We start from the raw sequence: 115,343 nt of genomic DNA, 5'->3' as shown, positions 1-115,343 counted from the left end.
CAAATACTTCTTCTCACGTTCAGGATTTTTGGCAACTTCATCGGCGATCATCTGAACTTTATTTGAATCTAGTGCAAGGAATATCGCATCCCAGCCCGAAGGTACAAATTCAATCCTATAGCCGTCCAGCTTCTTGTCGATCTCCTTGACTACTTCCACATCGTATCCAGTCAGCTCGTTTTTATCATTCGTAAAAGCAAACGGTGGGTAGTCATTTTGTGTGCCGACATAGATTACCTTATCCCCCGATGCCGCATCCTTCGAGGAACATCCACTCAAGGCACCCGTTAATAACACAAGAGATAGGCCAATCGCTGCTACCAAAGCAGATTTCTTCATATTATGACATCCCCTTTTTAATATCCAAGTAATTTACTATGATTTTATATTATAACGGGTTATTCAAATAATACAACAAGTAAATTTCATATTGATTATTTAGCTATATGTTGCACAAAAAAAGGACCCTTGCGGGTCCAATGTCATCCATGAAGCGGAAAACGCTCTGCTGGATGTTCCGGCAAAATGGACGAGATCAACCGTCGTACAGCCGGATGAGCAGATTCAAAAATCTGATCCTTCTCATCACAGCGCTCGATCAGTCTCCCCTGCTCCATCACAGCAATGCCATCGCAGACAGCATAAGCTGCCCGAATATCATGCGTGATGAACAGATATGACAATCCAAACGAAGATTTCAGTTCTCCCAGCAGGGATAAAATATGCATCTGGTGAACCATATCGAGGCTGCTGACGGACTCATCCAGCACGATCAGCTTTGGTTTGAGCGCAATCGCCCGTGCAATATTGATCCGCTGCAATTGTCCGCCACTGAACTGATGCGGATATTTAATCCGATCCTCTGGCTTGAGGCCGACCCGTTCCAGTAGGCTTTCGACCGTTCTTTTTTGTTCCTGCACCGATAACCGTTCGTAATTGTCCAATGGCTCCCCAATAATCTGCCCGGCGGTCATTCGGGGGTTTACAGCAGAGTAGCAGTCCTGAAATACGACCTGCATATCCCGTCGCATTCCCCTGCGGACTTGAGGGCTCGCATTATAAATGTCCTGTCCCTGGAACAGCACCTGACCCTCCTGCGGCTTCTCCAGCCCCAGAATAACCTTGCCCAGCGTGCTTTTACCGGCTCCACTGGTTCCAAGTAAGCCTAGGCAAAACCCACTCTCTATAGTAAGTGAAACGTTAGCCAACACAGGGGGGCGTGGTTCAGAACGGCCCAGCCATTTGCGCCTTCCATAGCTATGAGTTACTTTCTTCACTTGTAGCATACGCATTCGCTCCCCTTTTGAAAGTGTAACTGTCGAACAGGCGACTAACCACCTACCTGATTCATGCCCCGAATGGACAACTTGGGTCTGACTTGTAGCAGCATTTTGGTATATTCATCCTGCGGGTGATCGAACAACTGATGGACCTCAGCCTGCTCAACAATACGACCCTGCTGCATGACAGCCACTTCATCCGCCAATTGGGAAATGACGCCCAGATCATGCGAGATCAGCAAAATGGACGTATTGTATTCCGTACGCAAGCGATCCAGCTCTCGTAGCACCTGTAGCTGATTGACCACATCAAGCGCCGTCGTTGGTTCATCCGCAATAACCACTGCTGGCCGCAGGCACATGGAAATGGCAATCATGACCCGTTGCAGCATCCCGCCGCTCAACTGAAACGAATAACGCTTCATCAGCTTGGCTGGATCGGGCAAATTCATATTTTCCAGAGCCGTTATGGCAAGATCACGGGCCTGTCGTTTGGTTAATCCAGTGTGCGTGCGGACCGTTTCCATAAACTGAGCTCCGATCGTATACACTGGCGTAAAGGCGCTCATCGGATTTTGCATAATAAACGCGATTTCCTTGCCCCGAATACGCCGCATTTCCTCGGCCGCCATTCCGTTCAGTTCACGCCCGTTCAGACGGACACTACCTTCCACGTCCATCGTCTGGCGATCCAGCAGTTGGAGCAATGCTTTACAAGTCACCGTTTTGCCGCTTCCACTCTCACCGACAAGACCCAGAACTTGTCCCCTTTTCAGCTCAAAATGAGTTGGCTCCAGCAGAGATACCGCCCCGGCATCGGTTTTGAGCTTCACCTGTAAGCCGCTGACCTCCAGCACCTTCGCCCTGTCGTCCATCGTTGTAACTCACTCCTGTTTTACTGACGTTTGGCAATTCCGTATCGGTCGGACAGCGCCTCCCCCAATATATTGAAGGCCATCACCACCACCAGAATCATAACTCCCGGATAGATCATTAATTCCGGATGACTGCGAATGTATCCCGTTCCCTCATGAATCATGGCTCCCCATTCAGGGGTCGGCGGCTGAATGCCTAGACCAAGGAACGACAACGCGGAAATATCCATGATCGCCCAGCCCATTTCCAGCGTACCAATGACCACAATCGGCCGTAGCACATTCGGAATAATATGCCGCCGGATAATGGCCCCTGAGGAGGACCCACTAATCCTTGCAGCAGCTATAAAATTCCGTTCTTTCAGACTGACGACCATATTGCGGCACATTCTGGCATAATACACCCACTGCACCATCATTAAAGCAAGCAGCACCTGCATGAGGCCCGGCCCAAAAATACCGACAATGCCCAGCACAAGCACCAAATTCGGAAACGCCATAATACCTTCGCAAAACCGCATCAACACACTATCGACCCAGCCACCCACATAACCTGCAAGCGACCCGATCACAACGCCGATACTAAGCGAGGACAGGAAAATTAATGTCGCAAAGCCGAGGGAAATCCGCGCTCCATACAGCAACCGGGATAAATTGCATCGACCCAAATGATCGGTCCCCAGCCAGTATTCTTTCGAAGGTCCCTCCAGCTTGTGCAGTAAATTGACTTTAACCGGATCATGGGGAGCCAGCCAAGGAGCTAGCGCCATAATGATAAAAAGAGCAACCAGTACGACAGAGCAGACCACGATTACCTTTTGACTTTTGAACATTGTACGCAACCTTATCATCACTGCTCTGCTCGTCCCTTCGATGAAATTCGGGGGTCCATATACAAATGCACCAGATCAACGAGCAAATTGCATACGATGAACAGGCATGCCGCCAAAAATACATAGCATTGTATGACGGGAATATCCCGGTTAAAAATCGCTTCCACAAAATAACGGCCAAACCCGGGCCATGAAAACACCTGCTCCACAATAATTGTTCCGGTCAGAAGCTTGCCCAGATTCATACCCATACTTGTAATCAGTGGAGCAATGGCAATTTTCAGTACATGCTTGAGCATGATCACCCGCTCACGGATTCCTCGAGTTCTGGCATACTGCACATACGTTTCCTGAAGCTGCTCCAACACACTGGAACGCAGCAGGCGCGTATATAAAGCAATCAGAACCAGCGACAGGGTTAACGTGGGCAACACCAGATGCTGCCACGTTCCTCGCCCCTCTACAGGGAGCCAATCCAATCGGACAGAGAAAAAGAAGATTAACAAATATCCCAGCCAGAACTGGGGTATAGACGCGCCAAAATATGAAATTCCTCGACTAAGCATGTCGATCCAGCCATTTTTACGCATCGCCGCCAGCACGCCCAGCGGAATACTTACCACAATAGATAGCAACATACTGCTCACAGCCAATTCAAAAGTGGCGGGCAGCCGAACCTTGACCTCATCCCACACCGGCTTGTTGGTTAGATACGAAGTACCAAAGTCCAATTGACTGATTCTTTGAAGTGTATGCATATACTGCGTCAGCAAAGGCTGATCCAGCCCGAACTCATGTCTTTTCTGCTCCAGAATCTCTGGAGTAGGGTAAATATGAGCAGCCGTCAAATAGGCCTCGGCCGGATCAACTGGTGAAATATGAATGAGTGCAAAGGTAACGAGGGTGGCAAAGAGAACAATAGGAATGACCGCTACCATTCGCTTCCCGATATAGCTGATCATGAGTTGTCCTCCTATCCTGTAAACTACCGTTACCCATCGGCTTCAGCTACTTTCCGATTTCAATTCCCTCAAACGGATTTTCATCCCGATTAGCCGGGAATACAAAGTTTGTAATCTTTTTCTGGTACACTGCCGTTTTCTTAATATACGAAATAGGTACAATGGCAGATTGCTCCTGGAGCGTCTTCAGAATCGAAGCATACAGCTCTTGGCGCTTGATTTCATCTGTCGATGAGAGCGCTTCGTGTACTTGCTGATCCAGGTCTTTCTTCATCGGAAGGGCGCTCAGCACCTCGGAAATTCCGAAGCTCTTCTTAGCAATAACATTAATAAAGGAATGCGGATCATAAGGCGCACCATAGTTATACCAGAAGTACAGATCAAACTGGTTGGATCTAAGGCGCTTAATTTGAACCGTCAGCTCCAGTCCGGTCAGGTTCACTTTGACACCCAGTTCTCCCCATTCAGCCTGAATGGTTTCAGCCATCGCCTTTTGGATCGGATCAGTCTTATCAAAAATCAGCTCAAAATCCAGCTGTTGTCCGTCTTTTTCCCGTACTGTACCGCCTGCGGGCAGCTTCCAGCCAGCCTCATCCAGCAACGATTTGGATTTTTCCACATCATAGCCAACAGGCTGTAAGTTTACATTCGTATACGGATAGTTTTTGGATAAAACCGTATCGGCTGTTTCCTCCAGCCCCGAGGTTACACCTTCCACCATTGCCTGCTTGTTAAAGCCATGCTGGAGTGCCAGACGTACCCGAAGGTCTGCCAGCTTGGGATTGGATGAGTTGAGTAACAGGCTTCTTGTACCGACAGGCTCGGACAGCGTGGTAACATACTGATTCGTGTCGCGAAGCTGTTTGAAAGCATCCAGACTAATGACACCCTCTCCATAAATCAGATCCAGATCGCCTTTTTCAAAGGCCATTACACGGGTTTCGCCATCGGGAATGATTTTTACCGTGATTTTATCCACCTTTGGTGCAGTGCCCCAATAATTTGGATTACGCTTAAAGGTTGCATATTCATCTTGCTTGTATTCATCCAGCATCCAAGGTCCTGTACCTACAGGTTTCTTGATTCCTTTGGACGTATCTCCATCATCCGGGAACCCCGCTTCACCCAGAAAACGGAACGGGCGAACGACAGACAAATCCTGAAGCACTGGGTAGTATGGTTCTTTGAGTGTCATTCGGAAGGTGCTGTCATCTACAGCTTCAGTTTTGTCGAGAACGCCTACTATACCAAGCCAGCTGTGCGTCTTCTCATTTTTCATAATAGCGTCAAAGTTCTTTTTGACAATGGCTGCATTAAATAGCGTTCCATCCGAAAATTTCACACCTTTGCGCAGCTTAAATGTATATATTTTGCCGTCCTTGGAAATGGTCCAGGATTCAGCCAAAGCAGGCTCCAGCTTGCCTCCTTGCTTGTAGCTGACTAACGGCTCATAAACCATAGATTGTGCAAAAAGTTGGGAAGGATTATATACGTGAGGATTCATCGTACCAATGTCACGCGGCCACGATAGCGTGATCGACTTTTCATTGGCAGCTCCGTCAGTAGAGGTGGATGCAGGTGTGTTCTCCTGCTTCGCGCAGCCCAAAACAACGGATAATAAGAGGAGCGCCACCAACATAAGGGTGGCAGTCTTGCGGTGTCGAACGGACATCAATGTATTTCCCCTTTTCTATATATGTGATAATGATTATCATAATCATATTTAGAATAGGTACCACGTTCTATTTTGTCAACAACATTCGACAAGCCATCCTCTTATTTATTTTAAATTTGTAGAATATTAAATTTATGGCTTAATTCGCCAACGTTTGAAACAGAGTACGTGTGTACTCATGCTGTAACAAGTCTTTATCCCATTCCTTAAATATTTCCACGATCTCCCCCTGAACCATGACGGCAACGCGGTCACAAAAATGACGAGTAGATTGGAGATCGTGAGTGATGAATAGGTAGGACAACTCACGTTCCTGCTGCATTCTCTTAAGCATGCCCAGTACGGAAAACTGCGTTGTCGTATCCAGATTGGCGATCGATTCATCGAACAAGATAATATCCGGCTCCACCGCCAACGCTCGGGCAATACATACCCGCTGTTTTTGCCCGCCACTTAGTTGTGTTGGGTATTTTTCCAGACATTCCGTGTCCAGCCCCACAGATTCCAGTAAAGACTGGCAAATATCCAGTGCTTGCGCTTTTCGTCCAGGAAAATAATTGTGGATTGGCTCCTCCAAAATATCTCGTATGGTCATGCGAGGATGGAGCGAGGAAGACGAATCCTGTGCGACCAGTTGGATTCGTTTGTACAGATGGATATCCTTCATCCTTCCGGTGTGAATGGGCTGGTCATCCAGCCAAATCTCTCCTGAAGTCAACGACTCCAGCCCTAGAATACATTGTGCCAGCGTGCTTTTGCCACTTCCACTTTCTCCAACCAGTCCGAGACATTCCCCCTGTCGTAGCTCCAGACTCACCTTCTTCACGGCCTGCTCGCTATCTTGCGTGCTGAACCAGCCTTTTCTCCGTTTGCGGACAGGGTATGCTTTGGTCACATTCTTCAATTCCAGCATCACTGGTGCATCCTTCCTTCCGGGCTCATCTCCAACACTCGATCTGCTATGCGGCTCATACCCTGGCGATCATGTGAAATCAACAATATGGTGAGATCAAAGTCTTCTCTCAATTGTTGCAGCAATGCCAAGACCTTGTCGCGGTTGATAACATCCAACGCCGTAGTAGGCTCATCGGCAATAAAGAGGCTCGGACCGGAGCTTAACATTGCAGCCAGCAGCACCCTTTGACACATGCCTCCGCTTAGTTCAAAAGGATATGACGACAAAATATGCTCAGGATTTGCAAATCCAACCTTGCGGAGCAGAGAGCGCAAATAGGCCTCCCGTACTGGAGTAGCGCCTCCTCTGGCTATCTCCGAGGCACGGCTCAGCATCTGCCGTATCCGTGGCAGCACGCCCAGTGGGTGGACTTGCTGCGGTGCATTGTGGGATGGGGCAGCACCAGCGTGCCCCGGCTTCATCTGGTCGTGCGGCATCCAATGCCGCCCGTGCAGTCTAAGCGTGTCCATCAGCTGGGCGCGGACAGTCCGGATCGGGTTCAACCCGCTCAGCGACTGTTGAATGAGCAGGGCAATATCCTCTCGGCGCAGCCTTTGCCAGCGCCGTTCCTGGAGCGGGAGAATGTCTTCCCCGTTATAGTAGATACGCCCTTGCGTAACATTAATACCTGGCTCCAGCATGCCTGCGATTGCGTGTGCGGTCAGGCTCTTGCCGCATCCACTCGGTCCGGTCAGGGCCACAATCTCCCCTGAATATATGGAAAAGCTCACATCACGCAGCAGTAGTTTGCTCCCGCTTCCGCTTGCTCCTACGCCTGTGCGGCAGATTTCCAAATGTTCCACGTGTAACAACGGTTTTCGCTCTGCCACTTGCTCTACCGTATCCTTGCACCCAAGGGCTGTTTGATCCTCCACTATTTGGCCGCCCCCTTTTCCGAAAAGCGGTCGCCCAAAAGCTGGCAGGCAAGTACGAACAGCATAATCGCCAAGCCCGGGAAAATCATGACATGCGGAGCCACCTGAAAATACGAGGTTGCATCATGCAGCATCACGCCCCACTCTGGCTTGGGCGGCTGTACACCCAGTCCAAGAAAGGACAGCCCAGCGATCATCAGCACCACGCGTCCGATATCCCATACTGCATAAACCAACAACTGTGGCAACGCTTGTGGCAATACATAACGGCTCAGTATACGTACGTGTGAATTGCCGGATAAACGGGCATATCGAACGTAGTCCTCCTGACAGGCTTTTTGAACCAGACTACGGATATACCGGACATAGCCCGCCCACCGTACCGCAATAATCGCAAGGGTCATGTTAACAAAACCTGGACCCAAAATGCCCACAATTGCCACCGTTAAAATAATATCAGGAAAAGCCAGTACGCCGTCGATTCCACGCATAACCAGCTGATCCACGCGTCCGCGCACATAACCAATGAGTAACCCTATAGGCAGACTGAAACACAGCGTAGCTACAGTAATTGCACATGCGATTAGCACGCTCATCCGAATCCCGTAAATTAGCCTTGACAGCACATCCCGACCCAGATGATCCGTACCGAAAGGATATTTCCGACTGGGTGGTGCCAGACGGTTCAAAAGATCCACTTGAAGCGGATCATGAGGAGCGACCCATGGAGCTAATAACCCAAGCAGCACGATCAGACCAAACAGTACGCCTCCTGCCAGCAAGCTCCCTTGAAAGGAAAGCCGTATCTTTTTCATTTTCAGCTTCCCCCTTAACGCAAACGCAGCCTCGGATCTATCGCCGTCTGGACCACATCCACCAAACACTGAACTCCTACAATTAAAAATACGGCGAAAATAACATACCCCTGAATCACCGGATAATCTCGCTGTGTAATTGCATCTATAAAATACTTGCCCAACCCCGGCCATGAAAAAATGGTCTCTACGATGACATTACCTGCCAGCATAAATGATAGATTGGTACCTAGCAGTGTAATTATAGGCAGAACCGCATGCTTAAATATCTCAAAAAAGAGGATATGCATACGGGAAAAGCCTCGAGCCTTCGCTGCTTTCACAAAATTCCGGTCACCCAGCTCCAGCATTTGAGCGCGCAGTACACGTGCTTGCACAGCTCCCAAACCTGCGCCAAGAGTCAGCGCTGGGAGCACTAAATGTGTCCAATCCTCCCTTCCCATGGATGGGAGCCAGCCCAAGCGAACGGAGAATAGATAGATCAACAGAAACCCAAGCCAAAAAGAGGGGATCGACGATCCCAGCAGGGCGAACAGCCTGCCCAGACGATCCAATGGGCCGCTAATTTTTAGCGAGGCAGCCAGCCCCAACCCCAGCGTAAGCACCGTCATGACGGCAAAGCCCGCAGCAGCTAGCTCCACAGTAGCAGGCAGTCTGTTCCACAGTTCGGCTAGCACGGATTCCTTGGATACATACGAGGTGCCCCAATGCCCTGTGAACACATCCCGCAGCCAGTTCACATATTGAATATGAAACGGTTCGTTTAAGCCTAGTTCCTGCCGTAGCGTCGTCAACGCCTCCTCAGAGGCAGGGACATTATGCGCGGTGAGCAAAATGGTAGCAGGGTCTCCAGGAGCCAGCCGCATCAGTACAAAAGTCAGCGTGGATACAACGAATACAATGATGAGCAGCTGCGCCACACGTTCCAGTATAAAACGAATCATAGGATACGCCGCTCGTTATTCCGCAATATCGGATTGCGCTGTAATGTAGTAATACTCGATCGGATGGGGTGTAAAACCCTCCACCCCTTTTTTCACACCAAACACATTGTCAGGATGCACAATGAACGACTGTGGCAAATCCGTATTGATGATATCCAGCGCTTGTAGTGTCACAGCATTACGCTGCGCTGTATCCTTCGCCAGCTTCAAGCTGTTAAGAATACTCTGCAGCGGTTTGGAACTATAACGGCTTACATTGGCTTCGCTTTTCGAAGAATAAAACATATCCATAAAATATTGTGGCTCTCCTGTATGAGCAGTAAGCATACTGTACATAGCAAAATCCCAATCGTTTTTGGTCAACGCCTCGTCGATATTTTCCACCTTGTGAATCTTGACCTGGATTCCCTCTTTCAGCAATTGGCTTTGGATGACCTCAGCCATAACAGAGAGCTCCGGACGCTGAGGAAAAGTCAGCAGCGTAACCTCGAACGGCTTGCCTTGCTTAGTCCATGTCCCTTGGGCGTCCTTCTGCCAGCCATCCTTCGTTAACAGCTGATCCGCCGTTCCGTCCAGCGCTTTACGCTCAACTTTACCGAAGGGAAGAATGCTCGGGAACGGACTGCTTGCTTCCGTACCGAAGCCCCTCATGACGGCGCTCACAATCGATGTGCGTGGAATCAGGCTGTCCACCACCTTACGGTTCGCCGCATCCTTGAATACTGGGGATTCCATATTATACACGAGCATATGGGTGCGCAAGGAGGGAGCCGACAGCACCTGTAGCTTGTCGTTCTTTTTCAGTACCTCTGCGTTATCAACCGGAATATCCGTCGCTACATCCACCTCGCCGGATTGCAGCGCCATCAGGCGCGAATTCCCGTCCGTAATGAACTTCATCGTCGCTTCAGCCAATCGTGCCTTCTCGCCCCAATATCCGTCATAACGCTCTACGATCAAGGATTGGTCCTTGTTGAACGCTTTGATTTTAAAGGCGCCTGTCATCGCTGGGTAACTCTGCTCATCTTTCATCGATGCCACATCCAGTACAATCGTCGATGGATCAGCTAGATTGGACACCAACGCCGCATTCGGCTGGTTTGTCGTGATCTTTAAGGCCAGCGGGCCGCTTACATCAATGGACTTCACATTCAGTAAATCCTTCGCCAGATGGCTTTTCTCGATAGAGCGTAGCAAAGATGCTTTTACACTTGCTGCATCCATACTCTTTCCATTATGAAAAGTGACTTTATCCTGCAAGCTGAACGTCCAAACTGTAGGACTATCCTGCTTCCACTCCTTTGCCAGCCAAGCCACAGGCTCCAGCTTTTCATTCAAACGTACCAGTGTCTCACCTGCACCGGATCGCATCACATCCCAGCTATTATCTCCGTGCGGGTCAACACCTGACGGTTTCCATGTATACGCCATTACCAGCTTTTTACCTGTCGCTGTTTGTTGTGCTGACGCGTTCTCATCTTTGCCGGAGCTATTCGACGTCTTATTGCTAGTACATCCCGAAAGAGCCATAACTGCCAGTAACAGCATCACCCCTGTACATATCAACCATGAGCGCCTGCTACGATTGCTAATCATTCGATGAATCCCCCTCTATCTTGTAAAATCATATAAACCTAACGCAAAACGCGAAAAAAGCATTCCGGACCACTTGATCAGCAGTCAGAAATGCTTTCATTATAAAATGTCAAAACACACCTCGAAGCCAACTCCAAAAACATAGAAGGGATCAGATCGGTTTCAGACATTCCGTATGCAGCACGCCTAACCACCTCCCCAGCATCCCGTGGGTCTGACAGTGATGTCAAAACAGGCAGGTCTCCTGACTCCAAGCGTATCTTTCAGGCCTTCCCGGTTCTTCACAGTTCCAGTGGCTGTTCTGAAAGCTCCAGCAGTATCCTGCTGATGCCTGTATACAGTGGCGGGCCCGTGTCGGAATCAACCGAACTTCCCTTTTAAGTGAACACGCTCAACAACTATCCACATGGTCTCAACAAAACCCCGTACATAGAGTCGTCCGGCTCACACCTGTTTTCTTCCTTTATTTCTTTCCATTACGATCTTATTTTGTTGTCACAGGCTTGTCAATAAATGCTGTATAATAATTCAAATTTGAATGATATGGCGAGAATGAAGGTAATGGCTATTCATTGCGTGCACGAAATGACGGGCATTCCGTCTCCCTCATGATGTCCCGAAAACTGTACCAGACTACTTAATGAATCTAAAAGAGAAGCATAAACGAAAATTTAGCAGCGAGATTGCATCAATTTGTACAAGCTATTAAAAAAGATACATTATATCAAATGCCTGAAAAAGCAGTTGGTTATTCCTTCTCCAAAAAATTGAGGAAGAAAAAAATTTGAAAAGCGACAAAACCAAAGAGTTGATCGGAAATTTAGTGAGCAAACCTTGTGGAATTTCTATTATAAGGATAACAGCATTGGGGGCAGCTACCAAACAAAAGAACTATATTGTTGATTCTTCTCAGACAGCCTTTGAGACAAATTTAACTATTAGAGAATTTACCCGTAAAACATTCCTTAGTGATTTAGAGAATGAGTTTGAAAAGCCTCCGGTGATTAGCCGGGGGCCTAATTTGTTAACTGACCATTTCCTGACAAGCCATGTCAGCGTGCCGTTTAGGTGCCTAGCAGTCAAGTTATTTTTTAGCTAGTAAGTGAGCTAAGCGAGGGATCTTGCAGGTCGTTCACAGCGTCGTACTGTAAACCAGGACGAAGCGACGGCTTGCTTTTACGCTCGAAAAGTTGTGGAGCTAAAGAGTTTTGTACGAACAACCAAACGGGGAGGCACTTGCTATTAAACCGTCAGTTAATAAAAGGACCGTTGCGATCAATACGGCTCTCTTCTATCTTATTTTAAATTTTATCCATTAAATAAAATTATTTACAAACATAAAATTTACAGGTAATATTTACTTATTCCTTCTTATGGATAAAAAAACAATTGTATACACGACTCCAGAGAGGAGACTTAGTAGAAATGAGGTTGATAATGTTCTGAAAATAAAAGTAGATGCGGACACTGTGTAAAGTTGCAATGAGCCGTTAAGCGAAGAAGTTGTCGTCGTTGGTCCTTGAATAAAGGAATAATATATTCCTACCAAAAAACCGTAAGACAAATACTTAAACAGATTTTTTTCAAATTTACTCATTTCTTAGCCCCCAATAATATTTTTCGAAGAGGAGAATTTTAATACTATGAAACCATTCAAAGTCATGACTAAAACAGCAATAATTGCAGCATTGACAGCAATATTATTACCATATGGAGCCATTGCTTCTGCAAATGATGCGCCGAATCCATTGTCATCGACAATACAATCAGAAGCCGGAAAATGGGAACCGACAGATGAAATAAAGGCCAAGGAAGGACAAGTCTACAAATATATCGATCCTAGTAGTGTTAACGATGATGTTTATTACTATTATGTCAATTACGACAATTTAAATCAAGAAAAAGGTAATAATGATAGAATTAGTACCCAATCCATTGGGGTGACTCCTATTGTTAAAACCCATGAAAATCTAGGTTATTGGGTTGATACAAACAATGCAATTCGTGTAAGTACATATACTGGGCCTGCTGCTGCAAAAATTACAGTGAAAACTAATATTAAAGTGAAAGCGGAAGGAGCAATAACAGGTGGTGTTAAAGCTATAGAAGGCACATTGGGTTTTGGTATAGAAGCTGATATTGGCCTAGATGATGAATATTCAATCAATGTTCCTAAAGGAGAAAGATGGGTCATTAGTGCTTTTCCACGATATGAAAAACATAGATTAGGAATGTATTGGCCAGCTCCATTCATAGGTGATCCTTTCATAGGTTATGTGAGAGTAGACAAGCCTGTGGGAATTGCTTTCAGAGTAGAAAAGCACTAATCATATCAAATAAATTGAAATAAAAAGAGAGGCCGTTGCAACCAACACGGCTTCTTTTTTATAGCGGAAAGTAGCGGGACTCTCGCGAGTCTACTCAGTTACTTTGGACTGGATCTGTGGCGTCCGAATGATCTATTGCGTTCAAAGGACTTTATATCATACCTAGACAGGGTTACACGAAAGAATGTCGAATAGAGCGGGTAAGTAAAAGAATGATGAAACAGGATTGTAATTCGTCGTGACGGACAATTAAATACTTGGTACTACGGGTTTTTTATTGACAAGCACGGAGGGTGATGAAATTAACAAGACAGCGAAATTTGAGGATTGGAAGACCGGACATATGCACTCACAAAACTCTGGGTTTTGGAATTTAATTTCGTATGGAATCTTACTGTATCAGCATAGGGAGGCATTCACTTTATCTATCTGCTAACGCATACGGTTCGAATAATCTTCCGTGATTTTTGCTAGGATAAAAAAACAACACGTTCCCAAAGAATATTTTCTATCGTCCACGACTTTCACGTCCAATAGTCATAATTCTGGCCCCCTGCTTTAGCTTGCCCAAATCCAGGAAATAAAGCAGTCCCCTTGTTGACGATCCGCGACTGTTGCGCATCTGCTTACGCTGGCTGCGAACCAATGTAAGCAGCTTCGTTAGGTTATAGCTGTCCAACTCCAAACTCAATCAATTTGGGTGTGCTGCGTCTGGCTCCGGCCAGCCTGACGCCTGCCGTAATAGATACCAGTTTGCACAGCCTATCTTCTCTGCTCATCTTCCCCGGATAACTCCATGCCAAAAAGCCGGAAAAGAGGCATACGTCCTCTCTCCGGCTATCTTTATTTATTCCTAATCATCAAACCTTCTGTGGAACCTCCGAAACCGTCACGCTTTTGACCGATTCCCCTTGTTTTCTCGTCAAAACAATGTTCAAGACAATCGCAGTAATCGAACCCGAAACGATACCATTTTGCAACAGCATTTTGGCAAAGCTCGGCAGCTGGTCGAACATTTGTGGCAGAACGGCAGAGCCTAGGCCCACGGCAATACTGCATGCTGCGATCAGCAGATTGCTTTCCTTCCGCAGATCCACTTCTGACAAAATAGACATGCCTGATGCAGCAACCGAGCCGAACATGACGATCATCGCCCCGCCTAGCACAGCGTTAGGAATCACTGTCGTTAAGGCAGCCAGCTTAGGCAGCAAACCGAGAACAACCATGATCCCGCCCGCAGCAAAAATAACGTTCCGCGATTTGACGCGTGTGAGTGAGATCAGGCCAACATTTTGCGAGAAAGCTGTATAAGGAAACGCGTTAAAAATACCCCCAAGCATAATCGCGAGTCCTTCGGAACGCAGACCATTGACGATCTGCTTCTGTTCCACCTTCTGATCAATCGCTTTGCCTACTGCTAGATAAACGCCTGTAGACTCAACCATACTGACAATATTGACGATAATCATCGTACATACTGCCATCATGCTAAACTCTGGCTTACCAAAATAAAACGGCTGCGCGACACTCACCCATGAGGCTTCCGCCACGGGAGCAAAATGCACCATTCCCATTCCATAAGCAACCACCGTACCCGCGAACAGACCAATAAGCACGGAAATCGAGCGCAAAAAGCCTTTTGCCAACCGATTCACAAGCAGGATAACCAGTAGTGTAACTAACGCCAACAGCAAATTACGTGGCTGTCCAAAATCCGCGCTGCCCTGGCCCCCTGCTACATTGTTCATCGCCACCGGAATAAGAGATAGACCGATAATCGTAACGACCGAACCCGTAACGACCGTCGGGAAAAAGCGTAGCAGCTTGCCATACAAAGGTGCTGCTAACACCACGAATATACCGGACAAAATAATAGCACCGTACGCTGTCGCTAAATTTGAGGTCGAAGCAATCGCGATAATGGGCCCTACTGCCGTAAATGTACAGCCTAAAATGACAGGCAGTCTACTACCGAAAAAGCGTGTCCCCATAATCTGTAATAACGTAGCAATCCCGCAAGTGAACAGATCGGCAGCCACCAAATAAGCCATCTGGGCTGGTGTCAGGTGCAATGCTCCTCCTACAATTAGAGGTACAGCAATTGCTCCAGCGTACATCGCCATGACATGCTGGAAGCCCAGCGCGAATAACTTTTGTTTACTTAGCATCCCACATTCTCCTTAACGGGAGGAATCACCGCTCCAGCTTCCTCTATAAAATGAACCTCGCCTGGTGCCATGGAAGCGATACGCGCAAGAGAGCGCACAGCAATGCCTCTTTGCTCCAACAGTCCACGGCCTTCCTGGAAGCTCTTCTCAATTACACAGCCAACCCCGGCCAGCTCCGCTCCTGCTTCCTTCACAATATCCGTAAGTCCAACCAAGGCTGCGCCAGTAGCCAGAAAATCATCCACGATCAGCACATGGTCGCTAGCATCGAGATATTTTTGGGAAATGCTCACCTGATAGGTTTCCTGCCGAGTGAACGAATGAACCTCTGCGAAGTATACCTGCTCATTTAGCGTGATTGCCTTCTTTTTCTTCGCATAAATGAACGGGACCCCCAAGGCAATAGCAGTAGCCATAGCAAATTGAATACCACTAGCTTCAATGGTAAGCACCTTGGTGATCGGAGCACTGCCGAAAAGGCGTGCAAACTCCTTACCAATCTCCAATGCTAATGCTGTATCTACCTGATGATTCAAAAATGAATCTACCTTTAATACGGTGTCAGATAAAATTTGTCCTTCTTGACGAATACGTTCCTCCAAAGCTTTCATTATGCGAGTATCGCTCCTTCTGTACTTTAAAATAGTATAAAACCTGCCAAAACCAAAAAAGGACAGGCTCCCTTGAGTTGTTTCTCAAGTGAAGCCTGTCCTTGGGGTTGTCATCCCTGACGGATTGGCGCACAAATAAATGCCCGCATTCATCCAAAGCCGATGCGCTATCACTCATAGTCGGACGATTACAGTGGTCATCCGGTAGAAACTTTTGGGCCATATCCCCAATATTATACGAGTCATATGAAATTGATATCTTGTATACTACACCCTCTGGCGGGCGGTTTCAAGACTATTTTTCATACAGACAGCGGCATTTGGAGAACCTTCCACAATTGGAATATCGTAAAATCAAATCGACCTTTGTTCAAGGTATATATATTGTGAGGACTTTGCATTATCCTGATTGTAGAAAACAGATAAAAAAACAAAAATGCATACAAAACAACACTTGATTTTAATTATAATTTTAAAAAACAAAAATAAAACCACAAATCCCACTTCCGTTTCTGTTGACTACAAAGAAAAACGGAAGTAGTATGGAGTTAGTTAAGAAAACAAAAGGCAGACTTTCAGGCTGCCCGTATTTTATCCATGCAAGGAGATTGGATATGAATAATTATCTTGCTGTTGATATTGGAGCTTCAAGCGGAAGGCTCGTAAGTGCAACTCTGCAAGGTGACCAGCTACACTTGCAAGAGCTTCACCGTTTCAACAACTCCTTTACCGAAAAGGACGGACACGATTACTGGAATATCGACGAACTATTAAATGAGATTATTCAGGGCTTGCAAAAAGCTAAACAAAAAGGGATTCATTCCTGTACGCTCGGCATTGATACATGGGCTGTAGATTACGTGCTGCTTGATCAGAAAGGTAACCGCATTCATGAGGTACACGCTTACCGGGATGCACGTACCCTCCATGCACCCGACAGGCTGCACCAGCTCATCAGTCGAGAGGCTGTGTATGAGAAAACAGGCATTCAGGAATTAAACTTTAATACCCTTTATCAACTGTTCGTCCATGATCGGGAACAGCTTGCCCAGGCGAATAAAATATTGATGGTCCCCGATTATCTGTACTATCGCCTGACAGGCATCATGATCAATGAAATGACGAATGCGTCCACGATGCAGCTTCTCAACGTGAACTCCCGAGAGTTTGATGAAGACCTTCTCTCCCTGCTCCAACTGCGACGCAATCAGTTTTCAGAGCTTGCCGAGCCTGGACGGGTTCTGGGTTCTCTTTTGCCAGAGCTTGTTCAAAAATACGATCTTCCAGACTGTCAGATCATTCTTGCGCCGACTCATGATACTGCATCGGCTGTTGCAGGTGTTCCGTCACAGCGGGAAGAACCTTGGGCTTATATTAGCAGCGGAACGTGGTCACTACTGGGAATGGAACGATCCGAAGCCTTGAATACCAAGGCAGCCATGCAGGCGAACTACACGAATGAGTGGGGCGCTTACGGTACGTACCGTTTTCTGAAAAATATTATGGGATTATGGATGATTCAAGAGGTTAGGAGAGAGGGCGGTTCCGCACATAGCTTTGCCGAATTGGCCGAACTGGCTTCAGCAGAGGCACCGTTTGTCAGTCTCGTCCTCTGTAACCAGTCATCCTTTTTAAACCCGGATAGTATGACCGTTGAAATCCAGCGATTCTGTGAAGAAACAGGCCAGCCCATCCCCAGGACGCCGGGTTCACTCGCCCGCTGTATTTTTGACAGTCTGGCCTTAAGCTACCGCGATGCCTTACACGAACTGCAATGTTTAACAGACGAAACGATTACCAGATTGCACATTGTCGGCGGAGGCGCTAACAACGAATTACTATGTCAGCTAACCGCCGATCTCTTGGGAATTGAGGTTCAGGCAGGTCCTTCCGAATCTACGGCCATAGGCAATATTGTCGTGCAATTAATTAGCTCTGGTGTTCTTGAGGATCTCAAAGCTGCTGGCCGAACCATCGCCCGCTCCTTTCCGACTCGGCTATATGAGCCACAATCGGTGGAAGGCATGCAAGAACTTTTGGATCGCTGGGAGCACCTTAAGATACAAGCAACATCCTCTATTCACATATCTCAATAAAGGAGTAAAGCCATGAACGAAGCTAATGAAGCCAGTTATAACGAAGCGAAAAAGCTGTATGCCCGCCACGGTATTCAAGTTGACGACATTTTACGGAAGCTTTCACAAATCAAAATATCACTGCACTGCTGGCAGGGAGATGATGTTCAGGGATTCCTGTTCAAAGATAAACAGCTTAGCGGGGGGATTGCCGTAACGGGTAGCTACCCGGGCAGAGCAGGCACGCCGCATGAGTTACGTCAGGATTTAGAAAAAGCTCTATCACTCATTCCGGGTAAACACAAGGTCAATTTGCACGCAATCTATGCGGACACCACAGAACAAGTGGATCTGGATCAACTGGAGCCACGCCATTTTCAGAACTGGGTAGACTGGGCTAAGCAGCAAGGGCTTGGGCTTGATTTTAATCCAACTTTGTTCTCCCATCCCAAAGCGGAAGACGGCCTCACACTGAGCCATAAGGATTCGAAAATTCGTGATTTCTGGATCACACACTGCAAAAAATCACGCAGGATTGCAGAGCATTTTGGCAAAGAACTCGGTCAGCCCTGTGTCACAAACCACTGGATGCCGGATGGCTATAAAGATACTCCGGTTGATCGGTTGGCTCCAAGAGAACGTCTGCGTGATGCTTTGGACGAAATTTTCAGCGAGAAAATCAGTGAAGAATACAACATCGATGCGGTTGAAAGCAAGCTGTTTGGCATTGGCTCGGAAAGCTATGTCGTGGGCTCCCATGAATTTTATATGGGTTACGCCCTGACACGCGGTAAATCTATCTGTCTCGACACTGGTCACTTCCATCCAACCGAAGTCATTTCGAACAAACTGTCCTCTGTGCTGATGTTCACCGATCAATTATTGCTCCATGTCAGCAGACCGGTTCGCTGGGACAGTGATCATGTCGTGACAATGGACGACGAATTGCAGGACATTGCCCGTGAGCTGGTTCGCGGTGAATTGCTTTCCCGAACCCATATCGGTCTTGATTTCTTTGATGGAAGTATCAATCATGTAGCAGCATGGGTCATCGGAACACGCAACACGATCAAAGCGCTGCTTCGCGCTATGCTCGAACCGATTGAAGCATTAAAGCAGGCGGAAGAGGAACGGGACTTTACCACTCGTCTTGCTCTGGTCGAAGAGTTTAAATCGTATCCGTTTGGTGCCATATGGGATTACTATTGCGCTCAAAACGGCGTTCCTGTTCGTGAGGAATGGCTGGCCGAAGTTAAAAATTATGAACAACAGGTACTGCTGAAACGTTAACTACTGTACTGATAATGCTTATATTCATATCATCCAAAAGGGAGAGATTATCCATGACTACTGTACTGGAGAATCAAAAAGAACGAAAATCGGGACTAGATATCCCATTTGTTCGCGAGATGGCGGAAATTACACAAAACATGTGGAAATTCGGCTGGGATGAACGTAATGGAGGTAATGTAAGCTATATTCTGGATGAAGCTGAGGTTGCAAAATATATAGATATTCATCAGGTCATTCGGACGATTAAACCTGCTTTCCCGGTGAATGAACTGGCTGGTAAATATTTTATCGTCACCGGATCAGGGAAATATTTCAAAAACGTAATTGCAGATCCAGAAGCTAACTTAGGAGTCCTTCGTGTCTCCCAGGATGGCGAGCAATTGGAAGTCTTGTGGGGCCTCAAACATGGCGCAGTGCCTACCAGTGAGTTGCCTTCCCATTTTATGAGCCACATTGAGCGCTTGAAGGTCGATCCTAGCCATCGTGTTGTGATTCATAATCATGCCACCCATGTTATTGCCATGACCTTCATTCATAGTCTGGACGAAAACCAATTCACCAAAACGCTGTGGGAAATGTGTACTGAATGTATTGTCGTCTTCCCAGACGGTATCGGTGTAATCCCTTGGATGGTACCGGGTTCCAGCGAAATCGGCCGCGAAACGGCTAAAAAAATGAAGGATCATCACGCTGTATTATGGCCTCATCATGGCATTTTCGGAACGGGCAGCTCCATTGATGAAGCATTTGGCCTGATTGAAACGATTGAAAAAGCAGCGCAAATTTATATGCTCATTGCTCACCATGATATTCAGCAACGGATTACAGATCAGGAATTGGCCGATCTGGCCAAAGCCTTCAACGTTACTCCAAAAGAAGGAATCCTGAACGTATAAATATAGACTAATCTCCATCTCATAATATAGAACTTAAAAGGCTCCAAGGCTCGTCTCAACCGGCCATGGAGCCCTTGGCATACCTAGTTTTAATTATATAACCCTCAATTCCAATGAATTAACTTGTAATTATGCTTTCCTTTATATACAATAAAATCAAAATTCCCTTATCTCCACCAAAGGAGAGGTGACAAGTTATGAAAAGAGCGAAAAATGAAGATCACTTCGACATCGTGGAAGACCATTATTTTACAGCCACCGAATTGGAAAAATCCAGCGCCGTTTGGCCTGTCAGACTAGGTATGGATATTTCGAAAACAAGCTGCCATGTCGGTCCCAAGGCTGTTCCTTATTTTTATTTGATATTTGTACTTGAAAGTCAGGCTGAGTTTATTTATAAGCAACAAAAGTACCGCGTCCAAAAGTCTGATTTATTCTGTTTTTTTCCGCATCTTGCCCATGAATATTACACCGATCAGGAGCATCCGTTGCAAAAGGTATGGATTGCCTTTGAGGGACCCAAGTCCCTCGCATTGCTGGAGCGGATCGGAATTAATCCCTCTACGCCATTTATGGCTAACGCAGTGAGCGAGGAAATCCTCAGACTTATCTCCAACCTGTTTTCCATCGTACACGACAACAGCAGACAGGGCAGCGATCTGGCCCGCTTGATTACACTGCACCAGATCTTCGAGGAGTTATCCCGCAACACATCTGACGTGCTGCGCAACTTTGTATGCTCTGATTATTGGCTCCAGCAGGGGAAAGATTACATTGAAATGCATTATTGTGACCGTGTTACGATTGAACAAATTGCCGAGCATGTAGGTGTGGATCGTGCGCATTTTTCACGTAAATTCCATTCCACCTACCTCATCTCTCCCGCCAAGTATTTGCAAAACCTCAAGATTAACGAAGCCAAAAGATTACTGGAGCAGACGACTTACAATTTGTCGATCATAGCCCAGTCCATCGGCTATACCGATATGTCCACCTTTTCCAAGGCATTTAAGAAAACAGCAGGGATTCCACCGCGTGAGTATCGCTTCCGACATCAGTCCCGGCAAGAGATTCGTACCGTCAACGCTTAGTCGGAATCCAGTAACGTTAAAGAGAGCCACTGTATACGGTGTCTCTCTTTTTATGACCTGATCCTAATTCCCACTTGGTTCTGAGCCCTTTCAACGCTATAATAGGCATCAAACCAACAGGAAAGGTACGTGAAATCCATGCTGCGATTCAATGCGATACGTACGGGCTATCTGCTGGGCATCTCACTGATACTGGCCGCAATTATTTATTTTTTCGCCTCCAATTGGGGTGGACTGGATCGGACATTCAAGATTGTACTTGCTGCTGCACTTATTGTTCTGTTCTACGGCTTGTCTTTTGTATTTGCACGGATACGTGCTGTTCCCGGTCAACAAGCTTTTCTGTCTAATATGTTTTTGGTGGCTGGCTGTATAGCCTTTGGCGTTTCCGTGGCATTGCTCGGTCAAATTTACAATTCCCATGCCGACAGCTACGGATTGTTTTTCATTTGGTCGGTGCCGGCTCTACTGCTTAGCTGGATTACTCGCTACAATCCTTTTTATATGCTGTCTTATGTACTAATTCATCTTGGTTTGTGGCTTTATTTTTACCCTACGATGGAAAGTGTGCCTTATAGCGAGCTGGAATCGTTGTCCATTGCCGGAATGTTCGCAATAGTCAATCTGCTGCTATGTTTATTGGCGTTTCTCCATCGTATACATTCTGCTCCACTACAATATATGAGCTTTACGGTTTTCCATATAGCTATGTTAGCGATGACCAATTCCTTTGCATTTGATGAGTATGGCATGGTCATGAATGTACCGCATATTGCTGCGATTGCTTTAGGATTTTATATATTTATCAAGGTGCGGCTGAATAAAACGCTACTGACCTTGAATGCATTGGCACTTTCGGCGTTTGCTGTTTTTAAATTTATAGAGCTGGCTGAGGCGTACTCCTCATCTCTGTTTTTTGTTTTTGGTTTGATTTTTGTGGCGTTGCTGCTGACGGGTAACGTGTGGTTTTTCCGCTATTTGAATCGTTTGGGGAAAACACTGCCGGAAGCAGGGACAACGGACATCAGTACATCAAAGAATGAGACGACCGTCCAAGAGGAACATGGCAGTGAATGGATTAGCAAAACCGTATCCCGTGTGATCAAAGTGGTTGGAGTGCTGATCGGCAGTATATCTCTCATCGGATTGATTATGATTAGCACGAATGTAAACCACACCGAATATGTACTGTTGGTTGTGTCGTTGCTGCTTATGATTTTGATGATTGTCATACCGGAATCCAAGCTGGATTCGGTAATACGTTATACACTGCTGACCATCAGCTATATTACAGGCTTGGCGGCCATTCTATGGTCAGATCAGTCGCTGCTTTCGGTATTATTTCTGATCGTTTCCATCGCTGGATGGTTTCGCTCCAAGGGGAAAAGGCAGTTGTTTTTTGCCTACACCTTTGTAAACCTGAATCTGGCGACCATTTTATTTCAGCAGTATCAGGAGTGGGATGGTTGGAACTGGACCTATAAGTTCATCATCTTCTCTCTTTTCATCGTCAATGCCGTGTTATATGGGGTAAGTTACTTTATATCCAAGACGGAGTTAAAAGAACATCTGCGGAATAGCTCATTATTTTTCAGCTTGCTGTTCCTGTTTTGGGCGACGTTTTTCGAGGATGCCGTTCCACACTCTTATATGTTCATTAACATTTTTTATTTTGTTATCGTTACCGGGATGATCTTTGCCTTTGCCCGTCTGAAACAAAAATCGGAGGCTATCACGAGCGTTGTCTTCTGGTTTATTTTTATCGGCTTCAAATATTATGATTTATTGTGGACGCTACTGTATAAATCTTTTACGCTGGCGCTACTGGGGATCATTGCGCTCGGAATTACCTGGTGGGCGGATCGGCGAATGGCCCATAGCGGCAAAGCAGCATTCGATGCTGACCACCGCAGCTTTAGCTTCATGCGCTTAAGCCCGTTACTCATCGCTATTGTCATCGTGCTACAGCTGGGGATCGTCGGCTATCAGACGGCGAGAAGTGAAACCCTGCTCGCCACAGGGGCTTCCATTAAGCTCAAACTGGCTCCTATAGACCCGCGCTCCCTGCTGCAAGGCGATTATGTGGCACTGAATTACGACATATCTACCCCGCCTTCCAAGACCCCTCTTCAGGAGGAGGAATGGAGCCGAGGCAAGGTCAAAGTCGTTCTCACACCAGATAGCCAAGGAGTATACGTCGCAGATCGCCTATATCAAGATGGTGAAAAACTTGCCAGTCATGAGGTCATTCTAAATGGACAATGGTATGGTTCTCGTATTCTGTACGGTATTGAGAATTATTTCATCCCTGAGGGAACCGGACGTACTGTAGAACAGAACGCACATTTTGCCCATATCCGGGTGAGCCGTAATGGAGACGCACTACTGGAACGTTTAGCGGAAAGCTGACCAGATCGGCGCAGGCAGTAAACAAAGCAGGCTGAACCAAGCCCCTCCATTACTGGAGCACAACTTGGTTCAGCCTGCTTGTTCTTTTTCGGACCATCGTTTATCTTCGTTTATTCATCTCTCGACCATGATGCTATTTCCTCAATATCCTGCGGCTGAGTCCGGCAACAACCGCCAATCAGACGAGCTCCCGCTTCATACCATTGGCGGGCACTTTGTCCGAATGTCTCTGTACAAGTGCTGCCGTGCCATGTCTTGGTGACCGGGTCATATTCCTCCCCCAGATTGGGATATACCACCACAGGCTTATCCGTGTGGCTGCGTATTTCGTGAATAAGCGATGGAACGAATTTCGGCAAAGTGCAATTGATTCCTACAGCAGCCACTTGCTCATGCCCATTCAGCCACTCAGCACATGCAGCGGCAGACTCACCATTGCTGATATGCTGCCCATCCTTTGCGCTAAAGCTGATCCAGGCATACGTGCCAGGGAATTCCTTCAGCAATCGGGCGATGGCCTTGGCTTCAACCAGACAGGGTATCGTTTCACAAGCTAAAATATCTGCACCCGCCTCAATCAGAGCTTTCATACGCGGCCTGTGGAACTCCACTAGCTGTTCCTCGCTCAGTTTGTAATCGCCGCGATACTCTGATCCATCTGCCAAAAACGCCCCGTAAGGGCCTACAGAGGCCGCGACTAGCGGCTTGGGACGATGCCGCTGACTTGCAGTAGCCGTCACGTCAGCCCAAAACTCATCGCGTGCCTGCACAGCAATCCGCACCGATGATTGAATCAGCTCCAGCGCCTCATTTTCGCTTAGGCCTCGTTTAACATAGCCTTCAACGGTAGCCTGATAGCTCGCAGTAATCGCACAGTCTGCCCCAGCCTCAAAATAATCTCTATGCACACGCTTGATCGACTCCGGATGCTCATGGAGGATTTTAGCTGACCATAAGCTATCGTTCAGATCATGTCCATGACGCTCCAGTTCGGTCGCCATCGCGCCGTCCAGCACGATCAGCTGAAATTCGTCCAGTATATGTTGTATCGGATTCATGAGGCCCCTCCTGCTCGTCTTTTCTATTTAACCCACTAATCAAGTAGGGTTTAATGATTTACATTATAGCACGGATGTTGATGGGCACTCACAAAGCCAAGAAATAATCATTCCGTGAAGACGTCCCCTCTCGTTTCATTTGCCTTCTGATGTAACGTATAAATTTTTTAAATTAGTTTCATAAGTTAAATTAATTAGATATTGTTCTTTTTTTCACAAAGTCATTTTACTATAAAAGTGCAAACCAACACTTTGGCCAAAAGATCAGGGAATTGCATCGTCACATTCTGCATCGTCATTTATGTGAAAAAAGGTACAAGAGAGGGTTTTATCTATGTCTTTACTAGAAATGATTACAGCGACCTTAACAGATAACAAAATTGTCAGTTCTATCGCTTCCACCGTTTTTATTATCCTTCTTGGTTTCTTTTGCCGTAAGAAGGGGATTTTTAACGCAGCAGTAGGAAAGTTGTTATCCAAGGTTGTTCTAACCGTGGCTCTACCAGCACTAGCCTTTAATTCTTTCATGCAGGACATTAATCCTACAATGTTAAAACAAGGAATGAATGTTTTAATATGGGGAGTTCTAATTTATATTATTCTCATCTTTATTTCTAAACCGTTCTTTCTGAGCTACAACAAGGATAAACAGGATGTTTTGCGGGTGTTAACCATTTTCGGTTCTACGACTTTCTTCGGAATTCCAATTGTCGGAGCCATTTACGGTCCTACCGGAGTGATGTACAGTTCCATTTTTAACATAGGGTACCGCATTTTCTTATACTCCTATGGCTATATCAAAATGAGCGGCTTGAAAATGGAGCTTAAAAATCTCAAAACCATGTTTTTGAATCCAATCGTTATCGCCACGTTTCTAGGCTTGTTTGTTTGGTTGTTTCAAGGTTATTTGCCACAGATGAGTGTAGCTACAGAGGATGGGGCCATTCAGCAGTTCGCCTTTCTAAGAATTGATCAAACCGCTGTCTGGCTGTTCAAGCCCATGACCTACCTTGCTGGACTAGCTTCTCCGTTAGCCTGGTTATCGATTGGCTCGACATTAGGGGAGATCAGCTTCAAGTCGGCAGCTACTGATAAGACCTCTTGGTATTACAGCATAGTTAAGGTTTGGCTTGTACCTATTGTTAACATCGTCTTGCTGGCTTTGTTGACTGTATCTCATATTCTGTCAGTCGATTCAGTCGCTTTAGCTACTATTGTCATCATGATGGCTACTCCAACAGCTACCGTAGCCGCAGCCTATGCGATCAGTTTTGATAAGGAAGCCATATTGACCTCCAATGCATCGCTTCTCTCAACTATTACTTCTGTCGTCATGATTCCAGTGTGGATCGTTACGCTCAATGTCATTGATAAAATTGGAATTTTCTAAATCAGGGGGAAAACAACATGTTAAAAATCATTTGCTATGGTGTCCGTTCTTATGAGAAACCCTATTTCCAGGATCTCAATAAATATAACTTTCAACTAACGCTGGTAGAAGAGTTGTTAACCACTAGCAATGCAGAATTGGCACAGCATCACGATGCCGTTTTGCTAAGAGGAAACTGTGCTGCCAATCGGGAAAATATCACAAAATTCAATGAATACGGCATTCGATATGTTTTTACCAGAACAGTCGGAATCAACCACATTGATTTGGATGCCTGCAGCGAATTCGGAATGAAGGTGGCACGCGTGCCATCCTACTCTCCGAATGCCATCGCCGAGCTCTCCTTAACCTTAGCAATGATGCTGTTCCGACACACCGCTTATATGACTACCAAAAGCTCGTTCAAAAATTTCATTGTGGACGAGCATACATTCAGCAAAGAGATTCACAATTGTAAAGTTGGGATTATTGGGGTCGGCCGCATCGGTCTGACGGAAGCCAAATTATTTAAAGGATTAGGTTCTTCTGTTATCGGCTATGATGTGTACCAATCGGACGCGGCCAAGGAAGTCATTCCATTCACGACCTTGGATGAATTACTAGCAGAGTGTGATGTCGTTAGTGTGCATGTTCCTTATCTGCCGGGACAGAACGACAAAATGATTAACGCCAGCTTTTTAGCAAAAATGAAAAAGGGATCTATTCTCATCAATACATCACGTGGAGAATTACAAGATAACCAAGCTATTTTGGACGCTTTGCTCAGTAACCATCTGGAAGGCTTCGCTACGGATGTCTTCCCTAAAGAAGATGAATTATTCTTTAAAGCATTTGAACCATGGCAAATGCTCCCGGACCCAACGATCCAGAAGCTTGTGGAGCTGTATCCAAGAGTTTTGGTAACGCCTCATGCTGGCTCGAATACCGTTACGGCGTTATCCAACATGATTGAAACTAGCTATGACAACTTCCATGATATCGTTACAACTCATTCTTCAGATAACCTAGTCCCACTTCCTGTTCTCTCTATGAAATAATTAGGAAGCTCGGTACTCTTGTGAACAAAAAAAGAACCGCTATTTCCAGATTACAATGGAAATAGCGGTTCTTTTACATCAGGATTTAACTGATAGAGCATTAGCGGCCTGCCAACCTTGTGATATTCTATCGATTCAACCAGGAAGCCATCGTCCACCAGGAACTGAATATATTTTTTTACCGTGATACGGGACAAGTCCACTTCTCTGGCTAACGTTTCAACCGAGAATGGTCCGTCCAGCTCTTGAATACTCTTCAGTATCGTGGTCATGGTCAGTTTGGACAAATTTTTAGACAGGTTTTTCGGTAGATTATGCGATGGATGTTCAACAGGTTTTTTCTTCTCCACACCCGTATACTCTTCTTTATTAAAATAATGGTCAATGACAGCTTGATTAATTCCGTTCCCTTCCTCCATCACCGTGGCTAGGCGCTGGATTTTCTCAACAGCCAGTCTAAAGCGTTCGAATGTAAAGGGTTTAATTAAATAGTCTGCAACACCATAAAAAACAGCTTCCTTCACCGTCTGAATATCTTTTGCAGCCGTAATTAAAATAACCGAAGCATGATATTGATGCTCCTGCATATGTGATAATAAAGTTAATCCGCTTTTTCCAGGTAAATAAACGTCCAGTAATACCAGATCCGGTTTCCATTTTTGAAGACAGTCCTGTGCTTTCTTGACGGTATCTGCCTTACATACAACGTCCAAATTGTCCATGCGCTCGATAAACTGTTGATTGAGCTCAGCAACCATCGGATCATCCTCAACAATTAGAACTTTCATTCATTTGTCACCTCCAATGTACAGGGTAACTCTACATAAATACTTGTTCCCAGACCCGGTTGGCTATCAAGCTCAATGATTCCTTGATGATTTTCCACCATGGTTTTAACCAGATTCAAGCCGTAGCCTCTGTCTTCTCCTTTGGTTGAAAAGCCATGCTCGAATATTCTTTTTTGCATCTCAAAATCAATCCCCAACCCATTATCTTTCACTTTCAAAATAAATACATTTCCCTCACACTCATAGTTCAATTTCAGCTCAATTTTGCCGGGTTCTTTTTTTTGTAAGATAGAATCTATGGCGTTGTCAAAAAAATTACCCAGGATGTGTATGACATCATGAACGATATCCTGCATCTCCACATTAGAGACATTCGAGCTTTCTGCAAGAAGAACCGAAATATTCTGTTCGCGTGCTTCGTTGATTTTACCCATAATAAAACCTGCTAATGCCGGAACTTTAATTCTCTCAGTCAGAAAGCCTACCTCATCTTGATACCGGTGATTTAGCTGCTGAATATATTGACTGACCTCCGCATATTTCCTCATTTCAATCAGCCCGGATATTACGTGCATTTTGTTCATAAATTCATGGGTCTGTCCGCGAAGGGAGTTAATATAATATTTTGTACCACTTAACTGGTTGCTAAGATGGATCATCTCGGATTGGTCGCGTAACGTTGCAACCGCCCCAAAAAACTCATTTTCAATATATATAGGGGTTACTGTCGCAATGACTTCTATACCATTCACATAAAATGAGCGATCCTTGATCTTCTTCTTATCATCAAACACTCTCTTGAAGAGCACGTTATAAAAGTTGGTATCTAGCTGCTCGCCAATCGGGGCTTTTATCTCTTGGTTCGCCAGTTGGTACTTGGCCTGAGCTTCTTTGTTCATGAGCATAATTTTCTTGTCCGCCGAAATGGCTATAATTCCTTCAGCGACCTCATTTTCAATAATTTCTTTTTCGCGCAATCGTGTTGCTATCTCTTGCGGCTCAAGCCCAAATAAAATCGTTTTGATTTTCTGAGCCAGAATGATCGCGCCCAAAACTCCACTAAAGAGTCCCAGCATCAGCCCCCCAAAAATGGTATACTGCGCCTGCATCAAATCATGATTTAGGGTTCTCATGGTCAGCCCTACACATACAATGCCAATGACCTCATGCTGTTGATTAAATATCGGCGTAAAATATCGGTAACCTTTGCCCAAAATACCTATATTCTCAGAAAAATGTCCCTGACCGGATAGCGCCCTTTTGGCATCATTCAAATCAGAGAACGGCTTGCCAATCATGGTTTCATTCGGATGGGATAGCCGAATTAAATCGTGGTTCAAAATGACAACGAAATCCACATTAACGTTGTGCATGACTCCAAGCGAGTAGTCTTGGATCTGCTTCACAGGAACTCCCTGCTCAACATTACGAATAACATCGTTGTCACTAGCGACCACCTTGGCAATACCCGAAAGTTTTTCCTTCGTATTATCAAAATGTCGGTTAATTACGAAATTACGAATGAGAAGCAAGGATATAATTAAGGAAATAATAATAGCTAAAACAACCAAAATAATAATCATGAATTGTAGCGAAACCTTGAATTGTCGTCTCGGCTTCGACTTACCTATTAACCGCAATCCCATCACCCAGCTTCTTTGTCAAGCTCTCCATTAGGAAAAAGAGCCTATCTCTTCCCCTATAATCCCTTGTTATTCGACACCGTTTGACAATTCCCTTCTTATTTCGCAAGCTCTATGCATTCCAGCGACAACAACGTAAACTTTATCTGAATTAAGACAATATGCTGAATAAGGAAGTATCAACTCTCCATAATAAGGACGTATACCTAACGAAATGGAGGATATAGGATGATCGAAAATCTCGAAAGTAACTACAACTGCGCCAATGCAGGGCAGGATCTTCATCAACTCAAACAGGAACTCGCCGCGCTTCAGGAACAAGGTGCGAACGACCAGGCATCCGAGGATGCCATCCATCGGCTGGAAAATCAAATTTCGTTCATCTTGAACAAGTGCGATATTAACCACTAGTTGAAGCTTGGCTATTTCAGTAAAATAAATAAAACCGACTTGTCTTTAAAAGACAAGCCGGTTTTACATGAATTAGTGTATGCAAAAAGGGTCTATATTCACAAAATTCCCCGTATCTCATCCAATGACTGCACCTTTTCCCGCTGCATCCATTGTTCAAGTCCATGTACCAGTTCAGCCCCTGCATGTAAATGGACAAAGTTGTACGTTCCCACCTGAATGGCAGCGGCCCCTGCCATGGTGAATTCAATAATATCCTCTACCGAGCTAATCCCACCCATCCCGATCACCGGAATCGACACCGCCTGCGCCACCTGGTGAACCATGCGCAAGGCAATTGGCTTAATTGCCGGGCCGGAAAGACCAGCATACGTGTTGGCGAAGACACTGCGACGCCGGCGTATATCTATTTTCATCGCAGAAAATGTATTGATCAGCGAAACTCCGTCTGCGCCTTCTTCCTCGCACATAACCGCCATCTGCGTGATGTTCTCTGCGTTTGGAGACAGCTTGACGACCAACGGAAGCGCCGTCACATTGCGCACCTGACGCACAACCTCCCGCGCTACCTCCGTCTGGATACCAAATTGCATTCCACCCTGCTTCACATTGGGACATGAAATGTTCAATTCCAGCATATCGACGCCTCTGCGGTTCATCGTGCGTCGTTTTTGTGCGTTTTCCGTAATCATCGCTACGGCCTGAACATATTCCTCCAGATTGGAACCACCCACGTTGGCAATAACAGCCGTGTTCCAGTGAGTCATGTCATCCAGTTCATCCTTCAAAAAGGCGGCAACCCCCGGATTCTCCAGCCCTACACTATTGAGCATGCCGGATGCTGTCTCATGTATTCGTGATCCCGTATTACCAGCCTTCGGATGCAGGGTTAGTCCCTTGCCGACGATACCGCCCAATAATTCAGGAGAATAAAATTCCGCATACTCACGTCCGAATCCAAACGTACCGGAAGCCATGATGATTGGGTTCTTGAACGGTACACCCGCAATATTACACGCCATGGAGATCATCGAACTCCACCTCCTCCACCGGGAATACAGGCCCTTCTTTACATACCCTCCGATTGCCTCCACGGGTACGCATCGTACAGCCCAAACATGCGCCAATACCACAGGCCATGTGTCTTTCAGTTGAAATATATAAACGGGACGACGTATCCACCGTTTTCATGGCGAGTGCTTGCAACATCGGAGTTGGCCCGCAGGAGAACATATTTGCATAAAGCGTCGGATCGACCTGTTCGACGATGCTTCCCCCTACCTTGACCTGTACAGATGCCGCCACAGCTTCGAACGCTTCAACCCCGAAGGCTTGCTGTGCAAACCCCAGGTAAACATGCGCATGCGGGTAGTACTTTGCAGCCAACAGCAACGGAGCTGTACCCATGCCACCGCCGATTAAAGCCAAACTACCCTCTACCTGCGGAAAACCGTTTCCGAAAGGTCCTTCTAACTGAATCTCCTGACCAGGCTGTAATTGGGAAAACAAATTTGTCCCCTCTCCAACAACCCGGTACAAAAAGGAAATACTCTCTTCCCCGATATCATAAATGCTGATGGGTCTGGGCAGCAGTGGATAACCTGTCCCGCTGCGCAGCATGTAAAACTGCCCCATGTTCCCTTTAAACTTTCCCTCTATTTTCATCACATAGATGCCCGGAACGAGCGCCACATTCGAAATTACGTTAGCCATATAACCCCTCCACTAACCACTCACTATAACGTAAAAGCAGCAACTATTACGTGACTATTTTCACATTTTAGGGCAACGTTTCGCCCTACGACTCGTGATATAAAAAAGCGTACTCCTGTTAGAGAGTACGCTTGTGTATTTAACTAATGGCTTCGCGCTCCGCATTGCGGCTACCCTTGGCATCCTTGCGAATTTGCTTGCTACGTAGCTGTCCGCAGGCTGCGTCAATATCGACTCCATGCTCCAGCCGAACACTACAGCTAATGCCTTGTTTTTTCAGCACATCATAGAAGCCCGTAATCGACTCCGACTCACTCCGCTGGTATTGGCTATGCTCATCCACCGGATTGTACGGAATCAGGTTTACATTGGCCAGATTACGACGATGGCCCACCAGCTCAGCCAGTTCGAGCGCATGCTCCTTACCGTCATTAACATCCTTCAGCAGGATGTACTCCAGCGTAATCCGACGATTGGTTTTGTCCAAATAATAATCAATCGCCTGCATGAGTTTCTCAATCGGAATCGCACGGTTGATCTTCATAATGCGAGTACGAATCTCATTATTCGGAGCGTGGAGGGAGATCGCCAGATTGACATGCAGGTCGGAATCTGCAAATTCAATGATTTTATCGGCAAGTCCACTTGTGGAAACGGTAATATGCCGCGGCCCAATCGCCAGCCCTTTGTGATCCTTAATGACCCGAATGAAATCGGACAAGTTTACGAAGTTATCAAACGGTTCGCCAATTCCCATCACCACGACATGACTGACTTGGTCGCCCGGACGTTCCTGATCCAGATACAGCTGGACCTTCATAATTTGCTCTACAATTTCACCGCTGGACAGGTCACGGCTCTTCTTCAACAATCCGCTCGCACAGAAGCTGCACCCAATGTTACATCCTACCTGCGTAGTCACACATACGGATAAGCCAAACTTATGCCGCATCAATACCGTCTCAATCAAATTACCATCCTGAAGCCGGAACAAGAACTTGACCGTCCCGTCTGCTGACTGTTGCTTCACGTGTTCTTCAAGTGTTTCAATGGAAAAGTGCTCTGCCAACAGGCGAGTACAATCCTCATGAACCTCTGCCATCGCTGCAAAATCAGTAACCCGCTTCCGATACAATGCGTCCCATACCTGCAATGCCCGGGATTTCTTATGTCCATGCTCGATGAGCCATGCTGTCAATTGATCTAGCGTTAATCCATAAATGGATTCTTTTTTCATGTTCGATCCTCTTTTCAAAACATTCAAATTCGTCTTCCTCTATATAAAACTAAGCACGCACCATTCGTCTCAACCATCATTGCATCATAGCATGTTTAAGCTATCTGCGCTATTTAAGCGCCTCTTTCATTGTCCCAAATTTTAATTATGAACACAAGGGGGCAGGCACATTGTTTCTCCAAAATTTTAGCGTAAAATTATGTCTTGAAACCAAGTACAAGCCACATTAAACTAGGCGACAGAACCTGTTCAACAAGAGCACGCAAAGACAGGATTACAGATACTCCTAATGATATGATTACAACTAAGGAAGGTGATACGGTTGGAATGGTTGCTTCGGATCAAGAACGCACTCGATCTGATGGAAGAGAGAATGCAGCAGCCACTCGATATCGATGAAATTGCAAGGGCAGCCTATTCGTCTCCTTTCCATTTTCAGCGTATGTTTCATATGCTAACCGGCGTCACGGTAGCAGAATATGTACGCAAACGTCGATTGACCTTGGCTGCTCAGGAATTGAGTCTTTCTTCCGCCAAGGTGCTGGATGTAGCGTTCAAATACGGATATGATTCCCCCGAATCTTTTTCTAAAGCGTTCCGGAAGGTACACGGTATTTCTCCCACTGAGGCCAGAAGCCCTGGGGTAAACCTGAAAGCCTTTCCACGCATCACCTTCCATCTATCGTTGAAGGGAGATCAGGAAATGGATTACAAAATTGTAGAGAAAACGGCCTTTACGGTCATTGGCAAGTCCATTCAAGTCACCACTAAGAACGGCGATAATCTTCGAGAAATCCCAAAATTCTGGAACGAACTGAATGCGGATGGTACATCGGATCGGATTCATGCCTTGGGGACAGGCGACGATATACTCGGTATATGCTTGGACATGAAACATGGGGAGGAGACGTTTAGTTACTTAATCGCCGCAGAAGGCAGCGAAGACGTAGCGACCGCGAATGGGCTGGAATCCAGAACCATTCCGGCTTCAACCTGGGCAGTGTTTACATCCATCGGCCCTATGCCTCACTCGATCCAAAAGGTATGGCAAAGAATTTTTCAGGAATGGTTCCCTGCCAGTAATTATGAGCATTCAGGCGACCCGGAACTAGAAGTGTATACTATGGGAGATTCACATGCTGAAGACTACCGAAGTGAAGTTTGGATTCCGATTAAGAAAAAGTAAACAAACCGAACCGACTGCCGATTGCAGTCGGTTTTATACCGTACTGCATTTACATCATAAGATGACAGAAAACACAATTCCCTGCATACTCGCTACTCTAGCTCAATGCACCGAGGACCATTCCCCAAGCTCCTCCTTCAACACAGAATATAGCCTTGAGCTTGCCAGCCTTAGCGGATAGTCTGTTGCTTTGCAAAGAAGGCCGAAGGTCATATCGATCAGGCTGCCGCTTAATTCCCTCACCGCTACTCCTGCCGGGATAGGACTGACCAGAATTTGTGGCACAAGGGCAGTACCCAAACCGCTTTCCACATAAAATTTCAGAGCCGTCATGCTGCCAATCTCCATCGTGTCTAGCGTGGTTATTCCATATTCCTTCATGACCATTTCAAGTTTGCGACGATATGGACAGGTGGCCGATGTAATAAGCAACCGATGCCCCTGTAAATCCTCTGGTCCAATGTTTTCTTTTTCCGCAAGCGGGTGATTTTCAGGCATCAAAACTACAAAATTCTCCTTAAATAAAGGTTCAAAATATAGCTCTGTGCCCACATCCGGTGTGGAACACAGCGCTAAGTCAATATCTCCCTTGAGAATACGCTCGCTTAAGGTAGGGGTATTCCCAAACTCAACAGAAACCCGAATATTCGGATAATGGGTTAAGAAGCGTTTTAAAATTTCTGGTAGTCGATAACTGGCAGTCGGTTCGGTCACTCCTATACGAATGTCGCCTGCTGTTCCTCTTTGCAGATTGTCCATATTTTCCTGCAATTGCTCCATATCCTTTACAATATGTAGACTTTGCTCGTAAAACATCCTGCCCGCTTCAGTTAACTTTATTTTCTTGCCCCGTTCGATCAGTTGAATTCCCATATCGGACTCCAGCTTCTGTATTTGCATCGTCACGGTAGATTGTGCATAATTCAACTCTTCCGCTGCACGCATAAAACTTCCGTAATTCACAATCATTTGAAATGTTTTGAGCGTTTTAATGTCCATTCTCAGTCTCCTATATGCACAATTAATTCAATTTTATTGAATCATAAATTCAGTTAATTCAATTATACAGAACACAATACATCCTCTACAATGATACATATCAGATCATATTATTTTCAGACGCAAAATGAACTGGTTGGGGAAGGAGCGAATATATATGGATTTACATCAAAAAGTAGCACTGGTTACAGGTGGAGGTACAGGAATTGGGAGAGCCGCATGTATGGCCTTGGCAGATCGAAAAGCTACGGTAGTCGTAAACTATTCCCGCTCTAAAAACGATGCTGTGGAAACCGTACGTATGATCCTTGAAAAGGGTGGACGTGCTATCGCATTACAGGCAGATGTTTCCCGAGATCAGGAAGTTCGAACTATGGTTGGCCAGATTGTCCAGCAATTCGGTACGATTGATATACTCGTGAATAACGCTAGCATTACACATCACATTCCTATGGATGATCTGGAGGCAGCCACGGAAGAGGTATGGGATGATCTATTTGATGTAAATGTAAAAGGCATGTTTTACTGTGCCAGATCCGTAGCTCCTTTTATGAAGCGTAGTAAACAAGGAGCTATCGTCAATCTGGGAAGTATAGCAGGGCAAACAGGGCTAGGTTCCTCTCTTCCCTATGCGGTATCCAAAGCGGCCGTCCACGGGCTGACCAAATCTTTAGCACGAGCACTGGCACCGGATATTCGCGTCAATTGCATCGTGCCGGGAGCCGTAGCGACAAGATGGTGGACAGGCAGGGAAGAACAAATGAAGCAACTGTTTCCTCATTTACTCCTACAGCGCATTTCTACGCCGGAGGATATTGCCAGCATGATCTGCTCTGCTTTGGAACAGGAAGCCATGACAGGCCAGATTATTACGGTGGACAGCGGACAAACACTTTAAAGATACTGAGACTTCTGCGTAAAAAAACAAGCCGCCTTCTCAGACAGAAGGCGGCTTCAGAGTGTCGAGAAAGTCCAGAGGACTTTTCGACACTTCTATTTTTATATGGGGAGACGCATATTTTAAAACAAAAATCGATTTAAAACGATCTGAGGACCCTAGTTTTTAGACCACTAAGACAGTTTTAAACCCCCTGCAAAAAAACAGGGGGTTTCTCGACAGCCTGAAGCCGCCTTCTCAGACAGAAGGCGGCTTTTGAGCTATCGTATACCGTCGTTGACTACGTTTTAGCTTAAAGATACCGCAATTCGTGTACCTTTCACGAATTTAGCAAATAAGTACCGAACAAGCGGCCCTACAATTAAGAGCTGCAGAGGGAAAGCAAAAATAAAATTCTTAAAAACTAAAGACAAGTAATTTTTAAATAATGAGTCTCCCGAAAGACCATTAAAAAAGTAAGCTGTCCCCAATCCATAAAGTGACATACAAAGAACCATTCCAATGACCATACAGCATGAAAGGGACAGAATCACAAATACCTTTTTAGATTTGTCGTATGGTAATGAGAAGGCTATTTTCTTTGCTAGTGGACCGACAATAAATAATTCCAATACGAAAGCAATGACAAAACATAAAATAAATTGAAGAAACATTACTTTTAGAGATATTGTGCCAATCAAGTCATTTGTATATAGATTATAAAATGTCATGAATACGACCATTCCCAAGCACATCATTAAACCAAAATAAAAATCTTCTTTCTTCGTTGTTGGCAATTCCATCATCCCTTCTGTGTACCTTGGTAATTATATAAATAGTCGAAACCTCCACATAAGTGAACTTTCTGTGAACTTTATAGTAAGCGCTTCCCTTTATATATATAAGAAATAGGCATCGTTCAGCTCAACGATACCTCGGAATGTTGCAGTCATATCCCTCAATGATCTGCTTCTAAATCTAAGCCAAATCTCTTCAGCTCAATAAAAACACTTTCCAGTCGCTTCCCTTTTTCCGTTAACGAATATTCAACTCGCGGTGGAACCTCGGCATATACCTTTCTTTCTAACAGGCCGTTATCTTCAAGTTCCTTCAGGCGTAGGGAAAGTGTTTTGGGACTAATTCCCTTCATGGATTTCTGAAGTTGGCTGAATCTCAGTGTTCCTTCGATAAGCAGATCACGGATGATTAGAAAAGTCCATTTCGTTCCGATCAAATCAAGTGTTTGGGCAATAGGACACGGCTTGCCTGGTATTCCTTTGGTCAATTCAATAGGTTCTTGGGCGTGCATGGGAACTCCTCCAAAAATCATCTGTTAAACCCGATGGTATCACAATAGTTCCCTTTAGGAAACTATATGAATTAAATATCACTACTTCCCTAAATAAACTTATTACATATACAATATCGCTGTAGCAAGTCATGTTTTCTCTAATACGAGGAGGTAATCCATTTGCAAAACAAAAAGATTGTCATTATTGGTGGAAGCTCAGGTATCGGTTTAGAAACAGCTAAGCAAGTCATTTCGCTTGGAGCGGAAGTGGTAATCGCCAGCCGCTCAGAGGATAAATTGCACAAGGCCAAAGAAATGCTGGGCCCTCGTGCTGCAATATATGTGCTGGACACGTCAGATGAGCAGCAGGTAAAATCTTTCTTCGAAAAAGTCGGTCCCTATGATCATCTTATCGTTAGCGCCGCAGAAACATCAGGCGGGTCATTCCTTCAGTTGGAGACGGATCAAGCCCGCAAGCTATTCGAAAACAAATTTTGGGGCCAATATTATGCAGTTAAATACGGGGCTTCCCAACTCTCAACCAAGGGTTCCATTACTTTATTTTCAGGAGTGGTGGCATACAAGCCAATGATTGGCTCCTCTGCGCTCGGTGCTGTGAATGCAGCGGTTTCGAATCTTGGTCAAACTTTGGCGTTAGAACTTGCTCCCATCCGCGTGAATGTCGTCTCACCCGGCATTATTGATACACCTTCCCGCAGCAAAATGCCTGAAAATACGCGTAATCAATTCTATGATACGGTCGCACATAAGCTTCCTGTAAAGCGAGTTGGACTTGCGGAGGATGTTGCACGAGGTGTACTTTATTTGATTCAAAATCAGTTTGTGACCGGAACCGTCCTTCATGTGGATGGCGGACATATTTTAACATAAAAGCTTCGTCTTAAATCCGTCAGTCATTTAACAAAAAAAACGGAGAACGCTCCCGCATCTTTGCTTGGGCGTTCTCCTCCTTTTCTTATCAATGAATGATTTCAAAAACTTTATCCTAATGATGAATACGACGTTTGTTTCTCAAAATGTTGCGAATCATCTTGTGATTGGGGAGCTGCCTGAACAACATATGTCCGGGATGCGGATTAGCCTCGATAATCCAGATTTGACCGCTCTTTTCAATAGCAAGATCGATGCCCAACTCGCGAACCGGATGATTTTTATCTATCGTGTCGGCAATGATTCTAGAAAGCTCGATGATCTGGTCCAGAATCTCTTTCATTTTTATTCTGTCATTTTTAAAGACCCTTAAAAGCACTTTGGACAACGGCGCCGCATGTCCTCCCTTCCGATAGTTGGTAACGACTTTTCGAGGTGCAGCGACACGACCGGTTATTCCTGAAATGACCCATTCCGATTCCGGCTTCTGCATATACACTCTGGCATCAAAAATGGAACCTTTGTACTTGGCTAACTTAAGTCCTTGCTGTACCAAATAACGACGATGAGGTCTCCGATAGGTTCTAACTGCTCTTCTTACGGCGTGGGATCTAACGACTCTGCGACTGGAGCCACAACGAACCTCATATTTCCTCCCCAGCTTTTTCGCACGTATGATGCCAGTTCCTCCACTCCCATAATTAGGCTTGATAAAGACTGTGCGATAGGTATCCAGCATGCGTAAAGTCCTTGCATTACTGATCCAGCGGGTTTCGGGCAAGTGAGAACGTAAAATGGGATGTTGTTGCATTTCCTTGTATTGAATCATCTTTCCAATGGGCACGAATATCCCTCGATTCTGTTGGGTTTTTGCACACATTACATGAATATGCATCTATATTCTATCTTGGTAACGGCGAATGCCACAGTTTGCTATGAAAGAGGCAAATCTCCTACTTTCTTTAAGGCGAGTCTTCTTTGATTTCAAGAGAGAGATGGACAATGTGTTCTGCATGACGAAGTTATTGTAAATACCTATAAAGTTGATCCTAATAATATATTAGACCAATAATGATTCTGGATATATGATGTATTAAATAATAACGTGAGGAGGAACGTTAACATGTCTATTTATGATTTTCAAGCAACCTCAATTAACGGGAAACCGATTGAATTCTCAGACTACAGAGGAAAGGTTCTCCTCATTGTAAACACAGCCAGCAAGTGTAGCTTCTCCAGTCAATTCGCGGATCTGCAGAGGCTCTACGAGAGACGGAGGGAACAAGGCTTTGAAATCCTCGCGTTTCCTTGTAACCAATTCAATGAAAAAGAGCCAGGTAGCAATTCGGAGGTTCAGGGATTCTGTCAAATTAACCATGGAGTAACCTTCCCGCTCTTTGAGAAGACGGATGTAAGAGGCTCATCTCCTCATCCTTTATTTCAATATCTGACCCAACAGGCACCGTTTCAAGGCTTCGATACCCAAACCAAAGAAGGTCAATGGATGGAGGATTTCCTGCGGGATAAGTATCCAGAAATATACGCTGGCGACGGTATCAAGTGGAATTTTTCTAAATTCTTGGTCGATCGCGATGGCCAGGTAAAAGGAAGGTTTGAAGTAACAACGGAGCCCTGCACCATTGATCCTGTCATCGAATCGCTATTGTAGTTTTTCTGTTCACTTCTTTGGATTCTTAAAAAAAAGAGTATCAAATGACAAAAATGAATATTTGTCATTTGATACTCTTTGTGTTATCCTGACTTCAAGGAGGTGACTCACACGGCACTTGACCGTGTCCCTATGGAAAAATCCTCAGATGTGCTAACCAAGGAACAGATTCTCATTGCTACTGAAGACACACTTAGACGTTTTGGTGTAGCCAAAACCTCCGTAACCGATGTTGCCAAAGTATTGGGAGTAAGTCATGGCACCATTTACCGACACTTTAAAAGTAAGGCCGAGCTTCTTGAAGGCGTGACCGAGAAATGGCTGAATGAAAAGATTATTGGCCCGTTAACGGAGGTCTGTCAGAATTCATCTATACTGGGAACGCCACATTTAAAACGATATATACAGACCTTGGTTGAACTCAAACAGTATTATGCTCGCGACGACGAGGAAATGTTCGAGATGTATACGAGGGTCACCGAGCAAGCCGCTGATTTAATCGACCAGCATATCGCCCACATTGTGGATCATCTCGCTGATATCATTGCACGCGGGGACATCATATCAGATCAGCCAGCCCAACTGGCGCGTACCCTTTTCTATGCCACGGCCCGTTTTCATCACCCCGCTCATGCTTACGAATGGAAGAGCCCTGTGATTAATCAGGAGTTTTCGGATGTGTGGACGCTTTTAGAAAAAGGAATCACTTAAAATAAATATGGAAAGCAGGGCTGAACACATATGAAGCATTTGGACGGAAAAACAGCAATTATCACCGGATCCTCCAGAGGGATTGGACGTGCCATTGCCGAGCAACTGGCTGATCTAGGCGCTAATGTAGTCATCAATTATGCCAGCAGTACGGACAAAGCCCAAGAAGTCGTGGAGAGCATTATCCAAAAAGGCGGCAAAGCCATAGCACTTCACGCTGATCTGGGAAAAATGAGTGATATTGAAGCATTATTTACAAATACGATTGCTGAATTTGGTAAAGTGGATATTCTGGTTAACAACGCTGGGCTGATGATCACCCAACCTCTGGCTGAGGTAACCGAAGCTGATTTTGACAAACAATTCGCACTGAATGTAAAGGGCACTTTCTTTGCCTGTCAGCAAGCCATGAAATATATGGAAGACTACGGAAGAATTGTGAACCTGTCCACATCCGTAATCGGACAAATGTTCCCGGCATATAGCGTATACGCAGGTACCAAGGGCGCAGTGGAGCAATTTACACGTCAGCTAGCCAAGGAGTTCGGAAGCAAGCAAATTACGATCAACGCCGTGGCTCCCGGTCCTGTGAACACCGAGCTTTTCCAAGCAGGAAAAACCGAGCAGCAAATCGAAGGCATGAAAAAAATGAATGCTATGGGTCGGCTCGGCGAACCGGAAGATATCGCTGATGTGATTGAGTTCCTGGTCAGCGCCAAATCACAGTGGGTTACCGGGCAGACGATCCGCGTCAATGGCGGGTTCATCTAAAAGCTGGAATACATGGAATGGAGGCTGTTTACGTTCATGATATTACACAAAGGCGAGACCTTATTTCGACAAGGAGAATCCGGTCCTTTATATCACTTAAAGAGCGGCTTGTTAAAAATTGTCCGAGTCCATGAAGACGGCTCGCAAATTTTAGTTAATGTGATTGTGCCCGATGAAATCATCCCGCACCACTCCCTGATCAGCCCCAATCCTTATTATGGTACAGCGGTGGCGTTGGTAACCTCTGAGATTGGGGTTTTGTCGCAAAAAGAATGGTATCTAAAGCTGGAGCAAGACCCAGCTCAATGTCGGGAGATCGCTTTGCAGCTACAGGACAAGTTGCGCATGATGCAGCAACGAATTGACCAGCTCACCGAGGTGTCACCTGCCGAGAAGCTTCGGAAGCTTCAACGCTGGTTCCACTCCTACATCGCACCCGCCACGTTAACGGACGTGCTGACGCAGGAGGAAATCGGCCAGTTTATAGGGCTGCGTCGGGAGACGATTAATCGGCTATTGCGTGCTTCAAGCGCTCCTTCTGCAAAAGATGATGACGATAATGCATCTCGATGAGCGAAAACCACTCTCTAGCATTCAGCGCGCCGAAACTGGGATGAGAGACGGTAGACGGCCCTGTTGATTTCCCAACGGTTGGCTCAATCTCTCTCATCTTGCGGATCACGACGTTTAATCCCTCCACAATTTCTTCTTTGCTAGTGGGTTGTTGGGGAGTGTACTGCGGGGATGGTGGAACTTGGATACGCATTGGTGGAAAGCTCCCCAGATTAAAAATGGCCGTGCCTGCCTCCGTTTTAACTCCGGTCTCCCCATTAGGCTGTAGACAAAGATCAATGTTCTTAAGATGCATATACAGTGCAGAGTTCACCAAATGAAGATACATTTGTCCAAGCGACCATTGACCCTCCTGAGGTGTGTACTGCAGTTGCTCCAAGCTAAAGCTGTCCAATTCAAGAAGATAGTGTTGTGCCGTTTCTTCGAAACGCTGTAATGTTTCAGTTGTATTCATATATTAATAATTTCCCCTCTCTATCAAAGTAGCTTTACTATACAAAAATGCTACTGACAGCATTATGTCAGTAGCATTTCAACATTTTTTCCACTTCTGTACGTATCCGCTCCCGGAGCGACTCAGGCTCCAGCACAACCATATCCGCGCCCCATCCAAGTACCCATTGCAGTAATTCCTCCGGCTGTCTGACGCGGAAGAGTATATGCAGTCCATCTGCACGCTCCTCTATGGCCTCCATATAAAAGTTGTTCGCTTCCTTCACCTTATCGGCTATATCCGAACGTGCTAGTATGCGAACAGTTACATGACGGTCATCGGTTTGCTTGTAATCCTGCAAATGAAAATCGACAGGCAACTGAAACCTGTCCTCCAGCACGATAAGCTCGTCCATACGTGACAGACGGAAATGGCGAAGCTGCTGCCTTAATTCACATTGCCCAATTAACACCCAAGAACCACGGAGCAGGACAAGACCATAAGGAGCGACCACACGCACACTTTGACGATTCCCGTCAGCCTCTGGCATTCTTTTGGAGTAGCCAAACTGTACTTTCCGTTTTTCCAATACAGCGAGACGCAGCGTTTCCAAATAGGTTTTCTCTCTATGGTTTGCTCCTTCACCCACTGCGAGCAGTCTGATGGTCGTACGCACCCGGGAGACTTCCCTGCGAACGTTCTCCGGTAAAATGGCTTCAATCTTCCTGCGGGAAGTTTGCGCCTTGATACCGTAGTCTGTATCAAATTTTTGTTCGACAAAATCCGTTCCGATTAGCAACGCCACAGCCTCTTCTGCGGTAAAGCTCAAGGGGGGCAGGAAGTACCCCTCCATCAAGGAATATCCAATGCCCGGTGCTCCTACAATCGGTACGCCCGATTCACTTAGAGCCTGAATATCTCGATAGATGGTCCTCACACTCGTTTCGAATATGGCTGCCAAATCCTCGGCTCGTACAATATCCTTACGCTGCAACTCTAGCAAGATCGCTAGCATACGATCTGTTTTATTCATACCACGGCCCCTCTCTGGAAGGATCAAAAATGCAGAAATACAAAAAAGCAATAAGGGCAGTACAGTCACTGCGACTTATTGCTCTTTTTTCATACGGAAGTTACTTCATTACTTAAAAAATACTTTTTCGACGTTATATTTAGCCTTTTGTGAATTGATGATGTAGGTTTCATAAATTTCTCGCTCTACTGCATCTTCCACAATACAAACCTCAATAATCGCTACTTCGTTCCGCTTGTCCTTGATCGGCGATACGGTATCTTCAAAATGTTTTTTGATTCTTTGTCTCAGCTTTCTTGCTTTACCAACAAACAGCAATTCCTCCTGTGTGTTGTAGAACATAAAGATACCAGCCTTATCTCTAGGGATCAGGTGAAAGTCGGTAAATCCGTAAATATGGCTGAGCTCAGGGTTAACCTGTTTGGTAATCGTGATATCCGGAGTTGGAATTGTTATATTAATCACTATGTCACTTCCTCATTCTATATAGGTGTAAATATTATCACAAATCCTGCGGTAACACCATTTAATAATCCTTGCCCCATCACAAGACAGATCGGTAGAAATTTTATAACTTACCTACTATGCGAGTACGTCGGTTTCCGTTACAATATGTCAGTGTGATTCTGGCATCGGCAGATTGACGCGTACTTGAACATTATTGGAGGCTTCTATTTTTTTATGCAAAATGAATCTCATTCTAACGTAAAAATCATAACGGCCGATCCGAGTGCGATCGGCCTGTTTGGCTTGGCTATTGTAACGCTTGTGGCTTCATCCCAAAAGCTTGGCCTCACCGAAGGCTTAAGCTTCATCATCCCTTGGGCTATATTTCTCGGTGCTTTTGCACAGCTGTTTGCCTCCATTCAGGATGCAAAACATAACAACACCTTCGGCATGACGGCATTTGGTGCTTACGCCTTCTTCTGGTTGGCCGTAGCCAGTAGCTGGATCATTAAAATGGGCGTATTCGGCTTAGAGCTGGCATCTGCTGTAGATGGCAAACAGCTCGGCTTTGCCTTTGCGGGCTATCTCATCTTTACGCTTTTCATGACCATTGGAGCGATGGAGACGCATAAGGTTTTATTCTTTATTTTTGTGTTGATTGATTTTCTGTTCCTCGGTCTTAGCTTCGATGCATTCGGCGTTGCCCCAGAGGTGTTCCATACCATCGCCGCTTATGCTGAAATGGGCATTGGTCTGCTCTCACTGTATGGTACAGGAGCTGCCGTTCTGAATGCTCATTTTGGCCGTACATTTCTGCCCGTCGGGCGTCCTTTCGGCATTTTCAAGCCACGTCCTTAGCTGTATATGTAAACCCACAAAGCCGCCTTTCGCGCCGATCCGCGTTAAGGACGGTTTTGTTTCTTTTCCATCACTCCCTCCGTATCAAAAAAATACTAAAGAGAGTCGTTTAGTGAATATAAAAGCCCACAATGATAACAATATACATAAATTGTAATAAAAGGGGTATTTGTAAAAATGACACAAGGCGAATCTCGTACCACATTTCCGCAATTTCCCGAATCATATTGGTTAGCTTCAACTGACATCCCCAACTTTCCCAAACTTAGTGAAGATATTCAGGTGGATGTTGCCATTGTAGGTGCGGGGATTACTGGTATTACCACTGCTTATTTACTTTCTAAAAAAGGACTAAACGTCGCAGTCGTCGACGCAGGGCGGATACTTCATGGAACAACGGGCCATACGACCGCCAAAATTACCGCACAACATGATTTGATCTACAGCGAGTTTCTTTCACATTTTGGCAAGGAAAAAACCCGACTCTATTATGAAGCTAACCGCGATGCTCTTGAATTTATCAGACAAACGGTAGAAGAGTATCATATCGATTGTCAATTTACAGAAGAAGATGCCTACGTTTATACATGTGCGGATACGCATGTGGAAAAAATCAACGACGAATATAAAGCTTACAAGGAACTTGGCATCCCGGGAAGTTATGTCGAACAAACGCCTCTGCCCTTTTCAACTAAAGCAGCTATTATGATGGAAAACCAAGCTCAGTTTAATCCGATTCCTTTCTTAAGGTATCTAGCCAATCAAGTCATCCGGCAAGGCGGGAAGATTTATGAGCAGACCACCGTTGTAGGTGTGGATAAGGGAACCCCCTCCATTATTAATACAAGCGACGGGCACAAAATCACCTGCAACTATGTCGTATCCTCCTCGCATTTTCCGTTCAATGATCCAAACAGTCTTTATTTTGCGCGATTGCATGCCGAGCGGTCTTATGTACTAGCGGTCAAGACGGACAAAACCTATCCGGGTGGTATGTACCTAAGTGCGGAACCCCCCAAACGTTCGCTTCGCTCTGTACTAATAAACGGTGAACCGATGGTCATCGTCGGTGGGGAAGGCCACAAAACGGGACAAGGAATCTGTACTTTCCAGTACTATGAAGCTTTACAAAAGTTTGCAGAGCAAACCTTTGGATTAAAGGAGATCGTTTATCGCTGGTCGGCCCAAGACTTGTATACGCTAGACAAACTCCCTTATATTGGGCAGGAACTATCTAACACTTCTAACATCCTCGTTGCTACGGGGTATAGAAAATGGGGGATGACCACAAGTGTAGCGGCAGCTTTATTAAATACGAATCTGATTACCAGAGAGGAAAGCCCGTATCAGGATCTTTTCTCCCCTTCAAGATTTCATATGGACCCCGACATTAAAACATTTGTGACTCAAAATGCGAATGTGGCTAAACATTTGATTGCTGGGAAATTGGGGATCAACTACAAAAAAGCCGAAGAACTGCAGCACGACGAAGGGGCGGTCATTCGGGTAAACGGCAAAAGAGCGGGCGCATACCGAGACCCACAAGGAGCATTACACCTAGTGGACACAACATGCACCCATATGGGTTGCGAAGTCGAGTGGAATGAGGCGGAAAGAACATGGGATTGCCCTTGTCATGGCTCACGCTTTTCATATCAAGGCGAAGTCATTGAAGGTCCGGCCAAAAAATCGCTTGGCAAGGTTGAAGTCGGCAAGAGCCCTACATGAAGAGCTACACCCGGGTAACCCAACCTTTTCATAGCTCTGAATAAACATAGTTACGCTGGACAACATACCTTTGAGAATCATAAAAGAAAGGTGATCCTATGATAAGCCAACAGTCTGCACTAGCGGCGCATGAGTCCCTAGAGATTCACGAAGCGCTTAATTTCAAAACGTTATGCTTAGCCAAGTCCAAATTAATGCAGGGTTTAGTATTCGATCAAGAGCTAAAGGATTTAATGGAAAAAGATGTTCAGCAATCTATACAAGCTATTGCCGATCTGCAAGCAATCTATGCTAAAGCACCGTTCCAGGCACCTGTTCCAGAATTCCGACCAACACCAATTTTAAATTGAGGTGAAATGATGTGACATTAGATCAGACCCAGTCCGCTAAAATGGATTATGTGGATCCAAAAAACTCATTAAATATGCCAGAAATGGCAGACATGACATTTGCAATGGACTTTCTTATTCGCGTCAAGGAAGGGGTTCGAAATACAGCCATAGCCTTGACGGAAACCGTCTCTCCAGATGCTAGAACTCTGTTGCGCGATCAATTGCATCAAGGCATCGCGTTTCATCAGGAAATCACTGATCTTATGGTACGAAAAAAATGGTTTCATCCCTATGATCTGCAAAAGCAGTATCAATTGGATCAACTATCAGCCAACAAGACGGTGGACATCAGTAAAATGAAACTGTTCCCAGACGATACCACCCGCAAGGGTATGTTTGATCGCACGCCGGACGAACATATGGGAGGAAACCAGGCATGAAAGCAGTGACCTACCAAGGTATCAAAAACGTTGTGGTTAAAGATGTTCCGGACCCGAGTATTCAAAAAGCCGATGATGCGATTATCAGACTGACAACAACCGCTATTTGTGGTTCAGATCTGCATCTCATTCATGGAATGATTCCGAATCTACAAGAGGATTATGTAATTGGGCATGAGCCGATGGGGGTTGTAGAAGAAGTCGGCAGCGGCGTAACCAACTTGAAAAAGGGAGACCGCGTGATCATTCCGTTCAACATAGCGTGCGGTGAATGCTTTTATTGTAAAAACCAATTGGAAAGCCAATGTGATCATTCTAATGAGCATGGAGAAATGGGCGGCTTTTTCGGCTATTCAGGAACAACCGGTGGATATCCGGGTGGACAAGCTGAATATTTACGTGTGCCTTTTGCCAACTTCACTCACTTCAAAATTCCGGAGAGTTGTGAACATCCTGACGAGAAGCTTTGCCTGATTGCTGATGCCATGACTACTGCATTTTGGAGCGTCGATAATGCCGGAGTGAAGAAGGGGGATACTGTCATTGTTATTGGCTGTGGGCCGGTAGGTCTGTTAGCGCAAAAGTTCGCCTGGTTCAAAGGGGCAAAACGAGTCATTGCGGCAGACTATCTGGATTATCGTCTGCAACACGCGAAGCGCACCAATCACGTGGAGATCGTTAATGTGGAATCGCAAGAAAACGTTGGCAACTACCTGAAGGAGATGACCAAAGGAGGCGCGGACGTAGTTATTGATTGCTCTGGCATGAGCGGTAAAATGTCTCCGCTGGAATCCTTGGCTTCTGGTCTCAAACTTCACGGTGGAGCTTTAGGAGGGTTGGTCATAGCCACACAAGCTGTCCGCAAAGGCGGGACCATTCAAGTTACCGGTGTATACGGCGGACGATATAACGGTTTTCCTTTGGGAGACATTTTTCAGCGAAATGTTAATTTACGTACGGGACAGGCTCCCGTTATTCACTATATGCCATATATGTATGAGCTGATTGATACGGGAAAGGTGGACCCCGGAGACGTTGTTACACACGTCATTCCGTTAAGCGACGCCAAACGTGGATACGAAATTTTCGATACCAGACAAGACAATTGCATCAAAGTGGTACTTAAACCTTAACTATATATTGGAGTATTGGAGGTAAACGTCATATGGTGTATGGCCTGCATGAAACCCTTGAAGTCCATGAACTGTCAGCGTTCAAAGCAGTATGTCTTACCAAGTCCAAAACAATGCAAGCATTAATCTCTGATCCGACTCTCAAAGCTATATTACAGCAGGATGTTGACTTATCGACCCGCCAATTACAAGAACTCGGCACCCTCTTAGATCAAGCCATTTCACAGGAGGTTAAGCCATGAATACACTGTTGGAGCATTTGACCGGACTGCATACCTTAACGGACCAAGTCATTGCAGCTGATTTTCTGAACGCGGCCAAAAGCGGTGTGAGAAATTACGCTATGGCCGTAACAGAAGCGGGAACTCCAGAAATTAAGGCAATTCTTACAAAGCAACTGGATGAAGCTATTGATACGCATGAGCAAATTTCCACGTACATGATTGAACGCGGCTGGTATCACCCTTGGAACGTAAAAGAGCAGCTTTCGATGGATCTGCAAAATATCAATACTGCATTGCAAGCTCCCGTTTTGTAAAAAGATAACTTTGGCCGTATTTTTTGCTCGTTGGACGTCCCTTTAGCTTTATAAAAAGTACGTTCTTGCTTATCTATGAAACCCGCAAAGCCGTCTTTCACGCCGATCCGCGTGAAAGACGGCTTTGGGGTTTATCTCATTATCTTCATTATTCAGCTTGCCAATTCGGCATCCGCTCTGCCGGATAACGAAGGCCTGCTGCCATTCCTTTTGGAATGATTGCGTTAATAGCTTCCATTTCCTGTGTGGATAAAACAACATCGATGGAACCTGCATTTTCCTCTAAATACGTAACCCGTTTGGTTCCTGGAATCGGTACAATTCCCTCTTGCGCAAGTAGCCATGCCAACGCCAGTTGAGAAGGTTTGACCCCTTTTTGGGCGGCAAGGTCCTTAACATGCTGCACGAGGTCCAGATTTTTCTGGAAATTCTCAGGTTGGAAACGTGGCACCGAGCGACGGAAATCATCTTCTGCAAAATCATCAAACTTCTGAATTTGCCCGCTCAAAAATCCGCGTCCAAGTGGACTGTAGGCCACAAATTCGATACCCAACTCCTTACACGTCGGTATAACTTCATCTTCCGCTTCCCGGCTCCATAAGGAGTATTCCGTTTGCAGCGCTGTAATCGGATGTACCTTGTGAGCGCGTCGAATGAGCCCAGGAGAAGCTTCGGACAGCCCCAAATAGCGGACTTTTCCCGCCTGAACCAAGTCACTCATCGCACCCACCGTTTCCTCGATAGGTACATTCGGATCGACACGGTGCTGGTAGTACAAATCAATCACATCTACACCCAGTCTTTGCAGGCTGCGGTCACATGCCTCTTTTACATATTCAGGACGACCGCTAACACCCAGGAATTCGCCATCTTCCCCACGCATAATGGAAAATTTAGTAGCCAATACGACTTCGTCACGGTGGCTCCGCAGGACTTGGCTAATCAGTTTTTCATTTTTTCCCACACCGTAGACATCGGCAGTATCCCAGAAGTTTATCCCTAGCTCCAGCGCACGATGAAGCGTTTTGATCGACTCCTGATCATTCAACTCACCGTAATATTCGGACATACCCATGCAGCCCAGACCCAGTGCAGATACTTGAAGGTCGCTGTTACCCAGTTGTTTCTTTTTCAATTTCTATCACTCCTAAATTATCAGAATAGTCATCGCATTTCCTAATCACTACGTCACATTCCGTATGTTACTACTTAAAGTTAACTTGAAGTCAAGCATTGTCTTGTATATGCTATTTCAAAGTTTTTTAGAAAAATTTGATTTCCGGGTTGTAAGAGGCAGCTGTAAATTTCCTATATATATGAGAAACGAATTATCGCGCGAGATTCGGTTTCAAAATAATCCAATTGGAGGTTTCCCATGCCAGCAAACTATTCTTACACCAAAACGTCCGATGGTTTCCATGTTATCATCACGCCAGCTTCGAATATTCAAAATAAAAATATTCGAAGCCGGATCACACAGCAAACCGATTACGGGATTAATGGGGGCTTCTTTAACCCAATCAGCACAACAAAGGCGCCGACCGAGTGTTTGTCTATCGCGGTCACACCTAATAATACCCATGATACTAAGGCGAATGCCAAAGGGAATAGCCGTGGTACAGCATTTGTATACACGGAGAGCAACAAAACAAAAATAGGGATTACCCGTGCTTCAAGTGTGACGGATCTCAAAAAACAAATGGGGACTTCGATTACGTATAAGTCTATTATTAGCGGCGGTAGCCTGTCGCTGAAGAAAGAGGAAGAAGCATGGCTTGAGGATTTAAAAGATATTGAAAAATTTGATTTGAACGGAACCTTGCGATACACCGATTCCACCGGGCGAACTGGCCTGGGCTTCAAGGTCGTAAATAATGTTTGGCAAGTCTACCTGGTTGTTCATGAAAATGCGACACTGAAACAACTTCGCAATTATTTTATTAAACAGGATTGCTTTGAAGCCATTCTTCTTGATGGTGGAGGCTCGTCCGGTATTCAAGTTAAAAACTCTGCAGGCACTATGGTTAAGTATGAGCAGACACGTTATATCTACAACATGGTAAAACTCATTAATATCACCTAAGCCTTATGATATGACGTGCTTTCATAGGAGTAAGGAGGCCTTACTGGCCTCCTCTACAATTCATCCAGCACGACCATTTCCAATGCTAGGAAAACAGGTGTTACAGGATACACATAAGAAACTTCAATCGGTTGCCCTACCTGTAATTCTGCTGGATTGATTAATTGCCTCCGCTGACCATCCATCTGCTTATAAATATGTGTATCTGGGACAGATATATAGACCGATTGGATAGGTTTTTCCGTTGGATCATCACTTTGGGGTAGTTCTTTAGCAAATTGAACAGGCTGTTCAAATCGGACCAAATAGTCCATGGTGGGGGCTGCTAATGGTTGTTCTACTTCTTTTTCAATTCTTTTAATACTTTCGATTTTGGCACGCCCTGTGTATACCGTTGTGCTTTCCAGACGGTCTAAGTCAAAAATAGATTGAGCCACCGCTCCATTAGATTCGTTAACCGGCGTAGCCGATTCTGTTGTAGAACATGCGGGCAGTAATGCTGCCGCAAGCAAGACAAGGACAAGGGCAGAAACTCTATTTTTCATAAGTGATCCTCCCTAATCTGGTTTATAGAATATGTTCACTATTAAGACGCGGACAGGAACAATTTGGTTGCCTTAATCTGTATTTATCTATTACATTTTGAAAGGTGTGCAATTATATGTTAAAAAAACTCGGTTTGGCAGTCCTCGCTGCATCAACACTTTTAGTAGGAAGCTCTATTACGGCAAGCGCTGATTCTACTGTAAATTACGATCATTTGCTCTCGGCAGGGACCACTAACGCTTTCCTGGCCATGGAAGATGGATCTTCATTTTATGCAACGGGAAGTAACAGTGATGGCAAGCTCGGCGTAGGCGCTGGCGGAGGGAATAATAAAACAAGCCCAATGCAAGCAGATGTATCCGACATCGCAATGATTGATGCTGGTGATTTGCATTCAACTTTGCTCAAAAAAGACGGAACCATCTGGTCTTGGGGGTTTGCAAGTTACGGCGAACTAGGGACAGGGAATAAGAGGGATACGGCAAGAGTACCTGTTAAAAACAAATATATTGATAATGTTAAAGAAGTGAGAGCAGGAGGTCAATTTACGCTTGCGCTCAAAAATGACGGCACAGTGTGGGCTTATGGAGAAAACAACTTTGGACAGCTGGGGATTGGCACAAAAGGAGTTTCCGCCTTTTCCGTTAAGCCTGTTCAGGTACAAGGTTTAGAAGATATTGTATCCATTGATGCTGGTGACAGTTTTGGCGCAGCCCTGGACAAAAATAATCAGCTATGGGTATGGGGACGTGGTTATGACGGCGCACTGGGGCAGGATGACAAAGAAAACCAGCTTACCCCTGTTCAATATCGAATTGATGATATTAAAACTTTTACTGCCGGAGCTGACCGCATTTATGTACTAACGAACAGCGGAGAAGTATATGCTTCCGGGAGTAACACTTCTGGAAAGCTTGGGGATGGAACCTCTACTTTTAGAAGATCACCCGTATTGATCAATGTTTCCAATGTAAGTAGATTGAAAGCAGGCAAAACTCAAACTTTTGCACTTAAAAATGATGGAACTCTTTGGGGCTGGGGAACCAATAATGAGGGACAGGTAGGTGACGGGACCGATGTATTTTCTGTTAAAGTCCCTTCCCAAGTTGTAGATGACACAAACACGCCACTAACCGATGTAGTAGCATTCAGTGCAGCAGGAACCCACTCCCATGCTTTGACAGCCGATGGGACGGTTTGGTCCTGGGGATATAACAAAAACGGCGAACTGGGAATCGGTAGCACCAAGGAACAATATGCTGCCACGAAATCGAATTTCCCGAATCCATTTTCCAAATAACTAATATTCTTATCCTTAATAAATTGTTTAAGGAATACGCTTAGCCCTCCGTTTTTTCCAACCCCAAAAAAGCAATAAGGGCAGTTCAATCAACTGTCCTTATTGCTTTTTTATTTTCATATAAAACCTGCTTTATTTTAAATAAAACTATGATTATGTATGAACAGAAGCGCTTCAGTAGCTTCTGGACGGTAGGGAAATTCATTTACAGAGCTAAGGCCTCTTCCGTAATCTTTTTGATATCAATGGATGAAGGCGTTTCTTCCTTGACCATATCGGGCAGGATATTTTCCAAAAAATAATCAACGCAGTGTAACTGAATATTCTTGATTTTCACAAGCGCATTACGATACATGACTATAAATTCTTTTTCAGTATTTCCCCGCTGTAGTTCGGCAAATGCTTCGTACACCTGATCCATCTTGTCAGCAACTTCAAGGATCAAACCTTCTACTGAATTATCTTTGCCTTCCCGTAACTGTTTGCGAAAAATAGCTTTAAAATCCTCGGGAATATTCTCTTCAATAAAATACTCAATCATACCTTCTTCGACCTGCTGGATTAATAATCGTAGTTCCTTAGAGGAATGCTTAACAGGCGTTTTGATGTCTCCAATAAAAATCTCCCCGTAATCGTGACTGCTCGTAATCTCGTATAGTTTTTTCCAGTCAATACTGACACCATTTCTCTCTTCAATATCAGCCAGCGTTTTAGCGTATTGTACTACTTTCCAAGAATGTGCCGATACGCTGTGTTCCTCGAATTTAAACTTACCCGGACAACGGATGATTCTTTCCAGCTCATTTAGCGACCGAAAATACGTGTGAATCCCCATCATTGCATCCATCCTTTAACATATATGAGATAGTCAATATAAACCCCACTATAAACCTCAACTATTAACAGCAGATTATCGCAATATCAAGTTGAATCCACACATGTAGCACATATACAATTTTTGCTATACACTTTATAAAAGGGGAGTTTGTAAAATCCTGAAAAAAGTATAAAGTGGTGAAATCGTTGTTCAAGATCTTACTAATTGAAGATGACGAAACTTTGTTCCATGAAATGAAGGATCGGTTAACTCAATGGAACTATGATGTGTATGGCATCCAGGATTTTAATAAAGTCATTCAGGAATTCACAACGATAAAGCCTGATCTGGTCGTGATAGATATTCAATTGCCGAAATTTGATGGGTTTCATTGGTGTCGAATGATTCGATCCCACTCTAACGTCCCCATCCTTTTCTTATCATCACGGGATCATCCTACGGATATGGTGATGTCGATGCAGCTTGGAGCGGATGATTTTATCCAAAAACCGTTTCATTTTGATGTACTCATTGCAAAATTACAGGCGACACTCCGCCGCGTATATAATTACAATACAGAACCTGTCTCCCTGAAAACATGGCGTGGAGCGACGGTCGATTATGAAAAAAATGTAGTAGCCAATGAGACTGGCTCCATCGAATTAACCAAGAACGAGATTTTTATTTTGAAGCTGCTGATCGAACAAAAAAATAAAATTGTCGCACGAGAGGAATTAATTAAAAGCCTCTGGGATGATGAACGTTTTGTCAGCGACAATACCCTGACCGTCAACTTGAACCGCCTGCGTAAAAAATTAGACGAGCTGGATTTGGGCCGTTTCATTGAAACGAAAGTCGGGCAAGGCTACATGGCTACAGAAGAGGCACCTTCCTATGATTAAAAAATATCTTATAGAGAGGCGGAGCTGGATTTTACTGTTTGTATGCCAGCAATTTCTGATCCTGTTCATTGCTTATGTGGACGCAGCAATTCCGTTAATGCCCATCCTTTATATCGTCTTCTTATCCATGATGATTTTCTTGGTTTTTTTAATCATTCGCTATCCCAAGGAAACCAAATTCTATACAACACTAGAAGAATGGAGGAGCCCTCTTGAACTAACGGGTATAGGCGAACCGGAGAGTCCGTTTGAGCAAATCATTGAACAAAAAATCACTGACCAGACCGAACGGTTACAACAGATCATCTCACAAAATCAATTGACACTTGAACATGAAAAAGATGAACTATTATCCTGGATTCATGAGGTAAAAACGCCTTTGACCACCATGCATTTGATGATTGAGCGGTTGGACGATAAGCCCCTAAAAGCTCAGTTAACCTATGAATGGCTACGAATCCACTTACTGCTGGATCAGCAGCTCCATCACAAACGCATATCCTTTATTGAAAATGATCTGTATGTCGAGCAAGTGAATTTAAAATCTCTGGTTTTTAATGAAATCAAAGCATTACAGTCATGGTGCATCCAAAAAGGGATCGGTTTTGACATCCAATTGGAGCACATGGAAGTGCTGAGTGATGCCAAATGGCTGGCCTTTATCATCAGACAGCTCTTAACTAATGCCATCAAATATAGCGATGCCAGTGATATTATCATTCACAGCTATGAACAGAGGGATCGAATACAGCTTGAGATCCAAGACTTTGGGCGCGGTATTGATCCGAAGGATATACCCCGTATTTTCGAGAAAGGTTTTACCTCCACAACCCAACATTCTGATCATACTTCAACGGGCATGGGGTTATATTTAACGAAAAAGGCAGCCCAGTCCTTGCTCATACATATAGATGTGCACTCCAAACCGAACGTGGGTACAACCTTCACTTTAATTTTTCCCAAACGAAATGATTTCGTGAGTATGGTGAGCATGTGACAGAGATGTCACATGCTTTTATGTATTGTTCGCCCAATCAAAGGAAAAACATCGGCTCTATTTTTATAATAAGGCTACAAGAACAATAAGGAGTGCATCGAAGTGAATATTTTAGAAGCCCATAAAATTCATAAAAGCTACGGTAATAAGTTAAATATGCAGGAGGTTTTGAAGGGAATAGATATCGTCATTGAAGAAGGGGAATTTGTCAGTATTATGGGAGCCTCCGGCTCAGGTAAAACCACACTGCTAAATGTTCTTTCCTCTATTGATAAAGTGAGCCAAGGTTCCATTAAAATCAATGATATCGAAATGACGAAAATGAAAGAAAAGCAACTGGCTGAATTTCGCAAACAGCATTTAGGCTTTATTTTTCAAGAGTATAATCTGCTGGATACGCTAACCGTGAAGGAGAACATTCTCTTACCGTTATCCATCACCAAAACGCCTAAAAAAGAAGCCAACCAAAAATTTCAGGAAGTAGCTACAGAACTGGGAATTTATGAGCTCAAGGACAAATACCCCAATGAAATCTCGGGTGGACAGAAACAGCGAACATCTGCGGCCAGAGCATTTATTCATGAGCCCAGTATTATTTTTGCCGATGAACCTACGGGTGCGCTGGATTCCAAGTCGGCCTCCGATTTATTAAATAAGCTGGGCCAGTTGAACCAAAAACGCAAGGCGACCATTATTATGGTCACGCATGATCCTGTCGCAGCCAGCCATTGCAGTCGGGTCATTTTTATTAAGGATGGGCAGATGTATACGCAGCTTCATAAAGGCGAGCAGGAAAGACAAAGCTTCTTCCAGGATATTATGAAAACCCAAGGGGTCTTAGGCGGGGTCCAATATGAACATTAATCTGCTCATTCTAAAGAATTTGAAAAAAAATCTAAAGAATTATTACCTGTATGTTTTTGCTCTCATTTTTAGTGTTGCGCTCTATTTCGCTTTCGTCACATTACAATACGATCCTTCAATGGACGAAGTGAAGGGTTCTGTTAAAGGGGCAGCTTCCATTAGGGCAGCTTCCGTTTTACTGGTCGCCATTGTCTGCATCTTCCTTTTATATGCTAATAATATCTTTATAAAAAGACGCAGCAAAGAAATTGGCCTATTTCAATTGATCGGAATGACCAAAAACAAAATTTTTCGCATCCTGAGTGCTGAAAACTTAATTCTATACTTCAGTTCCTTGTTTATTGGAATCGGAGTTGGATTTTCCTTTTCCAAATTAGTGATCATGATCTTATTTAAGACGACGGGCGTCGAAGCCATTGCCACTCTATATTTCTCTAACCAAGCACTGATTCAAACACTCATCGTTTTTTGTATCATCTACCTGTTGATCATGCTCATGAATTATTCCTTTATCAAGAGACAAAGTATTTTGTCTTTGTTCAGAGTGAACTCAACCACCGAAGGGAAAATCAAGAAAATAACGATCTATGAGGTGATCATCGGGATCATTGGCATCTCTCTTATCGCTTTAGGTTACTATGTTTCCTCCAAATTATTTGGCGGGGACTTTACATCCATGAATAAATTGTTTATAGCTATGGTGTTTATTTTGGGCACTGTCATCATCGGAACACTACTTTTTTATAAAGGATCTATCCGCTTTATTTCCAATATCATCAGAAAAAGTAAAGGCGGCTATTTGAACATTAATGAGGTGCTATCTCTCTCATCCATTATGTTCCGCATGAAATCCAATGCTTTGTTGTTGACCATTATTACAACAGTATCGGCACTTGCCATCGGTTTACTTTCCTTAAGCTATATCGCCTATTATTCTGCGGATCAATCAGCTGAGGACAATGTACCTTCCCATTTTGCCATGACGAATGTACCGGATGCGGAGAAATTCAAAACGTTACTTCAGGAGCATGACATAAAGTATCGTGAAAAGAAAATTGAAGTGATTCAAGTCAGTGTGAAGACAGCGCAAATTATGGAGACTCCTATGGAACAATTAAATGATGGTACGGATTCCATGACACTGCCTGTCATAAGCGATCAATCTGTGGAGGGTACGGATGTATCTCCAGGTCAAGCAATTTTAATGGGCTATAATGATCTGTTACAGAAATTTATGTCCTTGAAAAACTTTGGTCCATTGGATTTGAAGGGAAAAAAAGAAGTCATACATCAACAATATTTGGGTCTAAAAAAGGAGTATGTGATTCCCTACTATTTTACAGCCGGGGGACTACCCACTGCCATTGTAGACGAAACCATATTTGAGCGGTTAAAGAAAGATGTAAATCCTAAGATTCAAAAGAAATCATCCTTATATATTGGAATTGATATGATAAGTGCAGAACAGATTGAAGAAGCCAATCGTCTCTTTGCAGCTGCGGATTTAAATGATCAACAAACATCACGCCTTGAAATGAGCAGCAATCAGAAGCGGAACATGGGAGTGATCATGTTTGTCGTTGGATTTTTAGGACTCACCTTTCTCATTACATCAGGCTGTATCCTTTATTTTAAGCAAATGGATGAGAGCGAAGACGAAAAAGCCAATTACACCGTGTTAAGAAAGTTAGGGTTCACTCAAAGTGACCTGCTTAGAGGCATTAAAATAAAACAACTCTTTAACTTCGGCATCCCATTAGTGATTGGCCTTTCACATAGCTATTTCGCCGTCCAATCCGGCTGGTTCTTGTTTGGAACTGAAATTTGGATGCCTATGATCATCGTTATGGTGCTGTACACCGCCTTATATTCCATTTTTGGGATACTATCCATCCTGTATTATAAAAAGGTCATTAAATCAGCATTGTAATTGGTAAAAAGCAAAAAAGTCCCAGGCGAAAGTGCTGGGACTTTTTCAAATATTTGAGCATTTTCGTTCCTACATGTACAATAAAATAACTATCATCGTAACCCCAAAGGGGGAGAGCTTATTTTATTATTAATCATCAATGGCATCGGCATCTTAGCCAATATCATACTTGGTTCCTCTGTAGGCGTGGCTATTATCGTAGGAATCGTCTTTTTCCTGATTGGCTTGCCTGAGTTTAAAAAATCGCCGAGACTTACGAAAGAGGCTAAAAAAGATATCACCTATATTATGTCAACCCTATTAACTCTTCTTATATTCGTAGTTATCGTTTCTTGGAACCTCCATACTTCAGGTGACCTGTTTCTTGAAGGTCCGCTAACACCGCAAATGAAGTTTCACTGGGGACAAAAGGTGTTGATGCTAGGATTACTGGAGGGTTTATGGGCTGTCATCAGCCTAAAATGGCTGTTGCCCATCTTTTTTGATCCGCTGGGTCTCAGTAAAAAGCAGATCCTTGTTTTAGTGAGCGGGATTGTATTTAGTGTGGGTTCAGGTATTTATGCCATGCTTGAAGCAAGTTAAAAATGCTTAACGCAAAGGTGCAAAACCCTCTGCTTGCTTCAGAATTCGCTCAATTTCCACGCATGTCTCCGGTTGTAGCGTCACTTCGACTGCTTTCACATTTTCTTCGATTTGTGCCGGTTTAGTAGCCCCAATGAGTGCAGCGCTGATACCCGGTTCTCTCAGAATCCAGGCAAGCGCGAGCTGTGACAGGGTGACACCCAAGCCCTTCGCCAGCTTATCCAGCTCTTGGACACAGTTTAGAACGGTATCGTTCATGTAACTGCTGATGACATTATTGACAGAGGCATCAGCCCCGCGGCTACCCGTCGGTAAAGGCTGTCCCGGCTTGTATTTACCCGTGAGGATACCTTGAGCCAGAGGCGAAAATACGATTTGGCCGATACCTATCTGCCCGGCTACAGGAAGTACCTCATGTTCGATATAACGTTCGAACATATTATAGATTGGCTGATTGGCAATCAGCGGGCGCAAATTCAGCCTTTTTCCAATCCCATAAGCATCCGTGAGCTGGGCAGCACTCCATTCACTGACAGCAGCGTACAGAATCTTACCCTGAGCCTGAAGGTCATCGAGCGCTCGCAGCGTCTCTTCCAAAGGAGTATCCGAATCATAACGATGACAGAAGTACATGTCGATATAATCCGTACCGAGACGCTTCAGACTCGCTTCGCATTGCTCCATAATGTGCTTGCGTGACAGTCCCCTGTCATTGGGACCGGAGTCCATAGGGAAGTATACCTTGGTAGATAACACATAGCTCTCTCTTCGATAAGGCTTCAAGGCAGCTCCCATAGCCTTCTCGCCTTCTCCCCGGTTATACGCGTTCGCGGTATCAAAGAAATTAATCCCAAGTTCAAAGGCTTTGGCAATACAGGTATGAGCTGCTTCCTGCTCGGCGGCTGTACCGTACGTCAACCAGCTCCCTAGACCGATTTCACTAATTTTAAGACCACTGTTGCCTACATTTCTATATTTCATACCTACTCCTTCTTTCATAAGAGGATCATATTTTTATATTTTAACATGTAAACCCTTTCATTAAAATCATTGATAAAGGATTCATGGAGTTACATGAAGGATTTCCACCACCCTGACTGTTAGGGTGGTAGATGCTTATAGCCTCACAATCTCAAATCATATCTACTTGCTTCCTACAGGAAAAAGCGCATCATATGCAGGACAAGGCAGTTTGTCGAGGAACTCCTGAAGCTGCTTCGGTTTATTTTTGTAAATATCCTTTAGGGATGTTCCATTATAAATATTGCCGATGACCACAGGGTGGCATAGCTCACAGATCAGGATGTCCCCGTTCCCGTGAAGATGGAGCTGTTTTTTACCATCAACGCAGTTGGAAAAATAAACACCCGGCTGCTCCTTGAAGCCCAGTGCTTCTGCAAAACGGTCCATACAGGTGAAATACAACACAGTATCGTCCTTTTTATGTGCAATCAGGTCATGAACGGAACGAATAAGCGCTTCCTTGGTAGAAATAGCGTTCCAGTTCGTATGATCCATCACGATACTGTTTTGGATTTCATGGATGCGCACACCGAGTTCATATACCTTTTCGCTAATAGCTGGCATGTTATTCTGCGTCTCCGCAAACAGCAACGTCTCCAGCACCGTTTCTAGCTTTGCTTCGGTACATAACCGAATATTCTGTACAATCTTCTCATACATGCGAGGATGTACATGATAATAAGCTGCATACTTATCGGCATCCGTGAAGTTGAAGGAGATATGAATATTGGAAAGTCCTGCATCACGCAGTTTCTCAATTCGTTCAGGGCTGAGCAAGCTGGCATTGGTGTTGAGCTGGGTAGCGATGCCCTTGCTTGAACAGTGAGCCACGATGTCCAGACAATCCTCATATTTCAAGGTCACTTCTCCCCCGGACAGTCGCACACGTTTTAACGTTGGAATGTCATCAATAATATCAATGACTTCTTTGCTGCTGATGCATTGCCCGTCGTTCCGCTGATACGCACAGCAGTAATCACACTTGAAGTTGCAATTGGAGGTAACCCCGACTTCCAGTCCCTCCAGCTCGTAGATGCCCGGCTTTTCCAGTTCAAGTGCTTTATATTTGTTGTCTATACTCACTTTCTCATGATCCTCCCGATCTCAGGCTTGTGTCTTGAATTCCCTTGAGATTATACAGATGGGAGCGGTTTGTAGATATGACATTGGTAACGGCGGGCTACTTGACAGAAGTAAGAAATTCTTTATCTACATACTTATAAGCCTCAAATAAACCTTGAGAGCCATAAGGTACATCTAATTCATGTCCATTCAAAGTAATATAGGATTGCCCTGTTACAGCTAACTCCTGATGAAAGGGATCTATCTTTTTAATGTTTTCTACATTTGTAAATGAAAAAACCCATGTCTCAGCATTCGTAGCCAAGTCACCCGCTGCAATGACTATCTCGTTAGTTCCATCATGATCAAAGTCGTAAACACTCGCTTGAAGCCTATAGCCTGCTTTCAATTCCCCAAACTCGTCAAAGGCTTCCGATTCTCCAGTTGAAGACAGGTCGAGCGGCCAACCTGTAGACTCGGAAGGGAATACCACCAACGTTTTCACCCCGTTAGGATGATCCATCCCTAATACGAGTTCAGCCTTAGTTGCCCCCATTTGGAGGGGTAACTCCACATCAGGTTGGCCTGACGTCCAATCTGCATGAACTAACGAATTTCCCTCTTCTGAACGTATAATAGCTTTTTCTTTAGGTGCGACTACTTTCATAGATTGGCCTGCATCAGTTGCATTTCCCTTCTTCTCTTCAGAATTTATCGGTTGCTCGGAGGACAAATTTTTGGAGATCGAAGCTTTTGAAGATGAATCCAGATTATTCTCTTGATGGGTTCCACATGCTGTCACAATCAGCAATAAAAATAAAATTATTATAGACGATGTTTTTTTCATAAATTTCAAAACCTGTTCCTTTCTCATTTATCTAATATTTCATAAAACAATGGTGCTATGTAATTTCCATAGATAATAATAACATATATTGAATAGTGCTCTTGAATCCGACACATGTCCTGTAATTGTGATCAATATGTGAACTGGGCATACTTCTCATTCCCAAATCCATACTGAATATATCTGTTGGTAATGGAGGCGGGAATTATGGATAAAAGGATGAATTTGCTTATGTTCAGCGGCGATTATGATAAGGCAATGGCTGGACTGATTCTGGCAAATACGGCACGGGAATTGGACGTGGAGGTGACGATGTTTTTTGCGTTCTGGGGACTATTTCTGGTTCGTGACCCTGATAAGATGACGCTTGAGGACAAGACGATTTATGAAAAAATCATGGGCTGGATGACTCCAAAAGGACCCGAGGAGCTGCCATTGTCCAAAATGAATTTTAGTGGCCTTGGCAAGCTGATGCTGACAGAAATGATCGAAGATAACGAAGCCCCGAAGCTCATTCATTTTCTGAAAGGAGCCCGAAAGAAAAATGTAAAATTTTATGCCTGTAAGCTATCGGTCGATATTATGGGTTTTAAACCGGAAGAATTTATACCTGAACTAGAAATTATCGAGGCCAAAACGTATCTAAAAGATGCGCTCGAATCCGATATGCAGTTGTTTATATAAGATAGACCTACTGCCTTATCCCGCTTTTGGATGAGGCTTTTATTGTGACTAAATGATGACACTCGCCTATTTTTTTTAACCCATTCGGGCCTACCTACGTACCCTAAGAAGACAGAACGACTTGGGAGGCGCCGTATGCTCATGGCTCGAATTGGAAGCAGTAATTGTAGGTATCAGCCTTCTAACGAGGCTTATTTCCAAAGGTATCGTGAAAGTACAATCGGATATCACCAGACCTTTGAATCTCCATACGGGCAAAAAAAGCTGATTTATGCGGATTGGGCAGCCAGCGGCCGTCTGTATGGACCCATCGAGTCGAAAATAGCAAATGAATTAGGCCCTTTCGTGGCGAACACGCATACGGAGTCTAATTTGACAGGAACTCTGATGACCCAAGCCTATGAAGAAGCGAAACAAATCATTAAAAACCACGTTCATGCCAATGAACATGATATCATCCTGTTCGCCGGGTCTGGTATGACAGGTGCAGTGAATAAGCTTCAGCGACTGTTAGGATTGAAAATACATGAAAAATTAAAGCCCCTCTACCCCATCGCCGAAAAAGAACGCCCTATTATTTTCGTTACACATATGGAGCATCATTCCAATCATATTTCCTGGGCGGAAACCATTGGAGACGTTGTGTGTCTTCCTCCGGGTCCCGGCGGAATGGTCGATCCAACTCATCTCGAACGACTGCTGCTTCAATTCCGGCATCGCCCTATCAAAATCGGCGCCTTTACCGCTTGCTCCAATGTTACAGGGTTCGAAGTGCCGATTTACCAGCTAGCCCGCAAAATGCACGAACATGGTGGCGTTTGTTTTATTGATTTTTCGGCAAGCGCACCTTACGCCGAGATCAACATGCACCCCACAGATCCGCTTGAGAAACTGGACGGGATTGTATTTTCACCCCACAAATTTCTTGGGGGTCCCGGTACAAGCGGCGTTTTAATTATGGATTCGAGGCTGTGCCTCCATTGTGCTCCAGATCAGCCCGGAGGGGGCACAGTTAGCTGGACCAATCCTTGGGGTGGATACGAGTATAAAGATAATATTGAGGCCCGTGAGGATGGAGGGACGCCTGCCTTTCTACAGGCCGTTCGAACCGCGCTCTGCATTCGGCTGAAGGAACAAATGGGACAGAAGCGCTTGTTGGAGCGCAAAAAGGAACTGACATCATTATTACTAAAGAGCTTGAGTACCATACCAGGGCTACACATTTTAGGAGGAAGCAGCCAAGAACGAATGGGAATCGTTTCTTTCGTTGTCGGCCCTATTCACTATAACCTGATTGTAAAACTATTGAATGATCGGTTTGGCATTCAGGTCCGGGGCGGTTGCTCTTGTGCAGGCCCCTACGGACATTATTTGCTGGGCATCGACCACCAAACATCTAAACAAATGACAGACCTGATCCATGCGGGAGACTTATCTCGAAAACCGGGCTGGGTGCGTCTGTCGCTCCATCCCATGATGACGAATCAGGAAGTCTCCTATATCGCCTCTTCCATACGGGCAATCGTGGAAAACATCACGACCTGGCAAAAAGATTATACCTATCAACCAGAATCAAACGAGTGGCAATCTATGAATGAACATCACAAAATAGGCATCAGCAAATGGTTTAATTTTAGTGATTAAGAGACTCCTGTCCGTTCCCTTCCTTCAAAACTCTCATAGAATATTCTGTAGGATTAATATATGAGGAAAGAAGTGACGACAATGGGTCTCAATTTTCGCAACAGTACTAATGCGGCTATCTATATTGCTTACGCTTATCCGAACTTCAACTGTAGTCCTATCAACTATGCCAAGATTGGCTGGTATCGTGTAGATCCTGGGCAGACAAGAGAAGTTTGGAGTGGATATGCCGGAGGCAATACGTTCTATTACTATGCCGAAAGTAGCTTTGGACGCACATGGTCAGGTTCTTATTTTACCCAGCTCCCTAGCCAGGCCTTCCATTGGTGTTGGAACGTAGGATGTACGACCTGTAGGAATTTAGGTATGCGGCGGATTCCTGTCAGTCCAATCTACGCAAGTTACACCATCAACCTGGTTAGCAGCGCTAGCCAAAGCGCACCTCAATCCGGGAATATCCGCATAGCCTTGCCTTCCAAACAAAGCACAGAAGGATCCTTACTCGTAAGAATACCTAGAACGGCTAAAAAATTGAAACAGGGAAAACCTCTGTCATCCAACCGTGTTGCAGTACCTACAAGACTGAGAAAGAATTGATGTAGAATTCCTAATTCGCAACATTGCATGAGATCTAAAGCAGTCATATTTTTTATTAAAAGGAGCGACCTCACCCCCATGGCCTGCTCCTTTCTCTTTTATCTATGAGGTAACCCGCTTATCTACTCTCGGATTCCCACTTGGATATCTCTTCACGCACCCGTGGTGCTACCTCTGTTCCCAATAGCTCAATAGCTCTCATGACATCATCATGCGGCATCGTCCCGACGGGTACGTGGAGCAGAAAACGTGTAATGCCTACTTGTTTACGCAGATGAATAATTTTCTTGGCAACCGTGTCGGAATCACCTACATACAACGCTCCTTCAAAACTGCGTGCAGCATCGAAGCTGGAGCGAGTGTAAGGGCCCCAACCGCGTTCACGCCCAAGCACATTCATGCTCTGCTGAGTGGAAGGGAAGAACTTATCCGCTGCCAGCTCAGTCGTCTCTGCGATAAAACCATGTGAGTGTGATGCAACCGGAAGCAGCGATGCATCATGACCAGCATGCCTAGCGGCTTTTTTATACAGTTCCACCAACGGAGCAAACTGTACAGGACTACCCCCAATAATCGCCAGAACCAACGGCAATCCGAGCAAGCCTGCACGAACCACAGATTCCTGATTACCCCCACTCCCAATCCATACAGGCAACGGATTCTGAACTGGACGCGGATACACGCCCAAATTATGAATTGCAGGCCGATGTCCGCCCTTCCAGGTGACCTTCTCGGATTCTCGGATTTTCAATAACAACTCCAGCTTTTCATCGAATAACTCATCGTAGTTATCCAAATCACACCCAAATAACGGGAACGATTCGATAAAAGAACCCCGGCCTGCCATAATCTCAGCTCGTCCATTCGAAATGCCGTCCAGTGTAGCAAAATCCTGAAACACACGTACGGGATCATCCGATGAAAGCACCGTAACTGCACTGGTTAACCGAATTCGTTGGGTCTGTGCTGCTGCTGCAGCAAGGATAACAGCCGGAGCGGATGCCGCGTAATCTTTACGATGATGCTCCCCCACGCCGTACACATCCAGCCCTACCTGATCTGCAAGCACAATCTCCTCGACAACTTCACGTATTCGTTGTGCATGACTGATGACCTCACCCGTTTGGGGATCCGGCGTTGTTTCTACAAACGTGCTTATCCCTATCTCCACTTGTTCTACCCCCTATTTTCATGCCCTATTCTCATACGGCTGCTTGCGAAGCCAATCATTTTAAAAACCGATATCTTTATATTGAACCTTTTTTGCATCTTTTTCAAGCTCTCTTTTTCTGAGTCTGAAAACCAGCCAAGGGAAGTGTCTAGATTCGCCGCAGGAAAAGAAGTCTCTTTGTCGAATATTGTATGGAATAAAGAAGATTCCCATCCCACAACATGAATACAACAAGGAGGCACATACATTTATGGCTTTTGTCATTAACAATTTAAAGGATAACAGCAATGTTGCCATCACTGACCAATTAGGCGGATTTACGGTACTGGAATACATAACAGATTTGAGTTCCACCTCGGTGGAGGCTGCGAAAAACAATTACTATATGAGCAAAAGTAATATGCGCCGCAAACAACTCATGATCGAAATCAACAATAGCGAGATTATGATGAAGGCGGGAGCCATGCAATATACTGTGGGTAGCATGGAAATGACTACCGGTGTAAAAGGCGTTGGAGGCTTAATGCGAAACTTGGTGTCCGGTGCTGTAACCGGGACAGGTGCCATTAAACCACACTATAAAGGCACGGGTACCCTCATGCTGGAGCCTACCTACCAATATATTTGGCTTATTGATGTGGACAATGATGATATTGCCATCGAAGACGGCTTGTTTTTGGCTTGTGACACGACGCTAGACATATCCGTCGTTGCACGTAGTAATCTTTCCTCTGCTGCACTGGGCGGAGAAGGGTTATTTAATTTAAGCGCCCGCGGAAAAGGAGTGCTGGCACTTCAAGCGCCGATCCCTTCCGAAGAAGCGGTCGTTATAGAATTGCAAAATGATGTGCTGAAGGTGGATGGTAACTTCGCCCTCATGTGGTCCAATACCTTACAGTTCACCGTCGAAAAATCCGGGAAAACCAAAATGGGCTCGGCTGCTTCCGGCGAAGGGCTGGTAAATGTGTACAGGGGAACAGGAACCGTATGGTTAGCACCATTATAAACATAAGAAAGGAGAAGCCCTAGGCTTCTCCTTTCTTGCATTTTAATTCTTTTTTACAAACTCCGATTTTAGCTTCATTGCTCCAAAACCATCAATTTTGCAGTCAATATCGTGATCGCCATCCACCAGACGGATGTTTTTTACTTTGGTCCCGATTTTCAAGACGGATGAGCTTCCCTTCACTTTAAGGTCTTTAATGACCGTTACAGAGTCACCATCCTGCAGGATGTTACCATTCGCATCTTTGACGACCTTTACGTCTTCACTGCTTGCTTCTAACTCGGTAGACCACTCATGAGCGCATTCCGGGCAAATGAAAAGACTGCGATCCTCATAAGTGTACTCTGAATTACATTCAGGACAATTTGGTAAATTAGACATGGTATTATGTACTCCATTCATTTTCAAATTCTACTGCTATGCTAAGCTTCCTGGATAGACCAAGCCTGCTCCAAGTCTCCCTTGGAGTTCCCTACAAGTATATTGGATAAACAGTCACGATTCCACTCATGGATGAAATTAATCTGAGTTTTGTACCGATACGTAAGCGCCCTGCCTCTGAAAATACCCAGAGGGTGAACATGTAACTAAAACGGATGCTAACCTTCCTAGGCAGCATCCGTTTTAGACATAAGCAGTATCATATGTTGAAATTGTACTCTATGGCACGTTTATTATGCTTGGGTTTGCTTGATCAGTTCACTCATTCCTTGGCTAAGCGGCGTAAGGGGGCGTTTCAACAGCTTCTCGAAATCGTTGCTTACGACATCCAGGGCTCCTTCACGAATCGCTTGTTGAATACCGACCACAATAGGGATTGCACCTTCCGGGACTCCCGCACCGAGCATAACCTCGGCATACGTAGCATCATCCACCTGCTGTACAGGAACGTCTTTGCCCAGAACCTCAGCCAGTATCGCTGCAAACTCTTCTTGGGTAATCGGCTTACCGGAGAGCTCGTATATTGTATTCTCATGCCCTTCGCCAGACAAAACGGTTGCAGCTGCTTGCGCATAATCTGCGCGGGTAGCCCAACCTACTTTACCGGACCCTGCCGAGGTTAGCCAAGGAGCCCCCGCGAGTACGGATTGGATCGTGCCTGCCTCATTTTCCAGATACCAATTATTACGCAGGAAGGAGTAAGGAATGCCTGACTCACGAATGAACTCCTCCGTGATGCGATGTACGGGTGCAAGGAATAGAGTGCTGTCAGCGGCATTGGCAGCGCTAGTATAGGCGATGAAGCCTACTCCAGCACGTACAGCAGCATCAACAGCCGCTTTATGCTGACGGATTCTAGTATCATTATCCCCGTCTGCGGATATAATCAGCAACCGGTCTACTCCAGCAAACGCCTGATCCAGCGTCTCCGGTTTATCAAAGTCGCCATGACGAACGTCGACGCCACGAGACCTTAAGTTCTCTGCTTTTTCTGGATTTCTTACGCTAACAATAAGATCGTTTGCGGAGACAAATGTAAGCAACGTATCTACTACGATGGAACCCAGTTGCCCCGTTGCTCCTGTTAATGCGATTTTCATATGAAATCCTCCATTCAGATTTTATTTACTTTTATATAGTAACTAAAAATATAACACATGTCTAATCTAGAGTCTAAAGGTCTGCTTTTCGGGTAAGAGTGGGTAACCCAAACTTTCCCCAGAGAAAGGAACCTGTATATGAAGAAAGCTATGATCATTGTAAATCCCTCTTCTGGCAAAGAGGAATCCCTCCAACATGTCAGCAGCGTAGAAGAAATTCTACGTGATCAAGGATACGTTGTTACGGTTAAAGAGACGGCAAAGGAACTGGACGCCACCCGTTTTTGCGTTAATGCGTGTGAGGAAGCTTGTGACCTAGTCGTTTCCATCGGTGGGGATGGCACACTTCACGAAACCATCAACGGCTTCATTGATCAAGACCACCGTCCAAGACTGGGTGTCATCCCCCTTGGGACAGTCAATGATTTTGCCCGTGCCTTACAAATTCCGCTAAGTCCTGAGCTGGCAATCCGTACACTGACTTCTACCCGCGTGAAAAACGTAGATATGGGCCTCTTAAACGGCCGAATGTTTGCCAATGTGGTTGCCACAGGTTCGCTTGCTGAATCGCTATCAGCTGTATCATCAGACGATAAATCCATGTTTGGCACGTTTGCCTACTTCAAAGAAGGCATGAAAGAGCTTATCAGCCATCCTGCCCACTCACTTATCGTCCGCTATGGTGACAAGACCTGGGAAGGAAAATCTCCACTCTTTTTGGCTACGTTAACCAATTCAGTTGGCGGATTCGAGAAACTGGCACCCGATGCGGCTGTTGATGATGGTCTACTTCACTGCTTTATTTTCAAAAACCTCAATATATTGAACACCGTGACGGCCAGCATATCCTTATTTTTAGGCAACCTGAAGGATCATAGTGATATCGTTTACTTTACCGCAAAGCATGTAAGTGTCAGCTCCGCAGAACCGGTCAGTACGAATGTAGATGGTGAGGAAGGGCCGTCTTTGCCTATCGATCTTGGTATTTTACCGCGTCATATCGAGGTAATTGTGCCGGAAGACGTTTAAGTAATGCGGTGCTGGTCCTCAAGCTTGAGGATCATACTCGCTCAATTTCCCCTCGTAGATCAAATGGAATCGATCACTTTGACGAAAATCATCTGGCGTAACAAGAGCGGGCAGTTTGTTCCATATTTTTATGCCGGATCGCTGTAAAATTTCCGCGACGAATTGGGAACAAAAATAGGAATTGCTGAACTCGACTGGTTCTTTGAGTGCAATACCAATCAAACCCAGTAAGTTATACATATATTTTTGACGACTTCGGATAAATACATGTAAAACTCGCTTCATTTTTTCAACTTCACGGTCGGTTACTTGAAGCTCGTAGATAACGCATGTTGTATTCGGAAATCTGCTGTATGTACCTGTCTTAATATCCTCTTTCACGAAACCACCATCCAGAGGGTTATTCGGGGTCTTTCTTCCGAAGCTGTATAACTCCGAAAGTTCCCGGTTGAAGGAAATGGAGGCGTGATTGTATGGCGCTCTCGTATAGCTTTTAATGACTCTCGTAAGAAACGTTCCCGTATTCGTAAGCAAGATAAAGACGGATTGATCTGCTACCATTTACGAAATTTCCCCTTATCAAGTTTGAATTATTCCTTCATAATAACATAGGAACCCTTATGGAACCCTATTTCGCGATAAGTTGGTGAGTGGTAATGGATAGTTCGCTATTAACGTTAATCCTTATTTTTACAGCCTTATTGGTCATCCATCTGATTTACATAGTAGTAGTCAAAACACAGCCAGACAAAGACTATGCAGCTATTGGGCTTCGCATCAAGACATGGTGGGGCATGTTCTTTATCTTTTGCTTGGCAACTCTTTTCAATCCGATCGTTTCACTGCTTTCCTTGATGGCACTCACCTTTTTTGCGCTAAAAGAATACTTTTCCATGATTAGATCCAGAAAAGCTGATCGCAGATTGTTTCTATGGGCATACTTGGCGATTCCCGTACAATTTTATTGGATTTATATCGGGTGGTACGGAATGTTTATTGTCTTTATCCCTATCTATGTATTCTTGCTGCTACCGCTTCCGCGATTGATCAACAAAGGAACGGTTGGTTTTTTGCGCAGTGTCAGTTCGACTCAATGGGGACTCATGCTGATGGTTTTCGGGTTGAGTCATCTGGCCTATTTTCAGTTTGCTACGCCGCAATACGGAGCGAAACTTGTACTTTTTCTAGTGGTACTGACGCAGCTCAATGATGTCGTACACTATCTAGCATCACTCTATTTCGGAAAACGGAAAATTGTCCCGACATCCAATCCCAATATAACTTGGGAAGGCTTTGCATTCGCTTTTCCCGTAACTATAGCGGCCTCCTATCTCATCTATCCCTACCTGACGCCGTTTGACCTGAAATTTGGAATTATTTTTGGCATGCTGATCAGCTTGAGCGGTTTCTTCGGCAGCTTAACGGTTTCCGTGCTGAAGCGGGATTTATTAATCGGCGATGATGATAAGTTCGATGCTTTGAAAAAAAGCTACTTAAGCCGGGTGGATAGCTTGACCTACACCTCGCCCGTCTTTTTCCACGTAATTCGTTATTTTTTTGACTTTATGTAGGATTACATGGCTCAAACCTCGTATGAATAGTGATCATGGAACACGATATCTTGTTATGAAAAGGGCAGCCTATCCTCACCTAAGGATAGGCTGCTTTTGCGTGTACTACCGTAGCAGGGCATTCCTAATCCTGCTAACCCCTTCACGAATTTCATTTTCCTTTAGATGCCCGTAGCCCATTAGTAGTCGGTTTCCTTCGAGCTGTGCCGCAAATACATTTTCGCTACGGAGATGTTCTAGCAGATTCTCTCGGAGTGGGAACTGAAACTCTGCTACCAAATGTAAACCAGCCGATCGGCCACATATCCGGTATTGCCCTGTAAAATGCTGTTCCAGGCTATCAAGCAGGACCTGACGACGCTTGGCGTACACTTTTTTCATCTTATGTACATGCTTATGAAGGAGTCGCTTCCTGATATACCGACTCAACACAATTTGTTCTAGGCTCGCTGTCTGGTAATCCGCCAGTTGCTTTAAACGGATAAAATCAGCGACTCGTGACGAGGGAAGAACAATATAGCCGATCCGCAGCGCAGGGAACAATATTTTGCTAAACGTCCCGACATATAGCACCCGTTCTGGGTCCAGACTCTGCAAGGAGTGGACGGGCGCCCCGTCATACCGGAACTCACTGTCATAATCATCTTCGAGCAGAAGACATCCTGTCCGGGCTGCATACTGAATAAGCTCGATCCGCCTTTGGATCGGCAAGATACCCCCCAGCGGGAACTGGTGCGAGGGTGTCAGATATGCCAGTTTGGGGTGTCTCTTTTGCGGCAGATCGGCTGTTATAACTCCCGAATCATCAACAGGCATACTCCGCAATGTGGCTCCTGTGGCCGCCAGAATGCTTTTTAAATCTTCATTTGTCGGTTCCTCTACAAGGGCTTCGTCTCCAGCTGACAGTAACAGACGGGTGACAAGCTGAATCGCTTGTACTGCTCCGCTAGTGATTACAATATGTTCCGGGCTGGCTTTCACTCCTCTGGTGTGAACCAAATAGTCGGCCAGCTCCCTGCGTAACTCAGGCTCTCCAGCAGGATCGCCATAACCTAGTGCCAGATCAGGAGCCTCTTTGCATACGCTCTGAAGCAAGTCAGCCCATGATTTGCGCGGAAATAATTCCAATGCAGGAAGGCCTGTCCGGAAGGAAATTACCGACATCTTATTTGAATATGCAGATTCCACTGCAGACGCAGGCGCCTCGATAGGCGGTGCGGATACATAACCTGGAAGGACGGCCCCTTCCGCTACATAGGTACCTGAACCCGAGCGCGCAATGGCTAAGCCTTCGGCTAGCAGCATTTCATAAGCTTCGAGGATAACATTCCGGGAAACATTCAACTGTAAGGCCAGCACCCGGGTCGAAGGAAGTTTATATCCTGCATGCAGTTCTCCAGCTAAAATACGGTCCCGTATCGCTTGATACACCTGACGCAGCATCGGAACTGTCACACTCTTATCGATAGATAACCACATAGGTTGCCCCCTCAAGCGGTACTGTCAAAAACCTCTTCAACTGGATCTACAAGTGCCCAGTTTCTATTGCTACAGTATATATCAATATCTGTACAAGAGGTGAGATGAAATGAACAAACCAACCTTTTCGACTTACATGGAATTAGTGATCGCAACCTCCATTGTTGGCAGTTCTGTAGTAGTCGGTAAACTGGTCGTGATGCGGCTGCCTGTTTTTTTATCGCAATCTGCCAGTCTGGCCGTTGCCCTTCTGTTCTTGGTACCCATTGTATTCATTAAGAAATATTCACTAAGGATCAGCAAACGGGATGCCTTAATCCTGTTCATTCAGGCCCTGATCGGCATGTTTCTCTTCCGCGTCCTAATGCTGTACGGGCTGGCCTACGCCTCTGCTTCCGAAAGCGGAATTTTAACTAGCTTAACCCCAGCTATCGTTGCACTTCTTTCGTATGTGCTGCTGAGAGAAAAGATTACGCTCCGCCCCGGTCTCGGGATTGCCTGTTCTCTGATCGGTGTTTTGGCGTTGCAAGTGCCTCACATATCGGCGCTCTGGTTCAATGCTCCCAACGCAACCTCGTTCATTGGCATGCTGCTTGTTCTGTCTGCTGTGTTCGGAGAAGCGGCACTGACAGTGTTACGCAAGATGCTATCCAGCCATGTCTCTTCCCTGCTTGGAACCATGTATATAACACTCTTTTCATTCTTCATGTTCCTGGCTTGTTCATTTGTGGAGGCCCAACAGTTCAACTTTAACCACGTTGGTGTAGGAGAGATGGGGCTAGTCTTATATTATGGTATCTTTGTCACCGCATTAGGCTACGTATTATGGTTTCGGGGTGTATCAAGAGTACCGGCTAGTACAGCAGCTGTATACACAGGTTGTATTCCCGTCAGTACATTGCTGCTGTCCTATATCATCCTCCGTGAATCCTTCTCATTTGCTCATCTGGCTGGTGCAGGCTTTGTGTTTCTGGGCATCATGCTCATGTCACGCAGTGAACGCCGCTGACTTACGCAAAGACCTTCTCAAAAAAGAGGCTCCCGGCTGAAACTTCGGGAGCCTCTCTTCTTTGATTCAAGTTCTTATCGCATTGAATTAATGCACCTGATCCAGCAATTGATATGCTTCTTCCTTCGTTTTAACCGCCAGGAGCGCTTCTCTGAAATGATCATCCATCAGCTTACGCGATAACATTTGCAGTACTTTCAGATGCGCATTTTCCTTGCTGTTGCGCGGTACGGCAATCATGAAGATCAGTTTTGCTTCACTTCCGTCTGCACTATTCCAGTCAACACCGCTCTGCTTGATGCCGAAGACCACGCTTGGCTTCAGGACCGCTTCCGATTTGCCATGAGGAATGGCAATATTCATTCCAATGCCTGTGGAGCCTTCTTCCTCTCTGGCTAATATCGCCTGTTTGAAATCACTGGCAGAGCTTACGGCTCCAGTTCTCTCAAGTACTCCGATCATTTCATCAACCACAGCATCTCGTGTCGTTCCTTCCAGATCCAAATTAATCAGATCCATCGTTACAATATCCGTCAGTTTCTCAATGTGAATGGCTTGTGGAGAAACGGCTGGCCCATTATTTGTAATAGTTGTTGAAGCAGATGACTCCGTAGCGGCCGTTGTAGTAATCGCAGATTGTCCAGCTTCCCCAGCAACATCAGGAGTTACAGTTGCTGCAATATCTTTTTTCAGCAAGCTCACCAGGACAACCGATACAGCTACGCCGACAATAACGGCGATGAAGAACATGAGCACATGGTCCACTGCACCAAGTACAGCTACAATCGGTCCACCGTGAGCTACCTTGTCACCTACATTCCCCAACATCGCAATGACTGAACCGACCATGGATCCTACCATGATACTAGGAATAACACGTAGTGGATCTTGCGCCGCGAATGGAATTGCACCTTCGGTAATACCGAACAACCCCATTGTGAATGTTGCCTTCCCAGCCTCGCGTTCCGCAGGTGCAAATTTACGTTTGTTGATCATCGCTGCAAGTCCCATCCCAATCGGCGGAATACAAATCGCAACGGCGATTGGCCCCATAATTTCATAATTCCCTTCGCCGATCATGGCCGAACCGAATAAGAAAGCAACTTTGTTCACAGGGCCGCCCATATCAAAGGAGATCATCGCACCTAGAATCAATGCCAGTAGAATTGAGCTTGTACCTTGCATACCTGCAAGCCAACCCGTTAAAGCCTCAAACAATTGTGCGACTGGAGCACCAATCACAAAGACAAAGATTAATCCAACAATTAACGATGCCAATACAGGGATAATAATTATAGGCATGATCGGCTGTAATGCTCGGCCAACCTTGATTTTCCGAATCCCAAGTGCAACATAACCGGCCAGGAAACCGGCGATAATGCCGCCGATAAATCCAGCCCCCGCCTCACTTCCATAAAAGCTGCCGTTCGCAGCAATGAATCCGCCAATCATACCCGGTGCAAGCCCCGGTCTATCTGCAATACTCATCGCGATAAATCCGGCGAGGATCGGTATCATAAAGGTAAACGAAGCCGAACCGATATCCTGAACCGTCTTCCAGAATGAACCGTCCGGTATAACCAGACCGCCTGGTGTCTTCTCACCGCCAATCGTCAACGCAATGGCAATGAGCAATCCCCCAATGACGATGAAGGGTACCATATAGGATACACCGTTCATCAAGTGGCGGTAGATGGGATTTTGTTTCGGTTTGTTCTCCTGTGAACTACCTTCGGCAGAACGTGACTCTGCTTGGTACACAGGTACATTACCCTTCATCACCCGCTGGATCAATTCTTCTGGACGGCGAATGCCATCCTGTACGCCAACGACCAGTAGTTTCTTACCGACGAAGCGGTCTTTAACCACCGTTTTATCCGCTGCAATAATAATGCCATCTGCCTCACGGATCTCCTGCTCGGTCAGTTGATTTTCGACTCCAATGGAGCCTTGTGTCTCGACCTTCATCTCGATGCCCAGCTTTGCTGCTGCCTTTTGCAGATTCTCAGCTGCCATATACGTATGTGCAATTCCGTTAGGACATGAGGTAATCGCCAATATCTTCATAGTCTATTCCCCTTCTCTCTGTTGTTTCCGCTTACATTGATAGTATAAACGCCTATCTTGCTGTTATCGGACGAACTTTTTACCGGAACTTTCGGAAAAAAGGAATTATACCGGCAAAAAACAGGACTTATCTATAAGTCCTGTTCCAGAGCACAGCTTTTTAGTTTATCCCTTCATTCTCCCTAATAATCTCATCGCATCGGTCTCCTTAGATAAGGCATGAACCAAAGCAGGCTGCTCACTGATCAGGGACAATTCCTTAAATAACTGGCGCATCTCTTCCCGCCCATCCTGTTTGACCGCAAGCAAGAACACAAGCTCTACTTTCTCGGTTCCCCAGGTAAGCGGCTGCTTCAAGGTAGCGATTACAATGGAGGACTGCCTTATCCACTCAGAACCGCCATGCGGGATGGCTATGCCTCCCCCAATCGTCGTGGCCGACATTTTTTCTCGCGCCAGTACGCTGTCCACATAACCAGGCTCCACATATCCTTTGTCCTCCAGTATTTGCGCCAGCTTGGAGATCAATTGTTCCGGATGCTGTACTTCCTGCTGGGGAAAGACCAAAAAAGGTGTTGTATATTTAAAAAATACCGATTCTTCTGCTGCCCTATGTTCCGGCTCATCCAGTCGTCGGATCACTTGCTCCAGTCGACGTTCGTCCTTGGCATCCAGCAAGGGAGAGACGAGAATGTGCGGAATGTTCATCTCTGGGAGATCTACAGTGGTAATGACGAGATCCACCTCCTGGGCTGCCAGATAGTCCTGCACTTCTGCTTTGGAAAGGGTTGTCTCCACATGTACAGCCGGAAATTTACGTTCCACCTTGGTGCGTAGCAGTTGGGACATACCGATGCCCATGTGACACACGATGATGGCTCTCTGGGGATGACTCTCTTTCTGGTGCAATCGCTCCACAGAAGCCTGAAAATGCAGCGTTAAATACGCCGCTTCCTCCTCGGGGAAGGATAGCCGGGTCCATTGCCCCACCTCTTCCAGTGTAATAATAACTCGGTCGAACATGTAGGGGTACATCTTCTTGATCTCGGCCAGCATAGGATTGGACACGGTCAATCCATATTGAAGACGGTTCAGGGTCGTATATAAGTGGACATTCAACCCTTTCAGTAACATCTTGTCTTTAGAAAAGGCAATCATATTCAGCTCGGACATCCGCCGGACTAACTGCTCAATCAACTCAGGCAAAAGCGGGTGGCTATCTGCCAGCTCACCTTGTTTTCCTGTTCTTCCCTCCTGCTGGTAACGGAACTTCCCACTAAGCAGGTGCAGAGTTAAATACGCCGTCTCTTCCTTGGAAAAAGGCACAGCAAACAACTTTTGCAACTGCTGCAAAAAAGACGTAGCCCATGTAAATTCACGTCTCTCCTGCAAAAAGGCAATGTCCTGCTTGGAGAGCGAAATGGGTTGTCCCATCTTGGTTCGTTTGACCATTAAGAGAATATGCAGCATTAGAGCTTCGAAAGCTTCGTCAGTAAAGCTGAGCTCATGGCGTTTTTGAAATGCTTTTAATTCATGATTTATGGTTGTAATCTCGTGCGATTCAAACTGTTTGCGCATCATCTGTCCTGTTAACTCAGGACTGTCAATCAGCTGGTTCATCCGCGCCAAAGCGATGCGCTTATTTTTCTCAGAGCCTAGAATGGTCAAGCCTACGCGCTGCTTGGTAATCAAGGCCAGATCAAAGCTGTGCAACCAGCCATCGATCTTCTCCATATCTCTACGAATCACCGTCTTGTTCACATAATACTGTGAAGCTAGATCCTGGATGGTCACAGGCTTGGCATTCATCAAGAGCCGATAGGCGACATGCAACACCCTTTCCTCATCCGACTCATGTTGGGCTGTACTCTCGTCCGCATACAGTCGATGGAACAATTCATTCTGATCCGCTTCACCCATCTCCAGATAAATGCCACGTCCCGGTCTTCTCACCAGATTGGCATCAGAATGCTTGACGATATAATCTTCAATTACTTTCAGATCGTTGCGGATCGTCTTTTCAGAGCAGTCGGTCAGATCCGCCAGATCCTGCGCTAACCACAACCGGTCCGGTTCAGTTAACAACATGCGTAAAATTTCCATTTGCCTTTTATTCATTCCATTCTCCCATCTTCCAAAATAAAGAATGTCTAGGGCATTTCGAGCTATATTTTTGCTGGTTTTGTGTTGACTTTAAGTATACTCCAAGTAGTACATTTAAAGCATGGTGGCCGCCAAATTCAAGAATAATGAAAAGAGGAATCGCTCATGACTATTGGGAAAACAGCTCTTATTACTGGGGCCAACAAAGGCATCGGGTATGAAACAGCCAGACAATTGGGGGGGATGGGTCTTACAATCCTGATTGGCTCACGGAATGAGCAGAGCGGCCGGGAAGCGGTGGCTAAGTTGGCTAATGAGGGAGTAGAAGCCCGATTGATTTTGTTAGACGTGACGAATCAAATTACGATTGATTCCGCAGTCCAACAGATCAAACAAGAATTCGGTTCCCTTGATGTACTCATCAACAATGCCGGCATATCTTTAGGAGGAGCCACTCCTCCAAGTCAGTTCTCTTTGGACGATTTAAGAGAAACGTATGAAACAAACTTTTTCGGTTTGGTCGCCGTGACGCAAGCCTTGCTACCTTTATTGCAAGAATCTCCATGCGGTAGAATCGTTAACTTGTCGAGTGGTCTTGGTTCGTTAACCTATAATAGCGATCCTGAGCATAAGCATGCCCAATTTAATTTGCTTGCCTATAATAGCAGTAAAGCAGCGGTTAATATGTTCACCGTCACCCTTGCCAAAGAATTCAAAGACTCACCTCTCAAAATGAATTCGGCTGACCCTGGCTTTACCGCCACTGACTTAAATGGCTTTACAGGACCGGGCTCGGTACAGCAAGCTGCTGCTGTCGTTGTTCGTTTAGCCACTTTAAATAATGACGGGCCGTCAGGAGGGTTTTTCGACTCGAATGGAGAAGTGCCTTGGTAATCGTTACAATTAAGGAGTGGGATACTTTGCAGGAAATTCCGGAAACCATAGCCTCTATTAGTCAAGCTGCAGAACTAACAGGTTTAACAGAAGATACTATACGCTATTATGAGCGAATTGGCTTACTGCCTTATGCAGAACGAAAGGCTAACGGACACAGGTTCTACAGTAGAGATCAGATTCTGGGGATTATCTTTTTAACCCGATTAAAAGCCACTGGAATGACTATAGAGGAAATGAAGCATTATCGAGAACTTTCGGAGCAAGGTAACATTACCCTTCCTGACAGATACTCCTTACTTGAAAAACATAATCAGAAGATTCAACAAGAAATTTCCAGACTGATGGAAACTCAAAAAATTATTGAATATAAGCTCAATCACTATCGTGACCTCTCTACCAATCCTGATCTTAGCGATACGAATTGCAACCCTATAACACCCAGCACCAATCCCCTTTTTTAAGGGGTTTTTTTATTTCCAGCGGGAGATTGATGGAGCTCCCTTAATTCCCTATAATCCAAATATAGCATGAATTTCTAGGGGGAATAACGATGATCACCTATATGAGATGCAACGACGTCAGCATGGAACACATTTTCCAAGCATTTTCGCTTGGGTTCTCGGATTATTCCATTCGCCTGACCACGGATCAGGACGATTTCGCAGCACGTTTTTTTGGTCCAGAGGGTAATACACGGAATCACTCTTTCCTTGCCATGGATGAGGATCAACCGATCGGCTTAATTCTCGGCGGTGTCCGGCAGTTCGACGGGTACAAGACCATGCGTTGCGGCACGCTATGCATCGCTCCGGCTTACCGCGGTCAGGGGATTAGCAACAAGTTGCTGGAATTACATAAACAAACAGCCATCTCCGCGGGTTGCCAGCAGCTATGGCTCGAAGTCATCAAGGATAATCATCGGGCCGTCAAATTATATGAAAAGCAAGGCTATCAGCCACGCTATATGCTGAAATACTACAACGGCACTCTGCCCTCCGCCCCACCCGCTGCCCTCTCATCTTCGTATATTCTTAAGGAAGTTACATTTGATGACATCGCAGCTTTTCGAAAGACCCTTATCGACTGCCACATCCATTGGCAAAGTGACACACCTTATTACGCCACCAGTACACAGGAAGCTTTTCTCGGCATCTACGAAGTAAATCAAACGTGCCTCGGCATGGTGAGCATGAGTGCTAAGGGTAAAATCAACTTTCTTTGGGTCGATCCTAAGCATCGCAACCAAGGATTAGGATGCGCCCTCCTTCATAGAGCAGCAGAGATCCAAAAGATTGAGAAGGTATACATCTGTCTGTCTGACAATGACTCTCTTGAAGGCTTTATCCAAAAAATAGGTCTCTCGAAAGACCCCATTGAGCAATATGAAATGGGTATGCCGCTGAAGGTCGATCATGTTATACAATGATCAACCTTCTTCCTATCCATGCTCCCCTGCTTGATTCACCTACATCTATCATTTCTGAGAACGATTGATATACACTGATTTGACCAATGCGCACATGTAAAGATCATCATATTTCCCTAACGTAAATTCATATTGGGAGAGGAGCCCTTCTTGCCGAAAGCCTGCTTTTTCAAGCAACCGCAAGGATTGTGCATTCTCTGGCTCTACTAGCGCCTGAATGCGGTTCAATGAGAGGGTATTAAACCCATAGTCGATTACAGCTGCAAGTACCTCCGACATTAGCCCTTGGCCCCAATAGGCTCTGGACAATTCATAGCCCATTTCTGCCCGGTGATGACGTTGATCCCAGTTATGAAATCCGCAAGAACCGATGATTTTACCTTCATTTGTTTGAATAGCCCAGCGGATTCCCTGATCTGTCTCAAAAATCTGATCATACCAACTAATCTCATCCAGCGCATCCTGTTCAGACTCAAACGGGCTCAGTCCATAAAACTTCATAACCTGCTCATCTGAAAAGTATTCCAACATGTCCTTGCTGTCCGTCGCTACCATTTTTCGTAATATGAGACGTTCAGTCGTTATAACCGGAAACTCACCTTTCACATTCTCACCTCTTGCTGCCTTATTCGCTTTTGCCAGTTCTTCTTGCATACCCATGCCTCCTGAGTTCAATATTCGCTTATCGTTACTTTCTTCTTCCAATTATAGAGGAAATGAGAGGAAGGGATATTTATAATAATTTCTTTGTTTATAGAATGTTTTCCTAAACATGGATTATAAAATGACCGTTAATATAAGGAGTGTGTTTTAATTATTAAGAAGAGGTGTATTTTTTGGACGAACAGCACATATCACACATTCCGCAGGAAACTTCAAGACAGACGTACATTCAGCATGGTCAAAATTATGGGGTAGATCCAAACAGGATGGCGGCGTTATCAAAAACATACGGGAGTTCTACTCTGTTTAGACGGTGGGGAGCAACGGTTTTTGATTTCATATTTTTTGTAATCGGGTATATTTGTTTTTTTATTTCTGTCATTCAAATAACGGACAGATGGTTTTTGCCTTTAGCGATTGCAACCCGTTGTATTCTGCTTATTGCTTTCTTCAGCTATTATTTACTTTTGGAAGGTTACACAGGCTATACGCTGGGTAAGTTCGTCTTTCGTATTAAGGTAGTTAACGGAGAAGGAAAGCCTCCTGGTTTTCTTAAATCACTCATTCGTACGCTGCTCAGGCTAATCGACACCAATCCATTGCTAATGGGTGGGATACCTGCTGGTATCAGTGTGTTAGTAACTGCATCAAGACAACGAATTGGTGATTTAGCTGCAGGTACATATGTTGTAAAGGTACGGGATTTAGAGCCGATTAGCAAAAAGACAATGAAACGTTCGCTCTTTATATTTTTTACCGCAATGGTGATCTTGGGAGCCTCGTTTGTAAATGCTATTTTTATACTTGCAGACAGTTACGTACCTCCTGAAGTTCCGGTGAGCAAGAAAGAGCAAAGCTATGTAAGTAAAGATGGACGATTTCAAATAACGGCCCCGCTGGACTGGTCAACAGACCCGGACCGTGAAGGAAAAGCAGAGATTGCAATATTCAATCCGTACATTCAAAAATCCGTTGTGGTACTATCCCACTCGAAAAAGCAATTGGGCAATATAACTCTTCAACAGTACGGTAAGAAAGCTGAAAATAATTTAACCAAAGAGTGGAACCTGTCCAGTGTAGGACCTGTCTCTAACACAACCATTTATGGATATCCTGCCCTTGAGTTCGTGATTAAAGGCAAGAAAGATGTGGACAAATATGTTACCCATGTAGCGATTATTGAGACCGAAAGGAATTACTACCAGGTGCTTGGATATGCACCAGCGTCTAAAGATGCTCGTTTAAAGAAAGAACTACACGACATAACCTATAGCTTCCGCGAGGTTCGTCATTAGACAGCGTGGCTGGCAATAAAAAAGATAGACACAAAAAGCAGGTGCTCCTATGAGCCCTGTTTTTTTGCGTACAACTATACTCTTCCTTAGATTACACTCAATACAAAAATATATAACATCGTCTAATGGATTATCATAATACGCTGCAATTTCACATCTATGATAAAATTGACTGACATGTTCGGTAATCCGCCTTATCATATTGTTCAGATGCACAATGAATTGAAAACCCTTTCATTAAGGTGGTCCATTAAAATACGCTATATCACTATAGATAAAGGAGGAATCCGGATTTTGTTTCAGCTCTCCGAAAAACAAGCCCAAGACATCGTAGACAAAATGATGAAGGATATTCCATACAATATCAATATTATGAATGAACGAGGCATCATCATTGGCAGCGGCGAGAGTGAACGAATCGGAACCATTCACCAAGGAGCTGTTCAGGCGCTCGAAACTGGGAAAATGGTTGAAGTGTGGCAGGACGGCCACTATGAGAAAAAGGGAACCAATGAACCGATTGTCATTCATCATGAGTTAGTTGGTGTCATTGGTATTTCAGGCAATCCCGATGAAGTGCGTCCTTTTTGCAATATTGTTAAAACTACGGTTTCTCTCCTGATTGAACAGCGGATCTCATTGGAGCATCTGGCCCATGAAGCCAATCGCAAAAAATCTGTGCTGGAAATGTTGTTAAATCATCAGGGAGCCTACACACAAAAAATAAAAAAAGAAGCAGCTCAATATCACATTGATTTGCTTCTAAAAACTTCGGCTGTATATGTAAAGTATCTGCCTGCTGATCCAGCTCATTTAGCCGAGTTGTCCAATATATTCATGCAGCATCCGTCCTTTCGTATGGAGGAAGACTGCTATCTCATCCTGATACAAAATCAGGAGCCGACAGACAAACTGCTAGAGCCACTTGTACGCAGCCATCCCGATGTGCTGATTACGGTCAGCAGACAGGAGCACAACATTGCGGATGTTTATATGCAAGCCAAGTCAGCTATGAATGTTTTACTGGCTTTGCGCCCGCCTGTGCAAAAAATTTCTTTTGCGGAAGTCGAGTTTCTGGTCAAATTGAGTCAAACGAACCTGACGAACACGATCTATCTGGTTAGCAAGCTGGAAGATACTGTGGATTTGCTGGATACGCTGCGAAGCTTTATTAACCATAACGGCAGTGTCTCCTTCACCGCAGATGAATTAAATATTCATCGAAATACGCTGCAATACCGCCTGAAGCGCATCCATACCTTAACCGGTAAAGATCCCCGGAACCTCCTTCAGCTTTTTGAGCTTACGCATGGCTTATTGGCACTGTATCAATGAACTGCTGTTTCACGCCAGACCATGCGCCAGTACTATCATATTTCCGCTCGCCGTCACTCTCAAATTCCTCAGCCAATCCAGCTTTGGCTAAGTTCGGGATTACAGGCGAGCGCTCGTATTATATCGTATTTGTATGATGCCGTTTTATGTTTATAACCCTCTTCTCCATCTGTTCATTTCTCGCTGAACTGAAGTACTCTTGCGATATTCTCGCACGTACGCTCTACGTTTTGCGGCCCTTCGGCCAGCAGCTTACCGAGCTCCGAGGCTCCCGGCACGATGCCAAACACCGCATCTATCCCTTCCTTGTACAACGTGTCGATCCCTTCCCCGATATAACCTGCGACCGCAATGACCTTTTTATCAGACTGTTTTGCCGCCTGAGCTACTCCATAAGGAGTTTTACCGAATTTGGTCTGAAAATCAATACCGCCTTCCCCCGTCAAAACGATATCGGCAGTGGCGAGCTTTTGTTTTAAACCGGTGTATTCAATCACAATTTCAATGCCTTTTTGCAGCGTCGCCTGAGTGAAAATTAATAAGCCCGCACCCAATCCACCTGCTGCGCCTGCGCCTGGGAAATCGCGCACATCCTTGCCCAGCTGCTGCTTCACCACATCGGCGTAATGGGCAAGATTGGCATCCAATTGCTGCACCATCTCCGGGGTTGCCCCTTTTTGTGGCCCGAATACTTGAGATGCCCCATGCTCTCCGCACAGCGGATTTGTCACATCACAGGCTACAATCAGTTGTACCTGCTGCAAGCGGTCATCCAGTGATGAAATATCAACACTGGCCAGCTCGCCCAGACTACCGCCGCCGCACGGAAGAGTATTGCCTGTTGCATCTAGAAATCTGGCGCCCAGCGCTTCCGCCATTCCTGTACCGCCATCATTCGTTGCGCTTCCACCAATGCCGATGATAATTTTTCGAATTCCCTGGTTCAGACATTCACGGATTAACTCCCCTGTGCCGTAGGTTGTTGTCTTTAACGGGTTTTTGTTATCCTTGTTAACCAGATGGATTCCACTGGCGGATGCCATCTCGATTGCCGCTGTGGTGCCGTCTCCCAGCAAGCCGTATGCAGCAGTTACAGGTTCACCAAGCGGTCCTGTCACCTCGATATAACGAATCTGCCCGCCTGTCGCATCCACCAGTGACTGCACCGTTCCTTCACCGCCGTCCGCCATCGGTACGTGGACATAATTCGCCGCCGGATAGACCTTGCGTAGTCCTTTCTCCATCGCGATACACACTTCTTTAGCCGTCATGCTTTCTTTAAAAGAATCTGGTGCCAGCACAAATGTTTTCTCTCTCATCTTCTCACCCCATCGTGAATATTAAAGTAAAAATCCATACATAATTGTCGCTACAATTGCCATCGTTCCGCCCACAATAGCTTCGTAAGGAATCAATCCCATCCGTTGTTTAATGCTCATTTTCATGCTGTCTGCCGTGACGTGAAAATAGTTGCCCTGCGGTAAGGAATCAATGACTGTAGCTCCTGTATGCACCATCACAGCTGCAGCGAGTGGGGCCGTTCCCATGTTCAGAATGGCTTCCCCAAACGAGCCTGTCGCCAAAATAACGCCCGTCGAGGTGGACGCCGTAGCAGCTGCCATCAGAATACCTGCAAGCGGTGCCAAAAATGTACCGGAAACTCCCGAAGCTTCAATCAGGCCAACCACCTGAGCAGACAAGTTGGAGGCAGAGATCAGACCCGCAATCCCACCTGCACCGATCAAAATCAGCACGGTCGCCGTCATTTTATTCAAACCGGAGGCCGAATACTTCAGGATATTGCGCCCTTGTCCCATGGCCAGCATACCCACAATCCCAGCGATCGGCAAAATGTACATCGCATCCACCTTGAAATTCGAAAGTGCTTCAATACCAGAGATGGAACCAATCGGGTTAATCATCAGCAAAATAACAGCTACCAGCGGGGCTACAATCGCCCGTCCCAACGCCGGGTATTTCGATGTATCGACATCACTGTCCATGATATCCTGGTCGGACACCTTCACACCTTTGGTTTTCAACATAGATGCCACCAAAACAGTCATGATTAAACCGCATATCGCAGGAACCACACCCGCCAACATCACGTGGCTTAAATCCAGATTAAATCCGCGCGCCGCTGCAATCGTATTAGGATTGGGAGAGATGATGTTCCCCGCTTTTCCGCCTCCAGACAAAGCCAACAGGAGCGCCAACTTGGAAATCCCCATTTTGTTGCCGACCGACAATGCAATAGGTGCCACAATCAACACGGCAACGGGAATAAATACACCTACCGCCGTAATAATCATCGTCGCCAAGGCTAGTGCGAGTATCGCTTTACTGCCGCCGAACTTCTTTACAATAGCCTGCGCAATCGTCTCCGCTGCCCCGGATTCCATCATTACACCTGCCAATACACCTGCGGCAAGCACACGAATGACCGTCCCCATCACACTTTGCGTACCGCTTATTAACACGCTGATCGTCTGCTCCAGATTGGCTCCGCCCAATAAAGCGCCTACAATAGCTCCCAAAAATAAAGCGTAAACCGGATTCAGCTTTCTTAATATCAGAATAATTGCAATAGCCAGCCCTGCCAGAGCTCCTATCCAACTGATCGTCAATCCTTCCATCTGTCTAACCCCCCGGGCAATTTTTGATTACGCTTTCATTATATCGATTGCAGCACGTTAAAAATATTGAAGAACAGACGAAATTGATTGTGCATTTGAACAAAAAATCCGAACTTCAATTGGAACCTATAGTTGAAATCAGTATGGAGTCTAGCATTATATGAGGAGATCCGAACAGGGTCTATGTCTTGATATGAAAATTTCATTCTATGTGTCGGAGTGTCAGAAAACAAATTTAATGAATACGCTTGCAAATTTAAAATTTCAGATTATAATACCTGTATACAAGTATACTTGATTAATTGAGAAGGTGAAATGATGGTCGAATCAGAATTCCTATATCCCTCCAAATGGCTTTTAAAAGCCTCAGCTGGTGATCGCGTAACATCCGAGCTTAGAATGCGCATTATTTCTGGCGGGATTGAAAGCGGTACCATATTATCTGAAAATAAACTAGCTGCTGATTTCACTGTAAGTCGCTCACCCATTCGTGAAGCGTTAAAAATACTGGCATCCGAAAATATCATTCGATTAGAAAGAATGGGAGCCGTTGTTATTGGCCTATCAGAAAAAGAAATAGAAGAAATTTATGATGTCCGTCTGCTCATAGAATCCTTCGTATTTGAACGTCTTGTAAAGATGGACACTAATGATTTGGCGAAGGAACTTAGTAAAATTCTCGAAATGATGAAAGTCGCCGTCAAATATAGTGATGCTGATGAGTTTTCGTATCAAGATGTCTTGTTCCATGAAACGATTATTCGTGCAGTCAATCATTCACATATTCTGATGATCTGGAATAATTTAAAGCCTGTTATGGAAAGTCTCATTCTTTTGTCGATGCGTATGCGTTTCACAGAAAAGTATGAAGATTTTACACGGATTATAAACAATCACGAACTTTATATTGAAGCAATCAAAGTAAAAGATAGAGACCTCATGATCAAGTCTTTACATGAAAACTTTGATGATGTTCAAGGTAAAGTAGAAGACCTATGGATGTCACAACAAATGCTATCTAAAGGAGTCGTGCAACAAAATGACTAACTATATGTTGGGTGTAGATATCGGGACCACAAGTACAAAAGCCGTTCTATTTAGCGAAAAAGGTGAAGTCATCCAACAAGAGAATATTGGATACCCGCTTTATACACCGGACATAGCGACAGCTGAACAAAACCCAGAAGAGATATTTCAGGCTGTCCTACAGGCCATTTCGAATATCATGAAACATCACTCACAAAAAAAGCTATCGTTTGTTTCATTTAGCAGTGCCATGCATAGTGTCATTGCGATGGATGAAAATGACCGCCCACTGACGTCTTGTATCACTTGGGCAGATAATCGAAGTGAAGCATGGGCACATAAAATAAAAGATGAGCTGAATGGCCATGAAGTCTATAAACGAACAGGAACACCTATTCACCCCATGTCACCCTTAACGAAAATAGCCTGGATTGTGAATGACCTTCCTGAAACCGCTGTCAAGGTTAAAAAGTATATCGGAATTAAAGAATATATTTTTAAAAAGTTCTTTGATCAATATGTAGTGGATTATTCCCTAGCTTCTGCCATGGGCATGATGAATCTAGAAAAATTAGATTGGGATGAAGAAGCATTAAAAATTGCTGGTATAACCCCTTCTCAATTATCTGAGCTCGTGCCAACAACCAGGATATTTACCAACTGTGATTCAGATTTAGCAAAAAAGATGGGGATCGATCCACAAACATCGTTTGTCATTGGAGCTAGCGATGGAGTCCTTTCTAATCTAGGTGTAAATGCGATACGAAAAGGCGAAGTTGCCGTCACAATCGGGACAAGCGGTGCCATTCGAACCATTATAGACAAGCCTCAAACAGACGAAAAGGGAAGAATATTTTGTTATGCCTTAACAGAAAAGCACTGGGTTATTGGGGGGCCGGTGAACAATGGCGGGATGGTCCTTCGCTGGATCCGTGACGAACTTGCCTCATCAGAAGTAGAAACAGCGAAAAGACTAGGAATTGATCCATATGATGTACTAACCAAGATTGCTGAACGTGTAAGACCAGGATCTGACGGATTGTTATTCCATCCATACCTGGCTGGTGAACGTGCGCCATTATGGAACCCAGACGTACGTGGCTCATTCTTCGGTTTAACGATGTCACATAAGAAAGAACATATGATTCGCGCAGCCCTAGAAGGAGTCATTTACAATTTGTACACCGTATTTTTAGCATTAACCGAATGTATGGACGGTCCTGTGACCCGAATTCAAGCTACTGGAGGCTTCGCAAGATCAGATGTTTGGCGGCAAATGATGTCTGACATATTCTCATCTGAAGTCGTCGTTCCAGAAAGCTACGAAAGTTCTTGTCTAGGAGCTTGTATTTTAGGCTTGTATGCCACCGGACAAATCCAGTCCTTTGAAGTTGTTTCTGAAATGGTTGGCAGTACCAACAAACATACACCAAAAGAAGAAGCAACCAAGGAATATAGGAAATTACTGCCGATTTTCATTAACCTATCCAGAGTATTAGAAGATGATTATACACGGATTTCCAATTATCAAAGAAGCTTAATTAAACACTAAAAGATAAAAAGCAGGGGGTAATTACAATGCCATTAGTTATCGTAGCGATTGGAATTTTAGCATTATTAGTTTTAATAATGGGTTTCAAATTGAACACCTTTATTTCATTAATCATTGTATCGTTCGGCGTCGCTTTAGCACTTGGAATGCCATTAGAGGAAATTGTCAAAACCATCGAAGCCGGATTAGGCGGAACCCTTGGTCACTTAGCGTTAATCTTTGGACTTGGAGCGATGTTAGGTAAGTTGATCGCTGATTCTGGTGGTGCTCAACGAATTGCCATGACCCTCGTAGACAAATTTGGTGAAAAAAATATCCAATGGGCAGTCGTAGCTGCTTCATTCATTATCGGTGTGGCGTTATTTTTTGAAGTAGGATTAGTATTGTTAATTCCAATCATATTTGCCATTTCAAAAGAATTAAAGGTTTCTATCTTATATCTCGGGATTCCGATGGTTGCAGCTTTATCCGTAACACATGGTTTCTTACCTCCACATCCAGGGCCAACAGTTATTGCTGGTGAATATGGCGCGAACCTTGGTGAGGTTTTACTTTACGGTTTCATTATTGCCATTCCAACCGTTATTTTAGCTGGACCTGTATTTACTAAGCTTGCCAAAAAACTCGTACCTGCATCATTTACGAAAACCGGTAATATTGCCTCTTTAGGTGAACAAAAAGTATTTAAATCTGAGGAAACTCCGGGATTTGGTATCAGTGTATTTACTGCAATGCTTCCTGTTATTTTAATGTCTATTGCTACGGTTATTACTTTGCTTCAAAAAACAATGGGATTTGAAGATAGCAGTTTACTAGCAGCGATCCGTTTTATTGGTGATGCATCAACTTCCATGTTAATTTCCTTACTGGTAGCTGTCTACACCATGGGAATAGCACGAAAAATTCCAATCAAAAATGTAATGGCATCTTGTACAACGGCTATTACTCATATTGGGATGATGCTCTTAATCATTGGGGGTGGCGGAGCCTTCAAACAAGTACTGATTAATGGCGGCGTAGGTGACTATGTAGCTGAATTATTCAATGGAACTACATTATCACCCATCTTACTTGCCTGGATTATCGCTGCAATTTTACGCATTTCCTTAGGTTCTGCAACCGTTGCAGCTTTAACAACCGCTGGTTTAGTTATTCCGATGTTAGGACAATCCGACGTTAATCTTGCTTTAGTTGTGCTTGCAACGGGAGCGGGTAGTTTAATAGCTTCACATGTTAACGATGCTGGTTTCTGGATGTTTAAAGAATATTTTGGTTTAAGCATGAAAGAAACATTTGCAACATGGACATTGCTTGAGACCATCATTTCTGTAGCTGGATTAGGATTTATTTTAGTACTAAGTTTATTCGTATAAACCATGATTCCCGGGCGGTAGATCCCCCACTTATTTTTCTTAGAATCTTCTAAGCCTATAAGTGAGGATCTACGGCCTATTCATTTCAAATAAAAGGAGCAGAAAAAATGTCCAACACAATTGGTGTCATTGGTTTAGGGGTAATGGGCCGTAATATCGCTTTAAACATGGCTGGTAAGGGTGAGCAAGTCGCTGTCTATAATTATACGAGGGATTTAACGGATGATCTTGTTAAAAAAAGTGAAGGTCACTCCATCCATCCCTACTACGAAATTCAAGATTTTGTTTACTCCTTAAAAACTCCAAGGAAAATCTTCCTTATGGTAACAGCGGGCAAACCGGTCGATTCGGTAATAGGTACATTAGTACCCTTCCTTGAAGCAGGCGATGTGATTATGGACGGTGGTAACTCCCATTACAAAGATACGGAACGTAGATATGATAAATTGAAGTCAAAAGGAATCGGTTATTTGGGAATCGGTATCTCCGGAGGCGAAGTCGGGGCTTTAAATGGACCTTCAATCATGCCTGGTGGAGATAAAAACGTATATGAAAAAGCAGCTCCTATTCTAACAAAAATAGCAGCCCAAGTGGACGGAGACCCTTGCTGTGCTTATATGGGTCCAAAAGGGTCCGGTCACTTTGTAAAAATGGTACATAACGGAATCGAGTATGCAGATATGCAGTTAATCGCAGAAACCTATACATTTTTAAGAAAAAGGTTACGTTTATCTGTGAATCAAATTGCTGATATCTTTGAAATATGGAATCAAGGGGAACTGAAAAGTTATTTAATCCAAATCACAGCAGAGATTTTACGGAAAAAGGATGATGTAACAGGCTTACCACTAATCGATGTGATTCTTGATAAAACAGGGCAAAAGGGCACAGGTAAATGGACAAGCATTCAAGCAATTGACAATGGGATCCCATCATCCATTATTACAGAGTCATTGTTTGCCCGTTACATCTCCTCTTTAAAAGAAGAACGAGTTTACGCAGAAAATATTCTAACAGGACCAGGGATTGATCAGCGAAGTTTAAATAAAGATGTGTGGATTGAGTACATTAGACAAGCTTTTTATATGGGTAAAATTTGTGCCTACGCGCAAGGATTTATACAATATAAAATGACTTCTGAACTTTACGGATGGAATTTACCTTTACAGGATATAGCCCTTATTTTCCGTGGTGGTTGCATCATTCGTGCTGAATTCTTAAACGTAATAAGCGCAACATATCAAGAACAGCCGAATTTGGCTAATCTATTAATCGCCCCGTATTTTGCTGAAAAAGTTAAAGAGTATCAAAAAGGATTACGAAAAGTTGTCTGTGAGGGTATTAATTCTGGCACTTCCTTTCCATGTTTAAGTGCTTCACTTACTTATTATGATAGTTACCGGACAGGCATTTCGAATGCTAACCTTTTGCAAGCACAAAGGGATTATTTTGGTGCCCATACTTATGAACGAAGTGATGCAGCAGGGTCCTTTCACACAAACTGGCAGTGATCGATAGTGGTAGTAAATCTCCAGTGCCCTAATGAAGTGGTTTTTTCCCTTCATTAGGGCACTCCTTTGGAATACATTTTCTCTACAATGTTCTTGTGTCTATACTATTTCATCTCATTTTTGAACGATTGAACTCGTTGCTTCTGTTGTTCCTTTTGCCTCACCATGTCCTGCACCAAATAGGTTCAGTACCACCACGCCAATAACAATTAAAGCAATACCTGCGATACTTCCTGTATTAATTTTTTCTTTCCAAATCAATACTGAAATAAGCGTTGTAGCAACAGCTCCTACACCTGACCAGATGGCATAAGTCATATTTAAGGGGAGCGTCTTAAGGGATAAGGAGATAAAGAAGAAAGAGATCACGAACGCCACAATTGTGAATAGAGTCGGATACAGTCTGGTGAAACCTTCTGAAGCTTTAAGCATTGAAGTTCCAACAAGTTCACCAACAATAGAGATTGCCAAGAAAAGATAAGCCATTATTCATTCTCCTTTATATATGTTTTCAATTCTCCCATCATTTTTTGCCTCATTTCTTCATTGGGAGGAGCAAGCCCAAACATTTCAGCAAACCACAAACCGTCTATAGCTAATCGGACTATCGTGGAACGAACGGGGTCCAATTCGTCGTTTTCAATTTTATTTTGGATATTCTCATACTCGTCCTGAAGTAATTTTAGCATGTGAGGGTTCGTAAACTGTGCTGCTGAGAGAGCGGTATACAGGTCACTTGCATTCCGATCGCCAGAAAATGATGTATTCATATACGCGCGAGTCCATCTTCCTTTGGAATGCATATCGTTTTCTGCTCTCTCATTAAATTCGGAGACAAAGCTGGTCGATAGTTGTTCAACCATTCCCAAAATCAATTCATCTTTATTCGGAAAATGGTAAAGCAATCCTCCTTTACTTATTCCCGCTTTCTTAGCCACCGCTTCTAACGTTAATTTCTCTACTCCTTCTTCATGCACAATCATCGAGGCCGCTTTAAGAATTAATTCTCTTTTTAATGCTTTTTTAGTTGTATTCATATTGATCACCCCTCTTTACTATACCGTCCAGACGGTTTTATTTCAAGTGGGTTAAAGTTATGGATTGGGTATGTAAGAGCCTAATTGAGTTGGATTAGGTTTTGATACGTTAGGTTTAAGCTAAATAAAAAGAAGCCTTGGGCGTATAACATTTCAGCCAAGACTTCGTCAAATAAACATCTACCCAGCCCAGACATTTGGTAAAAGTTCGCATCTGTTGGGTTTTAAGTGCCACCTATAGTTTAACTCTGCACATATTGTCTCAGCCATTGGAGCGCGGGACGTTCCGTGCCGTTAGAATTCAGCAGATGTGTGTTCGGCTTCCAAGTTTGTCCCTGGATATACCCCCAGAGCGTAACTCCCTTCACCGCAGAATGCTTCCATAATACCGGAAATTTCTCCTTGTATCTGGCAAGCTGGGTGTTATCGTCTCCAGTTATATCCAGTTCCGACACATAGATTGGCAATCCTGTTGCCGCCAGCTTGTTCAGTACAGTGTTCATTGTGTTAACTGAAACAGTGTCCATGCTAAACTGGTGGCACTGAATACCAATTCCGTCAATCAGGCCTCTGCTCTTGAGCTGATTAATAATATAGACATATTGGTCGGTTAACGAGGGATCGTTGATAATTCCATATTCATTAATCATCAGCTTGGCATTTGGAAAAGCTTGTCTTGCCTGTTGGAACGACCATATGACCCAATCCCATCCGGTCGACCCGTCACCGCCTATGGCATTGCGGAAGGATGGCTTCTGATGCAGTGGCTCATTCACCACATCGATAAACTCCGCATTCGGATAGCGTTGACCTGCTGCTTTAATCCACTGGGTCACTTCCGCCTTCTGATCAGCAGCCGACAGTCCGCTAATCCAACCTGGCTCCTGAGCACCCCATACCAATGTATGGAACTTGAACGGGAAGCCATTGTTACGGGCATAATTGTAGGCGGTATCCGCCTGCGACCAGTTCATGTTGTTACGGCTGCCTTCAACCGACCCCCATTTGGTCGAATTCTCTGGCGTCACCTGGTTCCAGTACGTTCCGAAACTTGCAGGGACACTTCCAGCAATGATATTTCCGAGGAATTTGCCACCGTTCGCCATACTGGCACTAGCCGGGTTTATCAGAGCTGATGATAACAACACACCCGCCAACGCCAAGCTGCTTACCAACTTGCCCACTTTAAATTTCGACATACAATCTCCTCCTCATACGTATAGTTTTTAATATTCCTACCTCTAAATAAATCGCTTACATTTCCAATTATAAGAATGAAAGGTTATTGTCCGCTACATGTAAAAGTAAAGATTTTACCCGAAAAACTTTACATCATTGCGGGGCGGCTGAACACCCTGGTGCTCCTTTAACACATCGTTTCGATTAAAATCTAGCCTCGTATCAAACAAAACACTGCAAAAAGTGATATGCTCCCTTACAGTAGCAAGTTTTATTATTTAACCTGTCTACTTTTTTGGAAGCATATCACTTTGGAGACTGCCCATTTAATAGTTTAAGGATTAAGGGCTCTTGCAATTGCGTCTACATAACTTTGGCTAGCACGTTGGCTTACTTCTGCTTGCGGAACCATCCCCTCAAAGTTGTGGAATGTGCCGGGATACAGATGGAATTCGACGTCCACCCCCGCTTGGGCAAGGCGTGCTACATATTCGATCGTCTCATCTCGGAACAGATCGAGCTGGCCTATGCACGTATAGGTCGGCGGTAGCCCAGCCAAGCATTCCGCTCTCGACGGCACAGCGTATGGGGACACCTCGGTGTCTTCAGTACGATCCCCCAAGTACATGCTCCAGGCCGCCAAGTTGTTCTTCCGGTTCCATAATGCGTTATCGGCCGTAATTTCATGACTTGAGGCCGTAATACTGCGGTCATCGATCATCGGATACAGCGGCATTTGGAAGATGAGGGCTGGCCCGCCTTTGTCACGAGCCATTAAAGCAAGTGCTGCGGTCAGACCGCCGCCCCCACTTGCTCCGGCAATTGCGACCCGATCTAAGTCGATGCCCAGCAGCTCAGCTTCATCGGTCATCCACGTCAAAGCGGCATAACAGTCATCGATGGCAGCTGGGTAGGGATGCTCGGGAGCAAGTCGGTAATCGACCGATACGACGACGCATTTGGCCGCCTGCACGAAGCGTTCGCACAAAGCATCGTCCATATCAGGATGCCCCATCACATAGCCTCCCCCGTGAATCCACAGCGTGGCCGGAAGCTTAACGTCAGTTCGCTGGGCAGGTTCGTAGATTTTGACTAATATCTCGCCTGCTACGCTCGGAATCATCCGGCTTGTCGTGCGTACGTGCTCCGACTGCTCAATGGGAGAACTCGACAAATAGCTTCTGCTCAGTTCTAAATTTTCTTCCAGTTGAAAGCCAGGAAATTGTGCGATTACCGACCTTAATTCTGGTAACAAACGATTTTCAAAATCCATGCAAATCACTCCTATGTTGGTTTTTATAATCTTTTTTCCGTCTCCGCTTCCCACTGGGCTATTTCCTTCCGAACTCGGGGTGCTACCTCTGTTCCCAGCAGCTCAATGGCTCCCATCACCTCGGCATGCGGCATTGTACTTAACGGAACATACAGCATAAAGCGTGTAACACCTACATGTTTGCGAAGGTGAATGATCTTCTGGGCAACAGTCTCAGGATCGCCAACATACAGCGCACCTTCAAAGCTGCGAGCGGCATCGTAGCTAGAACGATCATAATGCGCCCAGCCCCGCTCCCTGCCTAATCTATTCATACCTGCCATCGTAGAAGGGAAATATGTATCTGCAGCTCGTTCATTATTCTCTCCGACAAATCCTATCGAGTGCGATCCAACCTTAAGCTGCGATTCGTCATGACCAGCGTGCGCTGCTGCTTTCTTATAAAGCTGCACGAGCGGTGCAAAATTCACTGGATTTCCACCAATGATCGCCAGCATCAAGGGCAGTCCTAACAAACCTGCACGGATAGCAGAATCCTGCCTGCCCCCGCTGCCAACCCATATCGGTAAAGGATTCTGAACCGGCCGTGGATACACTCCCAAATTGCTAATCGCTGGCCGATGCCCGCCCTTCCAAGTTACTTTTTCGGACTCCCGTATTTTAAGGAGCAATTCCAAATGTTGTTCAAACAACTCATCATAGTCGTCCAAGTCATAGCCAAACAGAGGGAAAGATTCAATAAAGGAACCTCGGCCCGCCATAATCTCCGCACGTCCATTCGAAATACCATCCAGCGTAGCAAAATCCTGAAAAACGCGAACGGGATCAGCTGAAGAAAGCACTGTCACTGCACTGGTCAGCCGAATCCGTTTCGTCTGCGCTGCAGCCGCTGACAGTACAACTGCTGGTGAAGATGCCGAATAATCCTTCCGATGATGCTCACCTACACCGAACACATCAAGTCCCACTTGATCAGCAAGAATAATTTCCTCGACAACTTCGCGTAATCGCTGTGCGTGACTTATCACTTCACCTGTCTGAACGTCAGGCTTTGTTTCTACAAACGAAGTAATACCTATCTCCATGGTTCATCTCTCCTGTTCTAATAGCTTTCTTTGTAGGCCAATTAAATACCGACAAAATATCATACTGATCGGTAATATATTTTTCCCAGTAAATATAACTCATAAAAAAGAAAAGTGTCAATAAATATAGTAAATCGACTTTGATTTATCCTCATACTGATATCTCTTTGGTGCGATAAACCAATCTGTATTTGACAATATAACAGGCTAATTATAAGATAATAACATACTAATTGGTACGAAAATAAAGGACCCTGACAATTATAATCAGAGTCATTGAATTAAGAATAAAATTATGAGTAATGAGAGGTATTGATTATGGGACGAATCCGCGAATTTGACGAAGATAAAGTATTAGATGCAGCCATGCAAATATTTTGGGAGAAGGGATATGAAGCTACCTCACTGAGTGATTTAACTTCCAGAATGGAAATTCAACGACCCAGTATATATTCCACTTTTGGAGGAAAAAAAGAATTGTTCGAAGCTGCGCTGCGCAAATACATGATGTCCCGTGCTTCTATGATCCGAGCCAAGCTTCAAAGCAAACCATCTGTAAAAGAAGCATTTCGAACTTTTTTTGAAGGTGTGGTCGATAAGGAATATACAGAAGACCCTAGAAAAGGATGCTTTTGCATCAATACAATGGTTGAACTTGCGCCCCATGATGAGAAATTTGAAATTCTTACAAGGGAACATCAAATGTACCTATCGGTTATATTTCAAGAAACCATTGAACGAGGTATACAATCAGGTGAACTTGAAATCGGGCTCGATGCGAAGGCTGTATCTCAGGCGCTAGTCGTATCGTTAATTGGACTGACCGTAATGATAAAGTCTCGTCCAGAACGATCATTTATTGATAACACGATAGAGGTGACACTTACACTGCTTAAGTAATCCGGAGTGAATTCAATTTTAACGAATGGGTGTATTCTCGACGCACATGTCCCTCAGCGCAACAAAGGCTACCGGATACATTTTCTCGGCAGCCTTTGTTGCGCTCATATTACATACTTTTTCGCATTTACATGAGTTCAAACGATTCCTTCACTGATCTTAATTTTGCATATATATACTTAATGTTGTATATTAATTCAAAACTAATGAAAAGGGAGTACATCTAATGTCATTTTTAATAAGAAACGCTAAGCCTGATGATTTAAGCAGTTTGACCGAGTTAATGTATGAGTACATCGTTGGTTTTTATCAAAACCCTAGGCCACCTATCGAAAAAATTCATAATTTGATTCAAACCCTTTTTGAGCAGCAAAACGGTATACAATTTGTGGCGGAACAAAATGGAGAATTAATCGGCTTTGCTACATTATTCTTTACCTTTAGCACGATGAAAGCAGACAAAATCACAGTTATGAACGACCTATTTGTAATGGAATCATTTAGAGATACAGAAGTGGAATCACAGCTTTTTTTAGAATGTCAAAAGTACTCACAAAATCATGGGTATGCTCATATGACCTGGATAACTTCTACTGAGAATAAACGCGCTCAAATTTTCTTTAAAAAGATGGGTGCTGTCCAAGGGAGAGACTGGGTTCACTTTTCATCGTAACAATACTTTTGATACGGTTCTCCGCGCTAACGGCAATTCAAAGGGCACCCGATCGGGTGCCCTTTGTGCGTAACACATGTTTTCACGCCATGCGGATATCGAAACATGCCGATACAATTGAAGATAAATATAGAAGTTTTATTAATGTCCGCGATGCTTTTCTTTCGCTTTTTTCTCCTTTAATTCCCTTATCCGTGCCTTCATGGATTCCCTTTGCTGTTTAGAGTAAGCATGTTTGTCCAACTTCCGCTTCTCATACTCTAACTTTAAGGCCTCTTGTGCGTTGGAAGAGACCTCCTTCTGCCTTAATTCATACGCTGCCTGTCTTGCTAGCCGCTTCGGATTGACCTTCTTCGTTTCAGACCACTTTATAGCCACCTCTTGTGAGAGCCGACTAACAAGTTCCCACATTTCCTCACGGATAAAATGGAGAATTTCCTCGTCCTTAGGCTCTGTACCAAAGATGTGCCTAGCTGCCTTCAATTTCCCTTGGTCCTGCTCTTCCACGACTCCAACCCAATACTGTCCATCATGATAAACTGTAAGCTTCATTTTAATCCCCCTCATTTTAAATCGAAACGATGGACATCCCGAGGGGGGAAGGTTACTGACATGGTACTCTTGGAATCTGAGAGTCATTCATGCGTCTGGACTACCAACCAGACTGTGTTTTTTCGTCCCAGAAAAAGTATAGTTGCCTTACTGGAAAACAGCAAGACGAAAAGATTAATTCTGTATGAAATTGTACCGCTGATATGTATTAGAGTGAACCTGGATATAGAGTATACTATATGAGTATAAGTTCGATACACGATGACATTATATATGTAATGGTATTCAAATACAGCGCAGAAGAGGTTGAAAATGAGTCAGAAGCATTTTACAGATTACGCATTAAGTGAAGAAATTGTAAGAGCGCTGAATAGCTTGGGCTATGAGACGCCAACAGAGATTCAGACGGAAGTCATTCCAGTTGCGCTTGAGAAGAAGGACCTTGTCGCCAAGTCGCAAACAGGTAGCGGCAAAACAGCGGCATACGGTATTCCACTTTGTGAGCTAGTAGATTGGAATGAGAATAAGCCCCAAGCTTTAATCCTGACGCCAACCCGTGAACTTGCATTACAGGTCACCGAGGACATCACAAATATTGGACGCTTTAAGCGGATAAAAGCAACGCCCCTTTATGGAAAACATCCTTTTCATATACAAAAGGCCGAGTTAAAACAAAGAACACATATGGCTGTAGGTACGCCAGGACGTGTACTGGACCATATTGAACGAGGCACGCTATCGTTAGATCGAATGGCCTACCTCGTGATTGATGAAGCTGACGAGATGCTGAATATGGGCTTTATCGAGCAAGTTCAGTCGATCATTCAGGCCCTGCCTAGTGACCGGGTTACCATGTTATTCTCCGCTACTTTTCCTGAGGATGTAGCCAGACTGTCACACAAGTATATGAACGATCCTGTTGAAATTGAAATAAAAGCAACCGGTATAACGACCGCTACAATTGATCACTCTCTTATTCAGGTGAAGGAGTCAGACAAGCTGGCACTACTGCAAGATCTGCTGATTGTCGAGAATCCTGACAGCTGCATTATTTTCTGTCGTACGCAGGAGAATGTAGATACATTATTCAGAGCATTGGCTGATCTTGAATATCCATGTGATCGCATTCATGGTGGCATGGAGCAAGACGAGCGATTTGAGGTAATGAATGCATTCAGAAGGGGTCAATTCCGTTACTTGATCGCGACAGATGTTGCCGCCAGAGGGATTGATATCACGAATATCACCCATGTCATTAACTACGATATTCCCCTTGAGAAGGAAAGCTATGTTCACCGCACAGGACGTACGGGACGTGCTGGCAAAACGGGTAAAGCCATTTCCCTCATCACTCCTAAGGATGGCCGAAGATTAGCTGATATTGAAGCATATATTGGGTTCGCGATTCCGCAGGTAAAGGCTCCCTCAGAAGAGGCTGTTGACCTCCGTAGAGAAGATTTTGAGCAGAAACTGCATGTAAAAACCGCACTCAAAAAAGATAAGCGCGAGCAACTAAACCAACAGATTATGAAGCTGAACTTTAACGGCGGTAAGAAGAAAAAACTTAGAGCTGTCGACTTCGTGGGGACCATCGCTAAGCTTGACGGGGTCACCGCAGATGATATCGGGATTATTACGATTCTGGATTATGCGACAGATGTTGAGATTCTGAATGGTAAAGGTCCACTGGTGCTCGAGATTATGAAGAATACAACCGTAAAGGGTAAGCTGTTAAAGGTACGCAAAGGGAATAAGTAGAAGATACGCAGCATAAAAGAGAGTGAGGCAATCCCGCCCAGCATAGCCGATGGTTTTCGTTAGCTATACGGGCGGGATTGCCGAGTTTATCTCTTGATCGTTTAATTTATCTTTCCATTTTGAATTTGCAAGAAAATCGCATGCTCTCTTGGATAAAACCATATCGTCATCTTCACCTAATCCATAGGTTATTTTGAAAAAGCACTCCTGAATCGTTTCAGAGATTACTTACTATTGCGACGTCTAAAGTTATTAAAAATGTAATGTCTAAATAGAACAATTGAAATCTCGGGTAGCAATACAGCAAATATGTATAACAATATAATGAATGGTAATGACGAAATGAAAATTTCAGCGCCCTGGTCTGTTTTCACACGTTCAACTAGCAGCCACCACATAGGTACGGATATAATCCACATCAAGACATTAGAGATGATTACATAAAGAGTATTTTTCCATAACAGACAAAACAAAATTGCAATAATGGCCGGAACAGTCCATGAACCTATCATATGACCATTACTTAATATAACAAATGTTATAACAGGATATAAAAGTGCAACCACCATCTGGACTCCCCTATTATCATAAAACTTCATTTCCCATCCCCTTTTTTCTTTACAATCTATTTTTTAATTTTTTGATAGGTATATTTATTATTTTATTTATTTTCACAATAAAAATCCAAGCTCTATGAAATCAGCAACGTTGGTGATAATTGTTCTGCTTTATCGTATTCTCTTAGAGAGTTGATTTAATACTTAAAAAATTTTAGAAAAGGTGTCCCTTTGGGTCCTCTTCATTTGTTATATAGATATAGTTTTCTTTGTGATCAGAGGAGGTGCCTACATCTTTGAGTGAGGAAATCGAATACAGAATTAAACGGGTCCAAGCTGGCGAGATCCAGGATTACGCCTACATTGTAAAGGAGTATCAGCGTCAGATTTTTGTGTACTGCTGGCGGATATTAGGAAGTGAGCAGGAAGCGGAAGAGGCTGTACAGGATATTTTCGTTAGTGCTTTCGAGAAAATCAGTATGTACAAGCCCACAGTGGGCTTCTCCTCCTGGCTGTATAAAATGGCTTATCATCACTGCTTGAACCTGATTCGCAGGAAAAGTCTACAGCGCAAATTTAGAATTAATTTGTTTACCTCAACTAACATGACCGCAGACAGCGCCGCGCAGGTTATGGAACGTCAGCTTTTCAGTGAGCCGCTAAGCCGGGCATTGGGCCAACTGAATGCAGAAGAACGAAACCTGCTGGTGCTACGCATTTTTGAAGAAAAATCGTTTGGAGAAATCGGGGAAATTATGAACAAAAGCGAGGAAGCTATCAAGAAAAAATACGGCAGAACAAAAACAAAGCTCAAAAAAATGATGGAGCCCATAAAGGAGGACCCAAAATGCGTGAATTACAAGACAGAACTCAGGAACAAGGTCTGAAATACACCGATCTGAAGGACAAAGGCTTAAAAAATATGGACATGTTGACGGAGCCAGAGAACGTCTTAAAAATACAAGCCTTTGACGTCTCTGACAAAGTGATAGAACAGGTCTACCAAAAGGCGAAACCTCAAAAGGGACTCATCGTAAAAATGCGTCTTCAACCGCGCATCACCACTCCTATTATGATCTTACTTTTTGTATTGGGCGCCTCTGTGACTGGGTACGCCGCTTCGCAATATGTGGAATTACGTAACGGCAAAGGCGATGTCGTATTAAATACCGCCAAAACACCTGCCGAAACGGACGCTTCCCAAACGTATACAACCACCTACACACAGTGGAACGAAAAGGTGAGAGACCGTCTACAGCCTGGAGAGTATGCCGCCTATTACGTTAAGGACGATTCTATGAATTCAAGAAATTCGTCTATTTCTGTCCTGTTTGCATACAAACCGACTGAACTTTCTAGCTTCAGCAGTCTGCAGGATGAAATCAAGCGTACAGAAGCCCCACTATTCCACAATCCTACTCATCTGCCGAATGGCTACCGATTTGATTTCGGATACGTCTATCCAGTCGCTGCACATCCTGGGGTGATGAACAAAGAGGAATATCGGGCTTTAACGGATAAACTGATGCAACAGGCCAAAGCCGCACCGAAAGGTGAAAATCTGTTTATTCAAAAGCTGAGCTGGGACAAGTCAGACTTCACCTTTGCCCGGTATGCAAGAGGAAATGACTATGTAAACATCACCGTCACCAAGTACGCTCCCGAAGTCACAAAGACGACCGTAATGCAAAATGAACAGGATTCGGCTGAGGAACTGATGATCAAAGGAACCAAGGCCTATTACATCAGGGCAAGCGAAACAAGCACGCCCTTGGAGGTAGGGAAAAATCGACTGGGATGGCTCGATGAAAAAAGGCGTTTACACTACAACATATCTGATAACCAGGACAGCCCGCTGAGCAAAGAAGACCTGGTAAAAATAGCCGAGGATTTGCTTAACGGTTCACCGCAATAGCTATAAAAGAAAAGCTTTGAAGAGAGACCATCCTTTTTTAAGGGTGGTCTCTTTTTGGAGAATAGTCCTTATACCTTTTCCTCACAAACTATTACGGCATGTTCCACAATCTTTTTACCTCAACTAATTCCTGATCATTAAATTCCATTCTGTTATTTGAAAAGCATCTGACTTGCCTTTATCAGTCAAACCTCTTGTTCTTTCATTTCCTTCCGTCTTCGGTGATTCGCCATGTCTCACCATGTAAATGAATGTTTTCATAGTATCCTCCATGAAGAGCTGATGAATTTTTATTACATGATATTCGTGACTAACTACCAAGTCACCTTTTGCTAGGGTAGTTTTCTCTTGTTTCTTATTGCATAAATTTTTCTTGAAGGTGACGTTACGTCATTTGCTATACTGACTGAGAACGACATGCTAGAGCAATCAATTGGATGTGAGCAATGGATGGACAAAGAGAACTGTCTGACGACAGGACAGCTTGCCAAACGTACAGGGATAACGGTCAGGACATTGCGATATTACGATCAAATTGGACTTCTGAGTCCAAGAGGTCATCGCACTGGATCCATAAGACTGTACAACATGAAAGATATGGAAAGATTACAGCGAATTCAGATGTTGAAGTATCTAGGGTTATCGCTTCAAAAAATAATGGACATTTTAGATGCAGAATCGCCATCCAACGGAGAGATCAGACATTCATTGCAAGCACAACTCGATGTTTTACAAAAGAAAATCGCCCATACGGAGCACGTAGTGCATGCAATACGAGATGCTATGGAAATGTCGGCCTATGGCTCCGATTGGAACCATTTGGCGGATGTTATCCAAACCGTGCAGAGTGAGCAAAATTGGGGGGAGCAATATCGGACGGCGAACCGCCTGCAAACGCGGATACATCTTTACGACAAGTACAGTACGAATCCCCAAGGCTGGCATCGTTGGATCTTTGAACAACTGGAGGTGCAACCGGGAGCCCATATTCTCGAGTTGGGCTGCGGCGACGGCACCTTTTGGATAAGAAACGCCGAACGAATTCCAAGCAGCTGGCGTATCACGCTTACCGATATGTCAAGCGGAATGGTGGAAGAAGCACGTTGCCGCTTGGGAAGCAACAATTCGCAGTTTAAGTTTTTGTCTGTTGACACGCAACAGATCCCCTTCCATGAAGAGCAATTCGATATGGTTATCGCTAACAACATGCTGTACCACGTGCCGGACATCCCTAGAGCAATCCGCGAGATGCACCGTATCTTAAAGCAAGGAGGTATAGTATGCGCCTCTACAATGAGCACTCAACACCTACAAGAGGTCGAACACTTGGCGGTTTCGTTCGATCCTGGGCTTCATGTGTTGGATCATGCTATTAAACGGTTCCACCTGGATAACGGAGGGGACTTGCTGTCTTCTTGCTTTTCCGATCTTCGGTTGCTTCGATACGAGGACTGTCTGTTGGTCGACGAGGCGGAACCCCTGATCGAATATATAATTTCGACTCCGATGAACGCAAGAGAGCGACTTGTCGGAGCGGCTATTGACAAGTTTCGAGACCACATCAATCGGCTTTTGCAGCAGAACGGAACTCTCGAAATGACTAAAGAGAACGGAATCTTTCTAGGGAGGAAATGAGATGAAGGCACAACAGTATCACCCAAGCGTACGGATTGTAAAAGAGGAGCTTCTATCGGATAACTGGTACATCTTAAATAAGGTCACATTCGAGTTTGAAAAAAATAATGGACAATGGGAGACACAATCCCGTGAAGTGTACGATCGTGGCAACGGCGTAACGATCCTGCTCTATAATCAGCACAAACAAACCGTTGTACTGACAAGACAGTTCCGAATGCCTACTTATCGGAACGGTAATGAAACTGGAATGCTTATCGAAACCTGTGCAGGATTACTCGATAAAGAAACACCGGAAGAAGGTATTTTTCGGGAGACGGAGGAGGAGACGGGATACCGTATCGACCGGGTGCAGAAAGTTGGCGAGGCCTATATGTCACCGGGCTCCGTTACCGAAATCCTGCACTTCTATGTAGCCGAGTATAGTGAAGATATGACAACGGGTGGCGGTGGTGGCCTTGAGGAGGAACAGGAAAACATTGAAGTGATAGAACTTCCGTTTGTTCGAGCGCTAGACATGGTCGAAAGCGGCGAGATTCGTGACGCCAAGACGATAATGCTGCTCCAATACGCTCAGATCCAGGGCCTCTTGAAAGTGAAATCGAAACCGCTTCATATCCTTATCGCAGGCCCTTATCGATCTGGAACGAATGATGATCATGTATTAATCGATAAGAACGTCAACTACATGAATGAAATTGCTCTTCAAGTTTACGAGGCTGGTCATATGCCGGTGCTGGGAGAGTGGTATGCTTTGCCCCTTATCGCGACAGCCGGTTCCACTGCTCTGGGAGATGAGACCTTTAACAAAATCTTTCACCCGTCTTCCATTCGCCTGCTTGATTACTGTAACGCCGTGCTTCGGGTTGGAGGACCCTCTCAGGGTGCCGATGAAATGGTAAGGGTGGCGAAAGAGAAAGGATTGTTGATTTACGAACGGCTCGACGAACTTCCGTTGGTGTGATATATCCTCTTTGACCAGACCAAAGACAACTTGCTCTGGGCCTCCTCCACAGATCACCCGAAGAATCTCTCAATCAACTGAGATACTAAGTGATTTGCGTAAATGTTTAACATCACTCATCGGTGGACGTCCAAACATGCGTCCATATTCCCGGCTGAACTGCGAAGGGCTCTCATAGCCGACGCGAAAGCCTGCATTGGCGGCTTCCACTCCCTCCGAGAGCAACAAGCGGCGTGCAGTCTGCAATCGAATGGCCTTCTGATACTGCAGAGGACTTATAGCCGTTACCTTTTTAAAATGCTTGTGTAAGGAAGAAGGGCTCATGTTTACTTCCTTCGCCAATTCTTCAATCACAAGAGGCTTAGAGTAATCGCGGGTTATCAGATGGATCGCTTGGGAGATGCTATGTGCATAGCTACCAACTACGGCAAATTGCCTGATTAAAGCCCCCTGCTCACCTTGTAATACACGATAAAGGATCTCGTGCGTGATAAGCGGCGCAAGAAACTGAATATCCGCAGGCGTATCCGAAAGTCTGACAAGCCGAAGCAGCGCATCAAGCAGCAGAGGGTCAAATTGGCTCACTAGTATGCCGCGTCCAGTCTTTACGGTACCTTGAGGAGGACTCTTCTTGATAATGTCCAGGATGACGTCTGGACTAATGGATAATTGAAGACTTAGATAAGGAAGCTCCGACGAGGCTTGAGTTATTTTACCAATTACGGGAAGTTGAACTGATGTGACCATGTAGGTTGTTGGATCGTACACATAGTTTTCTCCAGCCAGCATTGCTGTCTTTGAGCCTTGTGCAACCACGTACAGGGAGGGCATATGGACCGTATGATTCAGCTCGGACACATGGCTTGCACGTCTGAAATAAAGTCCTGGCACAGACGAGACAAACGTACCATCCGAAGACGCATGTTGATGAATTAGATGAATCAGTTCTTGTAGATTCGTAGAAATATCAGAGGGGGGAGGAGACGAAATCATTCATGCTTCACCTTCCTTTCCGTTGAACGCTAATATTGATGTGCTAATTATATGCGCGCCGAATAGGATTAGGCAAGAATTGGACTTCATCGGTCTACCTGTCTCAACCGAATTCTACTTAAAATTTACTTGCAAGGCCAACAGAGGGCCTAAGGCAAATAGATCAAAGGAAGAAGGATTGGGCTATGCATTTGGAAGGAAGAATAGAGAACAAAGTCGTCGTGATTACAGGTGCAAGCAGCGGAATTGGAGAAGCAACAGCACTCTTGCTTGCTGAGCGTGGGGCAAAAGTTGTGCTTGGAGCGCGCGGAGTGGAGCGCCTTGAAGCGCTGGCGACACGCATTTCCAATGGAGGTGGCGAAGCTGTTTATGCACGCACTGATGTGAGACGGCGCGAGGATCTGTGCAACCTCGTTAATTTGGCTTGCGAACGGTACGGAAAGCTGGATGTTCTCGTCAGCAACGCTGGCGTTATGCCTATTTCCCCTCTCGAAGATCTGTGTGTCGAGGACTGGGAGGACATGATTGATGTCAACATTAAAGGCGTTTTGTACGGTATAGCCGCAGCGTTGCCTATCTTTCGCAAGCAGGGTTCTGGACATTTCGTGAATATCGCTTCTGTAGCAGGACATAAGACTGTACCGAACCAGTCGGTCTACTCTGGTACGAAGTTCGCCGTGCGCGCCATCTCAGAGGGATTGCGCCAGGAGGCTGGCGACAAGCTGCGCGTGACCATCATTTCGCCTGGTATTGTGCAGACGAATTTCACGGAGGGTATGACCAATCCAGCATTGAGAGATCAACTCGCTGCCATTCGGGATAAACTAGCCATGACACCTGACGCGGTAGCCCGTGCAATTGGATTCGCAATTGAACAACCGGCCGATATTGATGTGAACGAAATCGTAATCCGTCCAACCGCACAAATGTAATATAAATAGATAGGGGCACCTCCTCTTGTCTAACAGAATGACAGTTAAATAAAAACTCTGCAACTAAAGATACAAAAAGACATGGACTCTCATTGCTAAGAGTCTATGTCTAATTTTAGTTAGTATATTATTTATCTTTTTGACTATAATCCTTGATCTTTCTTATAACCAAATGTCCAAGTCAATCCGAATGATACTGCGAATGCTACTACATTCACCAAGATATATAACGGTAATTGCTCATTAAGATAAAGTAGTGTCCCCGGAATTCCTGTTAATGCCATACCTGTTGCACGTAAATGGAAAATAGAGGCTAGAAAACCACCAACTCCACCACCAATCATAGACATCACAAAAGGTTTTACTAAGCGTAAAGTAACTCCAAAAACAGCTGGCTCGGTAATTCCCAATGCTGCGGAAAGAGCTGAAGGAAAAGCAATTTGCTTCATTTTTGGCGAAACTGTTTTAATTGCAACAGCTAAAACTGCTCCTGCCTGAGCAATATTCCCGCAAGTACCAATAGGATTTAGATAGTTCCAGCCATCTTTTCCTAACATGCTGATTTCAAGAAAGTTCAGGATATGGTGAACACCGAAGATACCTAATAACTGTCCGAAACTTCCATAAATTAAGCCGCCAATCCCCAATGGTAGATTCAATAGGAATTCAACTGCATATAAAACACCGACTTCTACTTCATGGAAGATTGGTCCAATAATAAATAGCGCTAAAATTAATCCTGATAATAAAGTTAAAAAGGGAGTAAGAATTAGGTCTAAAGAATCTGGAATTTTCTTTCTCAAGAAGATTTCAATTTTTGAACCTAGAATACCTGTTACGAATGCAGGAAGAACAGAACCTTGATAACCGACAACTTTAATAAATCCAAAAAACGTAAGTGGCTCTGCTGCTTGTTGACCAACCTCATAAGCGTTAGGAAGTACTGGACTAACAAGCATCAATCCTAGAACAATCCCTAGAATAGGTGTTCCACCAAAAATTCTAAATGTAGACCAGGCTACTAGTGCTGGTAAGAATGCAAAGGCAGTATCAGTCAAAATTTGGGTAAACATTAAAAGCTGTTGTGGAATATCATCAGGAGTCAGGCCAACAAGTCCCAATAACGCTTCTTGAGTGAATAAACCTCGTAATCCCATGAATAACCCCGTCGCAACTAATACTGGAATAATTGGAACAAATACATCTCCAAAAACTCGAATCGCTTTTTGGAAAGTAACTTTTTGAGATTCATTTGAAGCCTCAGTTGCCTTCTTACCCGAGCCATTAAGCATTGGAACAAATTCATCGTAAACTTTGTTAACCAATCCAGTCCCTAAAATAACTTGATATTGCCCGGAATTGAAAAAGCTACCTTTGACTTTATCAATTGCCTCTACTCCTTTCATATCAATTTTATCTTTATCGTTAATAATAATTCGGAGTCTAGTTGCACAATGTGTCACTGATTGAATATTTTCATTTCCACCGACTAATTCTAAAATTTTTTCGGCGATTTCTTTGTTACTCATTCATTTTCCTCCTCATAAGAGTAAAAATTAATCATACCTTTCTCATTCAAACTCTTATATTCAATATTACGATTCTGCTCATCGCAAAAATATCTCATTGAAAAAACATACTGTCCATCATTAATGAAAATTTCTAAAGTAGAGCTGTCACAAAAAATGTGCAACTTCGTTAGGTCCTTTACTTGAAGAATTTTTGTTTCCAATTTCTCAGTAACCCAATTAATTCGTCCAATCTCAAGTTTTCCACAACGATATATAATTGGATTTGTGTTGGAATTCAAAGACACTGAAAAATCTTTTATAGCTTCATCAAAATCAATAATGAGTTCAAAAGCTTTACTATTGTTAGAAATAATGCCGTATTCATTTTTGTATTCTTGCTCTTTCTTCCTCAAATTCTCGTATTCTTTCAAGGGGACTTGATAAAGGTGATTATCGATCCACTTCAGTTCTCTCGGCATTGATAAGCAATGAAGGTAGCCATCTTTCACTGTAGGACAATTTCTTTCTTGATTCTCGTCCATTCTAGACATCCAGCCAACGATAATTCTTCGACCTTTATCATCTAAAAAAGATTGCGGCGCATAAAAGTCAAATCCTTCATCCAACATTTTTATCTCAGTTGACTGATTAAATTTATTTGTTTTATAATCCATTTTTCCTACTAAATATCCAGCATAGCTTGAAATTGGCCGATCACTTTGTCTGTCAGAAATTCGCTTTTGTGGACAAACCATTAGTATTTCGATTCCATCGGTTAAGGTAAAGTAGTCCGGGCATTCACACATCTGATCCAATATAGTATCTGTGTAAAAAATACCTTGATATTCCCATGTTAATAAATCATCTGATTGAAAAAGCGTGATTGCTCCCACATTTTCATTTGTTTGAGCTCCGACAATCATCCACCATTTATTATCTTTTTTCCAAACTTTGGGATCTCGATGGTGTTCAGAAAAACCTTTAGGGGTTTCAATGGCGCTTTCCTGTTTGATGAATGTTCGTCCATCGTTAGATACAGCAATTTTTTGGTAACTTTTTCTAACTCCATTTAGTTTAGTATTCCCTGTATAGAAGAGATACATTTTCCCCTCATTCTCAATCGCACTTCCTGAGTAAACACCATCTTTATCATCATATCTATCAGGTAAAATCGCTGATTGAATATTTGTCCAATGAACTAAATCCTTAGACAAAAATAATCCCCATTCTTTGTAATCATGGCTCGTATCAAAACGATTCCATTGATGAAAAAAATAATATTTTCCTTTAAACTGAATCAAACCGTTTGGATCATTAAGTAATCCTTTATCCGGCTCAATATGGAAATAATTCTTATTCCGATTTTCCAACTTGAAATAGTCCTCCTCTTCAAATTTTCATTAATGCGCTTTCATGACCTTGGTTAATGAGATATTATCATTTCAACCTACATTTATAATATAGAAATATTTAAGAGAAATATGGAACTTTCTAATATCAACATTTTCTTTGAAGCGTTCCTATGTATAATAAGAGCATGAATAATAACTTAAGAGAATATACGGATAGATTCACTGATTTTACAAAAAAAAGTATTTCAGACTTTATTCTTTATAACAGCGGCATTGAATATTGTGAACCGGGTTACAGTTATGGTCCGAAACGACGAGACTATCACTTTATTCATTTTGTAAAGGAGGGCAAGGGAATACTGGAAATTGGAGATCAAAAGATTGAAGTCCATGAAAATCAACTTTTTATTGTACCAGCGAATGTTGTTTCTACTTATACCGCTGACCCAAATAAGCCGTGGAAATATTCTTGGATTGGTTTTATGGGCATTCAATCTGGAAACTTTGTTCAAACATTACTTCAGTCTGATGAAAAAAAATTTGTAATGAATTGCCAAGATGCTTCCTTTTATGAAAGTAGAATCGAAGATATTATTGAACTGAATAAAAATGATTTAGCCTCTTTTTTTAAAATTAACGGCATTATGTATGATATCGCAGGAAATTTATTGAATGAGTGCTCGGTTCAAACAACTGTGAATAGCAGTACCTCCATTTCTTTTCAAGCGATGCGTTATATGGATCTTCATTATCACGATGACATCCAAATTTCCGATATTGCCTATTCTGTTGGCATTCATCCAAATTATTTGTCTCTTATGTTTAAAAATGAGGTGGGAATCCCCCCAAAAAAATATCTTTCGAATTTAAAAATAAACAAAGCAAAAGAACTGCTTGCTGAAAGCGACGATCCAATTAACCTTATTGCTAGCTCAGTTGGTTTTTCTGATGCATTATCATTTTCTAAATTTTTCAGAAAAGAACTTGGGATGTCACCTTCCCAATATAGAAAGGAGCATAAATGATCAATGAATCCTTTAATTCATTTTGTTGAAGAGAAAAAAGTATTTCATCTCACAAATAATTATGTCAGTTATATTATAGAAATTGTAGAAGATACCTATTTGCTACATCGGTATTGGGGAGAAAAGATTACTAGTTACAATTTTAGCAATCGACCAAAATTAAAAAAGAGAACATTCGCTGCAACTCCAGATACTAATATACCTGAACTATCTCTTGAATTTTTACCTCAAGAGGTTTCTTTACCTCATCAAGGTGATTTTAGAAATTCTTCCTTAAAGATTCGAAATGAAGATGGACAAGGAATTACAATATTTGTCTATGTTGGGTACGAAATTCTTGATCAAGCGTTAACGCTTCAAGATCTCCCCTCTGCAAGAAGCAATGAAGCTTTTTGTCAGACCTTAATTGTCCATTTGTACGATAAAGTCGCAAATATTGCTCTAGATTTGTTTTATACGATCTTTGAGGATTCACCGATTATCGTACGTTCTACTAAAGTAATTAACGAAGGCTCTAGTACAATAAAAGTTGAAAAACTTCTAAGTGCTTCTCTTGATATACGTTACGAGAATCAAGTATGCACCTCATTTTATGGCACTCATCAAAAAGAGTTCCAAATGAATAGAAGTGATATTAAACATGGATTATTTAAAATTGGTAGTGCTAGAGGTGCAAGTGGGCCTCAATATCCTCCCTTCATCGCTCTATCAAAAGAAGCCACAGAGTTTCAAGGAGCAGTCCATGCAATGACCTTACTTTACAGTGGCAATCACGAAGAGATTTTGGAACGTGATCAATATAATAACTTAAGAATGCAAATTGGGTTAAATGAAGAGGGCTTCTCATGGACTTTAAAATCAGGGGAGACCATTCAGAGTCCACAAGCTCTGCTAGTATACAGCAATCAAGGGTTCAATAGTAATTCTCAAGCATTCCATACTTTTTTCAATAATCACTTGATTAATCCATCATGGAAAAAAAGAAAGAGACCCATCGTAATCAACAGCTGGGAAATGACTTATTTCGATGTTTCTGAAGCTTTGCTAAAAAAATTGATTGATTCTGCTAGTCTTTTGGGTTTTGAAACAGTGGTCTTGGATGATGGCTGGTTTGGTAAACGCAATAGTAGTAAAACTTCGTTAGGAGATTGGAAGGTTGACGAAAAAAAATTCCCCAATGGAATTAAATCTTTGGTGGATTATGCTAAAGAGAAAGGCATTGGTTTTGGGATTTGGTTTGAACCCGAGATGATATCACCTGATACAAATCTAATCAAACAACATCCCGAATGGGTAATGAAGAGTAAAAGCTATGAACCCATTTTGGGGAGAAGTCAATACTTCTTAGACTTAACCAATAAAGAAGTTCAAAACTTCGTTATCAAGACATTGTCAGATGCAATTGCAAATTTCGGAGTGAACTATATCAAGTGGGATATGAATCGACATATGACTGATCCTTTCTCCCCGACTGAAACAGAAAACAACTCACAAGAATTTTCTCATAGATATATGCTGGGCTTTTATCATATTATTAGCACACTCACTTCGAGCCATCCAGAAGTACTCTTTGAAAATTGTTCTAGCGGTGGGGGTAGATTAGATCCTGGTATGTTGTTCTACTTTCCTCAAACATGGATCAGTGATAATACCGATGCTCTGGACAGACAACAAATCCAATATGGAGCTTCTTACATGTTTCCAATCTCTTCAATAACTGGTCACGTTTCCGATGTTCCAAATCATCAAACTGGTCGCATAACTGAATTTGAGACAAGAGCAGCTTTGGCTTCTTCAACCAATATGGGCTATGAAATGGATGTTATCTCCATGTCTGAAGAAGAGAAGAAGAAGGTAGCGAATCATATATCGACTTACAAAAGAGAAAGAAAGCTTGTTTTTGAAGGGGAATTCTATCGATTGAGTTCTCCTAATGAATCAAATATTTGTAGTTGGATGTTTGTCGATGAAGAAAAAAGTAATGCCATTATTTATGTATTTCGGAACACCTATCAAGTATTTGATTTATCATTACTTGTTCGAATTCCTTATTTAGATCAAGAAGCCAACTATCTCGAAGTTATTACAAATGCTACTTATAGTGGATCAGAATTATATAATTGCGGAATCTCTCTTGAAAATCCTAAAGGTGATTTTATTGTTCATAAGTTAATTTTAAAAAAGTGTAAATGATCTAATACCTTAGCTCCCCGTTCAAAGAATTAAAATCTTAAAAAAAGCAGAAACCGTTAAATTTCACGGTCTTCTGCTTTTTTTAAGTTTCTTGCAAGAGTTTTTGAATATAATTTTAATTCTTCTATTATGGATAAGCGAACTCAATTCAAAAAGTAGTAAACTTAATGATCTCCGTTCACGATACGAAGGTTTTGAGTTACTAATTTACCAGCCATGCAAAAATTAACGATGAAGCGGTTCTTTTTCGCCCAGACCCAGCACCTCCGTTGTGGAATTGTAAATTTCTTGGTAAAGCTCTGGGTTTTCCGCTAGTGACACCCCGTAAGAAGGAATCATCTCTTTGATTTTTGGTTCCCACTCTTCCATATGTTGTGGGAAGCATTTTTCCAATACTTCCAGCATAACGTGAACAGCAGTAGAAGCACCCGGAGAGGCGCCGAGCAGTGCAGCTACCGAACCATCAGCGGCACTAACCACTTCTGTACCAAATTGAAGTGTTCCTTTTCCACCCTCCGTATCTTTGATCACCTGCACACGTTGGCCTGCTACCACGATCCCCCAGTCCTCGATTTTGGCGTTCGGAATAAACTCGCGTAATTCTTCCAGACGCTTTTCATTCGATAACATCACTTGCTGAATCAGATATTTGGTCAATGCCATCTCTTTTGCGCCCGCGGCCAACATCGTGATGAGATTATTGGGTTTTACAGAACCGATCAAATCCAAATTTGAGCCCGTTTTCAAGAACTTCGGTGAGAAGCCGGCAAACGGTCCAAATAGCAGTGCTTTTTGGTTACCGATATATCTTGTATCCAGATGCGGAACAGACATGGGAGGAGCACCAACCTTAGCTTTACCATATACTTTTGCATGATGCTGGGCGACAACCTTAGGATTGTTACATACCATAAATAGTCCACTTACCGGGAATCCCCCGATATATTTGGACTCAGGAATACCGGTTCTTTGTAGCAAAGGTAGACTTCCACCCCCACCACCGATAAAGACAAATTTGGCATTATGGTATTCGATTTTACCGTTATCCAGATTATGGACTTTGATCTTCCACGATCCGTCGCTCGCACGTTTAATATCCTTTACACTATGTTTGTAATTGATCTCGACGTTTTTACTTTTTAAATGCTCAAACAACATGCGTGTTAAAGCACCAAAGTTGACATCTGTTCCAGAGTCGATTTTGGTTGCCGCGATGGGTTCATTCAATGTACGGCCTTCCATAATCAGCGGAATCCATTCCTTCAGCTTTTCAGGGTCGTCGGAAAATTCCATGCCTTGAAACAGAGAAATAGTTGAAAGCGCTTTAAACCTTTTTTTCAAAAAAGATACATTTTTCTCTCCTGTTACCAAACTCATATGAGGTATTGGTTTGATAAAGTCCTGTGGATTACGAATCAAATTGCTGTTTACAAGAAAAGACCAAAACTGTCTTGAAAGCTGAAACTGCTCATTAATGTCTACAGCTTTACGAATATCTATAGATCCGTCAGCCTTCTCGGATGTATAGTTCAGTTCGCACAGTGCAGCATGGCCTGTACCTGCATTATTCCATTCGTTAGAGCTTTCTTCTCCCGCGTTTGCGAGTTTCTCAAACACTTGAATTTCCCACTCCGGTGCTAACTCTTTCAGCAATGATCCCAGAGTCGCGCTCATGACTCCGGCACCAATTAAGATAACGTCTGTATTTTTCTGAATGCTATTCATAAAAACCTTCCTTATCTCTTATATTTGCAAAAAAGAGCAGGCCCTCCTGCTTAGGTGATACAAGAAGCAAGGCTCCACTCAGGAACATATCTTTTCTGTCTCTATTATAACTAAAATATAATCTTTTAAAAATTATATTGTCTATTATCTGATAATTATAAATCATTTCTGCTAAAAAGTGAGAATTTTCTTTGCAGAAATAATAAGAATGGATCTCAGCACGCTGTATTATTTGGGCTTCACTTACTAGCAGTAATAACAGACATCAAAAAAGCGTTTAGAAGCAAATGATATAGAGTACGAATTTCCAATGATTGAATCAACAGTCCATGTATATGAATAACTCGGTAAAATATGTCTTTACGGGATGGGCCCTTATAAATACTTCATTATGATATTCGAAACGGTCTGTTGTTGATTCCCCCAATCATAATCGGAGTTATCCATAATAAACGATTGAAAAGGAAGTTGCTCAATAATTTGTAATTCTAGCTCTCGTCGATGTTCAAGGAACTGAATATATCCCTCATATCCGTAAAGCCCCTTGTTCTTTCCATAATCTTGCTCGGTATGGTACCAAATCGCGAAATCTAACCATTCTTGAGATCTCATTGTTTTAACTCGCTCAATCGTCTCATGCACATTCGGT

111 protein-coding genes, 1 pseudogene and 2 riboswitches (2 of these 114 cut by a window edge) are annotated in these 115,343 nt (G+C 44.2%); of the genes and pseudogenes, 57 read left to right on the top strand and 55 right to left on the bottom strand.

Annotated elements, in window-relative coordinates:
• From ACL9RM_RS01080 to ACL9RM_RS01030, 11 genes are all read right to left on the bottom strand, one after another.
• Positions 1 to 339 carry the 5' end (the start) of a transporter substrate-binding domain-containing protein gene (locus ACL9RM_RS01080; protein WP_250266969.1) on the bottom strand. The gene continues 471 nt to the left of window position 1, outside the view, so 339 of the gene's 810 nt are visible here — the first part of the coding sequence; its start codon is at positions 337 to 339; the stop codon falls past the left edge of the window.
• Between the two features lie 143 nt (positions 340 to 482).
• On the bottom strand, positions 483 to 1,292 hold the full coding sequence (nikE, locus tag ACL9RM_RS01075; protein ID WP_039271913.1) for a nickel import ATP-binding protein NikE: 810 nt from the start codon (positions 1,290 to 1,292) through the stop codon (positions 483 to 485).
• A gap of 38 nt (positions 1,293 to 1,330) precedes the next feature.
• The gene (locus ACL9RM_RS01070) at positions 1,331 to 2,155 is read right to left on the bottom strand and encodes an ABC transporter ATP-binding protein (protein WP_039271915.1); all 825 of its coding nucleotides are present in this window, start codon (positions 2,153 to 2,155) and stop codon (positions 1,331 to 1,333) included.
• Positions 2,156 to 2,175: 20 nt separating this feature from the next.
• On the bottom strand, positions 2,176 to 3,006 hold the full coding sequence (gene nikC, locus ACL9RM_RS01065) for a nickel ABC transporter permease subunit NikC (protein WP_039271917.1): 831 nt from the start codon (positions 3,004 to 3,006) through the stop codon (positions 2,176 to 2,178).
• A complete protein-coding gene (gene nikB / locus ACL9RM_RS01060; protein ID WP_039271919.1) occupies positions 3,006 to 3,950 on the bottom strand; it encodes a nickel ABC transporter permease subunit NikB in 945 nt (314 codons plus the stop codon). Before nikB (ACL9RM_RS01060) ends, nikC begins: the two co-directional genes overlap by 1 nt.
• Positions 3,951 to 3,996: 46 nt before the next feature.
• Positions 3,997 to 5,622, bottom strand: coding sequence for a nickel ABC transporter substrate-binding protein (nikA, locus tag ACL9RM_RS01055; protein ID WP_250266970.1), 1,626 nt, complete (start codon positions 5,620 to 5,622; stop codon positions 3,997 to 3,999).
• 142 nt (positions 5,623 to 5,764) lie between these two features.
• The gene (locus tag ACL9RM_RS01050; RefSeq protein ID WP_250266971.1) at positions 5,765 to 6,541 is read right to left on the bottom strand and encodes an ABC transporter ATP-binding protein; all 777 of its coding nucleotides are present in this window, start codon (positions 6,539 to 6,541) and stop codon (positions 5,765 to 5,767) included.
• Entirely contained in the window at positions 6,538 to 7,455 is a 918-nt protein-coding gene (locus ACL9RM_RS01045; protein ID WP_250266972.1) for an ABC transporter ATP-binding protein, read from the bottom strand. The genes ACL9RM_RS01050 and ACL9RM_RS01045 overlap by 4 nt, the downstream gene beginning before the upstream one ends.
• Entirely contained in the window at positions 7,455 to 8,270 is an 816-nt protein-coding gene (locus ACL9RM_RS01040; RefSeq protein WP_250266973.1) for an ABC transporter permease, read from the bottom strand. Before ACL9RM_RS01040 ends, ACL9RM_RS01045 begins: the two co-directional genes overlap by 1 nt.
• A gap of 14 nt (positions 8,271 to 8,284) precedes the next feature.
• Positions 8,285 to 9,214 (bottom strand): nickel ABC transporter permease, encoded by a 930-nt coding sequence (gene nikB / locus ACL9RM_RS01035; protein ID WP_039271928.1) that lies wholly within the window; start codon positions 9,212 to 9,214, stop codon positions 8,285 to 8,287.
• 15 nt (positions 9,215 to 9,229) lie between these two features.
• The gene (locus ACL9RM_RS01030; RefSeq protein ID WP_250266974.1) at positions 9,230 to 10,810 is read right to left on the bottom strand and encodes an ABC transporter substrate-binding protein; all 1,581 of its coding nucleotides are present in this window, start codon (positions 10,808 to 10,810) and stop codon (positions 9,230 to 9,232) included.
• A 217-nt stretch (positions 10,811 to 11,027) separates the two neighbouring features.
• A riboswitch (cobalamin riboswitch) is annotated at positions 11,028 to 11,231 on the bottom strand.
• Between the two features lie 363 nt (positions 11,232 to 11,594).
• Here ACL9RM_RS01030 and ACL9RM_RS01025 point away from each other — a divergent pair.
• Both ACL9RM_RS01025 and ACL9RM_RS01020 read left to right on the top strand, forming a co-directional pair.
• On the top strand, positions 11,595 to 11,909 hold the full coding sequence (locus tag ACL9RM_RS01025) for a hypothetical protein (protein ID WP_250266975.1): 315 nt from the start codon (positions 11,595 to 11,597) through the stop codon (positions 11,907 to 11,909).
• A 544-nt stretch (positions 11,910 to 12,453) separates the two neighbouring features.
• Positions 12,454 to 13,137, top strand: coding sequence for a hypothetical protein (locus ACL9RM_RS01020; protein ID WP_028540882.1), 684 nt, complete (start codon positions 12,454 to 12,456; stop codon positions 13,135 to 13,137).
• Positions 13,138 to 13,645: 508 nt separating this feature from the next.
• Here the strand turns inward: ACL9RM_RS01020 and ACL9RM_RS01015 are convergent.
• The 3 genes from ACL9RM_RS01015 to ACL9RM_RS01005 all read right to left on the bottom strand — a co-directional run bounded on the left by ACL9RM_RS01015 (position 13,646) and on the right by ACL9RM_RS01005 (position 15,916).
• Positions 13,646 to 13,828, bottom strand: a complete 183-nt coding sequence (locus ACL9RM_RS01015) for a hypothetical protein (RefSeq protein ID WP_250266976.1) — start codon at positions 13,826 to 13,828, stop codon at positions 13,646 to 13,648.
• A 169-nt stretch (positions 13,829 to 13,997) separates the two neighbouring features.
• Positions 13,998 to 15,305 carry a nucleobase:cation symporter-2 family protein gene (locus tag ACL9RM_RS01010; protein ID WP_235306727.1) on the bottom strand — a complete coding sequence of 436 codons (1,308 nt, stop codon included), beginning with the start codon at positions 15,303 to 15,305 and terminating at the stop codon, positions 13,998 to 14,000.
• Positions 15,299 to 15,916: a xanthine phosphoribosyltransferase gene (locus ACL9RM_RS01005; protein ID WP_025720187.1), complete on the bottom strand. Its 618-nt coding sequence runs from the start codon at positions 15,914 to 15,916 to the stop codon at positions 15,299 to 15,301. The genes ACL9RM_RS01010 and ACL9RM_RS01005 overlap by 7 nt, the downstream gene beginning before the upstream one ends.
• 157 nt (positions 15,917 to 16,073) lie before the next feature.
• Positions 16,074 to 16,177: riboswitch (purine riboswitch) on the bottom strand.
• 353 nt (positions 16,178 to 16,530) lie between these two features.
• On the opposite strand from ACL9RM_RS01005, the gene rhaB reads away from it, so the two are divergent.
• The 5 genes from rhaB to ACL9RM_RS00980 all read left to right on the top strand — a co-directional run bounded on the left by rhaB (position 16,531) and on the right by ACL9RM_RS00980 (position 23,680).
• Positions 16,531 to 18,012 carry a rhamnulokinase gene (gene rhaB, locus ACL9RM_RS01000; protein WP_250266978.1) on the top strand — a complete coding sequence of 494 codons (1,482 nt, stop codon included), beginning with the start codon at positions 16,531 to 16,533 and terminating at the stop codon, positions 18,010 to 18,012.
• 12 nt (positions 18,013 to 18,024) lie between these two features.
• Positions 18,025 to 19,281 (top strand): L-rhamnose isomerase, encoded by a 1,257-nt coding sequence (gene rhaA / locus ACL9RM_RS00995; RefSeq protein WP_250266979.1) that lies wholly within the window; start codon positions 18,025 to 18,027, stop codon positions 19,279 to 19,281.
• 53 nt (positions 19,282 to 19,334) lie between these two features.
• The gene (gene rhaD, locus ACL9RM_RS00990; RefSeq protein WP_061829820.1) at positions 19,335 to 20,180 is read left to right on the top strand and encodes a rhamnulose-1-phosphate aldolase; all 846 of its coding nucleotides are present in this window, start codon (positions 19,335 to 19,337) and stop codon (positions 20,178 to 20,180) included.
• Positions 20,181 to 20,377: 197 nt separating this feature from the next.
• Positions 20,378 to 21,271, top strand: a complete 894-nt coding sequence (locus ACL9RM_RS00985; RefSeq protein ID WP_250266980.1) for an AraC family transcriptional regulator — start codon at positions 20,378 to 20,380, stop codon at positions 21,269 to 21,271.
• A 138-nt stretch (positions 21,272 to 21,409) separates the two neighbouring features.
• Positions 21,410 to 23,680 carry a GDYXXLXY domain-containing protein gene (locus ACL9RM_RS00980; protein ID WP_250266981.1) on the top strand — a complete coding sequence of 757 codons (2,271 nt, stop codon included), beginning with the start codon at positions 21,410 to 21,412 and terminating at the stop codon, positions 23,678 to 23,680.
• Positions 23,681 to 23,790: 110 nt separating this feature from the next.
• Here ACL9RM_RS00980 and mmuM read toward each other — a convergent pair whose 3' ends face one another.
• Complete coding sequence (gene mmuM / locus ACL9RM_RS00975; RefSeq protein ID WP_061829817.1) at positions 23,791 to 24,738, bottom strand: homocysteine S-methyltransferase; 948 nt, start codon at positions 24,736 to 24,738, stop codon at positions 23,791 to 23,793.
• 334 nt (positions 24,739 to 25,072) lie between these two features.
• On the opposite strand from mmuM, the gene ACL9RM_RS00970 reads away from it, so the two are divergent.
• Positions 25,073 to 26,128 (top strand): AEC family transporter, encoded by a 1,056-nt coding sequence (locus ACL9RM_RS00970; protein ID WP_061829816.1) that lies wholly within the window; start codon positions 25,073 to 25,075, stop codon positions 26,126 to 26,128.
• Between the two features lie 17 nt (positions 26,129 to 26,145).
• Positions 26,146 to 27,165, top strand: coding sequence for a 2-hydroxyacid dehydrogenase (locus ACL9RM_RS00965; protein ID WP_250266982.1), 1,020 nt, complete (start codon positions 26,146 to 26,148; stop codon positions 27,163 to 27,165).
• A gap of 50 nt (positions 27,166 to 27,215) precedes the next feature.
• Here the strand turns inward: ACL9RM_RS00965 and ACL9RM_RS00960 are convergent, their stop codons facing one another.
• Both ACL9RM_RS00960 and ACL9RM_RS00955 read right to left on the bottom strand, forming a co-directional pair.
• Positions 27,216 to 27,953 carry a response regulator gene (locus ACL9RM_RS00960; RefSeq protein ID WP_061829814.1) on the bottom strand — a complete coding sequence of 246 codons (738 nt, stop codon included), beginning with the start codon at positions 27,951 to 27,953 and terminating at the stop codon, positions 27,216 to 27,218.
• Positions 27,950 to 29,599 (bottom strand): ATP-binding protein, encoded by a 1,650-nt coding sequence (locus ACL9RM_RS00955; RefSeq protein ID WP_250266983.1) that lies wholly within the window; start codon positions 29,597 to 29,599, stop codon positions 27,950 to 27,952. The genes ACL9RM_RS00960 and ACL9RM_RS00955 overlap by 4 nt, the downstream gene beginning before the upstream one ends.
• A gap of 225 nt (positions 29,600 to 29,824) precedes the next feature.
• Here ACL9RM_RS00955 and ACL9RM_RS00950 point away from each other — a divergent pair, with 225 nt between their 5' ends.
• The gene (locus tag ACL9RM_RS00950; protein WP_061829813.1) at positions 29,825 to 30,007 is read left to right on the top strand and encodes a hypothetical protein; all 183 of its coding nucleotides are present in this window, start codon (positions 29,825 to 29,827) and stop codon (positions 30,005 to 30,007) included.
• Positions 30,008 to 30,105: 98 nt separating this feature from the next.
• Here the strand turns inward: ACL9RM_RS00950 and ACL9RM_RS00945 are convergent, their stop codons facing one another.
• The 3 genes from ACL9RM_RS00945 to rlmN form a co-directional block, all read right to left on the bottom strand.
• Positions 30,106 to 31,038, bottom strand: a complete 933-nt coding sequence (locus ACL9RM_RS00945; protein ID WP_025719854.1) for a dihydroorotate dehydrogenase — start codon at positions 31,036 to 31,038, stop codon at positions 30,106 to 30,108.
• A complete protein-coding gene (locus tag ACL9RM_RS00940; RefSeq protein WP_069290692.1) occupies positions 31,019 to 31,720 on the bottom strand; it encodes a dihydroorotate dehydrogenase electron transfer subunit in 702 nt (233 codons plus the stop codon). Before ACL9RM_RS00940 ends, ACL9RM_RS00945 begins: the two co-directional genes overlap by 20 nt.
• A 139-nt stretch (positions 31,721 to 31,859) precedes the next feature.
• The gene (rlmN, locus tag ACL9RM_RS00935) at positions 31,860 to 32,957 is read right to left on the bottom strand and encodes a 23S rRNA (adenine(2503)-C(2))-methyltransferase RlmN (RefSeq protein WP_023991003.1); all 1,098 of its coding nucleotides are present in this window, start codon (positions 32,955 to 32,957) and stop codon (positions 31,860 to 31,862) included.
• A gap of 316 nt (positions 32,958 to 33,273) precedes the next feature.
• Between rlmN and ACL9RM_RS00930 the strand changes: the two genes are divergently transcribed.
• Positions 33,274 to 34,143 carry an AraC family transcriptional regulator gene (locus tag ACL9RM_RS00930; protein WP_250268980.1) on the top strand — a complete coding sequence of 290 codons (870 nt, stop codon included), beginning with the start codon at positions 33,274 to 33,276 and terminating at the stop codon, positions 34,141 to 34,143.
• A gap of 102 nt (positions 34,144 to 34,245) precedes the next feature.
• Here ACL9RM_RS00930 and ACL9RM_RS00925 read toward each other — a convergent pair whose 3' ends face one another.
• Positions 34,246 to 35,142 carry a LysR family transcriptional regulator gene (locus tag ACL9RM_RS00925; protein ID WP_250266984.1) on the bottom strand — a complete coding sequence of 299 codons (897 nt, stop codon included), beginning with the start codon at positions 35,140 to 35,142 and terminating at the stop codon, positions 34,246 to 34,248.
• A 157-nt stretch (positions 35,143 to 35,299) separates the two neighbouring features.
• On the opposite strand from ACL9RM_RS00925, the gene ACL9RM_RS00920 reads away from it, so the two are divergent.
• Positions 35,300 to 36,040 (top strand): SDR family NAD(P)-dependent oxidoreductase, encoded by a 741-nt coding sequence (locus tag ACL9RM_RS00920; protein WP_250266985.1) that lies wholly within the window; start codon positions 35,300 to 35,302, stop codon positions 36,038 to 36,040.
• Positions 36,041 to 36,327: 287 nt separating this feature from the next.
• Here ACL9RM_RS00920 and ACL9RM_RS00915 read toward each other — a convergent pair whose 3' ends face one another.
• Together ACL9RM_RS00915 and ACL9RM_RS00910 are read right to left on the bottom strand one after the other, a co-directional pair.
• Positions 36,328 to 36,816, bottom strand: coding sequence for a hypothetical protein (locus ACL9RM_RS00915; RefSeq protein ID WP_069292039.1), 489 nt, complete (start codon positions 36,814 to 36,816; stop codon positions 36,328 to 36,330).
• Between the two features lie 161 nt (positions 36,817 to 36,977).
• Entirely contained in the window at positions 36,978 to 37,328 is a 351-nt protein-coding gene (locus ACL9RM_RS00910; protein WP_069290696.1) for a winged helix-turn-helix transcriptional regulator, read from the bottom strand.
• A gap of 162 nt (positions 37,329 to 37,490) precedes the next feature.
• Here ACL9RM_RS00910 and ACL9RM_RS00905 point away from each other — a divergent pair, with 162 nt between their 5' ends.
• Positions 37,491 to 38,201 (top strand): SDR family oxidoreductase, encoded by a 711-nt coding sequence (locus ACL9RM_RS00905; protein ID WP_250266986.1) that lies wholly within the window; start codon positions 37,491 to 37,493, stop codon positions 38,199 to 38,201.
• 115 nt (positions 38,202 to 38,316) lie between these two features.
• Here ACL9RM_RS00905 and ACL9RM_RS00900 read toward each other — a convergent pair whose 3' ends face one another.
• Positions 38,317 to 39,096 carry a YheC/YheD family protein gene (locus ACL9RM_RS00900; protein WP_061829806.1) on the bottom strand — a complete coding sequence of 260 codons (780 nt, stop codon included), beginning with the start codon at positions 39,094 to 39,096 and terminating at the stop codon, positions 38,317 to 38,319.
• Positions 39,097 to 39,324: 228 nt separating this feature from the next.
• Here ACL9RM_RS00900 and ACL9RM_RS00895 point away from each other — a divergent pair, with 228 nt between their 5' ends.
• From ACL9RM_RS00895 to ACL9RM_RS00880, 4 genes are all read left to right on the top strand, one after another.
• The gene (locus ACL9RM_RS00895) at positions 39,325 to 39,870 is read left to right on the top strand and encodes a glutathione peroxidase (protein WP_250266987.1); all 546 of its coding nucleotides are present in this window, start codon (positions 39,325 to 39,327) and stop codon (positions 39,868 to 39,870) included.
• A 132-nt stretch (positions 39,871 to 40,002) separates the two neighbouring features.
• Positions 40,003 to 40,581: a TetR/AcrR family transcriptional regulator gene (locus ACL9RM_RS00890; RefSeq protein ID WP_061829804.1), complete on the top strand. Its 579-nt coding sequence runs from the start codon at positions 40,003 to 40,005 to the stop codon at positions 40,579 to 40,581.
• Positions 40,582 to 40,611: 30 nt separating this feature from the next.
• Positions 40,612 to 41,352 (top strand): SDR family oxidoreductase, encoded by a 741-nt coding sequence (locus ACL9RM_RS00885; RefSeq protein WP_250266988.1) that lies wholly within the window; start codon positions 40,612 to 40,614, stop codon positions 41,350 to 41,352.
• Between the two features lie 36 nt (positions 41,353 to 41,388).
• Complete coding sequence (locus ACL9RM_RS00880) at positions 41,389 to 41,925, top strand: Crp/Fnr family transcriptional regulator (RefSeq protein ID WP_069290701.1); 537 nt, start codon at positions 41,389 to 41,391, stop codon at positions 41,923 to 41,925.
• On the opposite strand, the gene ACL9RM_RS00875 is transcribed toward ACL9RM_RS00880, so the two are convergent.
• From ACL9RM_RS00875 to ACL9RM_RS00865, 3 genes are all read right to left on the bottom strand, one after another.
• Entirely contained in the window at positions 41,858 to 42,379 is a 522-nt protein-coding gene (locus tag ACL9RM_RS00875; RefSeq protein ID WP_250266989.1) for a DinB family protein, read from the bottom strand. The two genes, ACL9RM_RS00880 and ACL9RM_RS00875, sit on opposite strands and share 68 nt — an antisense overlap.
• A 67-nt stretch (positions 42,380 to 42,446) precedes the next feature.
• Positions 42,447 to 43,391 (bottom strand): helix-turn-helix transcriptional regulator, encoded by a 945-nt coding sequence (locus tag ACL9RM_RS00870; RefSeq protein ID WP_250260061.1) that lies wholly within the window; start codon positions 43,389 to 43,391, stop codon positions 42,447 to 42,449.
• 108 nt (positions 43,392 to 43,499) lie between these two features.
• On the bottom strand, positions 43,500 to 43,856 hold the full coding sequence (locus tag ACL9RM_RS00865; protein ID WP_023991017.1) for a nucleotide excision repair endonuclease: 357 nt from the start codon (positions 43,854 to 43,856) through the stop codon (positions 43,500 to 43,502).
• A 216-nt stretch (positions 43,857 to 44,072) separates the two neighbouring features.
• Between ACL9RM_RS00865 and ACL9RM_RS00860 the strand changes: the two genes are divergently transcribed.
• The 7 genes from ACL9RM_RS00860 (at position 44,073) to ACL9RM_RS00830 (ending at position 48,867) form a co-directional block, all read left to right on the top strand.
• Positions 44,073 to 44,696 (top strand): acetate uptake transporter, encoded by a 624-nt coding sequence (locus ACL9RM_RS00860; protein ID WP_414126045.1) that lies wholly within the window; start codon positions 44,073 to 44,075, stop codon positions 44,694 to 44,696.
• Positions 44,697 to 44,873: 177 nt separating this feature from the next.
• The gene (locus tag ACL9RM_RS00855; protein ID WP_250266991.1) at positions 44,874 to 46,424 is read left to right on the top strand and encodes an FAD-dependent oxidoreductase; all 1,551 of its coding nucleotides are present in this window, start codon (positions 44,874 to 44,876) and stop codon (positions 46,422 to 46,424) included.
• A gap of 98 nt (positions 46,425 to 46,522) precedes the next feature.
• Positions 46,523 to 46,774, top strand: a complete 252-nt coding sequence (locus ACL9RM_RS00850) for a spore gernimation protein GerQ (RefSeq protein ID WP_250266992.1) — start codon at positions 46,523 to 46,525, stop codon at positions 46,772 to 46,774.
• Between the two features lie 41 nt (positions 46,775 to 46,815).
• Positions 46,816 to 47,196 carry a spore coat protein gene (locus ACL9RM_RS00845; protein ID WP_250262153.1) on the top strand — a complete coding sequence of 127 codons (381 nt, stop codon included), beginning with the start codon at positions 46,816 to 46,818 and terminating at the stop codon, positions 47,194 to 47,196.
• Positions 47,193 to 48,329 carry a zinc-dependent alcohol dehydrogenase gene (locus ACL9RM_RS00840; RefSeq protein WP_250260059.1) on the top strand — a complete coding sequence of 379 codons (1,137 nt, stop codon included), beginning with the start codon at positions 47,193 to 47,195 and terminating at the stop codon, positions 48,327 to 48,329. The genes ACL9RM_RS00845 and ACL9RM_RS00840 overlap by 4 nt, the downstream gene beginning before the upstream one ends.
• Positions 48,330 to 48,361: 32 nt before the next feature.
• Positions 48,362 to 48,571 carry a hypothetical protein gene (locus tag ACL9RM_RS00835; RefSeq protein ID WP_061829795.1) on the top strand — a complete coding sequence of 70 codons (210 nt, stop codon included), beginning with the start codon at positions 48,362 to 48,364 and terminating at the stop codon, positions 48,569 to 48,571.
• Entirely contained in the window at positions 48,568 to 48,867 is a 300-nt protein-coding gene (locus ACL9RM_RS00830; protein WP_025719163.1) for a spore coat protein, read from the top strand. The genes ACL9RM_RS00835 and ACL9RM_RS00830 overlap by 4 nt, the downstream gene beginning before the upstream one ends.
• Positions 48,868 to 49,015: 148 nt before the next feature.
• On the opposite strand, the gene ACL9RM_RS00825 is transcribed toward ACL9RM_RS00830, so the two are convergent.
• On the bottom strand, positions 49,016 to 50,002 hold the full coding sequence (locus ACL9RM_RS00825) for an aldo/keto reductase (protein WP_250266993.1): 987 nt from the start codon (positions 50,000 to 50,002) through the stop codon (positions 49,016 to 49,018).
• A gap of 240 nt (positions 50,003 to 50,242) precedes the next feature.
• Between ACL9RM_RS00825 and ACL9RM_RS00820 the strand changes: the two genes are divergently transcribed.
• Entirely contained in the window at positions 50,243 to 50,950 is a 708-nt protein-coding gene (locus ACL9RM_RS00820) for a phosphodiester glycosidase family protein (protein WP_023991026.1), read from the top strand.
• Between the two features lie 53 nt (positions 50,951 to 51,003).
• Here ACL9RM_RS00820 and ACL9RM_RS00815 read toward each other — a convergent pair whose 3' ends face one another.
• Positions 51,004 to 51,495: a hypothetical protein gene (locus tag ACL9RM_RS00815; RefSeq protein ID WP_061829793.1), complete on the bottom strand. Its 492-nt coding sequence runs from the start codon at positions 51,493 to 51,495 to the stop codon at positions 51,004 to 51,006.
• A gap of 116 nt (positions 51,496 to 51,611) precedes the next feature.
• Between ACL9RM_RS00815 and ACL9RM_RS00810 the strand changes: the two genes are divergently transcribed.
• Positions 51,612 to 52,796, top strand: a complete 1,185-nt coding sequence (locus tag ACL9RM_RS00810; RefSeq protein ID WP_250266994.1) for an RCC1 domain-containing protein — start codon at positions 51,612 to 51,614, stop codon at positions 52,794 to 52,796.
• A gap of 205 nt (positions 52,797 to 53,001) precedes the next feature.
• On the opposite strand, the gene ACL9RM_RS00805 is transcribed toward ACL9RM_RS00810, so the two are convergent.
• Positions 53,002 to 53,631, bottom strand: a complete 630-nt coding sequence (locus ACL9RM_RS00805; RefSeq protein WP_023991029.1) for a YfbR-like 5'-deoxynucleotidase — start codon at positions 53,629 to 53,631, stop codon at positions 53,002 to 53,004.
• 188 nt (positions 53,632 to 53,819) lie between these two features.
• Here ACL9RM_RS00805 and ACL9RM_RS00800 point away from each other — a divergent pair, with 188 nt between their 5' ends.
• The 5 genes from ACL9RM_RS00800 to ACL9RM_RS00780 all read left to right on the top strand — a co-directional run bounded on the left by ACL9RM_RS00800 (position 53,820) and on the right by ACL9RM_RS00780 (position 58,888).
• On the top strand, positions 53,820 to 54,515 hold the full coding sequence (locus ACL9RM_RS00800; RefSeq protein WP_061829791.1) for a response regulator transcription factor: 696 nt from the start codon (positions 53,820 to 53,822) through the stop codon (positions 54,513 to 54,515).
• Positions 54,508 to 55,512 (top strand): sensor histidine kinase, encoded by a 1,005-nt coding sequence (locus ACL9RM_RS00795; protein WP_061829790.1) that lies wholly within the window; start codon positions 54,508 to 54,510, stop codon positions 55,510 to 55,512. The genes ACL9RM_RS00800 and ACL9RM_RS00795 overlap by 8 nt, the downstream gene beginning before the upstream one ends.
• Before the next feature lie 102 nt (positions 55,513 to 55,614).
• Positions 55,615 to 56,376 carry an ABC transporter ATP-binding protein gene (locus tag ACL9RM_RS00790; protein WP_061829789.1) on the top strand — a complete coding sequence of 254 codons (762 nt, stop codon included), beginning with the start codon at positions 55,615 to 55,617 and terminating at the stop codon, positions 56,374 to 56,376.
• On the top strand, positions 56,366 to 58,306 hold the full coding sequence (locus ACL9RM_RS00785; protein ID WP_250266996.1) for an ABC transporter permease: 1,941 nt from the start codon (positions 56,366 to 56,368) through the stop codon (positions 58,304 to 58,306). The genes ACL9RM_RS00790 and ACL9RM_RS00785 overlap by 11 nt, the downstream gene beginning before the upstream one ends.
• Positions 58,307 to 58,492: 186 nt before the next feature.
• Positions 58,493 to 58,888: a hypothetical protein gene (locus ACL9RM_RS00780; RefSeq protein ID WP_250266997.1), complete on the top strand. Its 396-nt coding sequence runs from the start codon at positions 58,493 to 58,495 to the stop codon at positions 58,886 to 58,888.
• A gap of 6 nt (positions 58,889 to 58,894) precedes the next feature.
• Here the strand turns inward: ACL9RM_RS00780 and ACL9RM_RS00775 are convergent, their stop codons facing one another.
• From ACL9RM_RS00775 to ACL9RM_RS00765, 3 genes are all read right to left on the bottom strand, one after another.
• A complete protein-coding gene (locus ACL9RM_RS00775; protein ID WP_250266998.1) occupies positions 58,895 to 59,869 on the bottom strand; it encodes an aldo/keto reductase family protein in 975 nt (324 codons plus the stop codon).
• 162 nt (positions 59,870 to 60,031) lie between these two features.
• A complete protein-coding gene (locus ACL9RM_RS00770) occupies positions 60,032 to 60,994 on the bottom strand; it encodes a radical SAM protein (protein WP_250266999.1) in 963 nt (320 codons plus the stop codon).
• 97 nt (positions 60,995 to 61,091) lie between these two features.
• Positions 61,092 to 61,820, bottom strand: a complete 729-nt coding sequence (locus ACL9RM_RS00765) for a hypothetical protein (protein WP_061829784.1) — start codon at positions 61,818 to 61,820, stop codon at positions 61,092 to 61,094.
• A gap of 207 nt (positions 61,821 to 62,027) precedes the next feature.
• On the opposite strand from ACL9RM_RS00765, the gene ACL9RM_RS00760 reads away from it, so the two are divergent.
• From ACL9RM_RS00760 to ACL9RM_RS00750, 3 genes are all read left to right on the top strand, one after another.
• A complete protein-coding gene (locus ACL9RM_RS00760) occupies positions 62,028 to 62,504 on the top strand; it encodes a DsrE/DsrF/DrsH-like family protein (protein WP_014278884.1) in 477 nt (158 codons plus the stop codon).
• A 135-nt stretch (positions 62,505 to 62,639) separates the two neighbouring features.
• Positions 62,640 to 64,148: an aminotransferase class V-fold PLP-dependent enzyme gene (locus tag ACL9RM_RS00755; protein ID WP_250267001.1), complete on the top strand. Its 1,509-nt coding sequence runs from the start codon at positions 62,640 to 62,642 to the stop codon at positions 64,146 to 64,148.
• Between the two features lie 81 nt (positions 64,149 to 64,229).
• Entirely contained in the window at positions 64,230 to 64,745 is a 516-nt protein-coding gene (locus ACL9RM_RS00750) for a DUF1036 domain-containing protein (RefSeq protein ID WP_250268981.1), read from the top strand.
• Positions 64,746 to 64,863: 118 nt separating this feature from the next.
• Here ACL9RM_RS00750 and ACL9RM_RS00745 read toward each other — a convergent pair whose 3' ends face one another.
• The gene (locus ACL9RM_RS00745; RefSeq protein ID WP_250267002.1) at positions 64,864 to 65,916 is read right to left on the bottom strand and encodes an LLM class flavin-dependent oxidoreductase; all 1,053 of its coding nucleotides are present in this window, start codon (positions 65,914 to 65,916) and stop codon (positions 64,864 to 64,866) included.
• Positions 65,917 to 66,166: 250 nt separating this feature from the next.
• On the opposite strand from ACL9RM_RS00745, the gene ACL9RM_RS00740 reads away from it, so the two are divergent.
• A complete protein-coding gene (locus ACL9RM_RS00740) occupies positions 66,167 to 66,922 on the top strand; it encodes an AIM24 family protein (RefSeq protein WP_061829779.1) in 756 nt (251 codons plus the stop codon).
• Positions 66,923 to 66,964: 42 nt separating this feature from the next.
• Here ACL9RM_RS00740 and ACL9RM_RS00735 read toward each other — a convergent pair whose 3' ends face one another.
• On the bottom strand, positions 66,965 to 67,303 hold the full coding sequence (locus ACL9RM_RS00735; protein ID WP_061829778.1) for a zinc ribbon domain-containing protein YjdM: 339 nt from the start codon (positions 67,301 to 67,303) through the stop codon (positions 66,965 to 66,967).
• A 293-nt stretch (positions 67,304 to 67,596) separates the two neighbouring features.
• Complete coding sequence (locus tag ACL9RM_RS00730) at positions 67,597 to 68,463, bottom strand: SDR family oxidoreductase (protein ID WP_061829777.1); 867 nt, start codon at positions 68,461 to 68,463, stop codon at positions 67,597 to 67,599.
• Between the two features lie 138 nt (positions 68,464 to 68,601).
• On the opposite strand from ACL9RM_RS00730, the gene ACL9RM_RS00725 reads away from it, so the two are divergent.
• Positions 68,602 to 69,492, top strand: coding sequence for a diacylglycerol/lipid kinase family protein (locus tag ACL9RM_RS00725; RefSeq protein WP_250267003.1), 891 nt, complete (start codon positions 68,602 to 68,604; stop codon positions 69,490 to 69,492).
• 18 nt (positions 69,493 to 69,510) lie between these two features.
• Here the strand turns inward: ACL9RM_RS00725 and ACL9RM_RS00720 are convergent, their stop codons facing one another.
• Positions 69,511 to 70,053, bottom strand: a complete 543-nt coding sequence (locus tag ACL9RM_RS00720) for a hypothetical protein (RefSeq protein WP_023991046.1) — start codon at positions 70,051 to 70,053, stop codon at positions 69,511 to 69,513.
• Positions 70,054 to 70,148: 95 nt separating this feature from the next.
• Here ACL9RM_RS00720 and ACL9RM_RS00715 point away from each other — a divergent pair, with 95 nt between their 5' ends.
• On the top strand, positions 70,149 to 71,063 hold the full coding sequence (locus tag ACL9RM_RS00715) for a phosphatidate cytidylyltransferase (protein WP_023991047.1): 915 nt from the start codon (positions 70,149 to 70,151) through the stop codon (positions 71,061 to 71,063).
• A gap of 105 nt (positions 71,064 to 71,168) precedes the next feature.
• Here the strand turns inward: ACL9RM_RS00715 and ACL9RM_RS00710 are convergent, their stop codons facing one another.
• Entirely contained in the window at positions 71,169 to 72,542 is a 1,374-nt protein-coding gene (locus ACL9RM_RS00710; protein WP_250267004.1) for a PLP-dependent aminotransferase family protein, read from the bottom strand.
• A gap of 109 nt (positions 72,543 to 72,651) precedes the next feature.
• Here ACL9RM_RS00710 and ACL9RM_RS00705 point away from each other — a divergent pair, with 109 nt between their 5' ends.
• Positions 72,652 to 73,551, top strand: a complete 900-nt coding sequence (locus ACL9RM_RS00705; protein ID WP_061829772.1) for a DMT family transporter — start codon at positions 72,652 to 72,654, stop codon at positions 73,549 to 73,551.
• Positions 73,552 to 73,638: 87 nt separating this feature from the next.
• On the opposite strand, the gene ACL9RM_RS00700 is transcribed toward ACL9RM_RS00705, so the two are convergent.
• Together ACL9RM_RS00700 and ACL9RM_RS00695 are read right to left on the bottom strand one after the other, a co-directional pair.
• Positions 73,639 to 75,618, bottom strand: a complete 1,980-nt coding sequence (locus tag ACL9RM_RS00700) for a PTS fructose transporter subunit IIABC (RefSeq protein ID WP_250267006.1) — start codon at positions 75,616 to 75,618, stop codon at positions 73,639 to 73,641.
• Between the two features lie 165 nt (positions 75,619 to 75,783).
• Positions 75,784 to 77,736, bottom strand: a complete 1,953-nt coding sequence (locus ACL9RM_RS00695) for a BglG family transcription antiterminator (protein WP_250267008.1) — start codon at positions 77,734 to 77,736, stop codon at positions 75,784 to 75,786.
• Between the two features lie 150 nt (positions 77,737 to 77,886).
• Here ACL9RM_RS00695 and ACL9RM_RS00690 point away from each other — a divergent pair, with 150 nt between their 5' ends.
• From ACL9RM_RS00690 to ACL9RM_RS00680, 3 genes are all read left to right on the top strand, one after another.
• Entirely contained in the window at positions 77,887 to 78,615 is a 729-nt protein-coding gene (locus tag ACL9RM_RS00690) for an SDR family oxidoreductase (RefSeq protein ID WP_250267010.1), read from the top strand.
• Entirely contained in the window at positions 78,609 to 79,079 is a 471-nt protein-coding gene (locus ACL9RM_RS00685; protein ID WP_414126033.1) for a MerR family transcriptional regulator, read from the top strand. Before ACL9RM_RS00690 ends, ACL9RM_RS00685 begins: the two co-directional genes overlap by 7 nt.
• Positions 79,080 to 79,168: 89 nt before the next feature.
• A complete protein-coding gene (locus tag ACL9RM_RS00680; RefSeq protein WP_250267013.1) occupies positions 79,169 to 80,044 on the top strand; it encodes a GNAT family N-acetyltransferase in 876 nt (291 codons plus the stop codon).
• Positions 80,045 to 80,092: 48 nt separating this feature from the next.
• Here ACL9RM_RS00680 and ACL9RM_RS00675 read toward each other — a convergent pair whose 3' ends face one another.
• The gene (locus tag ACL9RM_RS00675; RefSeq protein WP_250262150.1) at positions 80,093 to 80,650 is read right to left on the bottom strand and encodes a GNAT family N-acetyltransferase; all 558 of its coding nucleotides are present in this window, start codon (positions 80,648 to 80,650) and stop codon (positions 80,093 to 80,095) included.
• Between the two features lie 230 nt (positions 80,651 to 80,880).
• On the opposite strand from ACL9RM_RS00675, the gene ACL9RM_RS00670 reads away from it, so the two are divergent.
• Both ACL9RM_RS00670 and ACL9RM_RS00665 read left to right on the top strand, forming a co-directional pair.
• Positions 80,881 to 82,002: an RDD family protein gene (locus tag ACL9RM_RS00670; protein ID WP_250260039.1), complete on the top strand. Its 1,122-nt coding sequence runs from the start codon at positions 80,881 to 80,883 to the stop codon at positions 82,000 to 82,002.
• A gap of 294 nt (positions 82,003 to 82,296) precedes the next feature.
• Positions 82,297 to 83,337: a CdaR family transcriptional regulator gene (locus ACL9RM_RS00665; RefSeq protein ID WP_081112444.1), complete on the top strand. Its 1,041-nt coding sequence runs from the start codon at positions 82,297 to 82,299 to the stop codon at positions 83,335 to 83,337.
• Positions 83,338 to 83,510: 173 nt separating this feature from the next.
• On the opposite strand, the gene ACL9RM_RS00660 is transcribed toward ACL9RM_RS00665, so the two are convergent.
• Both ACL9RM_RS00660 and ACL9RM_RS00655 read right to left on the bottom strand, forming a co-directional pair.
• Entirely contained in the window at positions 83,511 to 84,656 is a 1,146-nt protein-coding gene (locus ACL9RM_RS00660) for a glycerate kinase (protein ID WP_250267018.1), read from the bottom strand.
• Between the two features lie 21 nt (positions 84,657 to 84,677).
• Complete coding sequence (locus ACL9RM_RS00655; protein ID WP_028540931.1) at positions 84,678 to 85,973, bottom strand: GntP family permease; 1,296 nt, start codon at positions 85,971 to 85,973, stop codon at positions 84,678 to 84,680.
• A gap of 315 nt (positions 85,974 to 86,288) precedes the next feature.
• On the opposite strand from ACL9RM_RS00655, the gene ACL9RM_RS00650 reads away from it, so the two are divergent.
• The 4 genes from ACL9RM_RS00650 to gnd all read left to right on the top strand — a co-directional run bounded on the left by ACL9RM_RS00650 (position 86,289) and on the right by gnd (position 91,435).
• Positions 86,289 to 87,020, top strand: a complete 732-nt coding sequence (locus tag ACL9RM_RS00650; RefSeq protein WP_053326458.1) for a GntR family transcriptional regulator — start codon at positions 86,289 to 86,291, stop codon at positions 87,018 to 87,020.
• Positions 87,013 to 88,551, top strand: coding sequence for a gluconokinase (gene gntK, locus ACL9RM_RS00645; RefSeq protein ID WP_250267020.1), 1,539 nt, complete (start codon positions 87,013 to 87,015; stop codon positions 88,549 to 88,551). The genes ACL9RM_RS00650 and gntK overlap by 8 nt, the downstream gene beginning before the upstream one ends.
• 26 nt (positions 88,552 to 88,577) lie before the next feature.
• Positions 88,578 to 89,924: a GntP family permease gene (locus ACL9RM_RS00640; RefSeq protein ID WP_023991059.1), complete on the top strand. Its 1,347-nt coding sequence runs from the start codon at positions 88,578 to 88,580 to the stop codon at positions 89,922 to 89,924.
• A 107-nt stretch (positions 89,925 to 90,031) separates the two neighbouring features.
• On the top strand, positions 90,032 to 91,435 hold the full coding sequence (gene gnd, locus ACL9RM_RS00635; RefSeq protein WP_250267022.1) for a decarboxylating NADP(+)-dependent phosphogluconate dehydrogenase: 1,404 nt from the start codon (positions 90,032 to 90,034) through the stop codon (positions 91,433 to 91,435).
• A gap of 114 nt (positions 91,436 to 91,549) precedes the next feature.
• On the opposite strand, the gene ACL9RM_RS00630 is transcribed toward gnd, so the two are convergent.
• The 5 genes from ACL9RM_RS00630 to ACL9RM_RS00610 form a co-directional block, all read right to left on the bottom strand.
• Positions 91,550 to 91,921 (bottom strand): DMT family transporter, encoded by a 372-nt coding sequence (locus ACL9RM_RS00630; RefSeq protein WP_069290722.1) that lies wholly within the window; start codon positions 91,919 to 91,921, stop codon positions 91,550 to 91,552.
• Positions 91,921 to 92,472, bottom strand: a complete 552-nt coding sequence (locus ACL9RM_RS00625; RefSeq protein WP_235306774.1) for a TetR/AcrR family transcriptional regulator — start codon at positions 92,470 to 92,472, stop codon at positions 91,921 to 91,923. Before ACL9RM_RS00625 ends, ACL9RM_RS00630 begins: the two co-directional genes overlap by 1 nt.
• A gap of 242 nt (positions 92,473 to 92,714) precedes the next feature.
• The gene (locus ACL9RM_RS00620) at positions 92,715 to 93,671 is read right to left on the bottom strand and encodes an endo-1,4-beta-xylanase (RefSeq protein WP_414126028.1); all 957 of its coding nucleotides are present in this window, start codon (positions 93,669 to 93,671) and stop codon (positions 92,715 to 92,717) included.
• 314 nt (positions 93,672 to 93,985) lie between these two features.
• Entirely contained in the window at positions 93,986 to 94,924 is a 939-nt protein-coding gene (locus ACL9RM_RS00615) for an alpha/beta hydrolase (RefSeq protein ID WP_414126194.1), read from the bottom strand.
• Positions 94,925 to 94,947: 23 nt separating this feature from the next.
• On the bottom strand, positions 94,948 to 96,009 hold the full coding sequence (locus ACL9RM_RS00610) for an LLM class flavin-dependent oxidoreductase (protein ID WP_414126026.1): 1,062 nt from the start codon (positions 96,007 to 96,009) through the stop codon (positions 94,948 to 94,950).
• 318 nt (positions 96,010 to 96,327) lie between these two features.
• On the opposite strand from ACL9RM_RS00610, the gene ACL9RM_RS00605 reads away from it, so the two are divergent.
• Positions 96,328 to 96,909 carry a TetR/AcrR family transcriptional regulator gene (locus ACL9RM_RS00605; RefSeq protein WP_414126024.1) on the top strand — a complete coding sequence of 194 codons (582 nt, stop codon included), beginning with the start codon at positions 96,328 to 96,330 and terminating at the stop codon, positions 96,907 to 96,909.
• Positions 96,910 to 97,135: 226 nt separating this feature from the next.
• Positions 97,136 to 97,582 (top strand): GNAT family N-acetyltransferase, encoded by a 447-nt coding sequence (locus tag ACL9RM_RS00600; protein ID WP_254326333.1) that lies wholly within the window; start codon positions 97,136 to 97,138, stop codon positions 97,580 to 97,582.
• Between the two features lie 141 nt (positions 97,583 to 97,723).
• Here the strand turns inward: ACL9RM_RS00600 and ACL9RM_RS00595 are convergent, their stop codons facing one another.
• Positions 97,724 to 98,134: a YjdF family protein gene (locus ACL9RM_RS00595; protein WP_414126021.1), complete on the bottom strand. Its 411-nt coding sequence runs from the start codon at positions 98,132 to 98,134 to the stop codon at positions 97,724 to 97,726.
• 312 nt (positions 98,135 to 98,446) lie between these two features.
• Between ACL9RM_RS00595 and ACL9RM_RS00590 the strand changes: the two genes are divergently transcribed.
• From ACL9RM_RS00590 to ACL9RM_RS00580, 3 genes are all read left to right on the top strand, one after another.
• Positions 98,447 to 99,892 carry a DEAD/DEAH box helicase gene (locus tag ACL9RM_RS00590; RefSeq protein WP_235306776.1) on the top strand — a complete coding sequence of 482 codons (1,446 nt, stop codon included), beginning with the start codon at positions 98,447 to 98,449 and terminating at the stop codon, positions 99,890 to 99,892.
• 853 nt (positions 99,893 to 100,745) lie between these two features.
• Positions 100,746 to 101,336 carry an RNA polymerase sigma factor gene (locus ACL9RM_RS00585; RefSeq protein ID WP_414126019.1) on the top strand — a complete coding sequence of 197 codons (591 nt, stop codon included), beginning with the start codon at positions 100,746 to 100,748 and terminating at the stop codon, positions 101,334 to 101,336.
• On the top strand, positions 101,297 to 102,364 hold the full coding sequence (locus ACL9RM_RS00580) for a DUF4367 domain-containing protein (RefSeq protein WP_414126017.1): 1,068 nt from the start codon (positions 101,297 to 101,299) through the stop codon (positions 102,362 to 102,364). Before ACL9RM_RS00585 ends, ACL9RM_RS00580 begins: the two co-directional genes overlap by 40 nt.
• A gap of 147 nt (positions 102,365 to 102,511) precedes the next feature.
• Here ACL9RM_RS00580 and ACL9RM_RS00575 read toward each other — a convergent pair.
• Positions 102,512 to 102,625, bottom strand: a pseudogene (locus tag ACL9RM_RS00575) (histidine phosphatase family protein); the annotation flags it as partial.
• 156 nt (positions 102,626 to 102,781) lie between these two features.
• Between ACL9RM_RS00575 and ACL9RM_RS00570 the strand changes: the two are divergent.
• Together ACL9RM_RS00570 and nudK are read left to right on the top strand one after the other, a co-directional pair.
• Positions 102,782 to 103,999: a MerR family transcriptional regulator gene (locus ACL9RM_RS00570; RefSeq protein WP_422759351.1), complete on the top strand. Its 1,218-nt coding sequence runs from the start codon at positions 102,782 to 102,784 to the stop codon at positions 103,997 to 103,999.
• Between the two features lies 1 nt (position 104,000).
• Entirely contained in the window at positions 104,001 to 104,963 is a 963-nt protein-coding gene (gene nudK / locus ACL9RM_RS00565; RefSeq protein WP_414126013.1) for a GDP-mannose pyrophosphatase NudK, read from the top strand.
• A gap of 69 nt (positions 104,964 to 105,032) precedes the next feature.
• On the opposite strand, the gene ACL9RM_RS00560 is transcribed toward nudK, so the two are convergent.
• Positions 105,033 to 105,956 (bottom strand): AraC family transcriptional regulator, encoded by a 924-nt coding sequence (locus tag ACL9RM_RS00560; protein WP_414126011.1) that lies wholly within the window; start codon positions 105,954 to 105,956, stop codon positions 105,033 to 105,035.
• Positions 105,957 to 106,141: 185 nt separating this feature from the next.
• Here ACL9RM_RS00560 and ACL9RM_RS00555 point away from each other — a divergent pair, with 185 nt between their 5' ends.
• A complete protein-coding gene (locus ACL9RM_RS00555; protein WP_414126009.1) occupies positions 106,142 to 106,888 on the top strand; it encodes an SDR family oxidoreductase in 747 nt (248 codons plus the stop codon).
• A gap of 143 nt (positions 106,889 to 107,031) precedes the next feature.
• On the opposite strand, the gene ACL9RM_RS00550 is transcribed toward ACL9RM_RS00555, so the two are convergent.
• Positions 107,032 to 108,417, bottom strand: coding sequence for a PTS transporter subunit EIIC (locus ACL9RM_RS00550; RefSeq protein WP_414126007.1), 1,386 nt, complete (start codon positions 108,415 to 108,417; stop codon positions 107,032 to 107,034).
• The gene (locus ACL9RM_RS00545; RefSeq protein ID WP_414126005.1) at positions 108,414 to 109,769 is read right to left on the bottom strand and encodes a glycoside hydrolase family 32 protein; all 1,356 of its coding nucleotides are present in this window, start codon (positions 109,767 to 109,769) and stop codon (positions 108,414 to 108,416) included. Before ACL9RM_RS00545 ends, ACL9RM_RS00550 begins: the two co-directional genes overlap by 4 nt.
• Positions 109,770 to 109,936: 167 nt before the next feature.
• On the opposite strand from ACL9RM_RS00545, the gene ACL9RM_RS00540 reads away from it, so the two are divergent.
• Positions 109,937 to 110,776 carry an AraC family transcriptional regulator gene (locus ACL9RM_RS00540; protein ID WP_414126003.1) on the top strand — a complete coding sequence of 280 codons (840 nt, stop codon included), beginning with the start codon at positions 109,937 to 109,939 and terminating at the stop codon, positions 110,774 to 110,776.
• Positions 110,777 to 110,779: 3 nt separating this feature from the next.
• On the top strand, positions 110,780 to 112,969 hold the full coding sequence (locus ACL9RM_RS00535) for an alpha-galactosidase (protein ID WP_414126001.1): 2,190 nt from the start codon (positions 110,780 to 110,782) through the stop codon (positions 112,967 to 112,969).
• Between the two features lie 225 nt (positions 112,970 to 113,194).
• Here ACL9RM_RS00535 and ACL9RM_RS00530 read toward each other — a convergent pair whose 3' ends face one another.
• Together ACL9RM_RS00530 and ACL9RM_RS00525 are read right to left on the bottom strand one after the other, a co-directional pair.
• A complete protein-coding gene (locus ACL9RM_RS00530) occupies positions 113,195 to 114,694 on the bottom strand; it encodes a malate:quinone oxidoreductase (protein WP_414125999.1) in 1,500 nt (499 codons plus the stop codon).
• A 375-nt stretch (positions 114,695 to 115,069) separates the two neighbouring features.
• On the bottom strand, positions 115,070 to 115,343 hold the final stretch of the coding sequence (locus ACL9RM_RS00525; RefSeq protein WP_414125997.1) for a hypothetical protein. Its footprint extends 590 nt past the window's final position; only the last 274 of its 864 coding nucleotides appear in the window; its start codon lies beyond the right edge, outside the window; it ends in the stop codon at positions 115,070 to 115,072.

The sequence above is a fragment of the Paenibacillus sp. S29 genome (assembly GCF_049319765.1).
In the GTDB taxonomy this organism is placed as follows: domain Bacteria; phylum Bacillota; class Bacilli; order Paenibacillales; family Paenibacillaceae; genus Paenibacillus; species Paenibacillus polymyxa_B.
This window is presented reverse-complemented; position numbering and strand designations above follow the sequence as displayed.

What these genes read in the sequence shown, in the direction of transcription:
- ACL9RM_RS00735 (WP_061829778.1), bottom strand. Translation starts at nt 67,303, where the DNA reads ATGTCTAATTTACCAAATTGTCCTGAATGTAATTCAGAGTACACTTAT.
- ACL9RM_RS00855 (WP_250266991.1), top strand. Translation starts at nt 44,874, where the DNA reads ATGACACAAGGCGAATCTCGTACCACATTTCCGCAATTTCCCGAATCA.
- ACL9RM_RS01005 (WP_025720187.1), bottom strand. Translation starts at nt 15,916, where the DNA reads ATGAAAGCTTTGGAGGAACGTATTCGTCAAGAAGGACAAATTTTATCT.
- ACL9RM_RS00830 (WP_025719163.1), top strand. Translation starts at nt 48,568, where the DNA reads ATGAATACACTGTTGGAGCATTTGACCGGACTGCATACCTTAACGGAC.
- ACL9RM_RS00815 (WP_061829793.1), bottom strand. Translation starts at nt 51,495, where the DNA reads ATGAAAAATAGAGTTTCTGCCCTTGTCCTTGTCTTGCTTGCGGCAGCA.
- ACL9RM_RS00650 (WP_053326458.1), top strand. Translation starts at nt 86,289, where the DNA reads ATGATGGTCGAATCAGAATTCCTATATCCCTCCAAATGGCTTTTAAAA.
- ACL9RM_RS00945 (WP_025719854.1), bottom strand. Translation starts at nt 31,038, where the DNA reads ATGATCTCCATGGCGTGTAATATTGCGGGTGTACCGTTCAAGAACCCA.
- nudK (WP_414126013.1), top strand. Translation starts at nt 104,001, where the DNA reads ATGAAGGCACAACAGTATCACCCAAGCGTACGGATTGTAAAAGAGGAG.
- ACL9RM_RS00715 (WP_023991047.1), top strand. Translation starts at nt 70,149, where the DNA reads ATGGATAGTTCGCTATTAACGTTAATCCTTATTTTTACAGCCTTATTG.
- ACL9RM_RS00890 (WP_061829804.1), top strand. Translation starts at nt 40,003, where the DNA reads ATGGAAAAATCCTCAGATGTGCTAACCAAGGAACAGATTCTCATTGCT.
- ACL9RM_RS00805 (WP_023991029.1), bottom strand. Translation starts at nt 53,631, where the DNA reads ATGGGGATTCACACGTATTTTCGGTCGCTAAATGAGCTGGAAAGAATC.
- mmuM (WP_061829817.1), bottom strand. Translation starts at nt 24,738, where the DNA reads ATGAATCCGATACAACATATACTGGACGAATTTCAGCTGATCGTGCTG.
- nikB (WP_039271919.1), bottom strand. Translation starts at nt 3,950, where the DNA reads ATGATCAGCTATATCGGGAAGCGAATGGTAGCGGTCATTCCTATTGTT.
- ACL9RM_RS00910 (WP_069290696.1), bottom strand. Translation starts at nt 37,328, where the DNA reads ATGCACGCCCAAGAACCTATTGAATTGACCAAAGGAATACCAGGCAAG.
- ACL9RM_RS00590 (WP_235306776.1), top strand. Translation starts at nt 98,447, where the DNA reads ATGAGTCAGAAGCATTTTACAGATTACGCATTAAGTGAAGAAATTGTA.
- rhaB (WP_250266978.1), top strand. Translation starts at nt 16,531, where the DNA reads ATGAATAATTATCTTGCTGTTGATATTGGAGCTTCAAGCGGAAGGCTC.
- ACL9RM_RS00880 (WP_069290701.1), top strand. Translation starts at nt 41,389, where the DNA reads ATGATATTACACAAAGGCGAGACCTTATTTCGACAAGGAGAATCCGGT.
- ACL9RM_RS00610 (WP_414126026.1), bottom strand. Translation starts at nt 96,009, where the DNA reads ATGGAGATAGGTATTACTTCGTTTGTAGAAACAAAGCCTGACGTTCAG.
- ACL9RM_RS00955 (WP_250266983.1), bottom strand. Translation starts at nt 29,599, where the DNA reads ATGGGATTGCGGTTAATAGGTAAGTCGAAGCCGAGACGACAATTCAAG.
- ACL9RM_RS00680 (WP_250267013.1), top strand. Translation starts at nt 79,169, where the DNA reads ATGATCACCTATATGAGATGCAACGACGTCAGCATGGAACACATTTTC.
- ACL9RM_RS00605 (WP_414126024.1), top strand. Translation starts at nt 96,328, where the DNA reads ATGGGACGAATCCGCGAATTTGACGAAGATAAAGTATTAGATGCAGCC.
- gnd (WP_250267022.1), top strand. Translation starts at nt 90,032, where the DNA reads ATGTCCAACACAATTGGTGTCATTGGTTTAGGGGTAATGGGCCGTAAT.
- ACL9RM_RS00730 (WP_061829777.1), bottom strand. Translation starts at nt 68,463, where the DNA reads ATGAAAATCGCATTAACAGGAGCAACGGGGCAACTGGGTTCCATCGTA.
- ACL9RM_RS00535 (WP_414126001.1), top strand. Translation starts at nt 110,780, where the DNA reads ATGAATCCTTTAATTCATTTTGTTGAAGAGAAAAAAGTATTTCATCTC.
- ACL9RM_RS01070 (WP_039271915.1), bottom strand. Translation starts at nt 2,155, where the DNA reads ATGGACGACAGGGCGAAGGTGCTGGAGGTCAGCGGCTTACAGGTGAAG.
- rlmN (WP_023991003.1), bottom strand. Translation starts at nt 32,957, where the DNA reads ATGAAAAAAGAATCCATTTATGGATTAACGCTAGATCAATTGACAGCA.
- ACL9RM_RS00940 (WP_069290692.1), bottom strand. Translation starts at nt 31,720, where the DNA reads ATGGCTAACGTAATTTCGAATGTGGCGCTCGTTCCGGGCATCTATGTG.
- ACL9RM_RS00835 (WP_061829795.1), top strand. Translation starts at nt 48,362, where the DNA reads ATGGTGTATGGCCTGCATGAAACCCTTGAAGTCCATGAACTGTCAGCG.
- ACL9RM_RS00850 (WP_250266992.1), top strand. Translation starts at nt 46,523, where the DNA reads ATGATAAGCCAACAGTCTGCACTAGCGGCGCATGAGTCCCTAGAGATT.
- gntK (WP_250267020.1), top strand. Translation starts at nt 87,013, where the DNA reads ATGACTAACTATATGTTGGGTGTAGATATCGGGACCACAAGTACAAAA.
- ACL9RM_RS00630 (WP_069290722.1), bottom strand. Translation starts at nt 91,921, where the DNA reads ATGGCTTATCTTTTCTTGGCAATCTCTATTGTTGGTGAACTTGTTGGA.
- ACL9RM_RS00580 (WP_414126017.1), top strand. Translation starts at nt 101,297, where the DNA reads ATGCGTGAATTACAAGACAGAACTCAGGAACAAGGTCTGAAATACACC.
- ACL9RM_RS00980 (WP_250266981.1), top strand. Translation starts at nt 21,410, where the DNA reads ATGCTGCGATTCAATGCGATACGTACGGGCTATCTGCTGGGCATCTCA.
- ACL9RM_RS01010 (WP_235306727.1), bottom strand. Translation starts at nt 15,305, where the DNA reads ATGCTAAGTAAACAAAAGTTATTCGCGCTGGGCTTCCAGCATGTCATG.
- ACL9RM_RS00655 (WP_028540931.1), bottom strand. Translation starts at nt 85,973, where the DNA reads ATGGAAGGATTGACGATCAGTTGGATAGGAGCTCTGGCAGGGCTGGCT.
- nikB (WP_039271928.1), bottom strand. Translation starts at nt 9,214, where the DNA reads ATGATTCGTTTTATACTGGAACGTGTGGCGCAGCTGCTCATCATTGTA.
- ACL9RM_RS00540 (WP_414126003.1), top strand. Translation starts at nt 109,937, where the DNA reads ATGAATAATAACTTAAGAGAATATACGGATAGATTCACTGATTTTACA.
- ACL9RM_RS00820 (WP_023991026.1), top strand. Translation starts at nt 50,243, where the DNA reads ATGCCAGCAAACTATTCTTACACCAAAACGTCCGATGGTTTCCATGTT.
- ACL9RM_RS00795 (WP_061829790.1), top strand. Translation starts at nt 54,508, where the DNA reads ATGATTAAAAAATATCTTATAGAGAGGCGGAGCTGGATTTTACTGTTT.
- ACL9RM_RS00985 (WP_250266980.1), top strand. Translation starts at nt 20,378, where the DNA reads ATGAAAAGAGCGAAAAATGAAGATCACTTCGACATCGTGGAAGACCAT.
- ACL9RM_RS01020 (WP_028540882.1), top strand. Translation starts at nt 12,454, where the DNA reads ATGAAACCATTCAAAGTCATGACTAAAACAGCAATAATTGCAGCATTG.
- ACL9RM_RS00760 (WP_014278884.1), top strand. Translation starts at nt 62,028, where the DNA reads ATGGATAAAAGGATGAATTTGCTTATGTTCAGCGGCGATTATGATAAG.
- ACL9RM_RS00870 (WP_250260061.1), bottom strand. Translation starts at nt 43,391, where the DNA reads ATGAATAAAACAGATCGTATGCTAGCGATCTTGCTAGAGTTGCAGCGT.
- ACL9RM_RS00900 (WP_061829806.1), bottom strand. Translation starts at nt 39,096, where the DNA reads ATGCATATTCATGTAATGTGTGCAAAAACCCAACAGAATCGAGGGATA.
- ACL9RM_RS00845 (WP_250262153.1), top strand. Translation starts at nt 46,816, where the DNA reads ATGGATTATGTGGATCCAAAAAACTCATTAAATATGCCAGAAATGGCA.
- ACL9RM_RS00950 (WP_061829813.1), top strand. Translation starts at nt 29,825, where the DNA reads ATGATCGAAAATCTCGAAAGTAACTACAACTGCGCCAATGCAGGGCAG.
- ACL9RM_RS00615 (WP_414126194.1), bottom strand. Translation starts at nt 94,924, where the DNA reads ATGGATTTTGAAAATCGTTTGTTACCAGAATTAAGGTCGGTAATCGCA.
- ACL9RM_RS00700 (WP_250267006.1), bottom strand. Translation starts at nt 75,618, where the DNA reads ATGAAGATATTGGCGATTACCTCATGTCCTAACGGAATTGCACATACG.
- ACL9RM_RS00755 (WP_250267001.1), top strand. Translation starts at nt 62,640, where the DNA reads ATGCTCATGGCTCGAATTGGAAGCAGTAATTGTAGGTATCAGCCTTCT.
- ACL9RM_RS00705 (WP_061829772.1), top strand. Translation starts at nt 72,652, where the DNA reads ATGAACAAACCAACCTTTTCGACTTACATGGAATTAGTGATCGCAACC.
- ACL9RM_RS00885 (WP_250266988.1), top strand. Translation starts at nt 40,612, where the DNA reads ATGAAGCATTTGGACGGAAAAACAGCAATTATCACCGGATCCTCCAGA.
- ACL9RM_RS00690 (WP_250267010.1), top strand. Translation starts at nt 77,887, where the DNA reads ATGACTATTGGGAAAACAGCTCTTATTACTGGGGCCAACAAAGGCATC.
- ACL9RM_RS00920 (WP_250266985.1), top strand. Translation starts at nt 35,300, where the DNA reads ATGGATTTACATCAAAAAGTAGCACTGGTTACAGGTGGAGGTACAGGA.
- ACL9RM_RS00750 (WP_250268981.1), top strand. Translation starts at nt 64,230, where the DNA reads ATGGGTCTCAATTTTCGCAACAGTACTAATGCGGCTATCTATATTGCT.
- ACL9RM_RS00555 (WP_414126009.1), top strand. Translation starts at nt 106,142, where the DNA reads ATGCATTTGGAAGGAAGAATAGAGAACAAAGTCGTCGTGATTACAGGT.
- ACL9RM_RS00740 (WP_061829779.1), top strand. Translation starts at nt 66,167, where the DNA reads ATGGCTTTTGTCATTAACAATTTAAAGGATAACAGCAATGTTGCCATC.
- ACL9RM_RS00775 (WP_250266998.1), bottom strand. Translation starts at nt 59,869, where the DNA reads ATGAAATATAGAAATGTAGGCAACAGTGGTCTTAAAATTAGTGAAATC.
- ACL9RM_RS00860 (WP_414126045.1), top strand. Translation starts at nt 44,073, where the DNA reads ATGCAAAATGAATCTCATTCTAACGTAAAAATCATAACGGCCGATCCG.
- nikA (WP_250266970.1), bottom strand. Translation starts at nt 5,622, where the DNA reads ATGTCCGTTCGACACCGCAAGACTGCCACCCTTATGTTGGTGGCGCTC.
- ACL9RM_RS00530 (WP_414125999.1), bottom strand. Translation starts at nt 114,694, where the DNA reads ATGAATAGCATTCAGAAAAATACAGACGTTATCTTAATTGGTGCCGGA.
- ACL9RM_RS00970 (WP_061829816.1), top strand. Translation starts at nt 25,073, where the DNA reads ATGTCTTTACTAGAAATGATTACAGCGACCTTAACAGATAACAAAATT.
- ACL9RM_RS00785 (WP_250266996.1), top strand. Translation starts at nt 56,366, where the DNA reads ATGAACATTAATCTGCTCATTCTAAAGAATTTGAAAAAAAATCTAAAG.
- ACL9RM_RS00895 (WP_250266987.1), top strand. Translation starts at nt 39,325, where the DNA reads ATGTCTATTTATGATTTTCAAGCAACCTCAATTAACGGGAAACCGATT.
- ACL9RM_RS01040 (WP_250266973.1), bottom strand. Translation starts at nt 8,270, where the DNA reads ATGAAAAAGATACGGCTTTCCTTTCAAGGGAGCTTGCTGGCAGGAGGC.
- ACL9RM_RS00720 (WP_023991046.1), bottom strand. Translation starts at nt 70,053, where the DNA reads ATGGTAGCAGATCAATCCGTCTTTATCTTGCTTACGAATACGGGAACG.
- ACL9RM_RS00765 (WP_061829784.1), bottom strand. Translation starts at nt 61,820, where the DNA reads ATGAAAAAAACATCGTCTATAATAATTTTATTTTTATTGCTGATTGTG.
- ACL9RM_RS00595 (WP_414126021.1), bottom strand. Translation starts at nt 98,134, where the DNA reads ATGAAGCTTACAGTTTATCATGATGGACAGTATTGGGTTGGAGTCGTG.
- ACL9RM_RS00660 (WP_250267018.1), bottom strand. Translation starts at nt 84,656, where the DNA reads ATGAGAGAGAAAACATTTGTGCTGGCACCAGATTCTTTTAAAGAAAGC.
- nikE (WP_039271913.1), bottom strand. Translation starts at nt 1,292, where the DNA reads ATGCGTATGCTACAAGTGAAGAAAGTAACTCATAGCTATGGAAGGCGC.
- ACL9RM_RS00695 (WP_250267008.1), bottom strand. Translation starts at nt 77,736, where the DNA reads ATGAATAAAAGGCAAATGGAAATTTTACGCATGTTGTTAACTGAACCG.
- ACL9RM_RS00840 (WP_250260059.1), top strand. Translation starts at nt 47,193, where the DNA reads ATGAAAGCAGTGACCTACCAAGGTATCAAAAACGTTGTGGTTAAAGAT.
- ACL9RM_RS00725 (WP_250267003.1), top strand. Translation starts at nt 68,602, where the DNA reads ATGAAGAAAGCTATGATCATTGTAAATCCCTCTTCTGGCAAAGAGGAA.
- ACL9RM_RS00810 (WP_250266994.1), top strand. Translation starts at nt 51,612, where the DNA reads ATGTTAAAAAAACTCGGTTTGGCAGTCCTCGCTGCATCAACACTTTTA.
- ACL9RM_RS00875 (WP_250266989.1), bottom strand. Translation starts at nt 42,379, where the DNA reads ATGAATACAACTGAAACATTACAGCGTTTCGAAGAAACGGCACAACAC.
- ACL9RM_RS00640 (WP_023991059.1), top strand. Translation starts at nt 88,578, where the DNA reads ATGCCATTAGTTATCGTAGCGATTGGAATTTTAGCATTATTAGTTTTA.
- ACL9RM_RS00710 (WP_250267004.1), bottom strand. Translation starts at nt 72,542, where the DNA reads ATGTGGTTATCTATCGATAAGAGTGTGACAGTTCCGATGCTGCGTCAG.
- ACL9RM_RS00965 (WP_250266982.1), top strand. Translation starts at nt 26,146, where the DNA reads ATGTTAAAAATCATTTGCTATGGTGTCCGTTCTTATGAGAAACCCTAT.
- nikC (WP_039271917.1), bottom strand. Translation starts at nt 3,006, where the DNA reads ATGATAAGGTTGCGTACAATGTTCAAAAGTCAAAAGGTAATCGTGGTC.
- ACL9RM_RS00620 (WP_414126028.1), bottom strand. Translation starts at nt 93,671, where the DNA reads ATGTCGAAATTTAAAGTGGGCAAGTTGGTAAGCAGCTTGGCGTTGGCG.
- rhaA (WP_250266979.1), top strand. Translation starts at nt 18,025, where the DNA reads ATGAACGAAGCTAATGAAGCCAGTTATAACGAAGCGAAAAAGCTGTAT.
- ACL9RM_RS00625 (WP_235306774.1), bottom strand. Translation starts at nt 92,472, where the DNA reads ATGAATACAACTAAAAAAGCATTAAAAAGAGAATTAATTCTTAAAGCG.
- ACL9RM_RS00550 (WP_414126007.1), bottom strand. Translation starts at nt 108,417, where the DNA reads ATGAGTAACAAAGAAATCGCCGAAAAAATTTTAGAATTAGTCGGTGGA.
- ACL9RM_RS00925 (WP_250266984.1), bottom strand. Translation starts at nt 35,142, where the DNA reads ATGGACATTAAAACGCTCAAAACATTTCAAATGATTGTGAATTACGGA.
- rhaD (WP_061829820.1), top strand. Translation starts at nt 19,335, where the DNA reads ATGACTACTGTACTGGAGAATCAAAAAGAACGAAAATCGGGACTAGAT.
- ACL9RM_RS01030 (WP_250266974.1), bottom strand. Translation starts at nt 10,810, where the DNA reads ATGATTAGCAATCGTAGCAGGCGCTCATGGTTGATATGTACAGGGGTG.
- ACL9RM_RS00560 (WP_414126011.1), bottom strand. Translation starts at nt 105,956, where the DNA reads ATGATTTCGTCTCCTCCCCCCTCTGATATTTCTACGAATCTACAAGAA.
- ACL9RM_RS00600 (WP_254326333.1), top strand. Translation starts at nt 97,136, where the DNA reads ATGTCATTTTTAATAAGAAACGCTAAGCCTGATGATTTAAGCAGTTTG.
- ACL9RM_RS00570 (WP_422759351.1), top strand. Translation starts at nt 102,782, where the DNA reads ATGCTAGAGCAATCAATTGGATGTGAGCAATGGATGGACAAAGAGAAC.
- ACL9RM_RS00960 (WP_061829814.1), bottom strand. Translation starts at nt 27,953, where the DNA reads ATGAAAGTTCTAATTGTTGAGGATGATCCGATGGTTGCTGAGCTCAAT.